Here is a 115,343-nt window from a genome sequence, read left to right on the forward strand (position 1 = left end):
GGAGGGGGCGGCGTCCTTCCCGCTGCCCCAGGCGGACGGTTCGGCGCCCATCGCGAAGTCGAGGGTGCCGCCGCGGGCCAGCAGGTCGTGCGGCAGGGCGGTGGAGTTCCACGCCTTGCCGTTCACCCGAAGCCCCTGGACGTAGACGTTGCGGGCGCTGTTGCGGGGTGCCTTGATGACGAGGTCGCGGCCGTTCTCCAGGTGGACGGTGGCCTTGGTGAACAGCGGGGAGCCCACCGCGTATTCGCCCTGGCCCATGACCAGCGGATAGAAGCCGAGCGCGCTGAAGACGTACCACGCGGACATCTCGCCGTTGTCCTCGTCGCCCGGATACCCCTGCCCGATCTCACTGCCGAGGTAGAGCCTGGACATCACCTCGCGGACCTTCTCCTGCGCCTTCCAGGGCTGCCCAGCAGCGTCGTAGGTGTAGGCGATGTGGTGCGAGGGCTGGTTGCTGTGCCCGTACATGCCCATGCGGGTGTCGCGGGCCTCGGTCATCTCATGGATGACGTCACCGTAGGAGCCGGCGAATTCCTTGGACGCGGTCTCCGGGGTGGAGAAGTACGTGTCCAGCTTCTTGGCCAGGCCGGCCCGCCCGCCGTAGAGGTTGGCGAGGCCGCGGGTGTCCTGCGGTGCGGTGAAGGCGAAGCTCCAGGCGTTGGTCTCGGTGTAGTCGTTGCCCCAGACGCGCGGGTCGAACTTGTCCGCCGGCAGGCGCCAGTTGCCCTTGCCGTCCTTGCCCTGGAAGAAGCCGACCCTGGCGTCGAAGAGCTTGACGTAGTTCTGCGCGCGGGCGAGGAAGTAGGCGGACTCCTCCTTGTAGCGCGGCTTCTTGGTCTTCTCGTACAGCGCCTTGCCCATGCGCGAGATGCCGAAGTCGTTGAGGTAGCCCTCCAGCGCCCAGGACGCGCCCTCCCGGGTGTCGGTGCTCGTGTAGCCGAGGAAGGGCGAGGTGTTCATCCCCTTGCGGCCGACGCCCGGATTCGACGGTGCGACCGTCGCGTTCTTGACGGCCGCCTCGTAAGCTGCCTCGGCGTCGAAGCGCACCCCCTTGGCGTACGCGTCCGCGAAGGCCACATCGGAGCTGGTACCGGTCATCAGATCCGCGTACCCGGGGGAGGACCAGCGCGAGATCCAGCCACCGTCCTTGTACTGCTGCACGAAGCCGTCGACCATCTTTCCGGCCCGCTTCGGGGTGAGCAGCGAATAGGCCGGCCAGGTGGTGCGATAGGTGTCCCAGAAGCCGTTGTTGACGTAGACCTCACCGTCGACGATCTTCGATCCGGTGTGTGTCGGGGTGTCCTGGCCGACCTGCGGCGAGAACGGACTGGCGTAGCGCGTACGCGAACCCACCCGTTCGGAACCGGAGTTGGGGTAGAGGTAGAGCCGGTAGAGGTTGGAGTAGAGAGTGGTGAGCTGGTCGCGGCTCGCCCCCTCGACCTCGATGCGGCCCAGGATGTCGTCCCACTGCGCCTGCGCGCCGTCCCGCACACCGGCGAAGGACGCGCCTGCGGGGATCTCGCGGGCCAGGTTCACCTTCGCCTGGTCCACCCCGATCAGCGACGTGGCGATGCGCATGGTCACGGTCCGGTCCGCGCCCGGCGCGAAGCGCAGATAGCCCGTGACATCCTTGCCCCCGCCGCCGTCGAGCCTGCCGCCCTTGGTGACCGGCGCGTCGAAGACGCCGTAGACGAAGAGCCGGGTGGCGCCGGTCGAAAGGCCGCTCTTGACGTCCGAGAAGCCGGTGACGACGCCCCGTTCGGTGTCCAGGCTCAGCCCGCCCTTGTTGTTGACGTTGTCGAAGATCAGGCTCGCGTCGTCGCCGGGGAAGGTGAAGCGCATCATCGCGGCGTGATCGGTCGGGGTGATCTCCGTCTTGAGGCCGTTGTCGAAGGTCACGCCGTAGTAGTGCGGCTTCGCGGTCTCGTTGGCGTGGTGGAAGGGCAGCGCGCGGGCGGTGCGCGAGGCGTCCGGGGTCCCGGACGCGGCGGACGGCATGACCTGGAAGGTCTGCCGGTCGCCCATCCACGGGCTCGGCTCATGGCTGGCGCTGAAGGCCTGCAGGGTGGGCAGGTTGTCCGCGTTGTTCTTCCGCGCGTATTCGTAGAGCCAGTCGGAGGAGCCCGCGTTGGTCACCGGCGTCCAGAAGTTGAAGCCGTTGGGCACGGCGGTCGCCGGGAAGGTGTTGCCGCGCGAGAAGCTGCCGCTGGACAGCGTGCCGCGGGTGGTCCGGGCGTAGTCCGACAGGTGCGCGAGCGGCTTCTCCGGGGCCTTCGCGGCGAGGGTGACGTCGTCGACCCAGCCGCGGAAGGCGGGAGCGGTCGGCGGGGCCTCGGCCGCGTCGTAGGCGACCAGGATCCGGTCGACGGTCTTGCCGGCCGCGACCGCGCCGATCCTCGACTCCCGGTGGTTCCACTGGTTGACGTACAGCGTCTTCGAAGCGGCCTGGCCCTGCGGCGTCAGCGGGGCACCGTTCTGGTCGACGGCGCGCAGTTCGCTGAGATACGTGCCGTCGGTGAAGGCGAGATCGACGGCGGCATGGGTCGCGGGGTAGTCGGCGTCGGTGGTGCGCATCTCCGGGAAGAGCTTGTAGGAGAGGGAAGTGGCCGCGGTGACACGGGTGTTGACGTCGAAGATCTTGTTGTACGCATAGCCGCGCCGGTCCGCGGTGTGGGTCCCGGCGTAGCGCAGCGCATGGCCGCCGGAGAAGCCGGCGTTCGCCTTGGCGGTGGGGGACTCGGCGGGTCCGGTGTCGGTCCTTGTGGTCATGCCGGGGGCCGCGGGGGTGGTCTCCGGGCTGACGCCGGAGGCCCGCGGGGTGCCGTCGGGGCCGGTCTCCGCGGTGTCCGTCCAGTCCGGGCGCGGGTCCCCGGACTCGAAGGAGGAGCTGAACTCGCCCGCTGCGCGGGGAGCTTGCGGTGGCGCGGCCCCTGCCGGGCCGTGCACGGTGAGGACGAGCAGGGTGGCCGCCGCGAGGGCGACGGGGCGGGCGATCCGCCGCAGTGGACTGTGCCGGTGTCTGAGCCGCACGCGAGCCCTCTCAACGAGATTGACATCGTTGTCAGTTGCGTAATGCAGAGATAAGTAAGGTGCGTGGGAAGTTTGGTGTCAAGGGTGGCGCTGCGATTCGTGGGTCGGACATGCGCTCGTGCGGTCCGGCGACGGCGAACGCCGCACGATCCGCCGCATGTCGGGGAGGTCTCAACTAGGGAAAGACTGCCGTCCAACCCTGCATTCGATCTTGCCCCTTCGACCGGAAGTGGACTATACCTGTCGGCGTCCGACCGGCTGCGGGAACGCGGCCGCGGATCCGGGGGGAACTGCGGGGGACGGATGATTTCCCCGCGTATCTCTAGCGCGCCCGGTGCACATCCCGTACAACTCAGCTTCATCTGACCCGCGGTGCCGGGGTGGCTCCGGTACACCGCCTGAGTCCTGAAGAAGGCGAGGACTTGAGCATGGGATCCACCTCAGAATTCAACCGTCGTGATCTGGTCAAGCGTGCCGCGGCCCTGGGAATCGTCGCCGTACCGGCGATGAGCGCGCTTTCCGCGTGTGCCACCGGAGGTGGTGGGGGCGGCGAGACCGACGGGACCAAGAACAAGGGCGCGACATCCGCCAAGAACCCTCTCGGCGCGAAGAAGGGCGCGCCGCTGGAGGCGTTCATCTTCAAGGGCGGTCTGGGTGACCAATACGCCAAGGACGCCGAGGCCGACTACAACAAGACGTACGGCGTCACCATCAAGCACACCGGTACCCAGCAGGTCGGCCCGAAGCTCCAGCCGCGCTTCGCCGGCGGAAATCCGCCGGATCTCATCGACAACTCCGGCTCCGACCACCTGGACATGAACAAGCTGTCCTCCCAGGGCCAGTTGCAGGATCTGGCACCGCTGCTCGACGCCCCGTCGCTGGACGACCCGAAGAAGAAGGTCCGCGACCTGCTCTACCCGAGCACCCTGGAAAAGGGCAAGCACAAGGACACCTTTGATGTCCTTTATTACGCGTTCACCGTGTACGGAACGTGGTATTCCAGCAAGCTCCTCAAGGACAAGGGCTGGGAATATCCCACCTCGTTCGACGACATGATCAAGCTCTGTGCCGAGATCAAGAAGTCGGGCATCGCGCCCTGGACCTACCCGGGCAAGTATCCGTACTACGTGCACTTCAACGTCTTTCCGCAGATCGCCAAGATCGGCGGACTGGACAAGTGGATCGCGATCGACAACCTGGAGCCGAAGGCCTGGACGTCGAACGACGCCGTCAAGCAGGTCATCGAGCACTACGAGGAGCTGGCCGCCAAGGGCTACTTCCTCCAGGGCAGCCAGGGCCTGACGCACATCCAGTCCCAGACCGCCTGGACGCGGGGCAAGGCCGCCTTCATCCCCAACGGCTCCTGGGTGGAGAACGAGTCCGCGCCGACCACGCCGGACGGGTTCGGGATGTCCGTCGGCCCGCTCTTCGACGGCGGCAGCGGCGACAAGATGCCGCACGGCACGCTGCGCGCGGAACCCAGCGAGCCGTTCATCGTCGCCAAGGGCGGAAAGAACCCGATCGGCGGCATGGAGCTGCTGCGCATCCTGCTCTCCGAGAAGCACGCGCAGAACTTCGCCACGAAGGTCAAGTCCCTCACCTCGGTCCAGGGTGCGACCGATGGGATGAAACTCTCGCCGGGTCTGTCCTCCGCTGCCCAGGCGGTGAAGGACGGTGGCGAGAATCTGCTGATGATTCAGCTGCAGGAGTGGTATCCCAAGCTGACCGACGAGAAGCTGGGCGGCCTCACCAGTCAGCTTCTGACCGGTGACATGAAGGCCGCGGAGTGGATCAAGAAGGCTCAGCAGTACGCGGACGAATTCGCCAAGGACGACTCCGTCACCAAGTTCCACCGCGGTTCCTGACCATGCACCACCGCTGACGAGGGAGGGCCGGGGAGCGCAATGCAACACGGCAAGTACCGATTCATCGTGGGGTTCCTGGCCCTGCCTCTGCTGATCTACGCGATCTTCGTGATCTCACCGTTCGTCCAGGCGTTCCAGATCTCGACGACGGAGTGGAGCGGCCTGCGGGGCGCCGCCGAGAGCATCGGCCTGGACAACTACGACAAGCTGCTGCACAGCGACGAGTTCTGGAACGCGCTCCGGCACAACGTCGTCATGCTCGTGCTGGTGCCCATCGCCACGCTCGCCCTGGGGCTCTTTTTCGCCTTCATGCTCAATGTCGGCGGCCGGGCCCGGCGCGGCGCCGTCATCACCGGCGTACGCGGGGCGTCCTTCTACAAATTCGTCTACTTCTTCCCGCAGGTCATCTCCATCACCATCATCTCGGTGATCTGGTTCAACATCTACAATCCGGATCCGCATGACGGCATGCTCAACTCGCTGCTCGGATCCGTCGGTCTCGATTCCCTCCAGAGCTCCTGGCTGGGCGAGCGGAGCATCGCCCTCGCCTGCATCATGGTCGTGATGGTCTGGGCGAATGTCGGCTTCTATGTCGTGCTGTTCTCCGCCGCCATGGCCTCCATTCCGCGGGAGATCTACGAAGCGTCGCTGCTGGACGGCGCCAACCGCTTCCACGCCTTCTTCCGGATCACCCTGCCGCTGCTGTGGGACACCGTGCAGACGGGCTGGGTCTACATGGGCATCATCGCCATGGACGCCTTCGCCCTGGTGCAGATCATGTCGGTCAACATGGGCGGCCCGGACGGCGCGACGGACGTCGTCCCGCTCCGGCTGTACCAAACCGCTTTCCGCGACAGCCAGTTCGGCTACGCGGCGGCCATGGGTGTCGCCATGCTCGTCGTGACCCTGCTGTTCGCCGTGCTCACGATGCGCTTCGCGCGACGTGAGCGGATCGAGTTCTAGGGGGACGGGCGCATGACGACGGAAACCGATGCGGTCGAGAACCTGCCGGCCCTCACCGGCCGGCGGTTGGAAGAGCACCGGCGCGCCAAGCGGTCGCGCAAGCGCGCCGAGGGCGGCGTGCTGAACGTCTTCTCGCACGGCATGCTGATCGTGTGGGCGCTGATGGTGGGCCTGCCGCTGGTCTGGGTGCTGTGGAGCTCCTTCAAGAGCAGCGGCGACATCCTCACCACACCCTGGTCGCTGCCGGACACCCTGCACTTCGAGAACTGGGCCAACGCCTGGAACAAGGCCAAGATCGGCAGCTTCTTCCTCAACACCCTGATCGTGGTGGGCGGATCGGTCATCGGGACGATGGTGCTCGGCTCGATGGCGGGCTACGTCCTGGCGCGGTTCGAGTTCCCGGGCAACAGGTTCATCTACTACCTGTTCGTCGCCGGAATGTCCTTCCCGGTGTTCATGCTGGTCATCCCGCTGTTCTTCGTGATGCGGGACTTCCCCGGCGTGCCGCTGCTGGCGACCTACCAGGGCCTGATCATGGTCTACATCGCCTACTCGCTGCCCTTCACGGTCTTCTTCATGACGTCCTTCTTCCGGACCCTGCCGACCTCGGTGGCGGAGGCGGCCATGATCGACGGCGCCTCGCACGTCCGGACGTTCTTCCAGGTGATGCTCCCGATGGCCAAGCCCGGCCTGATCAGCATCGGGATCTTCAACTTCCTGGGGCAGTGGAACCAGTACCTGCTGCCGATGGTCCTCAACCAGGACGAGGACAAGTACGTACTGACCCAGGGCCTGGCGAACATCGCGCTGCAACAGGGCTACGAGGGCGACTGGGGCGGCCTGATGGCCGGCATGATGATCGCGATGCTGCCGGTGCTCATCGTGTACTTCATCTTCCAGCGTCAGGTGCAGGCGGGGCTGACGGCCGGCGCGCTGAAGTAGCCCCCACGCCGATGGACGGCGATTTCACGCCACAAGGGCGGTTCCGCGACGGCGGGACCGCCCTCCGGCACGTCCCGCTCACGCTGGGTGGGCACGGGCGCACAGGCCGGGCAGCGGCTTCACATATGAGCTGCCTTCCGATCATGCTTCGCTCAACACCTTGACGGGACTTCCGTGCTGGCGTTCTGCTTAGGGTTCACATGTTGAAATCGAAGCCGCCCCCCGAGGACGTGGGTGCGGCCGGCGGGCGGTCGTCGTACCTCCCCAGCCACGGCTGGGAGGTACCCCCAGCCCCAGATGGGAGTGGATGAGCCGATGGAGACTCCGGGGTCACAGTCTTCGCTGCACCGGGCCAACCTGGAGCGGGTCGTGCGCGCGGTGCGCATGGCGGGCTCGCTCACGCAGGCGGAGATCGCCCGGAGCACGGGGCTGTCCGCGGCGACGGTCTCCAACATCGTTCGCGAATTGAAGGACGGCGGGACCGTCGAGGTCACCCCGACGTCCGCGGGCGGCCGGCGGGCGCGCAGCGTCTCGCTGTCCGGGGACGCGGGCATCGTGGTGGGCGTCGACTTCGGCCACTCCCACCTGCGGGTCGCGGTCGGCAACCTCGCCCACCAGGTGCTGGCCGAGGAGGCCGAGCCGATCGATGTGGACGCCTCCGCCGCGGAAGGGTTCGACCGGGCGGAGCAGCTGGTCAGCAGGCTGGTGGAGTCCACCGGCATCGCCCCCGGCAAGGTGATCGGTGTCGGCCTCGGCGTCCCCGGCCCCATCGACGTCGAATCCGGCACCCTCGGCTCGACGGCGATCCTGCCGGGCTGGTCCGGCACGAACCCCAGCCAGGCGCTGTCGGAGCGGCTCGGGGTGCCCGTCTACGTCGACAACGACGCCAACCTCGGCGCGCTCGGCGAGCTGGTCTGGGGCGGCGGCCGTGGCGCCGCCGACCTCGCCTACATCAAGGTCGCCAGCGGTGTCGGCGCCGGCCTGGTGATCAGCGGGCAGATCTACCGCGGGCCGGGCGGCACGGCGGGCGAGATCGGGCACATCACGCTGGACGAGGCGGGCCCGGTGTGCCGCTGCGGCAACCGCGGGTGTCTGGAGACCTTCACCGCGGCCCGGTACGTCCTGCCGCTGCTCCAGCCGAGCCACGGGCCGGACCTGACCATGGCGCGGGTGGTGCAGCTGGCTCGCGAGGGCGACCCGGGCTGCCGACGAGTGATCGCGGACGTAGGCCGTCATATCGGTAGTGGCGTGGCGAATCTGTGCAATCTCCTCAATCCGAGCAGGGTGGTGCTCGGCGGTGACCTGGCAGAGGCGGGCGAGCTGGTGCTCGCGCCCATCCGGGAGTCGGTGTCGCGCTACGCGATCCCCAGCGCCGCACGGCAGTTGGGCATCGTCCCCGGCACGCTCGGGGGGCGTGCCGAGGTGCTGGGCGCGCTGGCGCTGGTGCTGAGCGAGATGGGGGATTCCTCCCTCCTCGACGGTGTGCAGGCCGCCGAGGCCCCCGCCATCGCCTGATCCGCTCTGAGTTCATACAGCTAACGCATGGCACCGTTGTCATCTCGTTAAGGATTTACTCCTTGACGGTGGGCTGGCGGCCGAGTTGACTTCCAGCCACCTCGGCCGCAACGACGCGGCCTCGTCAGGGAGGCAACCCAATGAACCTTTGGACGCGTCGCGTCGTCATAGGCACAGCCGCCGTATCGATGGCCCTCTCCGTGGCCGCCTGCGGCAAGGCCGGCGACGGCGACACGGCGGGTGGCGGCGACAACAAGACCATCGGCCTTCTGCTGCCGGAGAACAAGACCACGCGTTACGAGACCTTCGACCGCCCGCTGATGGAGGCGAAGATCAAGGAGCTGTGCAGCGACTGCACGGTGAAGTACAACAACGCGGCGCAGGAGACCGAGACCCAGAAGAAGCAGTTCGACGCGCTGATCACCCAGGGCGTCAAGGTGATCATTCTGGACGCCGTCGACTACAAGGCCACCAAGTCCTGGGTCAACCAGGCCGCCAAGAAGGGCGTCAAGGTCGTCGCGTACGACCGGCTGGCCGAGGGTGAGATCTCCGCCTACGTGTCCTACGACAACGAGAAGATCGGCCGTCTGCAGGGCGAGGCACTGGTCAAGTCGCTCGGCGACAAGGCCAAGGACAGCAATGTCGTCATGATCAACGGCTCGCCGACCGACCCGAACATGCCGTTCTTCAAGAAGGGCGCCCACAGCGTCCTCGACAAGCAGGTCAAGAAGATCGCGTACGAGCAGGACATCCCCGACTGGTCGCCGGACGAGGCCAACCGGAAGATGGGCGCGGCCCTCGACTCGCTCGGCAAGGACGGCTTCCAGGGCGTCTACTCCGGCAATGACGGCATGGCCGGCGGCATCATCACCGCGCTCAAGCAGAAGGGCGTCGAGGTCCCGGTCGGCGGCCAGGACGCCGAGCTCGCGGGCCTGCAGCGGATCCTCAAGGGCGACCAGGCGTTCACGATCTACAAGCAGATCAAGCCGCAGGCCGACTCCACGGCCGAGATCGCGGTCAAGCTGCTCAAGGGCGAGAAGATCGGCTCCCTGACGGACACCAAGGTCGACAGCCTCAGCGGTGAGGTCAAGGGCATTCCCGCCAAGCTGTACGACGCGCAGATCGTGACCAAGGACAACATCACGGACACGATCATCAAGGACAAGGTCTACAAGGCGAGCCAGATCTGCTCGGCGGACCTCAAGGCGGCCTGCGAGGCGGCCGGCATCAAGTAAGCACCCCGGCTCCGTGGGGCCGCGCGGCACAGCCCGCGGCCCCGCGCCCCCGGTCCGGTGCCGCCCGAGCCCTTCCCGCTCCGGCCGGCACCCACCGCACCTCGCAAAACACCCCCTCTGCTCCACGCAGCACCATCCCCGCCGTTGCCACGGCGGCGAAGGAGATGATTCACGTGTCCGCTACGCCTGTGCTGGCGTTGCGCGGAATCTCCAAGCGGTTCGGCGCCGTCCAAGCACTCACGGACGTCACCCTGGAGATCCACCCCGGCGAGGTGGTCGCCCTGGTCGGCGACAACGGCGCCGGCAAGTCCACGCTCGTCAAGACCATCTCGGGTGTGCACCCGGTCGACGACGGCGCCATCGAGTGGGAGGGCGCGGCGGTCCGGATCAACAAGCCGCACGACGCTCAGGAACTCGGCGTCGCCACCGTCTACCAGGACCTCGCGCTCTGCGACAACCTCGATGTCGTCGCCAACCTCTACCTCGGCAACGAGATCCGCACCGCCGGCGTCCTGGACGAGATCGCGATGGAGAAGCGCGCCAAGGAGCTGCTGGACACCCTGTCCATCCGCATCCCCAGCGTCCGCATCCCCGTCGCCGCGCTCTCCGGTGGCCAGCGGCAGGTCGTCGCCATCGCCCGCGCGCTGATCGGCGACCCGAAGGTCGTCATCCTCGACGAGCCCACCGCCGCTCTCGGCGTCGAGCAGACCGCGCAGGTCCTCGACCTCGTCGAACGGCTGCGCGAGCGGAACCTCGGCGTCATCCTCATCAGCCACAACATGGCCGACGTGCAGGCCGTCGCCGACCGCGTCGCGGTGCTCCGCCTCGGACGCAACAACGGCGTCTTCGACGTCGAGGGCACCTCGCACGAGACGGTCATCGCCGCCATCACCGGCGCCTCCGACAACGCCGTCACCCGCCGCAAGGCGCGCACGGACCACGTGAAGAAGGAGGCCAGCGCATGAGCGACCTCACCAAGCAGCCCGCGGCCGGCGAGGACGCGGCGGCCCCGGCCGCCGCACCGGCCGCCGTCGACACGCCCCAGCCCGCAGCCGTCGACCCGCGTCTGCTCGTCCGCGAGCAGGGCTTCGCCGGCTACCTCGGCGACTTCAAGCGCCGGGTGCGCGGTGGTGAGCTGGGCTCGCTCCCGGTCGTCATCGGGCTGCTCGTCATCGCCGTCGTCTTCCAGCTGAAGAACAGCAGCTTCCTGTCCGCCGACAGCCTCGCGAACATCGGCGTCTACACCTCCGGCCTCGGCATCATGGCCGTCGGCATCGTCTTCGTCCTGCTGCTCGGCGAGATCGACCTGTCGGTCGGCTCGGTGGCCGGCGTCGGCGCCGCCGTCTGGGCGGTGCTCAGCGTCACCAACGGCGTCAACGACTGGCTCGCGGTACTGATCGCCATCACCGCCGGCATCGCCATCGGCGCCCTGCACGGCTTCTTCTTCGCCAAGGTCGGCGTCCCGGCGTTCGTCGTCACGCTCGCCGGTTTCCTCGGCTGGAGCGGCCTGCAGATCTGGATGATGGGCAAGGAAGGCTCCATCAACACACCCACCGGCAGCGTGGTGGAGAACCTCACCGGCTACTACTTCGAGGACAAGGCCGCCGCGTACGGTCTCGCGCTGATCGCCGTCCTCGCCTATGCCGGGTCGCTGCTGCTGGACGCCAAGCGCCGCAGGACCGCGGTGCTGCCGTCCCGCCCGCTCAGCGAGATCCTGCTGCGCACCGGCGTCGTCGCGCTGCTCGCCTTCGCCGTCGCCTACGTCCTCAACGAGCCGCAGGGCGCCCGCGGCCTGCCGCTGGCACTGGTGCTCTTCCTCGCGGTCCTGGTCCTCGCCGACTTCGTGGTGCGCCGCACCGCCTACGGACGGCAGATCTTCGCGGTCGGCGGCAACGCCGAGGCGGCCCGGCGCGCCGGTATCAACGTCAACAAGATCCGCATCACGGTGTTCGCCGTCTCCGGCATGCTCGCCGCCTTCGGCGGACTGTTCATCGCCAGCCTCTCCGGTGGCGCCACCAAGAACCTGGGCTCCGGCAACACCCTGATGAACGTCATCGCGGCGGCCGTCATCGGTGGCACCAGCCTCTTCGGCGGCCGCGGCAAGATCTGGTCCGCGCTGCTGGGCATGCTGGTCATCCAGTCCATCCAGCAGGGCCTGAACCTGCTCGGCATGGCCAGCGAGATCCAGTACATGATCACCGGTGCGGTGCTGCTCGCCGCCGTCGTGATCGACTCGGTCTCCCGGCGGACCCAGAAAACGGCCGGAAGAACATGATCCAGGGGCCGCTCCCGCGGCCCCTCCCGGCCCCGTCCGGCCGGCCAGGCCCTCACCAGGCACGATCTGGTGGGGGCCGGCGCCTTTTGCGCAGCGTGCGCCGTGCGAGCGCGTCACCCGAGTGACATACATCGCAAGGCCCGGCCACCGGCGCAGCGGGCGGAACATTAGACTCGACTGATCGGCAAGCTCGACCAGCTCGGACCCGACCAGGTTCGAACACGCTCGACAGCACAAGGAGGCACGGGTGGCGCTGCTGACCCGCATCGAGGGACCGCGCGATCTGGACCGGCTCGGACCCGACCAGCTCGAGCAGCTGGCGGGGGAGATCCGTACCTTCCTCGTCGACGCGGTCGCCAAGACCGGCGGACACCTCGGGCCGAATCTGGGTGTGGTCGAGCTGACCATCGCCCTGCACCGTGTCTTCCACTCCCCGCAGGACCGGGTCCTCTTCGACACCGGTCACCAGTCGTATGTGCACAAGCTGCTCACGGGGCGTCAGGACTTCTCGAAGCTGCGGGCGAAGGGCGGACTGTCCGGCTACCCGTCGCGGGCGGAGTCCGAGCACGACGTCATCGAGAACAGTCATGCCTCGACGGTGCTGGGCTGGGCCGACGGTCTGGCCAAGGCCAACCAGGTGCGCGGCAAGGACGACCATGTCGTGGCGGTGATCGGTGACGGTGCGCTGACCGGCGGTATGGCCTGGGAGGCGCTGAACAACATCGCCGTCGCCAAGGACCGCCCGCTCGTCATCGTTGTCAACGACAACGAGCGCTCCTACGCGCCGACCATCGGCGGTCTGGCCGACCACCTCGCCACGCTGCGCACCACGGACGGCTATGAGCGTTTCCTGGCCCGTGGCAAGGACATCCTGGAGCGCACCCCGGTCGTCGGCAAGCCGCTCTACGAGACGCTGCACGGCGCCAAGAAGGGGCTGAAGGACTTCATCGCCCCGCAGGGGATGTTCGAGGACCTCGGGTTGAAGTACGTCGGTCCGATCGACGGTCACGACCTGGAGGCGCTGGAGTCCGCGTTGCAGCGCGCCAAGCGCTTCGGCGGCCCGGTCATCGTGCACTGCCTCACCGAGAAGGGCCGCGGCTACAAGCCGGCCGAGCAGGACGAGGCGGACCGCTTCCACGGCATCGGCGTCATCCACCCCGACACCGGCCTGCCGGTCGCGGCCTCCGGTGCGGACTGGACGTCCGTCTTCGGCGAGGAGATGGTCAAGCTCGGCCGTGAGCGCGACGACATCGTGGCGATCACCGCCGCCATGCTGCAGCCGGTCGGCCTCCAGAAGTTCGCCACCGCCTTCCCCGAGCGCGTCTACGACGTCGGTATCGCCGAGCAGCACGGCGCGGTCTCCGCGGCGGGTCTGGCGACGGGCGGACTGCACCCGGTCTTCGCCCTGTACGCGACCTTCCTCAACCGCGCCTTCGACCAGGTCCTGATGGACGTGGCGCTGCACAAGTGCGGCGTGACCTTCGTCCTGGACCGCTCCGGTGTCACCGGCACCGACGGCGCCTCCCACAACGGCATGTGGGACATGTCGCTCCTCCAGGTCGTGCCCGGCCTGCGGATCGCCGCGCCGCGCGACGCCGACCAGGTCCGCGCCCAGCTGCGCGAGGCCGTCGAGGTCGATGACGCGCCGACCGTGGTGCGCTACTCCAAGGGCGCCGTCGGCCCGGCAGTCGAGGCGGTCGGACGGGTGGGCGGCATGGACGTGCTGCGCGCTCCCGCCGCCGCGGTCACCCGGCCCGACGTCCTGCTGGTGTCGGTCGGCGCGCTCGCCCCGATGTGCCTGGAGATCGCCGACCTGCTCGACAAGCAGGGCATCTCCACCACCGTCGTCGACCCCCGCTGGGTCAAGCCGGTCGACGCGGAGCTGCCCGGCCTCGCCGCCAAGCACCGCGTGGTCGTCACCGTCGAGGACAACATCCGCAGCGGCGGCGTCGGTTCGGCCGTCGCCCAGTCACTGCGGGACGCCGGTGTGGACCTCCCGCTGCGCGACTTCGGCATCCCCGAGCGCTTCCTCGACCACGCCTCCCGCAAGGAGGTCATGGCCGAGATCGGGCTCACCGCGCCGGACATCGCCCGTCAGGTGACCGGCCTGGTCGCGAAGATCGACGGCCGCTACGAGGACAGCGCGGACTCCGTGGGGACCAAGGACGAGGCGCAGCCGGCCGAGGTCGCCCGCGACTGACCTCACGACTGCCGCACGGGGCCGGCCGGTCATCCGAAAGGGTGTTCCGGCCGGCCCTTCGGCATACCCACGGCCGCGCCCTATCGGGTGAATCACCGCCGCCCGAGGGCCCGCCGGAGCTGGCTGCTTCGCGCCATTACGGAGACTCGGTCAGTTCAGGAGAATTGCGAGGGTCGTCCAGGCGGAGGTTCGCCCATGAGCACAGAGCACGGCACACAGCCCGATTCGCGCCGCAGTCACGGCATGTTCCGCACGAAGACCGTGGAGCAGTCGATCCAGGACACCGAAGAGCCGGAGCACGCGCTCAAGAAATCCCTCTCGGCGCTCGATCTGACCGTCTTCGGAGTCGGTGTCGTCATCGGCACCGGCATTTTTGTCCTCACCGGAAAAATCGCCAAGGAGCAGGCCGGGCCCGCCGTGGCCCTCTCCTTCGTTGTCGCGGGTGTCGTCTGTGCGCTCGCCGCGCTGTGCTACGCGGAATTCGCCTCCACCGTCCCGGTGGCCGGTTCGGCCTACACCTTCTCCTATGCCTCGCTCGGTGAACTGCCGGCCTGGATCATCGGCTGGGACCTGATCCTGGAACTGGCGCTGGGGTGCGCGGTGGTCGCCGTCGGGTGGTCGGGCTATGTGCGCTCGCTGCTGGACACCGCGGGGGTGCAGCTGCCCGCCGGGCTGTCCGGCACCCATGAGGGGGAGTTCGGCTTCGATCTGCTCGCCTGCGTCCTCGTCCTGCTGCTGACCGTCATCCTCGTGCTGGGGATGAAGCTGTCCTCGCGGGTGACCGCGGTGGTCGTCGGCATCAAGGTCACCGTCGTCCTGCTGGTCATCGTCGCCGGGGCCTTCCTCATCACCGGCTCCAACTACGAGCCCTTCGTCCCGCCGAGCAAGCCCACCGAGGGCGGCGGCGGACTGGCGGCGCCGCTCGTCCAGGTGATGTTCGGCTTCACCCCGGCCGACTTCGGCACGATGGGCATCTTCGCCGCGGCGGCCGTGGTCTTCTTCGCCTTCATCGGCTTCGACATCGTGGCCACCGCCGCGGAGGAGACGCGCAACCCGCAGCGCGATGTCCCGCGCGGCATCCTCGGCTCGCTCGCGATCTGCACTTTCCTCTACGTCGCCGTCTCGGTCGTCGTCACCGGCATGCAGAAGTACAGCAAGCTCTCCACCGACGCCCCGCTCGCCGATGCCTTCAAGGACCTCGGACACCCCTTCTTCGCGGGGCTGATCAGCTTCGGCGCGGCCGTCGGTCTGACCTCGGTGTGCATGATCCTGCTGCTCGGCCAGAGCCGGGTGTTCTTCGCGATGAGCCGGGACGGTCTGCTGCCGCGGGTCTTCTCCCGCGTCCACCCGAGCTTCGGCACCCCCTACCGGTCAACCCTCCTGCTGGGCGGTGTCGTCGCCGTCGTGGCCGGCTTCACCTCCATCGACGAACTCGCCGAACTGGTCAACATCGGCACCCTGTTCGCGTTCGTGGTCGTCGCCATCGGCGTGGTGCTGCTGCGCCGCTCACGCCCCGACCTGCCGCGGTCCTTCCGCACCCCGCTCGTGCCGTTGGTCCCGGCGCTGTCCGTCCTCGCCTCACTGTGGCTGATGATCAATCTGCCTGCCGAGACCTGGGTGCGGTTCGCGATCTGGATGGGGATCGGCTTCGTCGTCTACTTCGTGTACGGGCGCTCGCACAGCCGCCTCGGCATCCGGGGGCGGCAGAACCGGAAGATGTGACACCGCCACCCGTCGCGCCACGGGTCGCCGCCGTGGAACGGGCGAACCCCGGAACCTGAGGGTTCCGGGGTTCGAGGTGTCCGGCCGGCTCACCGGTGCGCGTCGGCGACGGTGGGCCGTATCAGGCCGGCGGCCGCGACGCAGGTCGCGGCGGTCGCTGTCAGACGCCGGAGGCGTGCACCGCGACGAGGCCGGAGACGTGCGCCTGGCCGGGGGCGAGGGAGACCTGCGCACCGAGGGTGGCGTCGATGTTCAGACCGGCGGCGTGGATCTGCGCACCGGCGCCGGCACCGGCGGCGAGGCCACCGGCAATGTTGTCCAGCTCGCTGTCGGAAATCTCGGCGGTGGCGATCGCGGAGGTGACGTCGTTACGCATGGGGGCCTTCCTTGTGATGCGGTGAGGTGAAGGAAAAAAAGTCATGCCGGCCGGGTGGAGGGAAAAAGAATCCGACCGGTGCAGCGGGCGTCCGGCTCCCGAAATCGGGAGCCAAAATTGACGACTCGCACACTCGTAGGATGCAATCACGCCGACGGACCGCCCGGCAACTTGCCGTCCCGTTTTTTCCGGTACGCGCTTTGAGATCACAATTGCTCTGACGTGCAGCTTTACCGGTCCGATACGGACGAACCCCCAGGGGGCACACCTCCTGGACAACCCGCACGCAATAGTGCGGCAAAGCCTGTCCGAGGGATATCTGTATTTACCGTTCGATCGGTCTTCAGTTGTGGCCCGGGCGCGGGATGACATGAGATGTCGGCATCTTCTGCTTTTCCGCGTGCCGCACGCGTATCGAATGTGCAGAACCGGTGAAAACAATGGGCGTGCGGCGAAAACCCGGGGCATGTCTGAGCGCGGAAGGGGCGTAGGGAAGAACCGGAGGGATGGTGCTCATGCCGGGCTCCGCGACCCCGCGTAGCCGCCCCTGTCAGCCCCGGGAAGCCTGCCCGCCGCCCTGCCCGCCGTCGCGCCGGCCCCACACCGCACGCGGCCCCGCCACCCGGGCCCCCAGCGCCTCGACACGCTCCCGCAGCCCACGGTCCGCGGTGACCACGAGACACGCCCGCTCGCCGCCGCCCTCCTCGGCGACCAGTTCCACGATCCGGTCGTCGCCGCTGCCGCTCGCGGACTCCACCCGCACGCCGTCGACGGACGCCACGCCGCGCGCCGCGCCCTCCACCACGAGGACGATTTCCACCGGCGGCTCGACGATTCCGGGCAGCCCGCCGGCGACGTACTGCCGCAGTGCGTCACGCAGCCGCTCCGCCGCGCCGTGCCGGTCCCGCCACCAACCGTCGGGCACCGAGCCGACCACGTTCGCGGCATCGACAATGACCAAGGAATCCATGGCGCCACCCTCCCACGCCGTTCTGCCGCGGCGTCCTGACACGAAGGACCGGCCCCCCGGAGCGCCCCGCACAGCCCCCGGACGCACGGATGCGCGGGCCGGCTCCGCCGAGCCGGCCCGCGCATCCTTCCGTCAGCTGCGCGCGCTTACGCGGGCACGCTCGCGACGCCCGGCTCCAGGAACCGCTTGCCGGTCACCCGCTCGGAGACACCCGCGCGGTCCAGGTACGGCGTGATGCCGCCCAGGTGGAAGGGCCAGCCGGCGCCGGTGATCAGGCACAGGTCGATGTCCTGCGCCTCGGCGACGACACCCTCGTCCAGCATCAGGCCGATCTCCTGCGCGACGGCGTCCAGGACGCGGTCGCGGACCTGCTCCTCGGTCAGGACCGAGTCGCCCTGCTCGAGGAGGGCGGCGACCTCCGGGTCCAGCTCCGGCTTCCCGGAGTCGTAGACGTAGAAGCCACGCTTGCCGGCCTTGACGACGGCGGCGAGGTTCGGCGAGACGGTGAAGCGGTCCGGGAAGGCGCGGTTGAGCGTCTCCGAGACGTGCAGGCCGATCGCCGGGCCGACCAGCTCCAGCAGCACCAGCGGCGACATCGGCAGACCGAGCGGCTCGATGGCCTTCTCGGCGACGTCGACCGGGGTGCCCTCGTCGATGACGTTCTGGATCTCGCCCATGAAGCGGGTCAGGATGCGGTTGACGACGAACGCGGGGGCGTCCTTCGTCAGCACGGCCGTCTTCTTCAGGGACTTGGCGACCGAGAAGGCGGTGGCCAGCGACGCGTCGTCGGTCTTCTCCGCCCGCACGATCTCCAGCAGCGGCAGAATCGCGACCGGGTTGAAGAAGTGGAAGCCCACGACCCGCTCGGGGTGCTGGAGCTTCGACGCCATCTCGGTGACCGACAGCGAGGAGGTGTTGGTGGCGAGGATGGCGTGCTCCGGCACGACCGCCTCGACCTCGGCGAACACCTTCTGCTTGACGCCCATCTCCTCGAAGACGGCCTCGATGACGAAGTCCGCGTCGCCGAAGGCGGTGGCCTTGTCGAGGTGACCGGAGACCAGGCCCTTGAGGCGGTTGGCCTTGTCCTGGTTCACCCGGCCCTTGAGCAGCAGCTTGTCGATCTCGCCGTGGACGTACTCCACGCCCTTGTCGATCCGGGCCTGGTCGATGTCGGTGAGAACGACCGGGACCTCCAGGCGGCGCGCGAACAGCAGCGCCAGCTGGGAAGCCATCAGACCGGCGCCGACGACGCCCACCTTGGTGACCGGGCGGGCCAGCTTCTTGTCCGGGGCACCGGCAGGACGCTTGGCGCGCTTCTGCACCAGGTTGAAGGCGTAGATGCCGCTGCGCAGCTCGCCACCCATGATCAGGTCCGCGAGGGCCTGGTCCTCGGCGTCGAAGCCCTGCTGGAGGTCGCCGTTCCTGGCGGCCTCGATGATCTCCAGCGCGCGGTAGGCGGCCGGGGCCGCACCGTGCACCTTGCCGTCGGCGACGGCCTTGCCGCGCGCCACGGCGTCGTCCCAGGCCGCCCCGCGGTCGATCTCGGGCCGTACGACCTCGGTGTCGCCCTTGAGGACGGACGCGGTCCAGATCAGCGACTGCTCCAGGAAGTCCGCACCCTCGAAGAGCGCGTCGGCGATCCCGAGTTCGAAGACCTGCTTGCCCTTGAGCTGCTTGTTCTGGTTCAGCGAGTTCTCGATGATGACCGAGACCGCGCGGTCCGCGCCGATCAGGTTCGGCAGCAGGACGCAGCCGCCCCAGCCCGGGACCAGACCGAGGAAGACCTCGGGCAGCGAGAAGGCCGGCAGGGCCTTGGAGACGGTGCGGTAGGTGCAGTGCAGACCGACCTCGACGCCACCGCCCATCGCCGCGCCGTTGTAGTAGGCGAAGGTCGGTACGGCCAGGCCGGAAAGACGCTTGAAGACGTCGTGGCCGCCCTTGCCGATGGCCAGCGCGTCGTCGTGCTGCTTGAGCAGCTCGACGCCCTTGAGGTCGGCGCCGACCGCGAAGATGAACGGCTTGCCGGTGATGCCGACACCGACGATGGTGCCGTCCGCGGCCTCCTTCTCGACCTGGTCGACGGCGACGTTGAGGTTCGCCAGCGACTGGGGCCCGAAGGTGGTCGGCTTGGTGTGGTCCAGGCCGTTGTCCAGCGTGATGAGCGCGAACTTGCCCGCGCCCTGGGGCAGGTCGAGGTGGCGCACGTGCGCCTGCGTCACGACCTCGTCGGGGAACAGCTCTGCCGCACCCTTCAACAGCTCAGCGGTAGTACTCACTTGTTCCCCTCGAAGTGCGGGTTCTCCCAGATGACCGTTCCACCCATGCCGAAGCCGACACACATGGAGGTAATGCCGTAGCGGACGTTCGGCTGCTCCTCGAACTGCCGGGCCAGCTGCGTCATCAGACGGACGCCGGACGAGGCCAGCGGGTGGCCGAAGGCGATCGCGCCGCCGTACTGGTTGACACGCGGGTCGTCGTCCGCGATGCCGTAGTGGTCCAGGAGCGAGAGCACCTGCACCGCGAAGGCCTCGTTGATCTCGAACAGGCCGATGTCGTCGATCGTCAGACCGGCCTTGGCCAGCGCCTTCTCGGTCGCCGGGACCGGGCCGATGCCCATGACCTCGGGCTCGACGCCGGCGAAGGCGAAGTCCACCAGGCGCATCTTGACCGGCAGGTCCAGCTCGCGCGCCACGTCCTCGGCGGCGATCAGCGAGGCGGTCGCGCCGTCGTTGAGGCCGGCGGCGTTGCCCGCGGTGACCCGGCCGTGCGGACGGAACGGGGTCTTGAGGCCCGCGAGGTTCTCCAGGGTCGTGCCCGGACGCATCGGCTCGTCGGCGGTGGCCAGGCCCCAGCCGGTCTCGCCGGCCTCGGCGTTGGTACGGCGCACCGAGATCGGCACCAGGTCGGCCTGGATCTTGCCGTTGGCGTACGCCTTGGCGGCCTTCTCCTGGCTGCGCACGGCGTACTCGTCGGCGCGCTGCTTGGTGAGGTGCGGCAGGCGGTCGTGGAGGTTCTCCGCCGTCATGCCCATGAACAGGGCCGACTGGTCGACGAGCTTCTCCGACACGAAGCGCGGGTTGGGGTCGACGCCTTCGCCCATGGGGTGGCGCCCCATGTGCTCGACACCGCCGGCGAGGGCGACGTCGTACGCGCCGAACGCCACGCCACCGGCCATGCTCGTCACGGCGGTCATCGCGCCGGCGCACATGCGGTCGATGGAGAAGCCGGGGACCGACTGCGGCAGACCCGCGAGGATTCCGGCGGTGCGGCCCAGGGTCAGGCCCTGGTCACCGATCTGGGTGGTCGCGGCGATGGCGACCTCGTCGATCTTCGCGGGGTCCAGGGCCGGGTTGCGGCGCAGCAGCTCCCGGATGGCCTTCACGACGAGATCGTCGGCGCGGGTCTCGTGGTAGATGCCCTTGGGGCCCGCCTTGCCGAACGGGGTGCGGACGCCGTCGACGAAGACGACGTCCCTAGCGGTACGAGGCACGTTGGCTCTCCTCCAGGTGCGGGATGGCACTGCTGCGGGGCGCCCCGGGGGACGCTTCACACCCCACATGCTACTTACGGGTAACCAAGCTGCACACCCCCACCGCCCGGAGCGGCGAACGTCACACCGGGAGGAGGCGGAAAGTGCGGCCCGGGACCCGTGCGGGCGCGGCCGTCACCGGGGCGCACGAAGGCACGTCCGACGGGTACTCAGAATCTACTCATATTGGACTTAGAGTGCCCATATGTGTGCGAAGAGAATTGGCACCGCGGGAGCGTGCCGCCGCCCGGCGGCGCCCCGCGCGCTCGGCGTGGTCATCGCCGTCGCCGCCGCGGGGGCGCTGCTGGCGGGCTGTGCGGACGAGGACAGCGGCGTCGCGGACGGCGCCACGAAGAGCAGTGCGGCGGGGTCGCCGGCGCCGAGAGCGCCGTCGTCCCCCTCCGCCCCGGCGTCCCCTTCCGCCCCGGCCTCCCCGGGCGGCGGGCTCACCGAGGACCAGGCCGAGCGCAGGGCCCTCGTGCCGCAGGCCAAGGTGACCTACGAGCAGGCCCTGACGGCCGCGATCGCGGCCGTCCCGGCCACCGAGCCGGTCTCCGCCGAACTCGAGGGCGCCCCGGGCGGCGGCGCGGCCTGGGAGACGGAGGTGGCGACGGCCGACGGCACCGCCCACACCGTCCGCGTCGACGCGGCCACCGGAAAGGCGGACCCGCCGCGTGCCGAGCCCGATCAGGACGCGGAGGACAAGCGGGAGCTGGCCGGCCGGCTCGGCAGGTCCACGGTGACCGCGCAGCAGGCCGTACGGACCGCCTCCGCCAGGCAACGGGGGACCGTCAGCTCCGTCGAACTCGGCGGCTTCGGCAACGGCACGCTCTCCTGGGCCGTCGACATCGTCACCCAGGACAACTGGAACAAGACGACGTACGACATCGGCGCGACCGACGGCAAGATCCTGCGCAAGCACGTCGACCGCGACTGAGCGGCGCCCGGCCCGGGGCCGGGCCGGGCGCCACGGGCGGTGTCAGTCGTCGCCGTCGGTGTCCGTCAGCAGCGCGGCGGTGAGGAGCGGCGCGACCTTCTCGATCTGCCAGGGGCGTGCGCCGTGCCCGGCCAGCACCTCGGCGACCGTCTCCTGCGTCGGTTGCGCCGGCGGCTCCCAGCACAGCCTGCGGACGGTGTCCGGCGTGATCAAGTTCTCCTGCGGGAGATTCAGGCTCTCGGCGAGCGCGGTCACCGCGGAGCGCGCGGCCGAGAGCCGGGCCGCGGCGGCCGGGTCCTTGTCGGCCCAGGAGCGGGGCGGCGGCGGGCCGTTGAGCGGCTGGCCCGGCTGCGGCAGCTCGTTGTCGGGCAGGCTCCGCGCGCGGTCGACGGCGGCCTGCCACTGCTCCAGCTGGCGGCGGCCCATACGGTGGCCGAAGCCGGGCAGGGCGGCCAGGGCGTGGGTGTTCGGCGGCAGATTCAGCGCCGCCTCCACGATCGCGCCGTCGCCGAGCACCTTGCCGGGGGAGACGTCCCGGCGCTGGGCGACCAGGTCGCGGGCCGTCCACAGCTCACGGACGACCGCCATCTGGCGACGCCTGCGCACCTTGTGCATGCCCGAGGTGCGGCGCCAGGGGTCCTTGCGGGGCGGGGCAGGGGGAGCGGCGGCGATCGCGGCGAACTCCTGACGTGCCCATTCCAGCTTGCCCTGCTGCTCCAGCTCCTCCTCCAGCGCGTCGCGCAGGTCCACCAGCAGTTCGACGTCGAGTGCGGCGTAGCGCAGCCACGGCTCGGGCAGCGGCCGGGTGGACCAGTCGACGGCGGAGTGGCCCTTCTCCAGGGCGAAGCCGAGGACGTTCTCGACCATCGCGCCCAGGCCGACCCGGGCGAAGCCGGCCAGCCGGCCGGCGAGCTCGGTGTCGAACAGGCGGGTGGGGACCATCCCTATGTCGCGCAGACACGGGAGGTCCTGGGTGGCGGCGTGCAGGACCCACTCGGCGTCCTCGATGGCATCGCCGAGCGACGAGAGGTCGGGGCAGCCGACCGGGTCGATCAGTGCGCTGCCGGCGCCCTCGCGGCGCAGCTGTACGAGGTAGGCCCGCTGGCCGTAGCGGTAGCCGGAGGCGCGTTCCGCGTCGACGGCGACGGGTCCCGTGCCGGCCGCGAAGGCGGCCACGACCTCGGCGAGCGCCTCATCGGTGGCGACCACCGGGGGGATGCCTTCGCGTGGCTCCAACAGCGGTACCGGCGCCGGTCGGGGATCCGGAGGCGAGTCTCCGGCTGCTCGCAGTGTCGTGTCTGCTGCGGTCTTTTGGGCGTCGGTCACCAGTCAAGGGTATCTGTGTATGCACGTCGCCCGTCGAGGGAACGATCCCTCGACGGGCGAGACGTGCGGCTGACGGGCTCAGTGAATGATGCCGGTGCGCAGTGCGACCGCCACCATTCCCGCCCGGTCACCGGTTCCGAGCTTGCGTGCGATGCGGGCGAGGTGGCTCTTGACGGTCAGCGCGGACAGTCCCATCGAGACGCCGATCGCCTTGTTGGACTGGCCCTCCGCCACCAGCCGCAGCACCTCGACCTCGCGGCCCGACAGCTCGCGGTAGCCACCGGGGTGCCCGGGGGCGCCCGGAGGCCGACGCTGCATACGGGCGGCATTGGCGCCGATGGGTGCGGCGCCGGGCCGGCCGGGAAGGCCGAGGTTGGTGCGGGTGCCGGTGACGACGTAGCCCTTGACGCCGCCCGCGAGGGCATTGCGCACGGCGCCGATGTCGTCGGCGGCGGACAGGGCGAGGCCGTTGGGCCAGCCGGCGGCCCGCGTCTCGGAGAGGAGAGTGAGGCCGGAGCCGTCTGGAAGGTGGACGTCGGCAACGCAGATATCGCGCGGGTTGCCGACGCGGGGACGGGCCTCCGCGATGGACGACGCCTCGATCACGTCACGCACTCCGAGCGCCCACAGGTGGCGGGTGACGGTGGAGCGAACGCGAGGGTCGGCCACGACGACCATGGCCGTCGGCTTGTTCGGGCGGTAGGCGACCAGGCTCGAAGGTTGCTCGAGGAGAACAGACACCGGGCCTCCTGGGGGGAGTGGCGGGGGGCACGGAAGCGGGAAGCCGACGGGGGCGTCGGAATGATCCGTGTTTGAAGGGTCACTGACCTCTTCGGCAGCAATCCAGCGGGACTTTAGAGTTTGATCACGATTTAGTTAGGGGCAATTCGGGCAAATCGGATGCTTGCTCGATCCTAAGGGAGTGTCGGGCCCGCCGGAGCCGTGCGGGCGGCGGCCCGTTCCCTGCGGCCCGGACCGCGAGGACGATCACGATGCCGGGAGGACGCCCCGGGCATGCGGAACGGCCGGGCCCGCCGCGACGTGCGGCGGGGCCCGGCCGTTGGGGAAAGGCGCTCAGCGTGCCTGTGGACCGCGGCGCTGCGGCATCGGGACGACCCCGCCGCGCGCCGTGTCGAGCGAGGCCGGCGGCAGCCCTGCGACCTGGCACAGCAGATCGCACCAGGCCGACAGGTGCGCCGCCATGTCCGGCACTCCGCCCGGTCCCTCGGTCGGTGTCCACGAGGCCCTGATCTCGATCCGCGTGGCGGGCTCCCGCGCGGACAGCCCGCCGAAGTAGTGCGAGCCGGCCCGCGTCACCGTGCCGCTCGGCTCGCCGTAGCGCACCCCGCGGGCTTCCAGCGCGCCGGTGAGCCAGGACCACGACACTTCGGGGAGCAGCGGGTCGGATCCCATCTCCGGCTCCAGTTCCGCCCGCGTCAGCGTCACCACCCGGAAGGTGCCCTGCCAGGCGTCGTGCCCCTCGGGCTGGTGGAGCAGCACCAGCCGGCCGTCCGCCAGGTCCTTGTCCTCGCCGTCCGGGCCGGTGCCGGGTTCGACGACCGCGGCCTCCAGCGCGTACGCGAAGGGGGCGAGTCTCTTGGGCGGGGGAGTCGGGTCGATCTCGATCTCCGGCCGCAGTCGTGCAGCCCGTAGCGCCTCGACCGCCTGACGGAAGGGGATCGGGGTCTCGTCCGCGCTGTCCGCGAGGTGTTCTTGAGCCGCAGCCATGCCCGGAAGAGTAGGGGGAACGAGGCCGCCATACGGGGAGGACACCCGATGCGCGCGTCGCCCATTCGGAGGTGTCCTCGGGCACGTGCGAAGATTTGGGCGTGAGCGCCAACGACCTTCCCCAGAGCCTCCACTCGGATCGAGCAGGGGAGACCCCCATCACGGGCCAGCAGCAGAGCGGAACGTACGACTCGGCATTCCTCAGGGCATGCCGCCGCGAGCCGGTGCCGCACACGCCGGTGTGGTTCATGCGCCAGGCCGGGCGCTCACTGCCGGAGTACCGCAAGGTCCGCGAGGGCATCGCGATGCTCGACTCGTGCATGCGGCCCGACCTGGTCACCGAGATCACCCTGCAGCCGGTCCGCCGGCACGGCGTCGACGCGGCGATCTACTTCAGCGACATCGTCGTGCCGCTCAAGGCCATCGGCATCGACCTCGACATCAAGCCCGGCATCGGCCCGGTCGTCGAGAACCCGATCCGCACCCGCGCGGACCTGGAGCAGCTGCGCCTCCTGGAGCCCGGTGACGTCGACTACGTCACCGAGGCCATCGGCATGCTCGTCCGCGAGCTGGGCGCCACCCCCCTCATCGGATTCGCCGGTGCTCCCTTCACGCTCGCGAGCTACCTCGTCGAGGGCGGCCCGTCCCGCAACCACGAGCGCACCAAGGCGCTCATGTACGGCGACCCGCAGCTGTGGGCCGACCTCCTGGACCGGCTCGCCGACATCACCGCCGCCTTCCTCAAGGTGCAGATCGAGGCCGGGGCGAGCGCCGTCCAGCTCTTCGACTCCTGGGTCGGGGCGCTCTCGCCCGCCGACTACCAGCGCTCCGTGATGCCCGCCTCCGCCAAGGTCTTCGACGCGGTCGCCGGTTACGGCGTGCCGCGCATCCACTTCGGCGTGGGCACCGGCGAGCTGCTGGGCCTGATGGGCGAGGCGGGCGCGGATGTCGTCGGAGCCGACTGGCGGGTCCCGATGGACGAGGCCGCGCGCCGGGTCGGCCCCGGCAAGGCGCTCCAGGGCAACATCGACCCGGCTGTGCTCTTCGCCCCCCGGGAGGCCGTGGAGGCCAAGGCCCGCGAGGTGCTGGACGCCGCGGCGGGTCTTGAGGGCCACATCTTCAACCTCGGCCACGGCGTGCTGCCCAGCACCGACCCGGAGACGCTGACCCGCCTCGTCGAGTACGTCCACACCCAGACGGCGCGCTGAGCGGGCGCCGCCCCGCCGGTCAGATGCCCGCGGACCGCACGGCCGCCGTCGCCTTGCGGGCCGCGACCAGCACCGGGTCCCACACCGGGGAGAACGGCGGGGCGTAGCCGAGGTCCAGGGCGGTCATCTGCTCCACCGTCATCCCGGCGGTGAGCGCCACCGCGGCGATGTCCACCCGCTTGCCCGCGCCCTCGTGGCCCACGATCTGCACGCCGAGCAGTCGGCCCGTACGGCGCTCGGCGAGCATTTTCACGTGCATCGGGCGGGCCCCCGGGTAGTAGCCGGCGCGGCTGGTGGCCTCGACGGTGGCGGTGACGAACGCGAGGCCGGCGGCGCGGGCCTGGGCCTCCAGCAGCCCGGTGCGGGCGATCTCCAGATCGCAGACCTTGCTGACGGCGGTGCCCACGACGCCGGGGAAGGTGGCGTAGCCGCCGCCCACATTGCTGCCGATGACCTGGCCGTGCTTGTTGGCGTGGGTGCCCAGCGCGATGTGGCGGTGACGCCCGGAGACCAGGTCGAGGACCTCCACGCAGTCGCCGCCCGCCCAGATGGTGTCGTGGCCGCGCACCCGCATCGCCAGGTCGGTGAGCAGCCCGCCGGACTCGCCGAGCGGCAGGCCGGCCCCTTCGGCCAGGGTGGTCTCGGGGCGCACGCCCAGGCCGAGCACGACGACGTCCGCCGGATACTCCGCGTCCTGCGTGGTGACCGCACGGGCGCGGCCCTCGGAATCGGTCAGCACGGCCGTGACGGTCGCCCCGCACACGGTCTCGATGCCCATGCCGCACATCGCCTCGTGGACGAGGCTGCCCATGTCCGGGTCGAGGGTGGACATCGGCTGCTCGCTCTGTTCGAGGACGGTGACCTCGTAGCCGCGGCGGATCAGCGCCTCGGCCATCTCGACGCCGATATAGCCGGCGCCGACGACCACGGCGCGCCTGCCGGAGGAGGCGGTGAGCGTGTCGAGCAGGGCCTGGCCGTCGTCCAGGGTCTGCACACCGTGCACGCCGGGGGCGTCGATGCCCGGCAGGCCGGGGCGCAGCGGGCGGGCGCCGGTCGCCAGCACCAGCTTGTCGAAGCCGGTCCATGACTCCTTGCCGCCGTCCTCCAGGTCGCGGGTGCGCACCCGGCCGCGGTCGAGGTCGAGCTCGGTGACCTCGGTACGCATCCGCAGATCGATGGCGCGCTCGCGGTGCTCCTCGGCGCTGCGGGCGATCAGGGCGTCCGGGCCGTCCACATCGCCGCCGACCCAGTACGGGATGCCGCAGGCGGAATAGGAGGTGAAGTGGCCCCGCTCGAAGGCGGTGATCTCCAGCTCGTCGGGCTTCTTCAGCCGCCGGGCCTGTGAGGCCGCCGCCATGCCCGCCGCGTCGCCGCCGACGATCACCAGTCGCTCTGCCATCCCGCGCCCTTCCCTCAGCCGTCCGCGTGGCGCGTCCGCGCCGCGCCGCTTCTGGTACCCCTTACCGCGTGGGTCACGTCCCGGTGGGCCCCGCCGCGCCGGTCTCGCCACCTTGCCCCGCCCGGCCCTGGTGGATCAGGCGGAGCTTTTCGAAGGCGGTGGGGGTCGGGCGGCGGGGGAGGAAGTCCTTGATCTGCCGGGCGCACTGCGCCGGGCCGGTGGAGGTCGTGTCGCACTCGATGTCGTAGACGCCGTGGGCGTGCACGTTCTCCATCTGGGCGGCGGCCAGACCCGTCGGGCGGTCACCGCGGGCGCGCTCGCGCCGCTCCACCTCCTGCCGGGAGCAGCGGACGCCCACGAAGACGACGTCCCGGGGAGCGAACAGGCCGAGGCAGTCACGCAGTCGCCAGGGCTGGCTCAGGACGTGGTCCACCACGACGGTGTTGCCGCCGTCCGCCATCCCGGCGACCGCCCGGTGGAAGCCCCGCCAGGTGCGGTGGAGCACGGCCCGCAGGTCGTCCGGCGACAGCTCCTTGCGGGACCGCATGGCGTGGAAGGAGTCGACGGGCATGTGGAAGCACGGTTCGTCGAGGGTGTGCAGCAGCGCATCGGCGATGCTCGATTTGCCGGAACTGGACGTACCGTTCAGGAAAATGATCAGTCCGCGGGGAGGCGCGGCGGTACCGTCCGGCACGGCGACGTCGCCGAGCTGTGCCCGGCTGCTCTCCCGCATCGTCACTTCCTCACTCGGGACGGTTACGGAGCGGGCCGGCTCCCTATCGCTCCAGCACGAGCGCCAGCCCCTGCCCCACGCCGATGCACAGCGCGGCCAGGCCCGTACCCGAGCCGAGTGCCGCCAGCTGATGGGCCACGGAGCCCGCGAGACGGGCACCGGACGCGCCCAAGGGGTGACCGATGGCGATGGCGCCGCCGCGTGGGTTCACCACGGACGGGTCGAGTTCCGGCCATTGGCCGACGCACCCCAGCGCCTGCGCCGCGAACGCCTCGTTGAGTTCGAACGTCGCCACCTCGGCCAGGCCCCGCCCGGACCGCTCCAGGGCATGCCGCACGGCCTCCACCGGGCCCAGCCCGAAGAGCTGCGGCTCGACGCCGGTCACGGCGCTCGCCCGGATACGGGCCAGGGGCTCGCGCCCGGTGGCCCGCAGGCCCTCCTCGTCGACCAGCAGCAGCGCGGCCGCGCCGTCGTTGAGCGGGGAGGAGTTGCCGGCCGTGACGGTGCCGCCGGCGGCACGGAACACCGGTTTCAGCTTGGACAGCGCCTCCAGTGACGACGCCTCGCGAATCGTCTCGTCGCGCTCCAGCTCCACGCCGGGAAGCGGCACGACCTCCGCGTCGTACGCACCCTCCCGCCAGGCCCGGGCGGCCTTTTGATGGCTGGCCAGTGCGAAGACGTCCTGCTGCTCGCGGGTGATGCCGTGCTGGTCGGCGATCAGCTCGGCGCCCTCGCCCAGCGACACCGTCCACTCCGGGCGCATCCGCGGATTGACCATTCGCCAGCCCAGCGTGGAGGAGTACATCTCCTGGTGGCCCGCGGGAAAGGCGCGGTCGGGCTTGCGCAGGACGTACGGCGCGCGGCTCATCGATTCCACGCCGCCGGCCACGGCGATGTGCGCATCGCCGTGCGCGATGGCGCGGGCAGCCTGGATCACCGCTTCCAGACCGGACCCGCACAGGCGGTTGACGGTCACACCGGGGACGGTCACCGGCAGCCCGGCGAGCAGGACGGCCATCCGCGCGACGTTGCGGTTGTCCTCGCCCGCGCCGTTGGCGTCGCCGAAGCAGACATCGTCGATCCGGGCCGGATCAAGCTCGGGCGTGCGGTCCACCAGCGCCTTGACGACATGGGCGGCCAGGTCGTCGGGCCGGATTCCGGCCAGGGCGCCGCCGTACTTGCCGACGGGGGTCCGTACGGCATCGACGACATAGACATCCCGTACGCGTGGGTCGGTCATCAGACGGTGTCCTCGCTGTCCCGGCTCGATGGTCGGCGGGCGGATACGAAGATCGAGACCGCCCGGTCCGAGTCTTTGCCCGCCGCCCGCTGCTGTCAACGGGGCCGTCAGCCACCTTCCGGAGAGCGGGTGGCTCCCCTGGCGCCTGCGGCGGCGGACGCGTCCGCCGCCGGGTGCGCGGCGTCGGCCTCGCCGGGCACGGGACCGGCGGGCTGCTGCGCGAGCGCGGCCTTCGCGGTGTCCCCGCCCGGGCCGCGCCGCCGGCGCAGACCGGCCGGTATCCGGTTGCGGATCAGCCGCCACAGCCCGTACAGCAGGGACCCGGCCACCGCGAACGGCAGCACCGCGCCGATCACGACCAGCACCCACCGCACGGCTGCCGTGAAGGCGTGCCAGCCGCCGGAGAGCGCGTCCCCGAAGGACGTCGGGTCGTCCGACTCCTCTTCCGGGGCCGCGTCCGGCTCGCGCAGCAGCAGCGTCACGGTGGCCGTCCCCGTCCGGTCCTTGAGGGACTTCAGCTGGGCCTGGAGGGACTCCAGGTTCGCCTGGCGGGTGGTGAGTTCGGACTCCAGAGAGACGATGTCACTGATCGTCGTCGCCTTCTGGAGGAGCGTGCGGACGCGCGCCACACTCGCCCGCTGCGTCGCGATCCGGCTGTCGACATCCACCACCTGGTCGGTGACGTCCTTGGCCGAGACCTGGCGGGAGACGAGCTTGCCGAGCCCGGAGAGCCGCGCCAGCACGGCGTCGTACTCCGCGGGAGGGACCCGCAGCACGATCCGCGACCTGTCGTGACCCTCGGAGTCCTGATCGGTGGTCTCGTCACCGACGTAGCCGCCCGCGCCGTCCACCGCGGTCCGCGCCTTGGCCACGGCCGCGGGCACGTCCTCGGTCTGCACGGTGACCGTGGCGGTCCTGATGATCTGGGCGGCGGCCGCCTTCGCCGTCTTGCCGTCCCGGTCCGAGCCGTTCGCACCGTCCGACGCCGCCGTGCCGTCCTCCGCGGTCGCCCCGCCGTCGACACGGTCGCCCGCTCGCTGCCCGCCCGGGGCGTAGCGGCCGCCCGCCGCCTGGCTCGGTGCGACCGCCCCCTTGTCGGACCTCGCGTCACCGGCCGTGCTCGCCTCGCCCGCCGCACCGCACCCGGCGACGGTCAGGGATGCCGCGAGCAGCACACCCGCCGTGGCTGCCCGGCGCCCGGCCGGTGGGCCCCACGTCCCCCGTACTCGTCGTGCTCCTCGCATGACCTGTCCCCCCGAAGTGGTGTGCCGATGTTGCCTTTTCGACGACCCCTGGCGACCGGGGGTTGCCGTCCGCAGGTCCCGATGAGGTCACGGTCAGGACTCCGTGCGGACTCCCGGCCGTCGCCGGGCCCGACCGGCCGTCAGTCCGACGGCCTCTGAGAGAGTGGGGACATGAGCGCAGCGCACACAGGTACGGTCCGGGAGCCCGGCGACGTCGGGCACGTCGTCGTCATCGGCGGGGGCATTTCGGGCCTGGCGGCGGCGCACCGCCTCCTGGAGGGCGGCGCCCGGGTGACGCTCCTGGAAGCCTCGGCCCGGCTCGGCGGCAAGCTTCGCGCGGGCGAGATCGCGGGCGTACCGGTCGATCTGGGGGCCGAGTCCATGCTCGCCAGGCGGCCGGAAGCCGTAGGGCTCGCCCGTGAAGTCGGTCTCGGCGACCGGCTGCAGCCGCCCACCACCGCCTCCGCGTCCCTGTGGACCCGGGGCGCCCTGCGCCCGATGCCCAAGGGACATGTCATGGGTGTCCCCGGGGACCTCGACCTGCTCGCCGCCTCCGGGGTGGTCTCCGAGGAGGGGCTGGCGCGGATCGCCAGGGACGAGACGCTGGAGCGCACCGAGGCGGGCGAGGATGTCGCGGTCGGCAGTTATGTCGCGGCACGGCTCGGCCACGAGGTCGTCGACCGGCTCGTCGAGCCGCTGCTCGGCGGCGTCTACGCGGGCGACGCCTACCGCATCTCGATGCGCGCCGCCGTCCCGCAGCTCTTCGACGCCGCTCGCGCCGAGCGGTCACTGATCGCGGGCGTACGGGCCGTGCAGGCGCGTGCGGCCGCGGCGGCGCCGCCCGGCGGACCGGTCTTCATGGGCATCGAAGGGGGCATCGGGACCCTGCCGGGCGCCGTCGCCGACGCCGTGCGCGGCGCGGGGGGCGAGATCCTCCTCGCCACCCCGGTGCGGGAGCTGGGCTGGACGGCCGGGGACGGCTGGACGGTCCGCGCCGGCGACCGGTCGATCCGGGCGGACGCGGTGGTCATGGCCGCGCCGGCCGGCGACGCGGCGCGCCTCCTGCGCCCCGACTGCCCGGCCGCCGCCACCGAGCTGGCAGGCGTCGACTACGCCTCGATGGCGCTGGTCACCATGGCCTTCCGCCGGTCCGATCTGAACACGGTGCCCGAAGGCAGCGGCTTCCTCGTACCGCCGGTCGACGGCCACCGGATCAAGGCCGCGACGTTCGCCGGCCGCAAGTGGGGCTGGATCGGGGACGCCGACCCCGACCTCTTCGTCCTGCGCACGTCCATCGGCCGGTACGGCGACGACGCCGACCTCCGTCGCGACGACGCAGACCTGGTCGCTCTCTCGCTCGCCGACCTCGGTGCGGCGGTCGGCCTGGCCGCCCGGCCGGTCGCGACCACCGTGACCCGCTGGGACGGCGGCCTGCCCCAGTACGACGTCGGCCACCTGGCGCGGGTGGCGGCGATCCGTGAGGCGGTGGCCGGCCTGCCGGGTGCGCTGCGGGTGTGCGGCGCGGTCTTCGACGGCGTCGGCATCCCGGCCTGCGTCGGCTCCGCGCGGCGTGCCGCGGACGAGATCCTCGGGACCCTGACGCCGGGCGCCGCCCGGAGCGAGGGACAATGGACGGCATGACAGACGCTTCCACCCCCGCTTCCGAGGCCGCGACCTCCGCGGCCGCGCCGGAGAAGGCCCCGAACGCCGGCAAGAAGGCGAAGGACCTCAACGAGGTCATCCGCTACACCCTCTGGTCGGTCTTCAAGCTGCGTGATGTGCTCCCCGAGGACCGCAGCGGCTACGCCGACGAGGTCGAGGAGCTGTTCTCGCAGCTCTCGGCCAAGGACGTCGTGGTGCGCGGCACCTATGACGTGTCCGGCCTGCGCGCCGACGCCGACCTCATGATCTGGTGGCACTCCGAGAGCTCGGACGCGCTTCAGGAGGCGTACAACCTCTTCCGCCGCACCCGCCTCGGCCGCGCGCTGGAGCCCGTCTGGTCGAACATGGCGCTGCACCGCCCCGCCGAGTTCAACAAGTCGCACATCCCGGCCTTCCTGGCCGACGAGGTCGCCCGCGACTACGTGAGCGTCTATCCCTTCGTGCGCTCCTACGACTGGTACCTCCTCCCCGACGAGGACCGCCGGCGGATGCTCGCCGACCACGGGAAGATGGCCCGGGGCTTCCCGGACGTCCGCGCCAACACCGTGCCGTCCTTCTCGCTGGGCGACTACGAATGGATCCTGGCGTTCGAGGCCGACGAGCTCTACCGCATCGTCGACCTGATGCGTCATCTGCGGGGCTCCGAGGCGCGTCGCCACGTCCGCGAGGAGATCCCGTTCTACACCGGCCGTCGCAAGCCGGTCTCCGAGCTGGTCACCGGCCTGGCCTGACCGCGCAGCACAGCACTGCGGGCCGCCCCCTCGGGGGACGGCCCGCAGTGCTGTTCCTCGGTGCCGCGGCTGTCGGCGCTACTTCTTCCGCACCGCCGGCTTGCCCGGCTCCGGCTCGGCGCGCGGGGCGCAGTACACCCGGTGCCCGGGGACCTTGCCGTGCAGCAGATACGCCTCGGTGTACGCGTTCACGCAGTCGTTGTCGCCGAGGGCGATGCCGTGCGTGCCCGCCTTGTTCTCGGTGACCAGCGCGGCGCCGGCCAGCCGCCGCTGCAGTTCCAGCGCGCCCGGGTACGGCGTCGCCGCGTCCCGCTCCGCCGCGAGCAGCAGCACCGGGGGCAGCGCGCCGGGCTCCGTGCGGACGTCGACCGGACCGTGGAGCCCGGGGTTGAGCGCGTCGTCCACGCCGGTCGCTGCGGCGTGCGCGGTGGCCTCGGCCAGGCCGTTGTCGCCGCTGCGGTCGCCGCCCTCGGCGGCCTGGCGGATCGTCTTGTCGGCCGCGGCCGCGATCCCCGCCTGGGCCGACGCCGAGCGGTCCGGCCAGTAGGCGCACGGCAGGTTCATCCAGGCGTTGTCCCAGGTCTCGAACGGTGCCACCCGCGCGACCTCGGTGTTGTCACGGTCCCAGGTCTGCCAGTCGCGCGGCCACGCCGCGTCGTTGCACTCGACGGCGGTGTAGACGGCGTTGCCGTTCTCCTCGGCCTTGGCGCCCTCGGCCCGCGGAGTGGCCTGGGCGATCAGCGGCTTGGAGTTGCCGTGCGCAAAGCCCGCGAGCGCCTCGGCGCGCAGCGGCCAGTAGGCGTCGTTGTAGCCGGTCTTGAGGAAGGCGGCCTGGAGCTGGGCGGGACCGATCTTGCCGTTGAGGGGGGTGCGGCGGATTTTCTTCACGGCCGAGTCGTAAGCGCGCTGCACCGCCTTGGCGTCCTTGCCGAGGCGGTAGTGGGTGTGGTGCTTGGCGACCCAGCGCAGCCAGTCGCCCCAGCGGCGCTCGAAGGCGATGTTCTGGTCGAGGTTGTTGCGGTACCAGATCTGCCGGGGATCGGGGTTGACCACACTGTCGAAGACCATCCGGCGCACGTGGCCCGGGAACAGCGTCGCGTAGACGGCGCCGAAGTACGTCCCGTAGGACGCGCCCATGTACGTCAGCTTCTTCTCACCGAGCGCGGCCCGCACCATGTCCAGGTCGCGGGCGTTGTTGACCGAGTTGTAGAACGGCAGGTCCGCCCCGGCGTTGCGGGCACAGCCCTGGGCGTACGCCTTGGCCTGTGCCTGCTTCTGGCGCTTGAACTCGTCGGTGGGGAACTTCTGGCTCTCGGTGGGCGCCTTGGTGTACTCCTTCGGGTTCTGGCAGGACAGCGGAGCCGAACGGCCGACACCGCGCGGCGCGTAGCCGACGAAGTCGTAGGCGCGGGCCGTCTTGCGCCACTTGGGGAGCGCGCCGTAGAGCGGGAACTCCATGCTGCTCGCGCCCGGACCGCCGGGGTTGAAGACCAGGGCGCCCTGGCGCTCCTTGGGCGCGGTGGCCCGGATCCGGCTGACGGTGAGGTCGATCTTCTTGCCGTTGGGGCGGGCGTAGTCGAGCGGGACGGTCACCTTGCCGCACTCGACGGTGGCGGGCAGATGCTCCACCGGTGCGCACCGACCGAAGGCAATGGGGTGGGGGACAGGGGCCGGCGGCGCTGTCGAGGGCCCGGTGGCACCATCCGCCGGGGCGGTGGCGAGGGCGGTCAGGACCAGCGACCCGATGGTGCCGTACAACGCGAGTGCTCTCACGAACGTCCCTTCGTGTGGTGCGTGGTGCGCGGCGCACGGCGAGAGGCTGGTGCACTGGGCCGCACGGTGTGCATACAAAAGGGATAGTTGAGGCGGTCGTTGCCGATGTAAAGCACCGGGCACCGGTGTCGGCAGCTATACCCCGGAAGAGTGGAGCGCCGCCCGCAGGGCGGGACCGGCGAGCGCGTCCGGCCCGTGGACGGCGAGCGCCCTGAGGGTGGCGCGGGCGTCGGTCGACCCCTGGCCCCGGCACTGCTGACGCCTCGCGCGCCCGCCCCGCCGGCCGTGTCGTCCGGGCGCACGGGTACCCCTGTGGCCGGTGTCGTCACCGCCGTCCCTGCCGGTGCCGGCGTCCCGTTCGGTGACGTGGCCTCCGGTGCTCCCCGGCCTCCCGGCCCGCGTCAGCTGCCGCAGCTGGAGCCCCCGCCGCAGCTCGACCCACCGGAGGACGACCCGCCGCAGCTGCTCGACCCGCTGCCGCACGACGAGCCGCTGCCGCACGACGAGCCGCCGGACGACGAACTGCCGCACCCCGAACCGGAACCCCCGTCGGAGGAACCGCACCACGACGCCGTGCCGTCGCCCGGAGCACTCCAGCCGGAGTCGTACCCGGAGGAACCGCCGGACGTGGTGGCGGAGCCGGTGTACGACGCCTGGGCACGCTGTGCCTCCGCGAGCTGCTGCCGCAGGACCCCGTCGGTGAGCAGGGCCGTGCCGCCGAGCGCCACCACGAGTCCGGCGGGACGCAGGGTCGCGCCCGGGGCGGCGGGGGCGTGGGTCACCCGCGCCGTGTGCAGCGTGAAGGACCCCGCCTTGGTGATCCGGCGGCCGGCCGTGCGCTTGCAGATCGATCCGACGGCGACGCCCACGAACACCGCCGGGGCGATGGTGAAGAAGGTGGGTGGTTCGTCGAAAGCCTCCTCGATCGCCCCCGAGAGCGTCAGCAGCACACTGAGGAAGAGGACAGCCGCGCACGCCGCCATGTGTGCGCCGGCCAGCCTCCGCCAGACCCGGGCGCGCCGCGGATTGCGCATCAGGCCCCGCGCCTGCAGCCGGTCGCCGATCTCCTGGACCGCGGGGCTGCGCATCAAGCCGGCGCGCAGCATGGCCAGCGCCCCTCCCGGTGTCCGGGCGAGGGTGTCGAGCACCGCCTGCTCGACCGGGTCCCGGGCAATGGCCTGACGTACGCTCACCACGCCGGGACCGCCGATCGCGAGCCGGCCGTCCTCGTGCAGCGTGGCGATCGCGGCGTCCGCCACCCGGGCAGGGCCGCCGGCGAGGAAGGCGATCTCCCACGGATCCTGGGTCGGGGCGTCCACCAGCCGGGTGGACCGCGTCCGGCGGCCGGAGGCGGCCACCCCGATGATGAGAAGCAGCGACGAGGCGAGGACGCCCGCATACACCCCTTGCGCGAAGGAGATGTCGAAAGACATGGCGGTCACCCCCGGCCCGGTGCACGCCGCAGGGCACGCGCGAGGCGGGACAGAGGCCCGGCCGACGGCGGCCGCGGTCCCGCGCGGTCGCGCCACCACTGCGTCAGCTCCCGGCGTGCGGCAGCATCCTGGGGACGGTCCTGGGCCAGCAGAAACGTCGCGAAGTCCAGGGCGTCCTGCCGGTAGCCGCCGCTCATGGGGCGGTGCCGTGCGTAGTCGGTAAAGGCGGCCCGGTAGTCCTCGCCGAGGATCCCGGGCAGCTCGGGAGCCACCTTGGCCACGACGGACGCCCGCTTGGCGGTCAACGCCCTGCTCTGCACGCGGAGCCGGGCACGGTCGAAGCCTTCCGGGGCAGGCGTCCCGGCGACCAGGGCCGACAGCAGCGCGGTCTGCGCGAGAGCGAGCCGCTGCCGCGCCGCCTCGGTGCCGGTCTCCGGAGCTTCGTTGCGGTCGGCCTGCGAGGCCGTCGACCCGGTGTCGGGCCCGCCCCGGCCGGTCATGGACTCACACTGCCCGGACATCGCGGGCCTCCTTCAGCACAGTGCGTATCGCGTCGAGTTCACCGGCGAGCTCGCCACCCTCGGGGAAGTCCTCGTCGCGCTCCAGCAGCACCCCGGGCGGGGTGATGCGGGCGCAGAGTTCGGTGAGTACGTCCAGGACGGGTCGGGTCACGGGGTGGGCGTGGCTGTCGTGCCACACGCCGTCCCGCTCCACGCCGCCCGCGACGTGGACGTAGGCGATGGCCTCGACCGGCAGCGCGTCCAGTGCGGCGGCCGGGTCCTCGCCCCGGTTGACGTGGTTGGTGTGCAGGTTGGCGACATCGATGAGCAGCCGCACGCCCGTCCGCTCGACGAGGGCGGTCAGGAACTCGCCCTCGGTCATCTCCTCGCCGGGCCAGTTGATGAGCGCGGCGATGTTCTCCAGGGCCAGCGGTACGGGCAGCGCGTCCTGGGCGATCCGGACGTTCTCGCAGAGCACGTCCAGCGCGTCCCGGGTGCGCGGCACCGGCAGCAGATGGCCTGCCTCCATCGATGGCGAGGCGGTCAGCGGTCCGCCGCCCCGGACGAAGGCGATGTGCTCGGAGACCAGCGGCGCGCCCAGGGCCTCGGCGCGTTCGGCGAGGGCGGCCAGCCGGCCGGCGTCGGGACGCTCCGCGCCGCCGAGGCCGAGCGAGACGCCGTGCGGGACGACGGTGGTGCCGCGGGCGCGCAGCTCCTGCACGGCCGGCGGGAGATGGCCGGGGCAGATGTTCTCGGCCACGACCTCCACCCAGTCCACGCCGGGCAGTTCCGCGATCTCCGCGGCGATTTCCGGCCGCCAGCCGATTCCCGTTCCCAGGCGCTCCATAGCTCCCCCGTCCCCTCCGTGGTGTGGGTACTCTTCACCCCGCCACGGCAGGCCGAACCCTGCAGCCCCGCGGTTCAGAGGTTGATTTGAGCTTCACCGGGGGAGTGGTAGGGATCCCGTGGACCCGACGGGCGTCCCCGCACCCGCCGCTGCGCCCCGCCGGGGCAGCCCGCCCGTCGGGTGGCCGGATCCGGACGCCGTGGGCACGCAGAGGTGCCGCACGGCGCACACGGCCACCGCGTCCGCGCCACTGCCGTGAGCGCGGACACCGGCCGCAGCGGCGCACGCACCGCGCTCAGCGGCCCGGCGGCGTCCGGCGCAGGGCGGGGTGGTCGGCGACGACCGTGCACGATCCCGGGGCGACTTCCGTGAACCCGGCGTCCTGGACGACGGGCAGTCCGCTGCGGGTCAGCGCGTCCCAGGCGGACGGAGCCGCGGAACGGACGGCCAGGGGGAAGCCGGCCGCGCGCCAGGCGGCCCGCTCTTCCACGCTCAGACCCCACCACGCCAGCTGCGCGCCGTGTCCGGCCTGCGCCATCTCCTTGCCCGCCGACATCTCCAGTTCGGGGTTGAACCACAGCACCGGCCGGTCCGCCGGGGGCGCCTCGGGCGCCGCCGGGTCGTCCAGTTCGGTACCCGAGACCTGGAGGCGCGCGAGGTCCTTGGGCCAGCCGTCCAGCGGCACCGGCGGATAGACGCGCACTTCGGCGTGGCGGCCGCGGACGGTGATGCCCGGCAGCTCCTGGGCCCGACGCCACTCGGCGCCGCGGGCCCGCCGCACCACCTTGCGGATCTGCGCGTCCTGCCAGTCCCGCACCGCGGCGGCCCATTCGCCCTCGCCGACCGCCCGCTCGTCCGACAGCAGCACGAGCACCGCGCGCGCCGCCGTCTCCAGCGCGTCGGTACGGGCCGGAGGCTCGGCCCGCTCGATCCGCGCGACCAGCGGCAGCACGAACTGCGGCGCCGCTTCCGGGCCGGTCTCCTCCCGGCCGGCCGGGGCGTCCTGAGGGGCCGGGGCGCCCTGGGGCGCGGCGGCGTGGGGAGCCGGGCGGTCCTGGCCGGCCGGGCCCGCGGCGTCGGTGTTGCCGAGGGAACCGGTGGATCGGACGGCTCGGGTGGTCTCTGCGCTGGTCACCCGCCCAGTTTGCCAGCCGCCTCCGACAGCGCCGCAGCGACCGCCGGGGCGGCTGGCCCCGGCGGCGGCCACCGTCGGACCACGTCGGTGCGATCGGCGGCGAGCCCCCGCTGCGCTCGGCCCGCGGATTCCACCCCCCTCCGTTCCCGTTCGGCCTAGCATCCTGGCCATGAACAGTGACCTCTTCGCCTCCGAGAACATGGCCACGCAGGCCACCGCACCCGGCCTCACGCAGCAGAACGCGAAGTCGCTCAAGTACGCGCTGGAAGGGGAGTGTTACGCACGCCAGGGCGCGATGATCGCCTACCGCGGCGACCTGCAGTTCGAGAAGCAGGGACAGGGCGTCGGCAAGTTCCTCAAGCGGGCTGTCACCGGCGAGGGCCTGGCGCTGATGGCCGTCCGTGGCAAGGGCGAGGTGTGGTTCGCGCACGAGGCCGCCAACTGCTTCATCATCGACCTCGCTCCCGGCGACGGCATCACCGTCAACGGCCGCAACGTGCTGTGCTTCGACCCGTCGCTGGCCTACGAGATCAAGGTCGTCAAGGGCGCCGGCATGGTCGGCGGCGGACTCTTCAACTCCGTTTTCAGCGGCCAGGGCAAGCTGGGCGTGATGTGCGAGGGCAACCCCATCGTCATCCCCGTCTCCTCACAGGCCCCGGTGTTCGTCGACACCGATGCGGTGGTCGGCTGGAGCAGCTCCCTGCAGACCTCGCTCCACCGGTCGCAGAGCATGGGCTCGATGCTGCGCGGCGGCTCCGGCGAGGCCGTCCAACTCCGCCTGGACGGCGAGGGGTTCGTCATCGTGCGGCCCAGCGAGCTGCGCCCCGAGAAGTCCGCGGGAAACTGACCCCGCTACTGTCGGGGACAAGCGGGGGAGGGGGAAGCCCATGAGGCTGAACGGAGTCGGGCGGCGGTACGGGGTACGGGGGGACTGGGTCCTGCGGGACGTGCACCTGGACGTACCCGCCCGCGCGTTGCTGCGCGTCGAGGGCACCAACGGCAGCGGAAAGTCCACGCTGCTGCGGCTGCTGGCCGGGATCGACCGGCCCTCCACCGGGCGGATCACCGGACGCCCGCGTACGGCGTACGTCCCCGAGCGGTTCCCGGCGGCCCTGCCCTTCACCGCCGTCGGCTACCTCACCCACCTCGGCCGCGTGCACGGCCTGCGCGGTCCCGAAGCGGACCGTCGCGCCACGGAGTGGCTCACCCGCTTCGGAGCGGCCGGGCACGCGCGCACGCCGCTGGCCGACCTGTCGAAGGGGACGAGCCAGAAGGTCGCCGTCGCCCAGGCGCTGATCGCCGAGCCCGAACTCCTCGTCCTGGACGAGGCGTGGACCGGTCTGGACGCTGCGGCCCGCGACGAGCTCGACCGCGCCGTCGCCGAGCGGGTAGCGGCCGGTGGCACCGTCGTCTTCGTCGACCACGACCCACGACGCCTGGCAGGCGCGGCCGACGCGCGCTACCGCGTCGCCGACGGGCGGCTGCTGGCCGGGGATGCGGACGCGGTGCCCGGCGACGGCAGCGCGGCGGACCGTGGCCCACGCGTGATCATCGATGCCCTGGGCCCGCCGGGCGGCGCCACGCGCCCCGAGGGGCACAGCCTCCCGGGACATCCGGACCTGGCGCCAGGTCCTGCGGGGTCGACCCTGCTGAGCGTCCCGGCCGTCCACTCGGACGCGCTGCTGCGTGCCCTGCTCACCGCTCGTCCGCCCTGGCACATCCGCGCGGTGACCGCGGACCCGCCCGAGGGAGGGACGGGTTCCGCCGAGCATGTCCCCGACCTCGACGCCGACCCGGACCCCGGCGCCGGCCCCGGCCCCGGCCCCGAAGAGGAGATTCCCCTCCCGTGACCGCGCTGCTCCGCTATCAGGCGGCCCTGCTCCTCGGCTCGCACCGCTGGCTCGCGCCCGCGATCCTGTACGCCTCGTTCCTGGCCGTCGGTGTGCAGACCGGCGGCCCCGTGCTCGACGCGTACGGCTACGCCGCCGCCGCGCTGCTCCCCCTCGCGGCGTGGCTGACCCGGATCTGCGTCGGCAACGAGCCGCCGGCCGCCCGCAACTGTGCCGCGGCCGCCGCCGGACCCGGCCGCGTGCACCTCGCCTGCGTTCTGACCGCGGCGGGTGCCGCACAGGTCCTCGGGCTGGTCGGCGTCGCCTTCGTCGCACTGCTCTCGGACCCGCACTCCGCCGATCACCGCGCCGTGCCGGTCCTGCCCGCGGCAGGCGCCGGGCTGCTCGCCCAACTCGCCTGCGTGCTGCTGGGCACCGCGGTCGGTGCGCTGTGCAACTGGCCGGTCCTGCGCAGCCCCGGTTCCGCCGTGCCCGCCGGACTGCTCGCCGCGCTGCTGCTGCTCGTGCTGAGCGCCTCGCCCGCCAACGCTGCCGTAACGGGCCTGGTCACCGGCTCCGCACACGGAACGATCCACACCCCGTGGCTGCCGCTGGCCGCCACCGTCCTGATCGCGGCCGCGGCGACGGCCGTCGCCTGTGCGCTCAGCTCCCGCAGGGCCTGACCTCGGCCGGATCCCGAGGGCCGGGCGCGCCCGGCCACTGCCGCCCCGCTGCCATGGCCGGCGGGCGTACGCTCGGAGGTATGGCAGCCACCGACGCGCACACGCGCAACCGCGACAGCGCCCCCGAGGGCTCCGGCGCCACGGGTGCCGGTGCCGACGCCGCTGCCGGTCCGCCCTTCGCCGACTGCGTGCAGTGCGGCGAGCCGACCGAGTATCCGGTCACCCGCCCCGGCATCGTCCTGTGCCCGGTCTGCGAATGGCAGGAGGCCGAGCGTTCGGCCTGCTCCGGCTGACGTCGGGGACGCGGTGTCGCGCGACCGTCGGGGTACCCGGGCCCCCGAGCGCCCGGGTACCCGTCGGCGCGGGACCGTCAGTGGTGCCAGGGACCCGTCACGGCGAAGGTCGTGCCCGGCGTGTAGCAGTTGACGTACATCGTCCGGTGGTCCGGGGAGAAGGTCACTCCCGCGAACTCGCCCCACTCCGGCTCCTCCGGGGTGCCGATGTTCTGCCGGCCGCGCGCCATCGCATAGACCTCGCCGCGCCGGGTGAGGCCGAAGACGTGCTGTGCGCCCTCCCCGTCCTCACAGACCATCAGCCCGCCGCTGGGCGCCAGCGTGATGTTGTCGGGGGACTCGCCGGGCAGCTGGAGATCGCTGTCCGGTCCGAAGGCGACCACCAGGGTGAGCCGGCGCCGCTTCGGGTCGTACTTCCACACCTGGCCGTAGTGGTCGCCCACCGAACCCTCGTCGCTGTGCGCGAAGCTGGAGACGAAGTACACGCAGGACCCGCCCCAGTAGCAGCCCTCCAGCTTCTGCGCGTGGGTGATGCCCTGGGGCCCGAAGTCCTGGAAACGGATCGGGGTCTCGCGGGCCAGCGGGTCGGGGACGTCCACCCAGGAGACATGATCGAAGGAGGCGCCGATCTCCTGGACACCGGACAGGTCGGGGACGCCGGGAACGCGCAGGGCCTGCAGCCGGCCGCCGGCGCGCAGGGAGCCCCGTCCGCCCCTCGGCTTCTCGGGGAGGAAGCGGTAGAAGAGACCGAACGGCTTCTCGAAGGCGTCCTCGGTCTCGTAGACGGTGCCGGTGCCGGGGTCCACGGCGATCGCCTCGTGCTGGAAGCGGCCCATCGCGGTCAGCGGGACGGCGCCGGTGCGGCGCGGGTCGTACGGGTCGACCTCGAAGATGAAGCCGTGGTCCTTGGTGTAGTTCTCCTCACCGGCCCGGAACTCGGTCTCCTCGCAGGTGAGCCAGGTGTGCCAAGGCGTGGGACCGCCCGCGCAGTTGGTGGAGGTACCGGCGATGGCGACCCGCTCGCCCCGGAGGTTGTTGCCCCGGTCGAGTTCCAGGGCCGTACACCCGCCCTCGCCGCCCGGGTCGTACGTCAGGTCGGGGACGGTGGGTACGGCGGAGCGGGATTTCGTGCGGTTCTCGTGGTTGCGGACGAGATAGGTGCGGTCCGACCGGCCGCCGGCGCCGGGGAAGGCCGCCATGCCGTCGCAGTTGCTGGGCACCTTGCCCTCGCCGGAGAGCAGCGGATCGCCCTCCCGGGAGAGGACCTTGTAGCGGAAGCCCTTGGGGAGGTCGAGCAGGCCGTCCGGGTCGGGCACCAGCGGTCCGTAGCCGCTCCCGCCCATGCTCTGGGCGGTGGCGGTCCCCGCGAAGATCTCCGTGAGGCTTCCGGTGAAGGCGATTCCCGCCCCCAGCGCACCGGTTCTTGCCAGGATCTGACGTCGTGTCGCGGACATGGGCAACTCCCTGTTGGCGGACAGGTGACGTGACCCGCACGTGTGTATCACGCGACCAGGCCGCCGGGAACCATGCGCGAAGCGCCGTCCCCCGGATGCACGGGGGCGGCGCTTCGTCACAGCGGGGACGGTGCGGGCGGCAGCCCTATCCCCGGTCCACCACCAGCGGCCCCGCGTCGCGCGCCAGCGCCGTGAGCCGGGAGATGGCGCGGAAGTACTTCTTGCGGTAGCCGCCGCGCAGCATCTCGTCGCTGAACAGCTCGTCGAAGGGCTTGCCGGACGTCAGCACCGGCACCTCACGGTCGTAGAGCCGGTCCGCGAGGACCACCAGCCGCAGGGCGGTGGACTGGTCGGGCACCGCCTGGACGTCGGTGAGGCAGACGGCCCGGATGCCGTCGCACATCGCGCCGTACCGGCTGGGGTGCACCTTGGACAGGTGCTCCAACAGGGAGGGGAAGTCGTCGAGCGAGGCGCCGGTGGTGCGGTAGGCGGCGCGGGTGACGGTCTCGTCGTCGTACGGGGCGGGCGCCTCGGGCAGACCGCGGTGGCGGTAGTCCTCGCCGTCGATGCGCAGCGGCCGGAAGTGGGCGCTCAGTCCCTGGATCTCGCGCAGGAAGTCGGCGGCGGCGAACCGGCCCTCGCCGAGTTTGCCCGGCAGCGTGTTGGACGTGGCGGCCAGCGCCACCCCGGCGTCGACCAGCCTGCCCAGAAGGCTGGAGACCAGGACGGTGTCCCCGGGGTCGTCCAGTTCGAACTCGTCGATGCACAGCAGGCGGTGCTCGCTGAGCGTGCGCACGGTCTGCTGGAAGCCGAGCGCTCCGACGAGGTTCGTCAGCTCGACGAACGTGCCGAACGCCTTGAGCTCGGGAGGTGCGGGGGTGGCGTGCCACAACGAGGCGAGCAGGTGGGTCTTGCCGACGCCGTAGCCGCCGTCCAGATAGACACCGCGAGGTCCTTTGGGGACGGCGGGCTTCTTGGGGCTCCTGGCGAACCAGCGCCGCTTGCCGGACCCGCCCGCGCCTGCCCCGCCGTCGATGCTCTCGGCGAAGGCGCCGAGGACCCGGACGGCCTCGGCCTGGCTGGCCTGGTTCGGGTCCGGGATATAGGTGTCGAAGCGCGCGCCCTGGAAGCGCGGCGGTGGCACCATCTCGGCGACCAGGTGCTCGGCCGGGACGTGCGGCGCGCGTGCGGTGAGGGCGACCGGGGCCGCCTCGCTCCCTTCCGCCGGCGGTTCGGCTATGGGAGCGGGCTGCGGGGACGAGGGCTCGGAAGGTGACACAGCCGTCCAGCCTAGTCGCTCCGCCGTACTCGCCGGTCCGATGAGCGAGGCATGTCACACTGCCGCCATGCGACGCCTGTTCCCGCTCAGCTCCCTGCCCGCATCCCCGCCCCCGTCGGCCCACGACGACGGGAACCCCGCGCCGGTCCCGGTGCCGCCGGACGTGGTGGACCGCGAATGGACGCTGGAGGAACTGGCCCACGCCTATGCCTATCCGGCGGCGGACGAGCCGGTGCGGGCCGGCCGCACCGGCTGGCTGCGCGCCAACATGGTCTCCTCCGTGGACGGCGCGGCCCACCACGACGGGCGTTCGCAGCCGCTCTCCGGCGCCGCCGACATGCGGATCTTCGGCGTGTTGCGGGGTCTGGCGGATGCGGTCGTGGTGGGTGCAGAAACGGTTCGGCAGGAGGGGTACCGACCGGCCCGCGCCCGCGCGGCGTTCGCGGCGCGCCGGGAAGCCGCGGGGCAGGGCCCGGCGCCCGCCATCGCGGTGGTGAGCGCGGGGCTCGAGCTGGACTTCTCGCTGCCGTTGTTCACCGAGCCACTGGTGCCGACCCTCGTACTGACCGGCGCGGGCGCACCGTCGGACCGGGTGCGAGCGGCCCGGGACGCGGGCACCGAGGTGCTCTTCGCCGGGGAGGGCATCGGCGTCGACCCCTCGCGGGTGGCGGCGGTGCTGGCCGAGCGGGGACACGCCCGGCTGCTCACCGAGGGCGGACCGAGGCTCCTGGGGCAGTTCGCGGCGGCCGGCGCGCTGGACGAGCTGTGCCTTTCGCTGGCTCCGGTCGTCACGGTGGGCGCCGCGGCGCGGATCATGAACGGGCCCGCCGTCGCCGTCCCGGAGCGGTTCGCCCTGGTGTCCGTACTGGAAGAGGCCGGGTTCCTGTTCACCCGCTACCGTCGGTCATGACAATCGGTGGAATTAGCCGTTCCGCTTAGCTTCCGTTGGGCAGACTTAAGGCCAACAGGCCCCGTGTGGCGACGGGGCAGGATGAATTCTGTATGGGCGCCGCGCCACGCGGCGCCCGGAAGAAGAGAAGAAGGGCGCCCGTCGTGTTCACGAGCGTATTGATGATCGAGAAGCCTCTGACGCCCGCCGACGTGGAGTTCGTCACCACCCTGCATGGCGGCGACCAGATCTCCTTCGTCGTCCTCATGCAGCCGCGCGGCAAGCAGGACGTGCTGCTGCGGGCGATCGACGACGTCGCACTCGGCGAGTTCGACGACGCCGTCCGGGAGGGCGAGGAGCCCGGCGGCGCCCGTGCGGAGCTCCCCGCCGAGCGCGCCCTCTCCCACACCCTGGCCGCACTGCGCGCCACGGGGGCGCAGGCCGTCGGACAGGTGGTCGAGGACCACCCCCTCGACCTGCTGCGGTCCATGGTCGACCAGACCGGCGCGGACGAGGTGATCGTGCTGACCACCCCGCACTTCGTCGAGGAGTTCTTCCACCGCGACTGGGCCTCGCGCGCCCGTCACAAGGTCGGCGTGCCGGTCCTCAAACTGTTCTCGCACGCCGCCGACGATCCGGCCCAGGGCTCCGCGGGGAGCTGACCGCGCCGCCGTGCGGGCGCAGCCGGCCGTCCAGCATCCCGGCCACCTCGTCCACCGCGTCCAGATGCGCACGGTCGTGGGTGACCAGCACCGTCGCGGTGGCCCGCTCCCGCGTGAGCGTCGTCAGCAGGTCAAGGACCGCCGCGCCCCGCTCGTGGTCCAGCGCGCTGGTCGGCTCGTCCACCAGCAGCACCGCAGGGTCGTTCATCAGCGCCCGCGCGATGTTGATCCGTTGCCGCTGACCGCCCGAGAGCTGGTGCGGCCGGCGGTCGGCCTGATCGGCGAGACCGACCGCGGCCAGCAGTTCGAGCGCGCGCGGCCGGGCGGTGCGCGGGGAGCGGCCGTCCAGGTGCGCCATGACCTGCAGCTGCTCGGCGGCGGTCAGCGACGGCAGCAGGTTCGGCTGCTGGAAGACCGTGCCGATCGTGGTGCGCCGCAGTGTCGTCAGCGCCGCGCGGCTCATCCCCGCGGTGTCGGTGCCGTCGATCACCACCCGGCCGCGGTCCGGGGCGATCAGCGTCGCGGCCACCGCCAGCAGGCTGGACTTGCCGGAGCCGGACGGGCCGATCACGGCGGTCACACGGCCGGCCGGCACGGCCAGCGAGATCTCCTCCAACGCGGTCAGCCGGGCGCCGCCGTCGGGGTAGGTGAGGGTGACATCGGTCAGTTCGAGGCTCATCGGGCACTTCCCAGGGCGGTCAGAGGGTCCACGGACGTGATGCGGCGGATGGAGAGCGCGGCGCCCGCGGCACCGAGCGCGATCATGATCAGGGCGGGTACGAGCACGGTGGACGCGTCCAGCACGAACGGCACCGTGCCGCCGACCGCGGCGCCCACCCCGGCCGCGACAGCCGTGCCGAGGCCGGTACCCGCCACCAGCAGCACGACCGCCTGGCCGAGCGCGTCGCGCAGCAGGAAGCCGGTGGAGGCGCCCAGCGCCTTCAGCACGGCGACGTCGCCGCTGCGCTGGATCGTCCACACGGTGAAGAACGCGCCGATGACCAGCGCGGAGATGGCGAACAGAAAGCCGCGCATCAGTTGCAGCGAGCCGTTCTCGGCGCTGTAGGAGCCGATCGCCTCAAGAGAGTCCTCGGTGGTGACCGTCGTCGTGCCGAGTTCGCGGTCGGCCGCGGTCAGATCGGCGGCACCGGTGGTGGACAGGGCGAGCACCGTGGCGCCGCCAGGGCCACTCGGGCCGCCGGCGGCCTTCAGCCCGTCGCCGAGCGACGTCCAGATCACCGGTGTGTGGCTGTACATCGCCCGGCCCGACACCGCCGTGATCCGCACCGACCTGCCGCCCAGTGTGAGCGCACCGCCGGCCCGCACCCCCAGGGCCTCGGCGGCCTGTTCGGAGAGCACCGCCTCGCCGTCCCGGACCGCACCCTTCGCCGGTGCCAGCGGGGACCCGGGGCGCACGCCGAACGCCGACAGCGCGGCCGTTCTGCCGCCCGCCTCCGCCTTCGTCGTTGTGATCCCCAGCGGCTCCGCGCGCCGGACGCCGGGCACCCGCGCCCACTCGCGCACGGTCCGCTCCGGCAGCGCCGCGTCGGCGAACGCGACCGTGCCGCCCTCGGCGGGCTCCGGGAACACCAGGTGATCCGCCGGCAGTGCGGTGATCGCGGAGGTGTTCTCCCTGCCCAGGCCCGCCGTGAGCCCCGACAGCAGTCCCACGAGCACCGTGATCAGCACGATGACGGTCCCCATCAGGGCGAACCGCCCCTTGGCGAATCCGAGGTCCCTCCAAGCGACGAACACAGACTCTTCCCACCTCGGCTCGGGCGCCGGACCCGCTGTCCTGACGCTGTGCCCACCGTCGCCTGCCAAGAGGGCCCCGGGCATCGCGCCCGCGAGCGGTTCCGGAGGATCGAAAGGCCCGGTCGCCCCTCCACCTTTTGATTGATGCCGCACGCGAGCCGCCCGCTTAGCCTGGGGAGGCCGTGACCGATCACCACCTCACCCCTGTCCTGCGGGTACTGCGCAGCTGCCTCCATCTGATGGTGGCCGCGCTGCTCGCACTCGCCGCCGTACGGGCGGTCGCCGACCGCACACCGGACGCCCCGGCAGTCGTCGCCACGGCCCTGGCGCTGCTGGCCCTCTACGCCGTCGGCCCCGCCCTGCCCCGCGTCCGCACCTCGCCGCCCGCAGCCGCCCTCTGGCTCGCGGCCCTCGCCCTGGGCTGGACGGTGCTGCTCACGCTCACCCAGGACGGCGTCTGGCTGGCCTTCCCGCTCTTCTTCGTCCAGCTGCACCTGCTGCCGCTGCGCTGGGCCCTGCCCTCGGTCGGGCTCACCACCGTCGCCGCCATCGCGGGCTTCGCTTGGCACACCCACACGCTCGGCGTCGGCACGGCCCTGGGCCCCGCCCTCGGCGCGGCCGTCGCGGTCGCCGTCGTCCTCGGCTACCAAGCCCTCTACCGCGAGAGCGAACAGCGCCGCCGGCTCATCGAGGAGCTGACCGCTGCCCGCAGCGAACTGGCCGACGCCGAGCACGCCGCGGGAGTCCTCGCCGAACGGGAGCGCCTGGCCCGCGAGATCCACGACACCGTCGCGCAGGGCCTGTCCAGCATCCAGCTGCTGCTGCGTGCCGCCGAGCGCGCCCTGCCGGAGCGGCCCGGGGCTGCCCTCGGCCATGTCCGGCAGGCCCGGGTCGCCGCGGCAGGCAATCTCGCCGAGGCCCGGCGGTTCGTCCGCGGTCTGACCCCGCCCGATCTGGAGGCCGGCTCACTGCCCGCCGCCCTGGAGCGGCTGTGCGAGAGCACCGCCCGCACCACCGGCCTGGCCGTGCGCTGCCAGGTCTCGGGGACGCCTGCCGAGCTCCCCACCGCGCACGAGGTCGCCCTGTTGCGCATCGCCCAGTCCGCCCTCGCCAACACCGTCCGGCACGCCGCCGCCGACCGCGCCGAGCTGACCCTGAGCTACATGGACACCGAGGTCGCCCTCGACGTCGTCGACGACGGCGCCGGATTCCGCCCTGACGAGGTGCCCGTACCGGGCTCAGCGGAGGTCACCGACAGCGGATTCGGCCTGGCCGCCATGCGCGCCCGGGCCCGCGCCCTCCAGGGCACCCTCGCCGTCGAGTCCGCACCCGGCGAAGGCACCGCCCTCGCCGTGACCCTGCCCTGCCCGACCGCGGTGCCGGGCGCCGCCGATCCCGTGGTGCCCGTGAGCGCCGGGGACACCGCCGCGGGAGCCGCCCCGTGACACCCGCGGCGCCCATCCGGCTCCTCCTCGCCGATGATCACCCCGTCGTCCGCGCGGGCCTGCGCGCCGTCCTGGAGACCGAACCCGACTTCCGGATCGTCGCCGACGTCGCCAGCGCGGAGGAGGCCGTCGAACTCGCCGGGCGACTCGCTCCCGACGTGGTCCTGATGGATCTCCGGTTCGGCGGCGAAATGCTCGGCTCCGGGGCAACCGCCGCCATCACCGCCCGCGAGGACGCACCCCGCGTCCTGGTCCTGACCACGTACGACACCGACGTCGACATCCTCGCCGCCATCGAGGCGGGCGCCACCGGCTACCTCCTCAAGGACGCCCCGCCCGAGGAACTGGCCGCCGCGGTGCGCACCGCCGCCGCCGGACAGTCCGCGCTCGCACCCACCGTCGCGCTGCGCCTGATGGACCGGATGCGGGCCCCCGCCACCGCCCTCTCCCGGCGCGAGACCGAAGTCCTCCAGCTCGTCGCCGACGGCCTGTCCAACGCGCGGATCAGCAGGCAGCTCTTCCTCAGCCAGGCCACGGTCAAGTCCCACCTCGTCCACATCTACGCCAAGCTGGGCGTCGACTCCCGCACCTCCGCGGTCGCCGCCGCCACGGCCCGTGGCCTGATCCGGCGCTGAGCACGCGCCCGCCCACGCGGCGGGACACACGTTGTCGGTGCCGGGTGCGAGAATCATCGGCAGCACCACCGCTCGCGACGATCAGGGAGACCCGCCCATGGCACCCGCCATCCCAGCCACGATGGACCGGCCGCACTTCATCGGCATCGGCGGAGCCGGCATGTCGGGCATCGCGAAGATCCTCGCGCAGCGCGGCGCGCGGGTGGCGGGCAGCGACGCCAAGGACTCCCCGACGGCCGACGCCCTGCGCGCCCTCGGCGTGACGGTCCACCTCGGGCATGCGGCCGACCACCTCGCCGAGGACGCCACCAGCGTCGTCGTCTCCTCCGCGATCCGCCCCGACAACCCCGAGCTGGCCGCCGCCCACGAGCGCGGCATCCCGGTCGTGCACCGTTCCGACGCCCTCGCGTCCCTGATGGACGGCCTGCGCCCCATCGCCGTCGCCGGCACCCACGGCAAGACGACCACCACCTCCATGCTCGCCGTCTCCCTCGGCTCGCTCGCTCTCAAGCCGTCGTACGCCATCGGCGGCGACCTGGACGCCCCCGGCTCCAACGCCGAGCACGGCGAGGGCGAGATCTTCGTCGCCGAGGCCGACGAGAGCGACCGCAGCTTCCACAAGTACGCCCCCGAGGTCGCCATCGTCCTCAACGTCGAGCTGGACCACCACGCCAACTACGCCTCGATGGACGAGATCTACGAGTCCTTCGAGACCTTCATCGGCCGCGTCCGCCCCGGCGGCACCCTGGTCATCTCCGCCGACCACGCCGGCGCCCGTGAGCTGACCGCCAAGATCTCCGGCCGGTTCGACATCGAGGTCGTCACCTACGGCGAGGCCGCCGACGCCGACGTCCGCATCCTGAAGGTCAACCCGCGCGGCCTGACCAGCGACGTCACCGTCGCCCTCAGCAGCGGTCGGATCCTGACCTTCACCGTCTCCGTCCCCGGCCGGCACTACGCCGGCAACGCCGTCGCCGCCCTCGCCGCCGGCATCGCCATGGGCCTGCCGCCGCACAACCTCGCCTCCGCGCTCGGCACCTACACCGGCGTCAAGCGCCGCCTGCAGCTCAGGGGCGAGGCGGCCGGCGTGCAGGTCATCGACTCCTACGCGCACCACCCCACCGAGATGACGGCCGACCTGGAGGCCATCCGGGGCGCCGCGGAGGACTCCCGGGTCCTGGTCGTCTTCCAGCCGCATCTCTTCTCCCGCACCCAGGAGCTCGGCACGGAAATGGGCCAGGCACTCGCCCTCGCCGACGCCTCGGTGGTCCTGGACATCTACCCCGCCCGTGAGGACCCGATCCCGGGCGTCACCAGCGCCCTGATCATCGACGCCGCACGCACCGCGGGCGCCGATGTCACCGCCGAGAGCGACCAGGCCGCCATCCCGGACGTCATCGCCGGAATGGCGAAGCCCGGTGACCTTGTTCTCACCATGGGCGCGGGCGATGTGACCGACCTCGGCCCCGCCATCCTGTCCCGCCTGGGCAGCTGAGCTGAGGAGGCACTCCTGATGTCGTACGAGATCGACAAGCCCGACGAGCAGTGGCGCGCCGAGCTGACCCCCGCGGAATACCAGGTGCTCCGCAAGGCCGGCACCGAGCCCGCCTTCGTCGGCGAGTACACCGACACCAAGACGGCGGGCGTCTACTCCTGCCGCGCGTGCGGCGCCGAACTGTTCCGCTCCGACACCAAGTTCGAGAGCCACTGCGGCTGGCCGTCCTTCTACGACCCCAAGGACACAGACGCCGTGGAACTCATCGCGGACCGCTCCCACGGCATGGTCCGCACCGAGGTCCGCTGCGCCCGCTGCGGCTCCCACCTCGGCCATGTCTTCGAGGGCGAGGGCTACCAGACCCCCACGGACCAGCGGTACTGCATCAACAGCATCTCGCTGCGGCTGACGGCTGACGGCTGACCAGGGCGTCGACGGGCGGGCGGGGGCGCCTCGCCGGGCTGTCCGCCCGGCCCCGCGCCCGCCCGTCCCCTCGCTCGCCGTCCCTCACCCCGGCACCACGACCGCCGTCATCACCAGCCCCGCCTCGACCAGCCACCGGCCGCTGAACTCGGTGATCTCCCTGCCGTCGACGACCGGTCCCGGGACGAGCAGGCGGGCCGTGAAGGTGGCGTCCGTCGGGTCGAGGGTGAGGTGGGCCTCCTCGAAGTCGAGCCAGCGGCGGGTGAGCGGATACCACGCCTTGTAGACGCTCTCCTTGGCGCTGAAGATCAGGCGGTCCCAGCAGATGTCGGGCTCCAGATCGGCCAGCCGGGGGAGTTGGGCGCGTTCCGCGGGGAGAGTGACGAGAGCTATCACTCCCGGGTCGTCGATGGGCTCGTTGGGTTCGGCGTCCAGGCCGATGGCGCGCATGTCCGACGAGCGGGCCACGGCTGCGGCGCGGTAGCCGGTGCAGTGCGTCATCGATCCGACGATGCCGTCCGGCCAGACGGGGGCACGGTCGGGTCCGGGGAGCAGCGGAGCGGGGGGCATGCCCAATTCCGCCAGCGCGGCGCGAGCGCAGCCGCGTACGGTGCCGAACTCCTTCTGCCGCTGGGGGACAGCGGCGGCCACCGCTTCGCGTTCCTCGGGGAACATGGCGGTCAGGGGGGCGTCGTGGAACGCTTCGGCGGTCGCGATCGGGAGGGGCAGCAGCTTGTCGATCATGAGGTGGCCACCGTCGACGCCGCGGTGACGGGAGGCATGATCTGGACCGGGCGGCCCGGGGTGCCGGCGCGTGGCCGCCATTCGCGCGGATAGCCGAGCGACACCTCCTGGTGGGGGACGCCGTCGCAGATCAGCAGCCGGGGGATGTGCAGGTGGCCGTAGACCACCGTTGCCGCACGGAAGCGGCGCGGCCAGTCGGCGGTCGCCTCGGTACCGCACCACAGTGAGAACTCCGGGTGCCACAGGGGCCGGAGGGGCTCGCGCACCAGGGGAAAGTGATTCACGAGGACCGTGGGCAGCTCCTCAGGGACGGCGGCGAGCCGGGCCTCGGTGGCCGCCACCCGAGCCCGGCACCAGGACTCCCGGGTGGGGTAGGGGTCGGGGTGCAGGAATAATTCGTCGGTGCACATCACGCCTGCCTCATGGGCCACGGCGAGCGCCTCCGTCTTGGTGGTGACCCCCGGCGGTCTGAACGTGTAGTCGTAGAGGAGGAAGAGCGGGGCGATGACGACCGGGCCGTCGGCGCCCTCCCACACCGGGTAGGGGTCCTCCGGGGTCAGGACGCCCAACTCCCGGCAGACCGCGACGAGATGCTCGTAGCGTTCGACGCCGCGCAACTGCACCGGGTCCTGGGCGGGTGTCCACAGCTCGTGGTTGCCCGGCACCCACACCACGCGGGTGAACCGGCTGCTGAGCACCGTCAGGGCCCAGCGGATGTCGGCGACGAACTCGCCGACGTCCCCCGCGATCAGCAGCCAGTCGTCGTCGGACTCCGGAGTGAGCCGCTCGACGATGTCGCGGTTCTCGGCGTAGCGGACGTGCAGATCGCTGACCGCCACCAGCTTGCCCCGCCCCGCTCCTGGCGGCCCTTCGGCGACGGGAGGGGGAGCGGCGGGCCGGCGAGCGGGGCCGGGGGGCACGGGACGGATTTCGTAGGTCACGGTCGAAGTAAAGTCGGTGGCCGGGTCGGAGTGAAGGGCGGCAGGCGAACGCGGGCCCGCATCGCCCGTGCGGCGGCGCCCGGTTCAGCGCGGGCCGTCGGCGCCCGGGGCAGGGGTGTCGCCGCGGCGGATACGGGTGGCGAGCCAGAGGTCGAAGCGGTCGTCGGGATCGTCCATGCGCCTGCCGGTGAGGTCCATGGCCTTGTCGAGGCGGTTGCGCACGGTGTGCCGGTGCACGCCGAGCCGGCGGCTGGTGGCATCCCAGGCGCCGCCGGTCTCCAGCCACGCCGCCAGGGTGGCCGTCAACTCCTCGCCGTTGTCGGCCAGATCGAGCGGTCCGAGCACGGCGTCCGCGTAGCCGTGCAGCGTACGGCTGTCCCCCAGGTCCAGCAGCAGCCGGCTGGTCCCGCTCGGGCGGGCCTCGGCGGGCTCGCCGCTCGCCCGGCTGACGGCGAGCAGCCCCGCCGCCTGACGCAGCGACACCCGGACGGCCTCGGGCGGCACCGAGGGGCCGATCCCGGCGGGGCGGTGCGGGGCAAAACGGCCGAGCACCTCACGGATGTCGAGGTCCTCTCCGACGACCGCCTCGATGGTGCCGTCCGCCACCCTGACCAGGCCGCCGGGCATGGCCAGTGCCAGGTCGGCGGCCATCTCGTACGCCGCGCCCTCGGCTCCGGCGGAGTCGGCTGCGGAAGATCCGGCCGGCGCGGTCGCGGCCCCCGGCGCGCGTTCCCGCCCTCGGTCCGCCGCCTGCCGCAGGTCGTCTCCCGCAGCCACCACGACCCCGCGCACCCGTTCCGCGGTAAGACCCGCCGAGACCAGCAGGTCCCGCGCCCGGTCGGCGGGCAGATCCTCATCGGCCAGCAGCTGTGAGAGCAACGCCGACCTGCGGCGGCGCTCCGGCTCGTCGCGCAGATGGCGCCGCTCCAGTTCCAGGGAGAGCAGCGAGACGAGGCCGGGGACGACCGAACGGGCCGCGCCGTCCGGGCGGCCGGTGAGCAGCAGCAGCCCGCGCAGCCGCCGGGCGCCCAGTGGCTGCACCTCCAGCTGATGTCCGCCGGCCGTGCTGGAGGCGCTGCCGCGCAGACCGCGCGCCGCGACCCGCTCGATGAGCTCGCGTGCTTCCCGCGGTGGCGCCGCCGCTCCCCGCTCGCCCACGGCCAGCAGCCGGCCCAGCGGGTCGAGGACTGCCGCGCCCACGCTCGTGGCCGCCGTCCATTCGGCCAGCATCGGCCGCAGCCCGTCGCCGGTGGCCGCCGCTGTCAGTCGTCGCTGGGTCGCGAAGGCCCGCTGCAGCATCTCGCGCTCCTCGGCGGCGCGTGCGTCGAAGACGGCCTTGGTGACGGCGATGAAGGGCACCTCGTCCGGCACGGTCAGCAGCGGCAGCCCGGCCTCCTCGGCCGCCGTGACCAGGGGTTCCGGCGCCGACTGGTACGGCAGTCCCTGTCCGAGCCCGAGAGCGAGGCAGGCCGCCCCGCCCTCCGCCACATCGCGTACGTAGGCGCGGCACGCGGCGGGCTCCATGGGCAGGAGCAGGCCGATCGTCATGAGGAGCTCGCCGCCCTGCAGCCACTTCCCCGGCGTGGGCAGGTCCGAGACGGTGGCCGCTTCGACGGTGCGGGCCAGCAGGTCCGGCGGCACGTCGTAGCCGACCGACAGATCGAGGTCGGGCCGGGCCAGGAGGTCGGAGATACGCAGCGGCATAGACATAGTGTCCATCACATATCTATGGAGTGGACGATCGGGCGATCGAATCGTGTGGCCCCTGCATCTAGGTTCGCAGCACCGCAGACATGCCACCGTCCCCCGGAGGAGAGCTCCATGGATCCCATGGCCGCCGCACCAGGCGATGACGCGGGGCGAACGTCCCGCGTCATCGAGGCCCGCTCGATCGACTACGTCCCCGTCCGCGAGCGTCACGGGAAGGTGTGGCACCAGGGACCGTTCTGGTTCACCGGAAACTTCGTGCTGACCACCATGGTCACCGGCTTCCTCGGCCCGGAGCTCGGCCTGAGCCTGCCCGCCTCCGTCGCCGCGGTCGTCCTCGGCGCGTGCTTCGGCACCTTCTTCATGGCCTTCCACGCCAATCAGGGCCCCCGGATGGGCCTGCCGCAGATGATCCAGTCGCGGGCCCAGTTCGGCATCCGGGGTGCCATCGTCCCGTTCGCCGCGGTGGTCTTCGTCTACGTCGGCTTCAACGTCTTCAACGTCGTCCTGGCCGCACAGGGCCTGCGCACGGTCTTCCCGGGCGGCAGCACCCTCTGGTACGTCCTGATCATCGGCGTCGCCATCGTGCTGGCCATCGTCGGCCACGACCTGCTCCACCTGGTCCAGCGCTGGCTCACCTACGTCCTGATCGCCGTCTTCGGTGTGCTGACCGTCGGCGCGCTGGTCCAGCTCGACCCGTCCGCGGCGGCCGGCGCCGCGTCCCCCGCGCACAGCTCGTGGACGTCCTTCCTCGTGGTCTTCTCCGCCGCGGCCGGCTACCAGATCAGCTACGCTGTGTACGTCTCGGACTACTCCCGCTACCTCCCGCGCGACGTCTCCGCCCGCAAGGTCATCTGGTGGACGTACGCGGGCGCGGCGGGCTCCGCGGCCTGGCTGATGTCGCTCGGCGCGCTGCTCGCCTCCGCGCTGCCCGACCCGGACGCGATCACCGGCCTCCGGCAGGTCGGCAACGCCATCCTGCCCGGCTTCGGCACCTTCGCCGTGGTGGTCTCCTCCGTCGCCCTGATCGGCATCATGGCCGTGAACTCCTACGGCGCGATGCTCACCACCACCAGCGCGGTCGACGCCTTCCGCACCGTCCGGCCGACCGTCCGGATCCGGGTCGCCGGGATCGTCGCCATCGGCGTCGTCATCCTCGCCGTGGCCATGCTGCTCCCGGAGAACTACCTGGAGAGCTTCAACACCTTCGTGCTGATGATGCTCTACTTCCTCATCCCCTGGACCGCGGTCAATCTCGTCGACTTCTACTGGGTCCGGCGCGGCCACTACGCCGTCACCGCGATCTTCGACCCGGCCGGCATCTACGGCCGGTGGGCCTGGCGCGGCATCGTCGCGTACGTCGCCGGCTTCGCCGCGATGATCCCGTTCTTCGCGACGTCGTTCTACACCGGCCCGGTCACCGAGGCGTTGGGCGGCGCGGACCTCTCCTTCGTCCCCGGCCTGCTCGTCGGCGGCGGGCTCTACTACCTCCTCAACCGCGGCCTGGACGCGGAGGTCGAGGAGGCGGCGGTCGCGGCCAGCGAGCGGGAGCTGGAGGGCGCGGACGCGCCCTAGGGACGGACACCGCACGTCCCTGCGGATGAGCGAAGGTCGTATGCCCCGTTATGGTCGGAGGTGGGGAGAGCGAGCTCAGCCTCCTCAGCTGACATGGACCGACCCAGACGGTCGTGCCCGGCCCGGGGCCACGCGGTGAGCGCCGGCCGGAGCGGCCGAGACGAAGGGACGTGAACGCGGTATGCAGGTGGCATTTCTGGTGGCCCCCGAGGGCACGGAGCAGGTCGAGCTGACCGAGCCGTGGCGCGCGGTGACCGCGGCAGGGGGCACTCCGAAGCTGGTCTCCACCACGGAGGGGAAGGTGCAGGCCTTCGACCATCTGGACAAGGCCGACACCTTCCCCGTCGACCTGACGGTCGGCGAGGCGTCCGCCGGGGACTTCGACGGCCTCGTCCTGCCCGGCGGTGTGGCCAACCCGGACGCGCTGCGCATGGACGACCAGGCGGTGGCGTTCGCCAAGGCGTTCTTCGACGAGGGCAAGCCGGTGGCCGCGATCTGCCACGCGGCCTGGACGCTGATCGAGGCGGATGTGGTGCGCGGGCGGACGCTGGCCTCCTGGCCGAGCCTGCGGACCGATATCCGCAACGCGGGCGGCACCTGGGTCGACGAACAGGTCAAGATCTGTACGGCCGGCCCGAACACGCTGATCACCAGCCGTAAGCCGGCTGATCTGGATGCCTTCTGCCCCGCGTTCATTGCGGAGTTCTCCCACTGACGTCACCCCCGCCGCCGCGCGCTACGGGCCGAGCACGACCGCCGACTCCGGTGGCAGCCACAGCACACCGTCGCCGCCGGGGACGGCGGGCTCGGACCAGGCCGCCAACGCGCGCAGCGTGGGCTTCCGGGACGTCGTCCCGCCGTTCTCGGCGGCCTCCGGGTCGCCGACCGGGATGGCGGCCGTGGTGTCCGAGGAGAGATTGACCGCGACCCTCAGCGGCCCGCGCCGCAGCAGCAGCCAACGGGCCCGCTCGTCGTGAACGACGCCGGTGCGGTCCGGGTCGGGGTCGGTCAGCGCCGGCTGTTCGCGGCGCAGCGCGAGCAGGGTGCGGTGCCAGGCCAGCAGAGCGGAGTGCGGCGCCTGTTCCGATTCGGACCAGTCCAGCACGCAGCGCTCGCGGGTGGCCGGATCCTGCGGGTCCGGCCAGTCGGCATCGGAGGGTCCTGTGGCGGCAGAGCCTTGGGCGCCCCAGTCGTGGGCGGCGAACTCCCGTCGCCGACCGGCCCGTACCGCTTCCGCGAGCTCCGGATCGGTGTGGTCGGTGAAGTACTGCCAGGGTGTACGCGCCCCCCATTCCTCGCCCATGAACAGCATCGGCGTGAACGGCGAACACAGCACCAGCGCGGCGGCGCAGGCCAGCAGGCCGGGGGAGAGCGCCGCGGCCAGCCGGTCGCCCAGCGCCCGGTTGCCGATCTGGTCGTGGGTCTGCGCGTAGGCCAGCAGACGGTACGGCGGCGTCCCCCGCAGGTCCAGAGGGGCGCCGTGTGCCCGGCCGCGGAACGTGGAGTAGCTGCCGTCGTGGAAGAAGCCGCCGGTCAGGGTCTTGGCCAGGGCGGCCAGCGGAGCACGCGCGAAGTCGCCGTAGTAGCCCTGGGATTCGCCGGTCAGTGCCGTGTGCAGGGAGTGGTGGAGATCGTCGTTCCACTGTGCGTGCAGGCCGTGGCCGCCGGCCGTGCGCGGCGCGGTGGTACGCGGATCGTTGAGGTCGGACTCGGCGATCAGGAACAGCGGACGCCGCAGATGCCCGGCGAGCGCGTCCACCGCCCCGGACAGCTCGGCGAGAAAGTGCCGGGCGCGGGTGTCGTGCAGCGCGTGCACGGCGTCCAGCCGCAGCCCGTCGATCCGGTAGTCCCGCAGCCAGCTCAGCGCGCTGCCGACGAAATAGCGGCGCACCTCGTCGGAGCCGGGCGCGTCGAGATTGACGGCCGCGCCCCACGGCGTGTGATGGGTCTCGGTGAAGTACGGCCCGAAAGCGGGGAGATGGTTCCCGGACGGACCGAGGTGGTTGTGCACCACGTCCAGGACGACCCCGAGTCCGTGTGCGTGCGCGGCGTCCACGAACCGCTTGAGCCCGTCGGGCCCGCCGTACGGCTCGTGCACCGCCCACGGCGCGATCCCGTCGTACCCCCAGCCGTGGGTCCCGGGGAAGGAGCAGACCGGCATCAGCGAGACATGGGTGATGCCCAGGTCGGCGAGGTGTGACAGCCGCGCCGCGGCCGCGTCGAAGGTGCCCTCGGGGGTGAAGGTGCCGATGTGCAGCTCGTAGAGGACCGCGCCGGGCAGCGGGCGGCCCGGCCACGGATGCCGCCAGGCGAAGAGGTCGTGGTCGACGACCGCACCGGGGCCGCCCGGCCCCTCCGGCAGCCGCACGGCGCGCGGATCCGGCAACGGCGGACCGTCATCGAGCCGGTAGCTGTAGCGGTCCCCGTCACGGGCCGGTGCCTCGGTGCGCCACCAGCCCTCGCGGGTGGTCTCGCGCTCCATCGCCACGGCCGGATCGCCGGCCCGCTCGCCCGCCCACTGGAGAGCGACCCGTCCGGCGCTCGGCGCCCATACCTCGAACAGCACGGCTGCACTCCTTCGTTCGCTCCCGGTCCTCCTCGACGAAAGCACGTCGCGCCGCCGCCCGGCAGCCCGACGTGGCGAACCGGGGCGACATCGGGCCATTCCGCTGGGCCGTTCCGGCGAGCGGCGGACGCAGGGGACCGCGGTGTGACCACAGGTGCGTCCGCCGCACCCCGCGGGCCCCTCCGAGGGTTCCGGGGCGCGTATCACGGACACATCGCCTGGACACCGGCTCGCGGTGGCCGGACAATCACCGACATGACTTCCCTGGAGTTCCCGGCGCGGCCGGCGCGCCCGTCGGACGCCGACCGGGAGCGCGCCCTCGACCTGCTGCGTGACGGTGCGGCGCACGGGCGGCTGTCCCAGGACACCTTCCTGCGGCGCCTGGAACTCGTCCTCACCGCCCAGCACAACTCCGAACTGGAGCAGGCCACCGCGGACTTGGCCGCACGGGGCAAGGTCCAGGGCGCCCTGCTGCGCATGGTCGGCCGGGCGTCGTCCTTCCACCTCAGGGTCCGCCGGGCATGGCGTACGGAGCGGCTGCCCAAGCTTCTGCTGCCGGCGCCGGGCCCCTTCCCGCTGCTGATCGGGCGGGCGCCCGGCGTGGGTCTGCGGCTCAACCACGAGACGGTCTCCCGCGCTCACGCCGAACTGCGCAGCGCCGGCAACGGCTGGCTGCTGCGCGACCTCGGCTCCACCAACGGCACCTGCGTCAACGGGCGTCGGGTGGTGGGTGAGGTGCCCGTGGGACCCGGCGACCACATCAGCTTCGGCCGCGTCGATTACGTCCTGACGGAGAAGTGAGCAGGGCGGGTGACCGGTGGACGGGAGGGCGCGCCCCTGCCCCGCACCCGCTGCTACGGATGCGGCGTCCCCTCGCGCACCGGCCGGTCACCCGACGGATGTGAGGTCCACACCCCCTCACCGCGGGTCAGCTGGGGCAACACCCCCTCCGCCTCCCGGACACGGCGCGCCGGCAGGACTCCGCTGAGCAACCAGGAATGCCGGCCGCCGGACGTCTCGCCGAGCTCTGCGCCCAGCGCGGTGAGCCGGGCGGTGACCGGAGCCAGCGCGTCGAGCGGGAGCTCCACCTCGAAGGCGTGATACGGCTCGTGGACCCGGGTGCCGGCCTGCCGCAGCGCCCGCAGCAACACCACCGGTGTGACGGTACGGAAGTCACCGGCCGTGCTGACCGGGCCGACGAACCCGGAACGGGTCAGCACCACCCGGCAGTCGGTCACCGCGAGTCCGCGTGGGCCGCGGCGCAAGGTCGCCAGCACCGTCTCCTCGATGGCCTGGTGGAAGCCGTGCGGCAACGCGCCGAGTTCGGTCTCGTAGGTGAAGGCCGGTCCGGAGTCGCGGGCGCCCGGTTCGACCCGCAGCCCGACCGTCGCCCAGGGGCCGGTGTGGCCGCGCCGCGCGATCTCCTCGTGCGCCTCGCCGACGCCGCACGGCCGCTCCACGCACACCACCCGGCTGGGCGCGAACTCCGCCTCGATGCCGTACGCCTGGCGCAGGGTCGCGGCGATGATCTCCTTCTGCACCTCGCCGTGCAGCAGCACCGACGTCGCTCCATCGGGCGCGGAACGCACACGCAGCAGCGGATCCTGGTCGGCCAGATCCAGCAGCGCCGAACGCAGGGCCGCGGCGCGTGCGAGGTCCTGGGGACGGACGACCGTCTCCAGAGTGGGGGAGGGGAACAGCGGGGCCGCCGTACGGTCGCCCGGGATCGTGGCACCGGGGCCGGGCGCGGGGCCGACGCGGTCACCCGTCCGGATGCCGGGCAGCCCGTGGAGCACCGCGATGTTGCCGGGGGTGAGCGGGCCGCCGTCCCCGGGCGGGCGGCCGACGACCTCCAGCGAGGTGATCTTGCCGGTCAGTGATCGGCTCGCGCCGTCCGGCTCCCGCCGGTGCAGGGCGATCCGCTGACGCGCGTGCAATTCCCCTTCGTAGAGCCGGACATGGGCTGTCCGCTCGCCGTGCGGCCGCTGCTGAACGGCGAAGACCGTGCCCCGTGGCTCGGTGCCGCCTCCCACCGGGGCCGGGGGGATCAGCTGCACCATGCCCTCGACGAGGGCGCCGACCCCCTGCCCGCCGAGAGCCGACCCGAAGTACACCGGGTGCACCGTGGCGTCGGCGGTGCGGGCGGCCAACGCGGCGCGGAGGCGTGCCGCACCGGGCGCCGGGCCGTCGACCACCTGCGCCAGGATCGCGTCGTCCGCCTCGGCCAGCGTCTCGGCGATCCGCTCCCGGTGCGCCGGGTCGTCCAGCCGGTGAGCGGACACGCGCGCCCGCGCGGTGCCGAGGTCGTGGGCAGTCGCCATGGGGACGACCACCGGGGCGAGGGTGCGGCGGATGTCCGCCAGCAGCGCGTCACCGCGCGCACCCGGCCGGTCGATCTTGTTGACGAAGAGCAGCGTCGGCAGCCGCAGCCGCCGCAGCGTCCTCATCAGAATCCGCGTGCCGGCCTGGACGCCCTCCACCGCGGAGAGCAGCAGCACGACGCCGTCGAGCACGCCCAGGGCACGCTCGACCTCGGCGATGAAGTCGGCGTGGCCGGGAGTGTCGATGAGGTTGACCTGGACATCGCCGACGGCGAAGGCGGCGACGGCCGAGCGGATGGTGATGCCGCGCTGCCGCTCCAGATCGCCGGTGTCGGTACGGGTGTCGCCGGCGTCGACGCTGCCGAGCCGGTCGATGACGCCGGTATCGAAGAGCAGCCGTTCGGTGAGGCTGGTCTTGCCCGCGTCGACGTGGGCGACGATGCCGATGTTCAGGGTGTGACGGGGGTGACGGCGGCCGGGGAACGGCGCGTCGTGCGGAGCGGGAGCGTCAGCAACGTGGCGGGCGGGGCGCCCAGTGCGGCGCGGGGCAGGGGAGTGCATGGCTGAGCGAAACCTTGACAACTGTCGTCCGATAGGGGCGCTGAGTCGTTCGGAGGTTTCGGCGCATGCGGTTCTCCCGGGAGAGGGTCGTGATGACAGCTGCATGCTGCCAGGCGGGGGCGGGAGCGCAACCGATTTATGCCGGAGGCCCCGTGGCCGCCGCGTCCGCCCGGCAGCCGTCGACCCCGGCGAGCAGCGCCGCGCGCAGGCCCCGGAATCGCGCTGCCCGACGCCCCGTCATTCCGCCACCAGCAGCGCCACCGGTGACACGTCCAACAGCTCATCCAGCCCCAGCACCGCACCACCCGCCACGGTCCGGCCCGTCAGCAGATCGCGCCACGTACCGCCGGACGGCAGCCGCAGCACCGTGTCCCACCAGCCACCGGTCTCCACCAGGCGCAGCGAGAGCCGGGTCGCCACCGACACCACCCGCCCGCTGCGGCAGTAGGCCACACAGTGCTCGGCCGCCGGCCCTTCCGCGCGCAGCGGCTCGTACGACGCGTCCTCGCCGAACCACCGCGGGTGCGTGCGTCGCAGCCGCAGCGCGGTGGCGGTCAGCAGCAGCTTCTCGTCCGACAGACCGCGCGGCGCGACGCCGGCGTCGAGGTCCGCGAGCAGGTCGGGGCGGAAGCGGGCCGGTTCCCGGTTGTCGGGATCGACGAGCGCGGCGTACCGGCGCTCGGTGCCCTGATAGAGGTCGGGCACCCCCGGCATGGTGAGATGCAGCAGCGTGGCGCCCAGCACATTGGCGCGGACGAACGGGGCCAGCTCTTCGTCCAGCGCGCTCAACGGGCCGACCCCTCCCGCGGGCCCATTGCGTACGAAGTCCGTCACGGCGCTCTCGTAGTCCGCGTTCTGCTCCGTCCAGGAGGTCCGCAGCCCGGCCTCGCGAACGGCCTTGAGGATCGCCGGTGTCATCCGCTCCGCCGTGTCCTCGCGGCGCTCGTCGCCCGCCGCTCGGCCGGTGCCGCCCGGCTCGCCCAGGCCGAACGCGGTCTGCCAGGCCAGCCAGGAGACCATCGGGTCCGCTGGGCCGGTGCCGTCCACCCCCATGGCCCCGACCGCGCCCCCGGCCCCGCCGGACAGCTCGCCCAGCACGTCCCGCCACCGGTCGGGACACTCCGAGAGCACCGCGATCCGCGCGCGGACATCGGCACTGCGCTTGGTGTCGTGCGTGGAGAGCACAGTCCCGGTCAGCGGCCGGTCGCGCTGCGTCCGGGCGCAGAAGGCGTGGAAGACCTCGGGGCCGAGCGCCGGCTCCCCGGGGTCGCCACCGACCTCACAGGCCGACAGCAGCACCGGGTAGCGGTAGAAGGCCGTGTCCTCCACGGACTTGGCGTGCAGCGCGGACGCGGTCTGGGCGAAGCGCGCGGCGAAGTCCGCGCAGTCCGGGTCGTCCTGGAAGCGCCCGAGCGCGAGATCGCGCACCAGGTCCACCGCCCGCGCCTCCTCGGGCACGCGGAACGCGGTACGCGCCCCCACCGCCGCCTTGTCCAGCATCGACGCGTCCTGCTCCGCGCGGTCGGTGTCCGCGGCGTAGGGACGGTAGACGGGCAGTCGCACCATCAGCTCGCGGATGGCGTGCCGCAGGGCCCACGCCGCGTGGTCCCCCGGCCTGGGGGCGCGTTCACTGATCCGCTGCGCGGTGCGCGTCAGCCGCTCGACCTCGGCCGCCAGATCGTGCGTGACGACCTCGTACGCGGCCCGGCGCACCGTCTCCTCCCAGTCGCCGCCCTCGTCGGCGAGCGGGGTGACGAAATCGCGGTAGTGGGCGAAGAGCCGGGCGGAGCCCTGCGGGCAGGCGAACAGCCCGTCGATGTGCCGCAGCGCGTCGTAGCCGGTCGTGCCCGCGCACGCCCAACTGTCCGGCAGCCGCTCGTCACCGGTCAGGATCTTCTCCACCACCGTCCACCGGCCGCCCGTCGCGGCATCCAGCCGGGCCAGATAGCCGCCCGGGTCCACCAGGCCGTCCGGATGGTCGACGCGGAGCCCTTCGATGACGCCCTCGCGCATCAGCCGCAGCACCGTGCCGTGCGTCGCCTCGAACACGTCCGGGTCCTCGACGCGCACGCCGATCAGCTCCGAAATGGTGAAGAAGCGGCGGTAGTTCAGCTCGCTGCGGGCCAGCCGCCACCAGGCCAGCCGGTACCACTGGGCGTCCAGGAGACGGTCGAGCGGCAACTCCTCGGTTCCGGGCCGCAGCGGAAAGGCGTGCTCGTGATAGCGCAGCACACCCTCCTCGACGCGCAGGTGCCGTGCTTCCTCCCCGATCCGTCCCCCGAGCACCGGCAGCAGCAGCTGCCCGCCGTGCCCGCCGTCCCAGTCGATGTCGAACCACCGGGCGTACGGGGACTGCGGGCCGTCGCGCAGCACCTCCCAAAGCGGCCCGTTGAGCGACGCCGGAGTCGGTACGGCCATGTGGTTGGGCACGATGTCGACGATCAGACCGAGTCCGTGCGACCGCGCCGTCGCCGCCAGAGCCCGCAGCCCCTCCTCGCCGCCCAGCTCGGCCCGCACCACGGTGTGGTCGACCACGTCGTAGCCGTGCGCCGATCCCGGCACCGCCTCCAGAACGGGGGAGAGATGCAGATGTGAGACGCCGAGCGCGGCGAGGTGCGGCACCGCCCGCTCGGCGGCGGCGAACGGGAAATCCGGCTGGAGCTGCAGCCGGTAGGTGGCGGTCGGTGACGGACTCGATGGCTGCGTCATGGGAACACCCGTACCCCGTCGGCGGCTTGTTGTGTCATCCGCGCTGTGGATTCATCCGAGCCCGCGCGCTCGTGCACCGCACACCTTTGTACGTCCCGTGCATGGGGCACCGGACTCCTCCCCGGGTAGCGTCGGCCGATGATCGCTGCTCTTGCCACCTACCGCCGGGTGATCGCACTGGGCGGGCCCCTGCTGTCCGCCGTGTCCTTCCTCGGCCGGCTGCCGACCGCCATGTGCCAGCTCGGCAGTCTGCTGCTGGTGGCCGAGACCAGCGGCAGCCTCACCACGGCGGGCCTCGTCGGAGGTGCGCTGGCGGCGGGCCAGACCGCCGCAGGGCCGCTGATCGGCCGGCTCGCCGACCGGCACGGTCAGCGCACGGTGGTGCTCGCAGCCTGCTGGCTCAACGCCTTCGCGGTGGCAGCCCTGGTGGCGGCCGCGCTCGCCGGGACCGCGACGGTGCCGCTGGCCCTGACCGGCCTCCTGGCGGGCGCCACCGTGCCGCAGATCGGGCCGCTCGCCCGCACCCGGACGGTCGCCCTGGCACGCCGCGCCCGCGCCGACGAGCGGCTGGTGGGCGCCGCGCTCTCATTGGAGGGGACGCTGGACGAGGTGTCGTTCGTGCTCGGCCCCGCGCTGGTCGGGCTGGCCGCCGCGCTCGCCCACCCGGCCCTCGCGCTGTCACTGGCAGCGGGACTGCTGGCCGTCTGCGGTTCGGCGTTCGCCCTCCATCCGACCGCCCGGGTGCTGCAGCCCGCACGCGCCGCGAAGGCGGTGACGAAGCCCGCCGCATCCGCCGACGGAACCCCGGCGGATTCCGTACCGGCAGGGCGCCGCCCGGGGAACAGGCGAGCGCGGATGCCTCGCGCGGTGCACGCCATGCGGGCATCGATGGCCTTGCAGGGCGCGATGTTCGGTGCCTGCCAGGCGGGCATCACCGCGCTCACCGAGCGCCTCGGCCAGTCCGCCCAGGCCGGACTCGTCTACGCCGCCATGGGGGTGATGAGCGCCGTCGCCGGGTTGTCGCTGACCCTCGTCCCCGCCCGGATCACCCTGCCGACACGCTGGCGGGCGTCCGCGGTCGCACTGGTCGCGCTCTCCGCCCCGCTGCTGTACGTAGGGTCCCTCGGGGCGCTCTACGCGGTCGTCGTCATCCTCGGCGTGGCCTTCGCCCCGCACATGATCACGCTCTTCGGCCTCACCGAACGAACGGTGCCGCGCGGCCGGATGGCCGAATCGATGGCCTTTCTCACCAGCGCGGTGGTGGGCGGCCAGGCCCTGGCGCTGGCCGCCGCCGGCCGCCTCGCCGACGCGTACGGCCCGCCCGCCGCCTTCGCCGTCGCGGTCGGCGCCGCGGCCTTGATCCTCCTCGTCGCGCTCGCCGTCAGGCCCGCGCCCCGGCCCGCCGCCCCGGAGGGACCCGCGGCAGGCCGGCCGGTGCCGGAGGCCGAACGGACGGAGGCGTAGGACCTGCCCTACGGGGCACCCCGGCCCTGCGGCGCTCAGGCGGGCCGCTGGAGCACCAGCAGGCTGCGTCCGGTGAGCGTGACCTGATCCCCGGCCTTGACCTTGGCCCCTTCGCCGGCCGCCGCGGCACCCGGCCGGTCGGTGTCCACCACCACATGCCACTGCCGGCCGTGATGCACCGGGATCGTGAAGTCCTTCTCCTGCTCGTGTGCGTTGAACATCAGCAGGAACGAGTCGTCCGTGATCGGCTCGCCCCGCGACCCCGGCTCGGAGATGGAACTGCCGTTGAGGAAGACCGTCAGCGACTTGGCGTGCACCGACTGCCAGTCGCGCGGTCCCATCTCCTCGCCGCCCGCGGTGAACCACGCGATGTCGGACAGCTCGTCGTGGGTGCCCTCCATCGGGCGGCCCTGGAAGAACCGCCGACGCCGGAACACCGGGTGGTCACGCCGCAGCCACACCATCTGCCGGACGAACGCCAGCAGTTCCCGCTCCTCGTCGATCTCCCCCGCCTCGTCGTCGTCCCCCGGCGGATCGGCGGGCTCCGGCCAACGCACCCAGGACAGCTCGTTGTCCTGGCAGTAGGCGTTGTTGTTGCCGCCCTGACTGCGGCCGAACTCGTCGCCGTGACTGAGCATCGGAACGCCCTGCGACAGCATCAGCGTCGCGATGAAGTTCCGCATCTGCCGCGCCCGCAGCCGGCGCACCGAGGGGTCGTCGCTCGGGCCCTCCGCCCCGCAGTTCCAGGACCGGTTGAACCGCTCGCCGTCCCGGTTGTCCTCGCCGTTGTCCTCGTTGTGCTTGTCGTTGTACGAGACGAGGTCGTTCAGGGTGAAGCCGTCGTGGCAGGTCACGAAGTTCACCGAGGCGATCGGCCGTCGCCCGTCGCCCTGGTAGAGGTCCGAGGAGCCGGTCAGCCGGGAGGCGAATTCCGCGAGGGTGCGCGGTTCGCCCCGCCACAGGTCCCGCACGGTGTCGCGGTACTTGCCGTTCCACTCCGTCCACAGCGGCGGGAAGTTCCCCACCTGATAGCCGCCCTCGCCGACGTCCCACGGTTCGGCGATCAGCTTCACCTGGCTGACGACGGGATCCTGGTGCACCAGATCGAAGAACGACGACAGCCGGTCCACCTCGTGGAACTGCCGTGCCAGCGTGGCCGCGAGATCGAAGCGGAAGCCGTCCACCCGCATCTCCTGCACCCAGTAGCGCAGCGAGTCCATCACCAACTGGAGCACATGCGGGCTGCGCATCAGGAGTGAATTGCCGGTGCCCGTGGTGTCCATGTAGTAGCGCTGGTCCTCCGTCAGCCGGTAGTAGGAGGCGTTGTCCAGGCCCCGGAAGGAGAGCGTCGGGCCCAGATGGTTGCCCTCCGCGGTGTGGTTGTAGACCACATCGAGGATCACCTCGATGCCCGCTCGGTGCAGCGCCCGCACCGCCGTCTTGAACTCCAGCACCTGCTGCCCTCGATCGCCCCAGGAGGCGTAGGCGTTGTGCGGGGCGAAGAACCCGATGGTGTTGTAGCCCCAGTAGTTCGTGAGCCCGGCGTCCACCAGCCGGTGGTCCTGCACGAACTGATGCACCGGCATCAGCTCCAGCGCCGTGACCCCCAGCTTCGTCAGATGGTCGATGATCGCCGGATGCGCCAACGCCGCGTACGTGCCGCGCAGCTCCTCGGGCAGATCCGGGTGGTTCATCGTCAGGCCCTTCACATGGGCCTCGTAGAGCACCGTCTCGTGATACGCGGTGCGCGGCGGGCGGTCGTCACCCCAGTCGAAGTACGGATTGACCACAACCGACGCCATGGTGTGCGGCGCCGAGTCCAGGTCGTTGCGCGCCTCCGGCTTGCCGAAGTGGTAGCCGTAGACCGCCTCGTCCCAGTCGATCCGGCCGCTCATCGCCCGCGCGTACGGGTCCAGGAGCAGCTTCGCGGAGTTGCAGCGCAGCCCCTGCCCCGGCTCGTACGGTCCGTGCGCCCGGAAGCCGTAGCGCTGCCCCGGCATCACCCCAGGGAGATAGGCGTGCCGTACGAAGGCATCGGATTCGCGCAGCTCGACGGCGGTCTCCGACCCGTCGTCGTGCAGCAGACACAGCTCGACGCGCTTCGCGGCTTCGGAGAACACCGCGAAGTTGGTGCCCGCACCGTCGTAGGTGGCACCCAGCGGATACATCTGTCCCGGCCAGACCTGCATGCGTAGACTCTTCCACTTTCTCATCGAAGGCTGCGGCGACTCCACGACACGCGTCCGCGGACCGAATGGGAATACTTCCCCAACTTGCCGCACACCTATCGGATTTCGCAGGATCTTCGCCGAAAGGCGGGCAACCTGTCGCCATGTCGGATCGTCCTACTGGGGGACCGATGGGGGACCTATATGCGTGTGACGGAACGTGACAGCAGGGGGAATCCGTGCGCCAACTGATGCACCGCCACCTCGGCAAATTAGTGGCGGGCGCGGCCATCGCGCTGACCGGTACCGCGGCCATGGCCGCCCTCACCCTCCCCGCCGACGCGGGCGCCGCCGACCGAGCGGCAGACCCGTCCGCCTCCGCCGCGGCCGGCCGGGCGGCGGCCGGCGAGGAGGGGAAACCGGCACCCGGCGTCGTCGAAGGAGCTCGCGCCCAGGGGGAGCGCGGCCGGGGCCGGGACCCGCTCACCGACGACGAGCTCCGGCGGGCCCGGGAGCTCGCGCTGCCGCGCACCCTGCGCGCCGACGCCGAGGACGTCACCGGAAAGCCCGGACCCGAACACCTGATCACCGAGCTGGCCGAGCTCGGCCCGGCCGAGGTCGCCCTCGCCGACCCGCCCAGGCGGGCGAACGTCACCCTGTACGACTACAAGGACGACGCCTACCTCACCAGGACCGTCAACCTCACCACCTCGAAGGTGGAGTCGACGGACAGCCAACACGGCGTCCAGCCGCCGCCCAGCCACGCCGAGGCCGTCGAAGCGGCCCGGCTGCTGATCGCCGCACCGCTCGGCGCCGGCCTGCGTCAGGACTACCGCGACGCGGCCGGACGCGGCCTCACCGACCCCGACCAGCTCACCGTCAGCGGCTTCGTCTACCGCGGCCGTGCCGAGGGCGACGCACCGGGCGCGCTGGGCGACTGCGGCGCACACCGCTGCGTACGCCTCTTCACGAAGGCCGACAACGGCCGGTGGATCGACACCCGCCGCTTCGTCGTCGACCTCAGCGCCCGCACCGTGGCCCGCCTGGGCTGACCGGGCGGCCCCGACCGCCCGGGAGTCGACCGTCCCGGCCGGCCAGAACCGTGCCACGCACCACGGCCACCTTCCGTCCGCATCAGCCGTACAGGAGCCTCCGCATGCACGAAAGCCCATCCGGCCCTGCCCGCGGCGGGGCCCGCCGCCGCACGCGCCGCCGCGCCGCGGCCCTCGCCACGGCGCCCCTGCTGCTCGCCGCGACCGCCCTGCTTTCCGGACCGGCCGCACACGCAGCCCCCGAGGCGGCGCCCGGCGCGCCTGCCCCCGCCCCAGGCTGCAGCGCCGCCTACCGCATCACCCAGGTCCTGGACGGCGGCACCGTCTGGCGCATGTGCTGGCACTACGAAGGCAACGCCGGCCTCGTCCTGGACAACGTCTCCTACCAGCCCAAGGGCGAGCGCACCCCGATCAAGGTGCTCACCACCGCCAAACTCGCCCAGATCCACGTCCCCTACGACGACGGGGGCAACGAGTACGACGACCTCACCGGTCAGGGGTTCGCGCAAGGGCTGATGAAGCTCGCGCCCGCGGAATGCCCCGGCGGCACGATCAAGACCGTCAAGGTGCCAGGGGCCTGGGACCCGGCGCATCCGAACGTCAGCGGCCTGTGCGCCACCACCCGGGCCCGCGGCCACGCCTACCGCATGGGCGGCTACCCCGGGGAGGGCACCAAGACCTACCAGCTCCAGGGCAAGGACCTGCTGCTCTACACCGTCAACAAGGTCGGCTGGTACGAGTACATCACCGAGTGGCGATTCGCCGGCGACGGCACCATGACGATGCAGGTCGGCGCGACCGGTACGGTCTCTCCCGGCGACTACGACGCCGGCGACGGCCGGGGCATGCCGCTGGGCAAGGGCGCCAAGGACTACGCCACCAGCCACAGCCACAACGTCTTCTGGCGGCTGAACTTCGGCCTCGACGGCTCCACGGCGAACAAGGTCGAGCAGTTCGACTCCACGACCACGACCCGCCCGGGCGGCCGCACCCCCACCATCCGCACCACCAGCAAGCCCGTCACCAAGGAACTGGCCGGGGACGCCGGTCCGATGCGCTGGTGGCGGGTGGTCAGCCCGACCGGCAGGAACAAGGACGGCCACCGGCGCTCGTACGAGATCGTTCCGGGCGCCACCAGCAAGTACACGGGGCGCGGCTACACCAAACACGACGTCTACTTCACCGAGTACAACAAATGTGAGCAGTTCGCCAGCAACAACCTGGCCAACTGCGGGGCCCGCGCGGGCAAGAGCGTCGACACCTGGGTCAACGGGCAGCCGCTGAAACACCCCATCGCGTGGGTCAACATCGGGTTCCATCACATCGCCAGGGATGAGGACCAGGAGCCCATGCCCGTCCACTGGCAGGGCTTCCAACTGGCTCCGCGCGACGTCACAGCTATGAATCCGCTCACGCCCCCCGCCCTTTCCGGGCACAACGGGCACTACGAATAAGGGGAGTTGGTAGACGTCTCGACCCATCCTGCTGCACCGCCTCCCGCACCGCAGTAGTCTGCCTTGATCGTTGGCACGGGGGTTCGGAAGGCGGTGGCAGGTGAGCGGCGGGCTGGAGTTGCCCCCTGGTGACGAGAGTCACGAGGGTCATGAGGGCGGCTCCGTCGACGCACCGCCCGGCGCGGTGTCCCTGGCACGACCACTGGAGATCGGCGCGGAACTCGACTGGGGCGCCGACGCCTGGACCGAGGTGCGCACCCGCGCCCGCCGGGCCGGACGCGCCTATATCTGGCTGAATCTTGTCGAGCAGCGGTTGCGGGCCGTGGTCGCGGCCGTCCTGCGCCCCATCTACGAGCCGGTCCACGGCGACGAATGGGTCATCGCCGCGGCCGGACCCGCCGGGCAGGAGTGGGTCCAGCGCGCCGTCGCCGTCCGCGAGGTCAGCCGCCGCAAGGGCTACCTCCTCGACCCGGCGGACGACAACATCGTCAGCTTCCTGACACTGCCGCAGCTGCGGGAGTTGATGGTCCAGCACTGGCCCTGCTTCGAGCCGTACTTCGACGACCGCCGCGACGTCGAGCTCGCGCTGGACGAGCTGGAGGTCGCCCGCAACATCGTCTCCCGCAACCGCGCCCTGTCCGAGACGGTCCTCGCCCAGGCGGAGCGGGCATCCGCCCGGCTGCTGGACATATTGGGCTCCGGTGTCGGCACCCGTATCTCCGGCCGGCTGCCCATCGATGCCGTCGAGGACCTCGTCGGCGACCGTTACGCCGACGTGATCGGGGTCCACTCCGACCGGGTGCGTCTGCAGCGCCAGCTCCCCGCGGAGGACCTCTTCGGCGACGCCCGCCGGCTGGACGCCGTGGGCATCGGCCTGAACCTCCTCGTCCAGAACTACTCCGGGCGCAGGCTGGTGCGCCTCGCCGAGTCCGGCTGCCGCGTCCGCCTGCTCTTCCTCAACCCCGCCAGCAGCGCGGTACGCCGTCGTGAGCGCGAAATCGGCCTGAAGAAGGGCGAGATGAGCCGCTCCATCGAAATGAACATCCTCCACATGCGGCGGGTGCGGGCCAGGCTCAGGGACCCCGGCGCGTTCGAGATCCAGGTCTTCGACGAGACCCCGCGCTTCACGGCGTACCTCGTCGACGGAGACGGCCCGGACGGCGTCGCCGTCGTGCAGACCTACCTGCGCAAGAGCCGGGGCATGGAGGTGCCGGTCCTCGTCCTGCGCGGCGGCGGGCGCGAGGTGGTCCGGCAGGACGCCAGGGACGGCCGCGGCGGTGAACACGGTCTGTTCCAGACCTACCGCGAGGAGTTCGAGAGCATGTGGGCCGACTCCCGGCCGGTCTCCTAGCCGCGGGTGGCTCGGGTGGCGTCCGGGGGCGGTGGGCCCGCGGGCCCAGGGCCGGGTTGCGGGCGGGTGCCCTCGGGCGCCGCGGGCCCTACGAGGTCCCCGTGATGCCGCCGTCGACGCGTAGCTCGATGCCGTTGACGTAGTCGGCGAGGGGGCTTGCGAGGTAGGCGACCGCCGCCGCGATGTCCTGCGGGCGCCCCAGCCTGCCGGTGGGGTTGGGCGCGTACTCCGCGACCAGCGCGGCCTCCCCGGGACCGCCGTCGATTTCCACGTCGGACGGGTCCACGGGGCGCGGGGAGTCCCCGCCTCGCGCTGCTTCCCCGCGTTCCCCACGCTGCTCGAACATCCGCTGCATGGACGGCGTGATGATCACCCCGGGACTCACGCAGTTCGCGGTGACCCCGGTGCCCGCGAGGTGCCGGGCCAGACTCGTGGTCATGTTCACCACCGCCGCCTTGGCCGCGGAGTACGTGGCCATGTGGGGCAGCGGGGTCCGCACGGCCCGGCTGCCGATGGTGATCACGCGGCCCCAGCCATGGGAGCGCAGCGACGGCAGCAGGGTCTGGGTGACCCGGACCGTCGGCAGGACGTTCCCCTCGAACGCGGCCCGCCAGTCCGCAGGACGGGCGCTGTCCCAGTCGTGCTCGGTGAACGGGCCCGCGTTGTTGACCAGGATCCGCGCCCCGAAGTCGCGGCCGGTGACCGCGATCTGCTCGGCGACCCCCGGTTCCGTCAGATCCCCGAGCACGACCTCGGCACGTACGCCGCGGAGTGCGATCCGCTCGGCGACGGCCGCGGCGGCCGCCGCGTCCCGGCCGTGGACGAGGATGCTGCACCCCTCTCCGGCCAGGGTCTCGGCGATCGTCGCCCCGATACCCGAACTGCTGCCCGTCACCAGCGCGCCCTGTCCTGCCAGCCGTAGGTCCATGCCGGCCAGCCTAGGCGCGGCGGGCGGTCCGGGGGGCTGTGCGGCGGTGATGGCGGATTCGTGCCGTTTGCGAGGTGCCGCCGGCTTCGTGCCGCGGACGGTTCGCTGCCTTGCGCGGGCTGACGGCCGGGCATTGTCAGTGGTGCGTGCGAGAGTGTCCGAGCAACGGGGGATGTACCACTGAAGGAGGCCGCCATGAGCTGGCATCAGGAGCTGTTGGTCAGCTTCGACCTGGAGACCACAGGCACCGACGTCGAGCAGGACCGCATCGTCACCGCCGCGCTGATCCGGCTGGAGGGGGACGGCCGGGCGGCCGCCACGCAGTCCTGGCTGCTCGACCCCGGCGTCCCGATTCCCGACGAGGCGGCGGCCATTCACGGTATCTCGACCGCCCATGTGCGAGAGCACGGCCGGCCGCCGGCGACCGCGATAGAGGAAATCACCGGGTCGTTGGCCGACGCCCTGCAGGCGGGCATCCCCTTGGTGGTGATGAACGCGCGCTACGACCTTTCCCTGTTGGACCGCGAGTGCCGTCGCCACGGCGTACCGACGCTCTCCGACCGGTTGGGGCGCGCCCCTGCTCCGGTCATCGACCCCCTGGTGCTGGACAAGCACGTCGACCGCTACCGCAAGGGGAAGCGCGCCCTGCAGGCGCTCTGCGGGCATTACGGCGTCCGGCTGGAAGGGGCCCACGAAGCGGGCGCCGACGCCGCGGCCGCGGCCGGCGTCGCCCGGCGCATCGGGGAGAAGTACCCGGCCGTCGCCATCCCGTCCCCGCGCGCCCTGCACGCGCTCCAGGAGGAGGCCGCGGCGGAGCAGGCGGCCTCGTTCCAGGCATATCTGCGGCGCTCCGGCGACCCGGGCGCGATAGTCGAGCCCGCCTGGCCATTGATCCCGTATCAGGTGCGGCGGTAGGCCGCGTCCGGTGATGCCCCGTCGCCCCCGGGCGGGGCGAGAGTTCGCGGTCCGGGGCCCGGGCTGATGCACAGGACACGCCCTGGGGGCCGTTCGGGGACGGCCGCGCGGAGGGATCGGCCCCGAGGACTCTGCCGTTCCCTCAGAACGGATACCACCGGACCGTCGCGTCCTTCTCGCGCAGCGAGGCGATGCGGCGTCGGAACTCCTTGAGCGCTGCCGGGTTTCCGGGCGCGTGCTGGGACACCCAGGCGCAGCTCGCGGTCTCCCGGGAGCCGCGCAGCACCGCGCAGCCCTCCCAGTCCCGTACGTCCCAGCCGTAGACGGACACGAAGGTGTCGTAGGCATCCGCGGCCAGGCCATAGCGGTCCCGGCTCAGGGCCATGACGACGAGATCGTGTTCGCGCAGGTCGGCGGAGAAGGTCTCCAGGTCCACCAGGACCGGGCCGTCGGGACCGACATGCACATTGCGGGTCAGCGCGTCGCCGTGGATGGGGCCGCGCGGGAGGTGCGGCTCAAGTGCCGTGGCGGCCGCCGCGAACGCGTCCCGCCGGCCGCGCAGATACTCCGCGTCCTGCGCCGATACGGCGTCCCCGGCCAGCCGCAGCCAGCGCTCCACCCCACCGAGGAGTTCGCGCCGGGGCAGCGCGAGAGGCGGCTCCGGCAGGGCGTGGACGCGCCGCAACAGTGCCGCGAGATCGCCGGGTCCTGCGGGGCGGACAGCCTCCGGCAGTTGGTGCCAATACGTGACCGGGTGCCCCTCCACCAAGGCGGCCACCGGCTCGGCCGCGCGCACCGCCGGCACGCCTTCGGCCTCCAGCCACCGGGCCACGGCCAGTTCCCGCTCGGCGCGCTCCAGAAGCTCGGCGCTGCGGCCCACCCGTACGACCGGGCCGCTGTCGCCGAGCGCGAAGACGGCGTTCTCGCCGAGCGACAGCAACCTCGCGTCCGCAGCCGCCTCGGGCCGTCCGGCCGCGGCCAGGATGTCGCGGGCGCGGGCCTCGGTGAAGGCGCCGGGGCTCGGATCGGTCATCGTGGTGCCTCCTGCGGTGCGTGATCGCGACCAGTGTCGCAGGTCCGGGGGAGGTGCCCGGCGGGCAGATCCGGTAGGGAAATCGGGCCGGAAGCTTGACTGCGGTCGCGGCCGTCACGACGATGACGGCGACCACCTGCGTCAACGCGCCTCCCGTGCGCGCAACGGGAGGGAACGGGAGCGACCACAGAGCACCACGGGGTGTGGCTCGGCCATGGGGCCGGGCACGGGGGAGGGGGAGACGCGAAGGGGGGAAGGGCGGGCTGACGCGACACATGTGTGCGTCGGCCACGACGCCGACGGGAGACGCCGACGATGTGCCCCCGGGCAGGGCACGCCGGCCTCGGAACGTCACGACCACGACCCTGCCCACGCCTCGCCCATGGCCCTGCCGACGGACGTACCCGCACGTCATCGCGGGAGCCGAGACCGTCGTCCGCACTGAGCAGACCGGGGTGCCGCGTCGCGGGGCGCCGGACCGAGCCGCGTCCCTGAAGGAGCCTCTGCCGTGACCCGAGCGACCGCGCCACAGCGGTCAACCGCAGCGGGCTCGCGCCGCGCCGCGGGACCACGCCGCGACCACGGCGCGTGGTTCCTGGTGCTCCCCGCGCTGATCCCGATCCTGGTGTTGAGCGTCGGCCCGCTGCTGTACGGCATCGGCCTGGCGTTCACCGACGCGCAGTCGGGGCGGACCAGACCCACCCAGTGGGTGGGCCTGCTGAACTTCTCCGACCTGTTCCAGGACTCCCTGTTCTGGGACTCCTTCCGCATCGGCCTGGTGTGGGCCGTCGGTGTCACAGTCCCGCAGTTCTTCCTCGCGCTCGGTCTCGCGCTGCTGCTCAACCTGAATCTGCGGCTGCGCTGGCTGGCCCGCGCGCTGGCGATCATCCCGTGGGCGATGCCCGAGGTCGTCATCGGCATCATGTGGCGGCTGGTCTACCACCCGGACGCCGGCATCCTGAACGAGACGCTGCGCAGTCTCGGCCTTGCCGGAGCGGCCGACGGACGGGACTGGCTCAGCGGTCTGGCGACGGCGCTGCCCGCGGTCATCATCGTCGGCGTGTGGGCCGGTATGCCGCAGACGACCGTCTCGCTGCTGGCCGGCCTGCAGAACGTCCCGAACGAACTGCACGAGGCCGCGTCCATGGACGGCGCGGGCGCCTGGCGCCGCTTCCGCACGGTCACCTGGCCCGCCATCCGGCCGATCGCGCTCGCCGTCACCGCGCTCAACTTCATCTGGAACTTCAATTCCTTCGCCCTGGTCTACGTCCTGACCGACGGCGGGCCCGGCGGCCGGACCCGGCTGCCGATGCTCTTCGCGTACGAAGAGGCCTTCCGCTACGGGCAGTTCGGGTACGCCGCCACGATGGGCCTGGCGATGGTCGCGGTGATCTCGGTCCTGCTGGCCGTCTTCCTCGCCGGCCGGCTGAAGGGGGACGACCACACATGACCCGAGTCAGCCCGGTGAGCGGACCGCCGCACCAGCCGGCCGGGGCGCCGTCACCGCCGGACCCGCAGCGCCGCCCGGCCGGCAAACGCCGGCCGACGGTCAAACGCACCGCAGGCCGCACCGGACAGTACGCCGCCCTGCTGTGCTACCTCGTCTTCCTCGCCTTCCCCTTCCTCTGGCTGATCTCCACGGCCTTCAAGCCCCCACGCGAACTGAGCAGCATCCATCCGACGTGGATCCCCGAGGCGCCGACCCTGGAGAACTTCCGACAGGCCTTCGCGCAGCAGCCGTTGCTGGAGGCGGCGGGCAACAGCCTGCTCGCTGCGGCCGTCTCGGCGGTGATCGCGATCGTGCTGGCGACCCCGATGGCGTACGTTCTGGCGCGCTACCGCAACCGCTTCGCGCGGGCGGCCACCGGCTGGGTCGTGATCAGTCAGGCGTTTCCGCTGGTGCTGGTGATCATCCCGTTGTTCCTGATCCTGAAGAACTTCCATCTCGTGGACTCCCGAATCGGTCTGATCATGGCCTACGTGGTGTGGTCGCTGCCGTTCGCGCTGTGGATGCTGACCGGCTATGTCAGGGCAGTGCCACCCGAGTTGGAGGAGGCCGCCGCGGTGGACGGCGCGGGCCGGGTCCGTACGCTCGTCTCGGTCACCGCGCCCCTGCTGGCACCGGGCATCATCGCCACCGCCCTGTTCGCCTTCATCACTGCCTGGAACGAGTTCTTCTTCGCCCTGGTCCTGCTCAAGTCGCCCGGAAAGCAGACACTGCCGGTGGTGCTGACCCACTTCCTCGGGGCGGAGGGCGTCGCCGACCTCGGTCCGCTCGCCGCCGCCGCGCTCCTCGCCACGCTTCCCAGCCTCCTGCTGTTCGCCGTCATCCAGCGCCGGATCACCGGCGGAATGCTGGCCGGGGCGGTGAAAAGCTGATGCGCGACGACTCCGCAGCGCAAGAGAGTTCCTCGCCGGCCGACCCCGGGGCGCGGCAGCCCGCAGGCGTCCCCCGACGTGGCCTGCTCGCGGCGGCCGCCGCGCTTCCGGCCGCGGCGCTCCTGCCCGGGTGCTCCGATGCCTCGCGGCGGGTGACGGGAGGCCGGATCACCCTGCGCTTCCAGTCACTGGCCTGGCAACAGGACTCCATCAAGGCCAACAAGCAGCTCGTCGCCGAGTGGAACGCGCACCATCCCAAGGCCCAGGTGCAGTACGTCCAAGGCGCGTGGCCCACCGTCCACGACCAACTGCTCACGTCCTTCGAGGGCGGCGAGGCACCGGACATCATCCACGACGCCTCCGACGACCTCGCCGACTTCGCCTACGGTGGCGACCTCGCCGATCTCACCTCCTTGCTGCCCGCCCGGCTCCGGCGGGACATCCCCCGGCACAGCTGGGAGATGGGGACGTTCGACGGCCGGATCTACGGCGTCCCGTTCCTCCAGGAGCCGCGGGTCCTGATCGCGAACCGCACCGTCCTGCGCCGCTCCGGCGTCCGCACCCCCTCCCCTGAACATCCTTGGACGTGGCAGGAGTTCACGGACGCGGCCAAGAGGCTGACCCGCAACGGCACGTACGGCGTCGCCTGGCCGCTGAAGGAACCGGTCTCCGCCACGCTCAACCTCTCCCTGTCCACGGGCGGTCAGGTCTTCCATCGCCGCCCCGACGGCAAGGTGGAGGTGCGCTTCGACGCAGTGGACCAGGTGGTGCCGCGAGCCGTCCACGACCAGGTGAACGTCGACCACAGTGCGCCCCGTACGACCCTGGGGATGGGCGGCTCCGACACCCTGCCCGGCTTCTTCGCGGGACGCTACGCCATGGTGCCCCTGGGGTTCTCCTACCGTCAGCAGATCGCCCAGCAGGCACCCGAGGGCTTCGACTGGACGGTGCTGCCCGCCCCCAAGGGCACCGCTTCGGACCAGGGCGTGAGCCCGCAGACACTCTCGATCGCCGACGCCTGCCCGTACAAGGAGGAGGCGATGGCCTTCATCGACTTCCTCCTCAGGCCACCGAACATGGTCCGGCTGGCGCTGGGGGACTGGATGCTGCCGACAGGTCAGGAAGCGTTGAAGGACCCGGCGCTGCGGTCGACCAAGTACGACTGGGCGACCGGTACCGCGCTGGCGGACTCCCTGCGGCCCGCACCGGCCCAGTCCGTCCGCGGCTACCCGGAATGGAAGGACAAGGTCGCCACCCCCGGCCTCCAGGAGTACTACAGCGGCGCGATCGGCCTGGGCGAGCTGCGCAGGCGACTGGTCAGGGACGGAAATCTGGTGCTGGCTCGCTATCAGCGGTAGCCGGGACGGGGCCGAGTCGGGCGCACGCCGAGTGCACGGGAACGCGCCCGAGGAAGCCGCCCCGTAAGGCGGAACCGCACCGAACCCGACGGTCCGAGCTGCATGAACCGCGGTGAACCGCAAACCCCGGCAGCGGACTTCGCAACACCATGGCCCGATGCCGGAAACGCCGGTCGGCCTCGCTCAATTACGTCCGCCCATTCCACACCTCTTACGTGGCGCGAGTCTGACACATCGAATTCGGTAATCTCGCGCTTACTTCGCGTGACGTCATCTTCTGTTGCGTGAATGTAAAGGGAGTTGAGTCCTCCCGGTTCAACTTGGCCTGTCCTTTTGCCCGGTTCTGCGGGCCTTTGTGATTAAGCAATCTTGTTGTCTATGTCACACGGCCGGGCCGGCCTTGAATTGGACCCGTCAATCAGACAGGGTTTCGAGCCAGCTCGCGGAGATCTTCCGGTCCCCGCGGGCTATTGCGCAACGCTTTCCCCCCACACCACGAACGAGGAGAACCCTCGCAATGGCTCACAAGCGTTCCAGCAAGAAGCGGCTCGTTACGGCGATAACCGCCGCGGTCGCCGCCACCGGCATCGCCGCCGTCACCGCGGTCACCGCCGGTGCCGCTCCTGCCGAGGGCAAGATCTACGGCGCCGAGGCCAAGGGCGCCGTGAACGGCAGCTACATCGTCATGCTGAAGAAGTCGATCCGTACCGCCGAAAGCGGCGACCTCGCCGACAAGTACGGCGGCAAGGTCAAGCGGAACTACTCGTCGGCCATCGACGGCTTCTCGGCGACCGGTCTGAGCGAGGACGAGGCCAAGCAGCTCGCCGCGGACCCGGCCGTCGACAAGGTCGTCCAGAACAAGAAGTTCCACATCGACGGCACCCAGGACAACCCGCCGTCGTGGGGCCTGGACCGCATCGACCAGGCGGACACCGAGGGCGACAAGAAGTACAACTACCCCGACAGCGCGGGTGAGGGCGTCACCGCCTACGTCATCGACACCGGAGTCCGCACCACGCACAAGGACTTCGAGGGTCGCGCCGCCTCCGGCTTCGACGCCGTCGACGGCGACGAGGACGCCACGGACGGCAACGGACACGGCACGCACGTCGCGGGCACCATCGCCGGTGCGGCGCACGGCGTGGCCAAGAAGGCCAAGATCGTGGCCGTCCGCGTGCTGGACGACCAGGGCTCCGGCACCACCGAGCAGGTCGTCGCCGGTATCGACTGGGTGACCAAGAACCACAAAGGCCCGTCGGTCGCCAACATGTCCCTCGGTGGCGGCGCGGACGAGGCGCTCGACGCGGCCGTGCAGAAGGCGATCGCCTCCGGTGTCACCTTCGCGGTCGCGGCCGGCAACGAGTCCAGCGACGCCGGCCAGGGCTCCCCGTCGCGTGTGAAGGAGGCCATTACGGTCGCCTCCAGCACCAACACCGACGAGCAGTCCGACTTCTCCAACTTCGGCAGCGTCGTGGACCTCTACGCTCCCGGCTCCGACATCACGTCGGACTGGAACGACAGCGACGACGGCACGAAGACGATCTCCGGTACGTCCATGGCCACCCCGCATGTCGTGGGTGCCGCCGCGGTCTACCTCGCCGGCCACAAGGACGCCACCCCCGAGCAGGTCTCCAAGGCCCTGACCGAGGGCGCCACCGCCGACAAGATCACCAACCCGAGCGAGGGCACGCCCAACAAGCTGCTCAAGGTCGTCGAGTAGTCAGAGACGCAACACCTCAGCACCACACGCCGGCCGCCGCGCTCGCCCCCACGGGGCGCGGCGGCCGGCGTCGCTGTGCGCGAAGCCGGCCAAGGGCCTTGGGGCGTCGCGCGAACGGGGGCGGGGCACGCCGGGCGATGCCGGGCGTGTGCTGCGCCGCAGAGCGGCGTCCGGCGACGTCAAGCCTCGCCAGGCCGAGCCCGAGTCGAGCGAGCTGCGCCGACCGCGCTCTCCGTGCTCTCTCCTTCTCTCCGCGAGCTCCCGTAAGTCTCTTCTCACCACCGTACGGTGACGCACCGTGGGGATGTCATGCTCCCCTTCCTGCCCCCTGTCTGCCCCTTTCCTGCCCTTCCTCGCTTATCCACAGGAGGGGGCCTCCGGAACCAACTGCGCGCGAACCCCGCTACTTTCGGTGACATGCACGGAGGACTGCCGTTCATCGGCATCAGCACTCTCGTCTACGGCGTGATCGGCCTGATCGCTGTCGTATTCGCCGCGTTCCGCACCACAGGGGGAGTTCAGCATGCACACCGTCACCGTCATCGTGCCCGCTCACAACGAGGAGGAAGGACTCCCGGCCACCTTGCGGTCCCTCGCGGCGCAAACCGTCCCGCCTGACCGCATCCTGGTCGTGGACGACGCATCCACCGACCGTACGGGCGAGGTAGCGGCGTCACACGGAGTGACCGTTCTCCGTCCGCCGGACAACCTCGGCAGCAAGGCGAAGGCGCAGAACTACGCTCTGCCGCTCTGCACCACCGATCTCGTGCTGGCCGTCGACGCGGACACCGTCCTCGCACCCGACTACATCGAAACCGTCGTGCCCGTCTTCGACGATCCCCGCGTAACCGTCGCCGCCGGCACGGTCCGTACCCGCCATACGCACACGATCTGGGAACGCGGCCGGTCCACCGAGTACCTCTTCGGCTTTCACTGGCACCGCCCCATCCAGGCCCGCGCCAACAGCCCCATGGTCTGCTCGGGTTGCTGCTCGGTCTTCCGCCGCGACGACCTCGTCTCCTTCGGCGGCTTCCCCGAGCGCACCATCGTCGAGGACATGGACTACACCTGGTCCCAGCAGATCGCAGGCAGAAAGGCGGTCTACGTCTCCGACGCGGTCGCCCTGGCCGCCGACCCGGAGGACCTCACCTATCTGCGCAAACAGGTCTGGCGCTGGATGGCCGGCTTCTGCCAGAACGTGCGCCTGCACCTCGGACGGCTGATCACCCACAAGCCCTTGCTCGCCCTCTGGGTCCTGCTCGCCCTCCTGGAGATCCTCACCGCGCCCCTCTGGTGGGCAACGCCGTTCGTGGCCGCCGCGACAACGGATCAGCCCCTCCCGATCGTCCTCGCCTGGTGGGCCGGAGCCGAACTTCTCCTGACGACCCCACCACTGATCTATGCCGCGCGCCGGCGCAAACTCCCGCTCGGCGGAGTCTTGTTGAACATCCCCTGCGTCTACGCCACCAAGGCCGTCAACCTCGTCTACGCCTGGAAGGCCCTCATCGTGGAACTTTTTCTCGTTCCGCTCCACCTGTCGCGCGGCCTCACGGTCTACGAGAAGGGCCGGGCCGACTTCCGGCCAACCCGAGCAGCGCTTTCAGGAGCGGGGGTGAGCCGCGGCCCGACCACCTGATGGCGAGAGCCCGGAGCGGCTTGCCGTGTAGCGGAGCGAACGGCCGCATGGAGAAAGGGAGGCCATGCGGCTGTCGGTCTCGACGTCGTAGTCGATGGGCTTGCCCGGCCCAGCCGGGCTCGGGGTGCAGTTTCCGCACCCCTCGCCCTGCCCGGACACGCCTAGGCGCCGGGGTCCAGGTCGGTGACGGCGATCTCCCGGGCGAGCAGCGGCTGGGCGTCATCGCGGGCTCGCAGGCTGTCGAGCATGAGGGCCAGACAGCGATCCGCGTTGCGGCGGGTGAGTTCGGCGCGCAGGCCGAGGGCCGGCCGCAGCAGCAGGGCGATCATCAAGGCCGGATCGTCGGTGTCCACATCCGGGCGCATGTCTCCGTGCCGGAGAGGGTGACAGTACCCGGATGTTGATGCCCGCAGGGATCCCAGCCACAGTCGGCGTCTTGTCCTGCCGCTGCTCTGCGGCCGTGGCGGGCGATAGGTCCACACCCCCGCCGCGTACGAGTCCACCGACTGCGACTCCTCCGGGCATTAGGGGCCGAGCCATCCGGATGTACGGACCGGGCCTCCCGGACGTAGGGACCAAGCCCTCCTGGACGTACGGAAAGGAATAGGGCAGACGGGGCTGCGGCGACAGGCCGGGGCGCACGGCACGGCCGTGTGGGAGGTTTGGGTGTGAGCGATTCAGGAGCGGACGATCGGCGGTATCTCGACTCGCGCCACCGCTTGGCCGCATATTCGGACCTCATTCATGTCCTGTGTCCGGGATGTGGCGGGCGCGCCGTCGTGGTACCGAGGCCCGACCTCCCCGAGCTTCGCTACTGGACGGAAATGCACTACCGGCCGCGACGCCTGTTGTGCCATCTCTGCGGCACGACGAGGGAATGGACGGCTGAACGCCAGGGCAATGCGCTGATCGCGGCGACGCTCGGCGGCCCCGATGACCCGTTCTTCGAACGGCCTCTGTGGCTGCAGACGCCCTGCTGCAACGAGGTGCTGTGGGCCTACAACGGTCGTCATGTCGACGTACTCGAGGCGTACGTGGCCGCCCGCCTTCGCGAACGTGCCGGATACCCGGCCATGAGCATGCTCGACCGGCTGCCGGCCTGGATGAAGAAGGCCCGTCACCGCACGGAGGTTCTCAGGGCGTTGCAGCGTCTGCGGAGCCGGCTTGAACTGAGCGCCCCGAGCGACCGACCGGACGCCGCGCACCCCAGCCGGGGAGGCGCAGCCGCCCGCCCGGTGCGGGCTCCGTACTTCCGGCCCCCGTACTGACGCGGCCTCCGACTCCGGCGTGCATGCGCCCCTGGACAACGCCGGAGGCCCGTCGGCTCTGGGCCCCTCAAGCAACCAGAGTGGGCAGGTCCTGCCGGGACCGGAGGGACTGGGCGTAGCGGCGCAGCAGGAGATGGGCCAGCTCGGGGGCCGCGCCGAGGACGGGGGCGAGGACGTCGGCGCCGGCTTCTCGGGCACCGGCCGCGATGCGGTCGGGCAGGAAGCCGGGAGCTATGACGTAGGGCGCGACGGCCACCCGGTCGACGCCCTCGGCCCGCAGCGCCCGCACGGCGTCCGCCGTGCGGGGAAGAGATGCGGAGGCGAACGCAGGTCGCACGGCACACCAACCAGCGGTGCGCCGCCACTCCCGCGCGGTTTCAGCGATCACTGCGATCGCCTCCGGGTCACTGGAGCCCGCCGAGGCCAGCACGACCCCGGTCGAGCGGCGGTCGCCGGGGCGAACCCCGGCTTCCTCCAGCCGGCGCTCCAACGCGTCGGTCAGGAGGGAGGAAGGGCCGAGGACCTCGGCCTGGTGGACGGAGAGCAGCGGCAGCCGCGACACGGCCTCCCGCAGCGCCGCGGGGATGTCGGACTTCGCGTGGAACGCCCGGGTCAGGAGGAGCGGCAGGGCCACCACGTCCCGCACTCCTTCGGCCGACAGTCGCTCCAGCACGCGGGGCACGCTCGGCGCGTTGAAGTCGAGATAGCCGACCTCGACACGCAGCCCCGGCCGCAGCGCCCGGACCCGCGCGCAGAGCGCGGAGACGGTCGCCGCGTGCCGCGGGTCGCGGCTGCCGTGGGCGATGACGAGGAGAGTGGGACGGGCAGACATGGTCAGCTCTTCACGAGGAGGCCGCGGCTGCGCAGCACGCGCCGCTCGATCGGGGCGAAGATCAGCAGTTCGATACCGATGCCGACGATGAGGATCAGCAGGATCGCGGACAGCACCCAGGACATGTCCTGGAACTCGCGACCCTGCTCCAGGAGCTGGCCGAGGCCGGTGCCCAGCTCGGGCGCGTTGACGATGAGTTCGGCGGCCATCAGGGAGCGCCAGGAGAACGCCCAGCCCTGCTTGAGGCCGGCGATGTAGCCGGGCAGCGAGGCAGGCAGCAGGACATGCCGTACTCCGGCGAGACCGGTCGCGCCGATGGTGCGGCCCGCCCGCAGGTAGAGGGGAGAGATCTGGTCGACGCCGGCGACGAGCCCGTTGGCGATCGAGGGGACCGCGCCGAGCAGCACCACGGCGTAGATCGTGGCGTCGCTCAGTCCGAACCAGATGATCGCGGCCGGCACCCAGGCGACGGACGGCAGGGACTGCAGACCGCTCAGGATCGGCCCGATCGCGGCCCGGACGACCTTCACCCGGGCGACGATCAGCCCGAGCACCGTACCGATGACGACCGAGGCGAGGAAGCCGAGTGCGCCGCGGGAGATGCTGGTCCAGACGTAGCTCAGCAGCGTGCCCTCGAGCCACTTGTCCTGCAGCGAGCGGCCCACCTCGATGGGGCTCGGGAGCAGGTAGTGCTCCTTGAGCTCGAAGTGGTAGGCGAGCTGCCACAGTCCGAGGACGATCGCGATGGCGATGACGGGCGGCAACGCCTTCGAGGCGAGGGTGCGCAGCCATGGCTGCCGGTCGACGACCTTCGATTCGAGGGCGTCCAGTCCGGCCTCCAGACCGGCGAGATCGTTGGAGGAGTCACCGCCGGCGGAGGCCCGGTCGCCGGGCCTTCCGGTGGTGGACTGGTCCTTGGTCTCAGTGCTGGCCATGTCGGCGGATCTCCCCACGGAGCTGTTCGGTGATCTCGACGGAAAGGTCGGCGACGGCGGCGTCCTCGATGCGGCGCGGCTGCGGGATGTCCACCTGCCATTCACGTGCGATCCGGCCCGGGCGGGAGGACAGCAGTACGACGCGCTCCGCGAGCCGTACGGCCTCGCGGACGTTGTGGGTGACGAAGAGGACCGACAGGTTGGTCTCCCGCCAGATACGGGTCAGCTCGTCGTGCAGGACGTCGCGGGTGATGGCGTCGAGCGCGGCGAACGGCTCGTCCATCAGCAGCAGTTGGCTGTCCTGGGCGAGCGCGCGGGCCATCGCGACGCGCTGGCGCATGCCGCCGGACAGCTCGTGCACCCGCTTGCCGTGGGCGCCCTTGAGGCGGACGAGTTCGAGCAGCCGCTCGGCCTCGTCGCGGCGCTCCGCGCGCGGCACACCGCGCAGCCGCAGCGCCAGTTCGATGTTGCGGCCCGCCGTCAGCCACGGGAAGAGCGCGTGCTCCTGGAACATCAGGGCGGGGCGGCCGCCGGGCGTCTCGATGCTGCCGACGGACGGCGCGTCGAGCCCGGCCACCAGGTTGAGGAGGGTGGACTTGCCGCAGCCCGAGGCCCCCAGGAGGCAGACGAACTCGCCCGGCGCGACATCGATGCTGATGTCGTCCAGCACGTGCTGCTGAGCGCCGGGACGGCCGAACGACTTCGAGACATGGTCGATGCGAGCGGCGTACGGCACGGTGGTGCCGGTGTCCGCCGTGGCGGGCTGCTTGGTGAGCGTGGTGGTCGTCATCGGTGTCACCTCCTGGGGACTGCGGTGCTGGGGCGGGACTACTTGCTGCCGAGACCGGCGTCGTCGACCGGCTGCTTGCCCTCGGACCTGAGCACCTTGTTCAGCAGCGTGAGGTCGTAGATGCCCTTGAGGTCGGGCTTCTTCAGCAGGCCGGCCTTGACGGCGTGATCCGCTTCCTCCTGGAGGGTGGCGGCCAGCGGGTCGTCGGTGAGGTCGACGTTCTTGAACGCCGGGTCGATGACCTCGCCGGGCAGCGACTTACCGGAGATGGTGGGGTCGGCGAGCTTGTCGTTGAGCGCCTTCTTCGCCTCGGCAGGGTGGGACCTGATCCAGTCGTTGGTCTTCACCGAGCCGCGCAGCACCGCCTCGACGGCCTTGGGGTGCTCCTTGAGGAACTTCTGCGAGACGATCACGTTCGTGATGACGAACTTGCCGTCCTTCCACAGCTTCTTCTCGTCCAGCAGCGTCTTGCCGCCCTCGGCGACGAGCTTGGAGGCGGTGGGCTCGGGGACCCAGGCCGCGTCGATGCTGCCCTGCCGGAAGGCGGTCGGCGTCACCTTGTTCTCGGTGCGCTGGACGGTGACGTCACCCCTGCCGGTGGTGGCGTCGACCTTGTAGCCCTTTTCGGCCAGGTAGTTCAGGAGCGCGACGTCCTGGGTGTTGCCCAGCTGCGGGGTCGCGATCGTCTTGCCCTTGAGATCGTCCAGGCTCTTGATCTTCTTGGGGTTGACCACGAGCGAGACGCCGCCGGAGGCGGAACCCGAGATGATCTTCAGGCTCTTGCCGTGCGACTTGACGTAGCCGTTGATCGCGGGCGAGGGGCCGATCCAACCGATGTCGATGGCACCCGAGTTGAGGGCCTCGATCTCCGCGGGGCCGGCGTTGAAGACGGAGGACTTCACCGCCGTCCCGCCCAATTCCTTCTGGAACAGGCCCTTCTGGATGCCGACCAGCGGAGTGGCGTGCGTGGTGTTGCCGAAGAAACCGAGCTTGACTTCGTCGAGCCCGTCGGTCTTCGCGCCCTTGGGGGCGATGTCGGCCGCGGTGTCTTTCTTGGCCTGGGAGCCGTAGCCGCAGGCGCCCAGCGCGCCTATCAGGAGCGGGACGGTGGCGGCGGCCGCCAGAAGGCGGAAACGAACGGCAGACACGGGAGGCGTTCCTCTCGGAGGGCCGGGTCGGTTCGCGCCCCTCTAGGGCGCGCCCGGCAGTTCAGTAGATCTTCGGAAGTGGGGTGTGGGGGGCACGGAGTCGAGCATCGTCAGCACACACATCGGCCGACTCCGCCCTGGCCGCTCCCGAGGGCTCCGCTGCCGATGCGGCCGCCCTCCTTCGCGAAGGTCGAGAATATGTCCTTGAGCATGATCAGAAGTCCCATCCCTCGTCGTCCGCCTCGGGCGCGGCGACCTCAGCGGCAGCCTCGGCGAAGGCGGTGCCCGCCATGCCGGCGGTCAGCGTCGTCCCGTCCGCCGGGTCGATCAGCAGGAAGGAGCCGGTGCGACGGGAGTCGGCGTAGGCGTCCAGGGCCAGCGGCTCGGCCGTGCGCACGACGATCCGGCCGATGTCGTTGGCGACCAGCTCGCCCGGTGCCGGGTGCTGCGAGAGGTCGTCCAGGGTCAGGCGGGACGGGATGTCCTTGACGATCGCCTTGACCGTGCGGGTGGTGTGCTTGAGCAGTACCCGGTCGCCGACCTTCAGCGGACGGTCCGCCACGTGGCAGATGGTCGCCTCGATGTCCTGCGTCGCACTCGGCGCCGAGGCGGTGGGGGCGATCAGGTCGCCGCGGGAGATGTCGAGGTCGTCGGCGAGCCGCACGGTCACCGACTGCGGCGCCCAGGCGACGTCCACAGCCTGGCCCAGTGCGTCGATCGCCTCGATGGTGCTCGTACGGCCGGAGGGCAGGACGGTCACGGCGTCGCCGACGCGCAGCACGCCGGAGGCGATCTGACCGGCGTAGCCGCGGTAGTCGGGGTGCTCCGCGGTCTGCGGGCGGATGACGTACTGGACCGGGAAGCGGCCGGGGTCGTCCGAGGGGTCGGCGACGACGGGCACGGTCTCCAGGTGCTCCAGCACGGTCGGGCCGCCGTACCAGTCCATGTTCGCGGACGCGGTCACGACGTTGTCCCCGGCCAGCGCGGAGATCGGGATGGCGGTGATCTCCGGGACGCCCAGCGACGCCGCGTAGGTGGTGAACTCTTCGGCGATGGCGGCGAAGACGGGCTCGGCGTAGTCGACGAGGTCCATCTTGTTGACGGCCAGCACCACGTGCGGGACGCGCAGCAGGGCGGCGACGGCGGCGTGCCGGCGGGTCTGCTCGACCACGCCGTTGCGGGCGTCGACCAGCACCACGGCCAGCTCTGCGGTGGAGGCGCCGGTGACCATGTTGCGCGTGTACTGCACATGCCCGGGGGTGTCGGCGAGGATGAAGCGGCGCCGCGGGGTGGCGAAGTAGCGGTAGGCCACGTCGATGGTGATGCCCTGCTCGCGCTCGGCGCGCAGCCCGTCGGTCAGCAGCGCCAGGTCGGGCGCCTCCTGTCCGCGGTTGCGGGAGGCGTGCTCGACGGCCTCCAGCTGGTCGGTGAGAACCGACTTGGAGTCGTGCAGCAGCCGACCGACCAGGGTCGACTTGCCGTCGTCGACGGAGCCGGCGGTGGCGAAACGCAGTAGCGAGGTGGCGCCCGCGTCAACGGTGTTGATCGTGGTCATGGTTAGAAGTACCCCTCGCGCTTACGGTCCTCCATGGCGGCCTCGGACATCTTGTCGTCGGCCCGGGTCGCGCCCCGCTCGGTGAGCCGGGAGGCGGCGATCTCCGTGATGACGGCCTCGATGGTGTCGGCGTCGGAGTCGACGGCACCGGTGCAGGACATGTCGCCGACGGTGCGGTAGCGCACCTGCCGGGTCTCCAGGCTCTCGCCGTCCTTCGGGCCGCCCCACTCACCGGGCGCCAGCCACATACCGCTGCGTGCGAAGACCTCACGCTCGTGGGCGTAGTAGATGGCGGGAAGTTCGATCTTCTCGCGGGCGATGTACTGCCACACGTCCAGCTCGGTCCAGTTGGAGAGCGGGAAGACGCGGACGTGCTCGCCCGGCGAGTGCTTGCCGTTGTAGAGCTGCCACAGCTCGGGCCGCTGCCGGCGCGGGTCCCAGCCGCCGAACTCGTCGCGCAGTGAGAAGACCCGCTCCTTGGCGCGCGCCTTCTCCTCGTCCCTGCGGCCGCCGCCGAAGACCGCGTCGAAGCGGTTCTTGTCGATGGCGTCCAGCAGCGGGACGGTCTGCAGCGGGTTACGGGTGCCGTCCGGACGCTCGCGCAGTTCACCGCGGTCGATGAAGTCCTGCACGGAGGCGACGTGCAGCCGCAGGCCGTGCCGCTCGACGGTGCGGTCGCGGTAGTCGAGGACCTCGGGGAAGTTGTGCCCGGTGTCGACGTGCAGCAGCGAGAACGGCACCGCGGCCGGCGCGAACGCCTTCAGCGCGAGGTGCAGCATGACGATGGAGTCCTTGCCGCCGGAGAAGAGAATCACCGGCCGCTCGAACTCGCCCGCGACCTCGCGGAAGATGTGGACACCCTCGGACTCCAGGGCGTCGAGGTGCGACAACGCGTAGGGGCTGTCGTCGCCCCCGGGGTCGCCGCCGGTCTGGTTCAGAACGGTCGCGGTCGTCACGCCAGTCCCCTTTCGACGAGCAGCGCGTGGAGCGCGGCTGCGGACTCCTGCACGGTCTGGGTGTGCGACTCGATGCGCAGGTCGGGCGATTCGGGCTGCTCGTAGGGGTCGTCCACACCGGTGAGACCGGAGATCTCACCGGCCGCCTGCTTGGCGTACAGCCCCTTGACATCCCGCTCGGAGCACACCTCGACCGGCGTGGCCACGTGCACCTCCAGATACGCGCTGCCCTCGGCCTGGTGGCGCTTGCGGACCGCCTCGCGGGAGTCGGCGTACGGCGCGATCACCGGCACCAGGGCGGTGACCCCGTTGCTCGCCAGCAGTTCGGCCACGAAGCCGATCCGCTGCACGTTGGTGTGCCGGTCGGCGCGGGTGAAGCCGAGGCCGGCGGAGAGGAACTCGCGGATCTCGTCGCCGTCCAGGACCTCGACCCGGCGGCCCTCGCCGCGCAGCCGCTCCGCCAGGGCGTGGGCGATCGTGGTCTTGCCCGCACTCGGCAGTCCGGTCAGCCACACCGTGGCGCCCGTCATCGATATCTCCTGAACATCCGCAGGGTCCTGAATTTCCCGGGTGCTCCGACGGCTCTGCAGGTCGGCCATCAGTGCAGCCCGCACTCGGTCTTGTTGCTGCCGGCCCACCGGCCGGCCCGTGCGTCCTGGCCCTCCAGCACCCGGCGGGTGCAGGGCGCGCAGCCGACGGAGGCGTAGCCGTCCATCAGCAGGGGGTTGGTGAGCACGCCGTGCTCGTTGACGTAGGCGTCCACGTCGTCCTGTGTCCAGCGGGCGATCGGCGAGATCTTGACCTTCTGGCGCTTGGCGTCCCAGCCGACGACCGGGGTGTTGGCGCGGGTCGGGGACTCGTCGCGGCGCAGCCCGGTCGCCCACGCGTCATACGCGGTCAGGCCCTCTTCGAGGGGCGCGACCTTGCGCAGCGCGCAGCACAGGTCCGGGTTGCGGTCGTGCAGCTTCGGGCCGTGCTCGGCGTCCTGCTCGGCCACGGACCGACGGGGCGTGAGGGTGATGACGTTGACGTCCATCACCTCCGCCACCGCGTCCCGGGTGCCGAGGGTCTCCGGGAAGTGGTAGCCGGTGTCGAGGAACACCACGTCCACGCCCGGGACGGCGCGTGCGGCGAGGTGGGCGACGACCGCGTCCTCCATGGAGGAGGTGACGCAGAAACGGCTGCCGAAGGTCTCGCCGGCCCAGGTGAGGATGTCGAGCGCGCTCGCGTCCTCCAGTTCACGTCCCGCGTGCTCGGCGAGCTGCGGCAGATCGGTGGCAGTGGTCACGACGCACCTCCATCGGGTGAAGTGGCGTTGGACAGGCCCTGCGAGAGCAGGCCGAGGAACTTCAGCCGGAACGCCCGGCTGCAGGCGCGGCATTCCCACGCCCCGTGCCCTTCTTCGGAAGGGCGCAGGTCCTCGTCCCCGCAATACGGGCAGTAGAACGGCGCGGCACGTTCGCTCACTTCAGTGCACCCTCTTCCGCGCGGGCCGCCCACGTGGCGAACCGCTCGCCGTCGGTGCGCTGCTCCTGGTAGTTGCGCAGCACCCGCTCGACGTAGTCGGGGAGTCCGTCGGCGGTGACCTTCAGACCGCGGACCTTGCGGCCGAAGCCGGGCTCCAGGCCCAGCGCGCCGCCCAGGTGCACCTGGTAGCCCTCGACCTGGTTGCCGTCGTCGTCCAGCACCAGCTGACCCTTGAGACCGATGTCCGCGGTCTGGATACGGGCGCAGGCGTTGGGGCAGCCGTTGAGGTTGATCGTGAGCGGCTCGTCGAACTCCGGCAGGCGGCGCTCCAGTTCGTCGATCAGGGCGGAGCCGCGGCCCTTGGTCTCGACGATGGCCAGCTTGCAGAACTCGATGCCGGTGCAGGCCATGGTGCCGCGCCGGAACGGCGAGGGGTTGACCTGGAAGTCCAGTGCCTCCAGGGCGGCGACCAGCGAGTCGACCTGGTCCTGCTCGACGTCGAGGATGATCATCTTCTGCTCGACGGTGGTCCGCAGCCGGTCCGAGCCGTGCCGGGAGGCCACTTCAGCGATCTTGGTGAGGGTGGCGCCGTCCACGCGGCCGACGCGCGGGGCGAAGCCCACGTAGAAGCGGCCGTCCTGCTGCTGGTGCACGCCGACGTGGTCACGCCAGCGCTGTACGGGCTCGGCCGGCGCCGGGCCGTCGACGAGCTTGCGCTCCAGGTACTCGTCCTCCAGCACCTGGCGGAACTTCTCCGGGCCCCAGTCGGCCATCAGGAACTTCAGGCGGGCGCGGGTGCGCAGCCGCCGGTAGCCGTAGTCACGGAAGATGCCGACCACACCGGCCCAGACATCGGCGACCTCGTCCAGCGGCACCCAGGTGCCCAGACGCTGCGCGAGCTTGGGGTTGGTTGACAGGCCGCCGCCGACCCAGAGGTCGAAGCCGGGGCCGTGCTCGGGGTGCTCGACGCCGACGAAGGCCACGTCGTTGATCTCGTGGACCACATCCTGGACGGGGGAGCCGGAGATCGCGGTCTTGAACTTGCGCGGCAGGTTGGAGAACTCCTTGCTGCCGATGTAGCGCTCGTGGATCTCGTCCACGGCCGGGGTGCCGTCGATGATCTCGTCGGCGGCGATACCGGCCACCGGGGAGCCGATGATCACACGCGGGCAGTCGCCGCACGCCTCGGTCGTGGACAGCCCCACGGCCTCCAGCTTCTCCCAGATGGCGGGCACGTCCTCGATGCGGATCCAGTGCAGCTGGATGTTCTGCCGGTCGGTGACGTCGGCGGTGCCGCGCGCGTACTGCTCGGAGACCTCGCCGATGGCGCGCAGCTGCGCCACGCTCAGCCGGCCTCCGTCGACGCGCACGCGCAGCATGAAGTACTTGTCCTCCAGCTCCTCCGGCTCCAGGATCGCGGTCTTGCCGCCGTCGATCCCGGGCTTGCGCTGGGTGTAGAGCCCCCACCAACGCATCCGGCCGCGCAGGTCGTTGGGGTCGATCGAGTCGAAGCCCCGCTTGGAGTAGATCGTCTCAATGCGTGTCCGCACATTGAGACCGTCGTCGTCCTTCTTGAACTGCTCATTGCCGTTGAGGGGCGTGTAGTGACCAACGGCCCACTGGCCCTCGCCGCGGTGGCGTCCGGCCTTGCGGCGGGTCGTGGCGGCGGCGGGTCGGTCCGGGGTGGCGGCCATGGGTGTACGTCCTTCTGGGCGGCTCAAGGGGTCCTGGCGTGGCGGGTGCACCCGCGATGACCTGTGCAGACACACCAAAGTGCGGCGCGCGGTAACGCGTCGGGGTGCCCTGCGGGGGTCGGGGTGTCAGCGCGTCCGCAGCGATGGGGACGGCGCAAGATACGGCGGTGCTGAGACTGTCAGCCCGCCGGACAGATGGCGCTGGACATGCGGCCGAGGTCGACGTGTCGCCGACTCACCAAGACAATTCCAGCTCTGGACATGACGGAAGCGTGTCACGAGGCTCTCCGGCCAGTCCACCGTCATCCAGGATTTGGACACCATGGTCCCGGATAGTGAGACGGTGTGGTGCTGATCACTCCGCGATGGCGTGTGTGACCGGGCCGGCGCCCGGCCAGGGGCCCGGAGTCTGTACGTCGGGCTCCTCGGCCAGCGTCGTGTCGTACAGGCGGAAGCCGCGCCGCTCGTAGTTGGCAAGGGCGTGCGGGCCGTCCTTGCTGCAGGTGTGTACCCACACCCGCCGCGTCGGCGCGCGCTCCGGCCACCGTTCGGCGAGGTCCCACGCCCGCGCCGTCCCCTGGGCGAGCAGGTGGCCGCCGATCCGGCGACCGCGGAAGGCCGGCAGGAGGCCGAAGTAGCTGATCTCCACCACGCCCTCGGGGTGGGCGTCCAGCTCGATGAACCCGGCCGGGGTGCCGCGCTCGTATGCCACCCAGGTCTCCACGCCCGGCCGCCCCAGGAAATCCGCCCACTGCGCGTACGGCCAGGGCAGCCGGTCGGTCCATCGGACGTCCCCGCCGACCGCCGTGTAGAGGAAGCGGCTGAATTCGGGCGACGGCGTCTCGGCCCTGACGATACGGACATCCTGCTCCGCGGACGGAGCCTTGGCGGGGACGAGATCCGCGCCGGAGGTCTGCTTGAGGTACCAGGTGGTGACCGGGGTGCTCATGTGCTCAGCACACCACACGGGTGTCACGGGCCGGTACCCCGCCCGATCAGTGAGACAGGCGGCTCGTGGGTGCTGGGCGCGACCGACCGGACGGGGGCGAGGAGGCGCGGGCCGCCGCTGGCCCGCCGGGCGGACGGCCCTCTAGGAGACCGCCGTCATCCGCGCGAAGACCACCACATTGCCCGCGTAGCCCGCGTTCGCGGAGTAGCCGCCTCCACAGGTGAGTACGCGCAGCTCAGGGCGCCCGGTGCTGCCGTAGACCTCCTCGGTGGGGAAGGCGTCCTTGGCGAAGACCCGGACCCCGTAGACCTCGAAGGTCGCGGTGCGGCCGTCCTTGCGGGTCACCCGGACCAGGTGGCCCTTCTTCAGGGCGCCCAGACCGTAGAAGACCGCGGGTCCGCTGAAATTGTCGACATGCCCGACGATGACGGCCGTGCCGTTCTCACCCGGCGCCGGGCCGCCCCGGTACCAGCCCGCCAGGTTGGGGTCCTCCGCGGGCGGGGCGGCGACCCAACCGTCCTTGTCCAGGCCCAGGGGGACCATCGGGGCGGACACCTTGATCGCGGGGATGGCCACCCGGGCGGCGGCGGAGTGCGGCAGGGGTGGAGGGCCGGAGCCGTCGCGGGGGCCGACGGCGGGGGAGAGGGAGGCGGCGGCGCCGCCCGGCTGGGGCGGACCGTCGGCCTGGTCCGACAGTCCGTAACGCACCATGGCGAAGCCGGTCAGGCCGACCAGCGCGAGCACACCCCAGTTGGGGCGGCGCGGGGCGGCCGGCGCGTGCCGCTCCTCCGGCGGGCCCGTCAGGCTCATCGCATTCCTCCCGTGATCGCGCGCCCCCTGCGCGTACGGATCGCAGTCGGCACGCTAGGCGTGCGCCGGTGCGGCTGCGACAGCAGACGGCTGAACGGGTGGGGCCGCCGGCGGCCGGGGGCTGCCCCCGCGGCCGGACCGGTCCCGGCCGCTCCACATCACGGAACGCCGGTCCATCTGCTGGGACGGCGGAGCGGCACCCGAAGAGCCGCAGCCCCTCAAGCCCGTCGGGCCGCCATCACCGCGGGCGCCGTCGACTGCGGCAGCAGCCGGCCGGGCAGGGAAGGCAGCCGCAGCTCCACCTCCACCCCGTCCGCGAAGCGGTACGGCCGGTGGGACAGAACCCCTGCGAGATGCCGGCGCAGCCGCGACAGCTCGGCGCGCACCGTGACCGCGCGACCTCCGTCGCCGAACAGGTCCCGGGCGAGTTCCGCGGCGCTGCGCCCCTCCGGATGCGCGGCGAGGACGAACAGCAACTCGGCGTGGCGCGGGGTCAGTTCGTGCGACCAGTCGCCCATGGGGCCGCTGACGGTGAGCGTCGTGCCGTCCCGGCCGCTGAGGTCCAGCAGGACCCGCCCGGGCCCCGGGGGCGGTTCCTGCTGCGGGCCGATCCGGATCAGCCAGCCGCCCGGCAGCGGCTCCAGCGCGCACATGCCGTAGCGCGGCAGCCACAGCGGTCCCGCTTCCGGCGCCTTCGGCAGCGCCACCCTGTCCGGCGGGGTGATACCGGTGACGCCCGCGACCCAGCCATGGGGGTCGACGGCCAGTGCCCGCCCGCCGAGCCGTGCCAGCACCGGCGCCGCGCTCGACCGCAGCCGCTCCAGGGAGCCGTGGTGCCGGGTGCGCAGCTCGCCCTCGGCCAGGCGGGCGACGGCGGAGACCAGCGGCAGCGTCGTGGGGTGGAAGGACGGCGCCGGGCCGCTGACGTCGACGGTACCCAGCAGGCGCCCGTCGCGCGGGTCGTGCAGCGGTGCGGCGGCGCATGTCCACTGGTGGTGGCTGCGCACGAAGTGCTCGGCCGAATGCACCAGCACGGGGCGCCGGGCCACCAGCGCGGTGCCGATGGCGTTGGTGCCGACGACGCCCTCCGTCCAGTCGGCGCCCTTGCCGAAGCCGAGCCGGTCGGCCATCCGCCGGATCGGCGCGCACCCCTCGCGCCACAGCACCCGCCCCTCGGCGTCGGTGACGACCATGATCTGCTGCGCGGCGTGGGCGGCCGCGAGCAGCCCGTCGTGCAGGACCGGCAGCACTGCCGTGAGCTGGGAATTGTGCCGCCGGTGCTCCAGCTCGGCCACGGAGAGGGGTTGCTGATCGGCGTCGCGCTCGGGGTCCACCCCGGATCCCAGCGCCCGCAGCCAGGACTCGCCGATGAGCGGGCGCGGCGCGTCGGACGGCGGGTCGAGCGGGGAGGCGCCCGAGAGCGCGGCCTCCCGTACCGAGGCGATGCGACGAGCGGTTTCGCGGATCTCCTGGGCCGACCAGATGGCGCTGTCGATCGGTCTGTCCCTCACGCTGCTCTCCGTTGCGCGCTGTCGCCTTCGTCGTGCCCATCGTGCCGTCACCAGGTGTTCTCCGGTGGGCCAATGCGTAGATCCGGTGCAACGAAATGCAACCGTTGTGGCCTATGACGCACCGGGGGAATCTGGTGCGAGCGGCCGGTGTCGGCCCGATGTCGGTGGTGTCGCCGGTCATCTGCCGTGGATCGACGCGCACGGGGCGCGCCGGGGATCGCGTCCGTCGCGTGGTTCGTCGGCACGGCGCACGAGGGGGGAGCTCAATGGTGGCCACCGCGCCGCGTGTCGTGGTGATCGGCGCGCAGGAAGGAGTGCGCCTCGCCCGCGCCGCCCGCCTGGCCGGCCACTACGGCCTTCCCCGTATCGCGGCGGTCGACGTGCTGGCCGGACGTCAGCCGCTGCCCGTGGACGGTTACGTCATCGACGGCGCCCCGCGGCTGCTGGACCGGGTGGCCGGCGTCGGCGGTCTGCTGCCCGCGCTGGCCTTCGCCGACATCGTGGTGCATCTGCGGGATGCCGGCAGCGGCGAAGGGCAGGAGGCCACCCGCGTCCTGGGCTACTACGAGGCCCGCGGCGTCCTGGTCGGCTTCCGGACGGAGACGCCCGTGAGCAACATCATCGTGGCCGTCGAGGCGGCGCTGCGCGGACGTACCGCCGCGGATCCGCCGCGATGGCCCTGAGACCGGGAGCGGCGCCGAGTCGGCGCGGCACCGCTCCCTGACCGGTGCGGCGGCGGTAACCCCTGTCCCCGTCCCCCTGAGGGGCGGGGAGCTGCCGCCGCACCGGTACCCCCGCGGCCCCCCGTCGCGGTCAGCCCTCGACGACCGGCCGGGCCCGCTCCACGACCGCCGCGAGATCCAACGTGTGCGGCAGGGTCCCGAACGCGGCTCCCGCGTCACCGCCGAGCCGGGACGCGCAGAACGCGTCGGCGACCTCGGCCGGCGCGAAGCGCACCAGCAAGGAGCCCTGGAGCACCGTCGCCATCCGCTCCACCACCCGACGGGCCCGCGCCTCGATCCCTTCCAGATCGGCCAGTTCGGTCAGCAGTCCCTTGATTCCGCGATCCAGCCGGTGGTCCGCGCCCCGGGCCGTGCCGATCTCCGTCAGGAAGGCGTTCAGCGCGGCGGGCTCCCGCTGCAGCGCCCGCAGGACATCGAGGGCCTGGACGTTTCCCGAGCCCTCCCAGATCGAGTTCAGCGGCGCCTCGCGCAGCAGCCGCGGCATCCCCGACTCCTCGACATAGCCGTTGCCGCCCAGGCACTCCAGCGCCTCGGCGGCCAGCGACGCGCACCGCTTGGTCACCCAGTACTTGGCGGCCGGCACGGCGAGCCGCAGAAAGTTCCGGTCCTGCTCGCCGCCCCCGTCGTACGCCGCCGCCAGCCGCAGTGCGAGGGTCGTCGCCGCCTCCGACTCCAGCGCCAGGTCCGCCAGCACATTGCGCATCAGCGGCTTGTCGATCAGGGGGCCGCCGAACGCTTCCCGGTACGTGGTGTGGTGCACCGCCTGCGCGACCGCCTGCCGCATCACCGCGGCCGCCCCGGTGACACAGTCGAGCCGGGTCGCGGCGACCATCTCGATGATCGTCGCCACCCCGCGCCCTTCCTCGCCGACCCGGCGCGCCCAGCTCCGCCCGTCGAACTCGATCTCGGCGGAGGCGTTGGAGCGGTTGCCGAGCTTGTCCTTGAGCCGCTGGATCCGGAAGGAGTTACGGGTGCCGTCCGGCAGCACCCGGGGCAGCAGGAAGCAGGTGAGCCCTCCCGGCGCCTGGGCGAGCACCAGGAAGATGTCCGACATCGGCGCCGAGCAGAACCACTTGTGCCCGGTCAGGGTGTACTCACCGGGCGCCGCGAGCGGCTCGGCACGGGTGGTGTTGGCCCGTACGTCGCTGCCGCCCTGCTTCTCCGTCATCGCCATTCCGGCCAGCACGCCCGTCTTCTCGGCGGGCGGCCGCAGTTCCTGCTCGTACACCCGGGAGGTCAGCCTCGGCTCCCACTCGGCCGCCAGCTCGGGGTCGGTGCGCAGGGCGGGGACGGCCGCGTGGGTCATCGACACCGGGCAGCCGTGCCCCGCCTCGGCCTGGGACCACACCAGGAAACCCGCGGTACGACGGACGTGGCCGTCCGGCCGGGCCCACGCGGCGGTGAGGCCGTTGGTGACGGCGTGGCCCAGCAGCCGGTGCCAGGCCGGATGGAACTCCACCGCGTCGATGCGGTGACCGTAGCGGTCGTGGGTGTGCAGGACGGGGGGATGGGAGTTGGCCTGCTCGCCCCACTGCTGCGCGTGCGCGGAGCCGGCGGCCTGCCCGAGGGTGCGCAATTCGCCCCGCACCTCATCGAGGCGGGCGTCGGCGACATACCGGGCGACGCCCTCGGTGAGCGCCTTGTCGGACGTGAAGACGTCATATCCGACCAGCGGCGGGGGCTGGTTGGTGACCGTGTGAGTGGTGGCTGCCATGGCAGCTACGGTAAGGAGGTGCAGCCGGCAAACGAACCAACCGAGCGGCCCGCGGGCCGTTTGACCAGGGCCCGCGTCCTCTACCGCAACGTCTCCAAGCGTCGGCTGGCCTGGTTGCTGCTCAAGGACACGGTCAACTCCTGCATGCAGTACCGCGTCACCGGCCTGGCCGCCGAGGCCGCGTTCTTCTGCCTGCTGTCGCTGCCGCCGCTGCTGCTCGGGCTCATCGGCCTGCTGGGCTACATGGAGCCGTGGATCGGCCACGACACCATCGACACCATCCGGCAGAACATCCTCGGCGCCTCCGCCACCGTGCTGTCCGACAAGGGCGTGGCGGAGATCGCCGGGCCGCTGCTGGACGATGTCTTCACCGGCCGCCGTCCGGACGTCATCTCCCTCGGCTTCGCCATCGCCCTGTGGTCCGGCTCCCGGGCGCTGAACGTCTTCGTCGACACCATCACGATCATGTACGGCCTGGACGGCCGGCGCGGCATCGTCAGGACCCGCCTGCTGGCCTTCGTGCTCTACCTCGCCGCGCTCGTCGTCGGCGCGATCGCGCTGCCGCTGATGGTCGCGGGGCCCGACACGGTCGTCAGCTGGATGCCGGCGAGCGAGGGCATCATCAGGGCGCTGTACTGGCCGGTGGTGCTGATCCTCTCGGTCGCCTTCCTCACCACGCTGTATCACGTGTCGGTGCCGGTCCGTTCGCCCTGGCCGGAGGACATTCCGGGTGCGGTGGCAGCGCTCGGCATGTGGGTGCTCGGCAGCTTCCTCCTGCGGATCTACCTCACCGAGACGGTCGAGGGGCCGACGGTTTACGGGTCGCTGGCCGCGCCGGTCGCCGTCCTGCTGTGGATCGGGGTCTCCGCCTTCGCGGTGCTCGTGGGGGCGGCGATGAACGCGGCGCTCGACCGGGTCTGGCCGTCCGTGGCCACGGCGGCCGGGCGGGCGGAGAAGCAGCGCCGGGTACGGGAGCAGGCGGCGAAGCGGGCGGCGGCGGACGCGGAGTCGGCGGGGGAGCCCGGCGTGGGGGAGTGGGGCGCGGGGCTCGCGGGGGCTCATGAGAGCGACGGGATGTACGGGGACGGCGGGGGCGACGGGGCCGAACGGGATCGCGCGGGCGACGGGGGCGGGGCCCGTGGTGATGCGGGGCGCGGACCCGATGGCGCGGGCGACTGCGGGGGTGGCGGTGGAGCCGAGCCGCCGTCCGAATACCCCGAGCGCTGGGCGCAGTTCCTGCCGCCCGGAGATGTGCGAGCCCGGCTGCACCCGCAGCGCCGCCACGGCGACTGAGCCGAGCTGAGCGCGGCGGCCGGGAGGCGGGCCGCCGGTACGCGGCGTGCGCGAGCCATTGACAGCCCCGGGACTCGGGCAGATGATCCTTGCCATTATCGCGCGAACGAAAGTTCACCACGCGAACATCTCGTGGAATTTCCGCGCTCTCCGCCGGGTCATCGCGAATCCGAGGTCTCCATGTCCCACACCGGTCACCCACCGCCCACCGGCACCGCGACCGTCTCCGGCCGCCGCCACACCTTCCGCTCCGTCGCGCCGGTCCTGGCGCTGTGCTGGCTCGCCGTCTTCTTCGACGGCATGGACGTCAATGTCTACGGCGCCGTCATGCCGCACATGCTCGACGACCCGGGGCTCGGCCTCACCCCCGGCGCGGCCGGCACGATCGGCAGCTGGACCACCTTCGGCATGCTGATCGGCGCCCTCGGCACCGGCACCCTGACCGACTGGCTCGGGCACCGCCCGGTGCTCGTCGCCAGCGTGCTGCTGTTCTCCGGCGGGTCCGCGGTCTGCGCTCTGGCCGGCTCGCCCGGCCTCTTCGGCGCCGGGCGGTTCGTCGCCGGGCTGGGCCTCGGCGGCCTGATGCCGATCTGCCTGTCCATGGTGATGGAGTTCGCGCCGCCGCGCCGGGCCGCGCTGGCCACCGGGCTGCTGATGACCTCGTATCACGCGGGTGGCATGTTCGCGACGGGTCTGGGGCTGACGCTCGCCCCGGCCCTCGGCTGGCGCTGGGTGTTCTGGGCAGGCGTGCTCCCCGCCGTCGTCGCCGCGCCGCTCCTCCTGCGATCGCTGCCCGAATCCCCCGGCGTGCTGCTCGCCAAGGGCCGTACCGCCGAGGCGGCGGCCGTCGCCGACCGCTACGGCATGGCCCGCCCCGTCCCCGCCGACGCTCCCACCCAGGGGGCGAAGGGCCGCCTCGACGCGGTCCGCGCACTCTTCCGCCCCGGAGCCCGCTGGGCCACGCCGCTGCTGTGGCTCGCCTCCTTCTGCGGCCTGCTCCTGGTGTACGGCGTGAGCACCTGGCTTCCGCAGATGATGCGGGCCTCCGGCTACGGCCTGACGTCCTCGGTGAGCTTCCTGCTCATCATCAACGCGGGCGGCATCGTGGGCATGCTCGTGGCCGGCCGCACCGCCGACCGCTTCGGTCCCGTCAAGGTCTCCGCCCTCTGGTTCCTGCTCACCGCCGCGGGTGCGCTGCTCCTGGGCGCGCGACTGCCGCTGGGGCTCACCTACGTGGTCGTGGCGATCACCGGTGTCTGGCTCTTCAGCGCGCAGGTGATGGTGTACGCGGCGGCCGACCGGGTCTATCCGGCCGCCGAACGGGCCACCGGAATCGGCTGGGTGACCGGCATCGGCCGCACCGGCGCGGTGGTCGGCCCCTGGCTGGGTGGCACTCTGGCCGCCCAGGGGAACGACCAACTGGGCTTCACCGCTTTCGCGTTGGCCGGCCTGCTCGGCGCTCTGGCCATCAGCCTGGTGCCACTCGCCCGGCGCAACGGCCGCACGGCACCCGCGGCGCCCGCGGCCGTCGGCACCGAGCCCTGAGGCTGCGCGGGACGGGCGGGGGCGCGGATTCGTTGGAGGCTGTCGCGTAGGCCGGCGCCCCCCTGAGCGCGCCACCCGGCCCGCGGGAGTGCGGAGGAGGCCGAGCCCTTGCCGTCCGGTTGCCGACCGGTTGGCGAGCGGTTGGTGGTCGGCCCGAACCGGCCCGCCCGGAAGCCGGGTTGTGGACGCTCGGCAGGCCGTCGCGTCGGCCCGGCATGCTCCTGTGCCGAGGGTTGGCGGCCTTGTCCCCATTGAGCTTTGGGGGCGACCGGACCGGCGTGGACCGCCCGGGCGCGTGTGCCATGCCCTTGCGGGCCGCCGCGTCGACCGATACGCCGCCCACTGCGGCGCCCGCCCTCCGGTGGCAAGGCGCCCTCAGGCGTCACGGACGGGGCCGTGCCACCCGGGGCGGCCCGGAGTTCTGGCCCCTCCCCATGGATGGGGTCAGTGGGCGGGGATGCGGGCGTAGCGGCCGGCGATCCGCAGGTCCGCCTCGATGTCGGCGGCGGCTTCACGCAAGGCGGGCAGGAGGGATTCCCGGGCCTCGTCAGCCGTGCAACGACCCGCGTGGGTCGAGACGTTGACGGCGGCGACGACCCGGCCGGTGCGGTCGTGCACGGGTACGGCGATCGAGCGCAGCCCTTCCTCCAACTCCTGGTCCACCAGGGCGTATCCCTCGTCACGTACCTGTTCCAGGAGGGCGCCGAGCCGCTCGGGATCGGTGACGGTGTGCCGGGTGAGCGGCTCGAGGTCGGTGAGGGCGAGCCGTGCGGACCGCTCCTCCGGTGACAGGCCGGCGAGCAGGACCCGGCCCATCGACGTCGGGTACGCGGGAAAGCGGGTGCCCAGGGTGATGTTGACGCTCATGATGCGGACGGTGGGCACCCGGGCCACGTACTGGATGTCGTCGCCGGACAGGATCGCCATCGAGGCGGAGTCGTGCACCCGCTCGACCAGCGCGGCCAGATGGGGTTGCGCGATGGCGGGCAGGGTCAGCCCGGAGAGGTGCGCGAAACCCAGTTCCAGCACCTTCGGCGTCGGGCGGAAGAGCTTGCCGTCGGTGGCGATGTAGCCGAGGTGCTCCAGGGTGATCAGGGCCCGGCGGGCGGTGGCGCGGGCCAGGCCGGTGGCCTCCGCCACGGCGGTGAGCGTGAGGTCGGCGCGGCCCGTGCCGAACGCGGTGAGGGTGATCAGCCCGCGGGCCATCGATTCGACGAACTCCGGTCCCAACTCCTGCTTGGATGCCTGCATCCAGGCCGCGGGGGCCGGCCCCGGCGGGTCGCCGGCGTCCTGCTCCGCGGTGGCGGGCGCGCTCAGGGCGTACTCCATCGCGGCCACCGTCTCCCGCAACCGCGGCAGTACGGCGTCCCGTAGCTCCTGCGCGCTCAGCCGGCTGGTGTGGCTGACCGCGCTCAGCGCGCAGACCGTGCGCCCCGACGGGTCGCGGACCGGTACGGCCACGGCGACCAGGCCCGGTTCGATCAGCTCGTCGTCCAGGGACCAGCCGGCCGTGCGGGCGGCGGCCACCCGGTCCTCGAAGTCGGTTCCCGGGTCCACCCCGGCGGGCCGGCCGTCACCGCGCGGCGGCACGGCGGGAAAGCGGGCGTCCGTCGGGTCGGCGGCGCGGCGCGACCGCCAGCGTTCCCAGTCCCGCGCGGTCCACCGGTCGGCGAACAGCGCGCCGGGCGCGCCCCGTTCGGCGGGCAGCAGATCGCCGATGCGGAAGGCGAGGGACATCGCGCGCCGGCGGGTCGCCTGGTGCACGAAGCGCACCCCGTCGCCGTCCGGTACAGCCAGCGAGACGGACTCGTCGAGCTCGTCCGCCAGCCGGTCGGCGAGCGGCCCGAGCCGGTCGGGCAGCTCGGAGGCGGCGAGATACGCATTGCCGAGCTCCAGCAGGCGCGGTGCGAGCACCGCGTCCCGGCCCTCGGTCCGTAGGTAACCGAGGCGGTCGAGGGTGCTCAGCACGCGGTCGACGGTGGACCGCGCGAGGCCGGTGTCGCGGACGAGGTCCCCCACGGCCCGGCGGCCGCCGGCGGCCGCCAGCTCCCGCAGAACGGCCAGGCTGCGCATCAGCGGCCCGACCGCCTCCGTTGGCGGTGGCGGCGGGGCGAGGGGGGCGGGGTGGGTCATGAGCTCTCCACTGGTGCGGCGATCTGGTCGGAACCGTACCCGGCGGACCGTTGACAGAGCCGGGACCGGGGTTCAAACTCAGGGCAGCTCAATTATGAACTTAAGTTCACCACGCGAACAAGTTCGTGGACAAGAGCAGTGCGAACAAGAGCGCAGCGCGACCCGCGCACCCCGAGCACTTCACCAAGGGGCGGTCCTCCCGGACCGTGTGCCCGTACGACCCGAGGGCGAGGACATGGCCGAAATCCGTTCGCTGCACGACGCCGTCAAGGAACTGATCCACGACGGGGACACCGTGGCGCTTGAGGGGTTCACCCACCTCATCCCGTTCGCCGCGGCGCACGAGATCATCCGGCAGGGCATCACCGGCCTCACGCTCGCCCGGATGACCCCCGACGTGGTCTACGACCAGCTGATCGGCGCCGGAGCGGCACGCAAGCTGGTCTTCTCCTGGGGCGGCAACCCGGGCGTCGGCTCGCTGCACCGGTTCCGCGACGCCGTCGAGAACGGCTGGCCCGCCCCGCTGGAGATCGACGAGCACAGCCACGCGGGGATGGCCAACCGCTATGCCGCCGGCGCCTCGAAGCTCCCCTTCGCGGTCCTGCGCGGCTACCGGGGCAGCGACATCCCCGGCCGCACCACCACCGTCTCCACCGTCACCTGCCCCTTCACCGGCGAGAAGCTCGCCGCCGTCGCCGCGCTCAATCCCGACGTCACCGTCATCCACGCCCAGCAGGCCGACCGCGCCGGCAACGTCCAGCTGTGGGGGCTGGCAGGGGTGCAGAAGGAGGCGGCGCTCGCTGCGCGACGCGTCCTGGTCACCGTCGAGGAGGTCGTCGACACGCTCGAACCCCGCCCCGGCGGCATCGTCCTGCCCTCCTGGGTGGTCGACGCGGTCGCCCTCGTCCCCGGTGGCGCCCACCCCTCCTACGCGGCCGGCTACTCGGTCCGGGACAACGCCTTCTACCAGGCGTGGGACGGAATCTCCCGCGGCCGCGAGACCTTCGGGCGCTGGGTCGAGGAGAGCGTCCTCGGCCGCCCCGAAGAGGACATTCCCGCTCCGGCCCCCGACGGCGGGACGCCGGCCCCTGCCGCGACCGCCGTTCCCGCCGCGGCCCCTGCCGACGCCGTGACCACCGCTCCCGACTGCACCCGCGACGAGCTGATGGAGGTCAACGCCGCCCGTGCGCTGGCCGGCGCGCGCACCTGCTTCGTCGGCATCGGGCTGCCCAGTACGGCCGCCAACCTCGCCCGGCACACCGTCAACCCCGACCTGGTGCTGGTCTACGAGTCGGGCACCATCGGCTCCAAGCCGACGCAACTGCCGCTGTCCATCGGCGACGGCGAACTGGCCGACACCGCCGACTCGGTGGTGTCCGTGCCGGAGATGTTCAACTACTGGCTCCAGGGCGGCCGGATCGACGTCGGCTTCCTCGGCGCCGCCCAGGTCGACCGGTTCGCCAACATCAACACCACCGTCGTCGACCGCGGCCCCGACAAGCCCGAGGGTCGGCTGCCCGGCGCGGGCGGCGCCCCCGAGATCGCCGCCAACTGCGGCCAGGTGCTGATGGTGCTCCGGCACAGCCGCCGCAACTTCGTCGGCGCACTCGACTTCGTCACCACCCTCGGCCACGGCACCGGACCGCGCGACCGCGCGGAACTCGGCCTGCCCGGCGCCGGCCCGACGGCGGTCATCACCGACCTCGGCGTGCTGCGCCCCGACCCGGACACCGCCGAACTCGTCCTCACCGACCTGCACCCGGGGGTGACGGTCGAGCAGGTCCGCGAGGCCACCGGCTGGGAGCTGAGGGAAGCCGCGCGGCTCGGCGTCACCGCGCCGCCCACGGAGGCCGAACTCACCGCGCTGCGCGCCCTGAAGGCCGCCGCGCCCGACCCGGCCGATGCGCGGACCGCCGCAGGCCACACTCCCCGGAAGGAAGCCTGATGATCACCGACCGTCCCCGGGACGTCTACGTCGTCGACGCCGTCCGCACCCCCGTCGGCAAGTACGGCGGCGCACTGTCCGGAATCCGCCCCGACGACCTCGCCGCACAGGTCGTCAAGGCACTCGTGGACCGCGCCCCGGGCCTCGACCCGACCCGGATCGACGACGTCCACCTCGGCAACGCCAACGGGGCCGGCGAGGAGAACCGGGACGTGGCGCGCATGGCGGTGCTGCTCGCAGGGCTTCCCGTGAGCGTGCCCGGCGTCACCGTCAACCGCCTCTGCGGCTCCGGCATGGAAGCCCTCATCCAGGCCGCCCGGTCGGTGGCACTCGGCGACGCCTCCGTGGTCATCGCGGGCGGGGTGGAGTCGATGAGCCGCGCCCCCTGGGTGCTGCCCAAGCCCGAACGCGCCTTCCCCGCGGGCCCGCAGACGTTGCACTCCACCACCTTGGGCTGGCGGCTGACCAACCCGCGGATGCCCGACGAGTGGACCGTCTCCCTCGGCGAGGGCGCCGAGCTGATCGCCGACCGCCACGGCATCACCCGTGCCCAGCAGGACGCCTATGCCCTGGCCAGCCACGAGAAGGCGGCGCGGGCATGGAAGGACGGCGCCTTCGACGCCGAGGTCGTGCCGTGCGGCGACGGGTCCGATACAGGTGGCGAGCCGGCCGCGGTCCGCGACGAGTGCGTCCGTGAGAACACCTCTCTCCAGGCCCTCGGCAAGCTGCGACCCGCTTTCCGCAAGGAGGGAGGCACCGTCACCGCGGGTAACTCCTCGCCGCTGAACGACGGTGCGGCCGCACTGCTGCTGATGGACGAGCGGGGCCTGCGCGAGTCGGGCTGCGAACCGCTCGCCCGGATCCGCAGCAGCGCCGTCACCGGCATCGAACCGCACTACTTCGGACTCGGGCCGGTCGAGGCGGCCGAACGGGCCCTGGACAAGGCCGGACGCGGCTTCGGCGACCTGCGCACCGTCGAGCTGAACGAGGCGTTCGCCGCCCAGGCGCTCGGCTGTCTCGCCGGCTGGCCCGACCTCGACCCGTCCCTCGTCAACCCGCACGGCGGCGCGATCGCCATCGGGCACCCCCTGGGAGCCTCCGGCGCCAGGATCGCCGGCGCGGTGGCCCACCGGCTGGCGGCCGCGGGCTCCGGTACGGGCCTGGCGACGCTGTGCATCGGCGTCGGGCAAGGTCTCGCCGTGGTGCTGGAGAGGTAGCCGTGGGCCGTCGGGCCCGGAGCGCTTCAACCCACTCGCACAGAGCCCGAGTTGAAGACTCCAGACTCTCCGCAGTCGTCCTTCGCCCCGCCCGCCACACGCCTTCGCCCCCACCCACCCCTGCCATTCACCGCATGAAGAGGCACTCATGACCCCACCCACACCACTCGGCGACGTCACCGCCCCGGCGGCCGACCCCACCGCCGGCGCCGCACTCCCCGCCCCGCAGGCCCGGCCCACCCCGGCAACGCCCCCCACCCAGGCCGACATCAGCCGCGAGATGGCAGCGCTGGAAGGCGCGGCGGAGCAGGACCGGGCCGCCGGCCTCATCACGTCCCCGCATCCCGCGCGGGCCTACACCCCCTACCGCAGCAGCGTCGCGCGCCACCCCCGGCAGCCGCTGGTCGAGATCGACGCCCTGGCCGACCCCGAGGCCGTGGAACTCTCCGGACCCGCCTTCGGCGTCACCGACATCACCGACCTCGACGCCGACCTGACCCGACAGCACCACGGCGAGCCCCTCGGCGAACGCATCACCGTCTCCGGCCGCATCCTGGACCGCGGCGGCCGCCCCGTACGCGGCCAGCTCGTCGAGATCTGGCAGGCCAACGCCTCCGGCCGCTACGCCCACCAGCGCGACCAGCACCCCGCGCCCCTCGACCCCCACTTCACCGGCGCCGGACGATGCCTGACCGACGACCAGGGCCGCTACGAGTTCACCACCATCAAGCCCGGCGCCTACCCGTGGCGCAACCACGACAACGCCTGGCGCCCGGCCCACATCCACTTCTCGCTCTTCGGATCGGCCTTCACCCAGCGGCTGATCACCCAGATGTACTTCCCGGGCGACCCCCTCTTCGCGTACGACCCGATCCTCTCCTCCGTCACCGATCCCGCCGCGCGGGCCCGGCTGGTGGCCGCCTACGACCACGAACGCACCCGCCCCGAATGGTCCCTCGGCTACCACTGGGACATCGTCCTGGACGGGCCGTCCGCCACCTGGATCGAGGAAGGCCGCTGATGACCGGCACCACCGACCGCGCCGGGCAGGCCGCCCCGCTCGCCGTCACCCCCTCCCAGACCGTCGGTCCCTTCTACGGCTACGCCCTGCCGTTCCCCGGCGGCGACCACATGGCACCCACCGGCCACCCCGACACGATCACCGTGCACGGCACCGTCCTCGACGGTGCCGGGGCGCCCGTCCCCGACGCCCTCCTGGAGTTCTGGCAGGCCGACCCGGACGGCAGCCTCACCGGCGCGCCCGGCTCGCTGCGCCGCGACCCGGTCACCGGCGCGGTCCTCGGCCGCAACGGCGTGGACTTCACCGGCTTCGGCCGCGTCCCCACCGACGCCGACGGCCGCTACGCGGTCCGCACCCTGCCCGCGACCGCCCCCGCCGGCACACCGGACGCCGCGCCGTACCTCGCGGTGTGCGTCTTCGCGCGCGGCCTGCTGCACCACCTCTTCACCCGCGTCTACTTCCCCGGGAACGAGACGGCCAACGCCGCCGACCCGCTGCTTTCGTCGCTGCCGGCACACCGGGCACACACGCTCCTGGCCCGGCCCGACGGCCCCGCCCGCTACCGTTTCGATGTCCGTCTGCAGGCAGCCGAGGACGGCAGCACCGAGGAGACGGTCTTCCTTGCCTTCCGATGACACCCGCCGGCCCGTGACGCCGCCGACCCGCGAGGCCCCCCGGGCAGCCGCCGACCTGGGGCTGCTCAGCCCGTGCTGGGCCGGTTCCGCGGCGGCCGAAGCGACCGGAGACGCCGCGTACCTGCGCGCCATGCTCGACGCGGAAGCCGCCCTGACCCGCGCCCAGGCCGCACTCGGGCTCGCACCGCGGGACGCGGCCACAGCCGTCACCGAGGCCGCCGCGGCTGCGTTCGACGCCGGTGATCTGGCGCTACGCGCCCGCTCCGCGGGCAACCCGGTGGTCCCGCTCGTCGCCGACCTGACGGCCGCCGTCGCCGACCGTGACCCGCAGGCCGCCGCCTACGTCCACCGAGGCGCCACCAGCCAGGACATCCTGGACACCGCCACCATGCTGGTCTGCGCGCGCGCCCTTGACGCCGTGCTGGCGGACCTCGCCCACACCGCGGCCGCCCTGCGCCGAACGGCCGCCGCGCACCGCGACACCCCGATGGCGGGCCGCACCCTCACCCAGCACGCGGTACCGACCACCTTCGGCCTGAAGGCCGCGGGCTGGCGTGCCCTGGTCCTCGACGCCCACGACCGGCTCACCGCCGTACGTGCCGCACTGCCCGCGCAACTGGGCGGCGCGGCCGGCACTCTCGCGGCCTTCCACGCCTTCGCCGAGGCCGACGGCGTCGCGGCGAACAGCCCCGAGGGCGGCACCGCCGCGAACGGCTCGACGGTGGAGGCCGCTCCCGACCTCGGCGGCCGGCTGCTCGCCGCGTACGCCGCCGAGACCGGGCTCACCGAACCGGCCCTGCCCTGGCACACCTTGCGCACCCCGATCGCCGACCTCGCAGGCGCCCTCGCCTTCACCGCCGGCGCGCTCGGCAAGATGGCGGCCGACGTCCTGACCCTGACCCGCACCGAGATCGGCGAGGTCGCCGAGGGCAGCGGCGGCGGCTCGTCCGCCATGCCCCACAAAGCCAACCCCGTGCGCGCCACGCTGATCGCGGCCGCCGCCCGGCAGGTCCCGGCGCAGGCCGCGGTCCTGCACGCGGCGCTCGTCGCCGAGGACGAACGCCCGGCCGGCGCCTGGCACGCCGAATGGCAGCCGCTGCGCGAGGCCCTGCGGCTGGTCGGTGGCGCGGCCCGCGACGCGGCCGAACTGAGCGCCGGCCTGCGCGTCTTCCCGGACCGGATGCGGCAGAACCTCGCCGCGACCGGCGGCCTGATCACCACCGAACGCCTCGCCGCGGCCCTCACCGCCCTGACCGGCCGCGGCGAGGCCCGCCGCATCCTCGACGCGGCGGCCCGGCGCACGGCCCAGGACGGCGTCGACCTGTACGACGCGCTGCGCGCTGCGCTCGCCGATCACCCCGCCGCCGCTTCTGCCCTCCCCGAGGACCGGCTCCGCCGGCTCCTCGACCCGACCGGCTACCCGGGCTCCGCGGCCCGGCTCGTCGACCGCGCCCTGGCGCGACCCGAGAGTGACCCGCAGGAGCCCGCATGAAGCACCACCCGACCCCCGCACAACCGGACACCGCCGACGCGACGGGGCTCGTGCACCACCAAGTGGACGGACCCGCCGACGCGCCCGTCCTCATCCTCGGCCCGTCACTGGGCACGTCCCTCTCCCTATGGGAACCCCAACTCCCGGAACTGGCACGGCAGTACCGCGTCGTCCGCTGGGACCTTCCGGGACACGGCGGTACCCCCACCGACGTGCTGGAGCCGAGGGACGGCCCTGCCCCCGCGGTGCCCACCGCCACCGTCGCCGACCTCGCCCGCCTGGTCCTCGACCTCGCCGACTCGCTCGGCGTCGATCGCTTCGCGTACGCGGGCGTCTCCCTCGGCGGCGCCGTCGGCGCATGGCTCGCGGCACACCACCCCGACCGGATCGACTCGCTCGCCCTGATCTGCTCCTCCGCCCGGTTCGGCGAGCCCGCCGCCTGGCGCGAACGGGCCGCGCTCGTCCGCGAACAGGGCCTCGCCCCGATCGCCGCGGCCACCGCAGCCCGCTGGTTCACCCCGGCCTTCGCCAACTCCGCACCGGCACGGGACCTGGTCCTGGCACTGCGCGACACCGTGGACCCGGCGGGCTACGCGGCCTGCTGCGACGCCCTCGCCGCCTACGACCTGCGCGCCGACCTGGACCGCATCACCGCCCCCACGCTCGTCGTCGCGGGCCGCGAGGACCCGGCGACGCCGCCGGCGCACGCCCGCGAACTCACCGACCACATCGCCGGTGCGACTCTCGTCGAGCTGCCCCGCGCCTCCCACCTCGCGAGCGCGGAACGGCCCGCACCGGTGCTCGCCGCGCTCCTCGGCCATCTCGCGGAACACCCCGCCCGCCCCTCCGGGCCCGTTCCGGCAGACGCGGCGGCCGGCGACGACCGCTCCCGGCACGCCGCCGGCATGACCGTCCGCCGCGCCGTCCTCGGCGACGCCCACGTGGACCGCTCGATCGCCCGCACCAGCGCCCTCACCGCGGTCTTCCAGGACTTCATCACCCGCTACGCCTGGGGCGAGATCTGGACCCGCCCCGGCCTCTCCCGCCGTACCCGCAGCTGCATCACCCTCACCGCGCTGGTGGCCCGCGGCCACCACGACGAACTGTCGATGCACCTGCGGGCGGCACTGCGCAACGGCCTGACACCCCAGGAGATCCAGGAAGTGCTCCTGCAGTCGGCCGTCTACTGCGGCGTCCCGGCCGCCAACACCGCCTTCGCACTCGCCGACCGGGTCGTCGACGAATACCTCACCGAGCACACCCCGCACCCGGACACGGCAGAAACGGACAGCTGATGCACCAGAGCCACACCACGGTCGGCATCGTCGGCGGCGGCCCCGCCGGCCTGCTGCTCGCCCGACTGCTGCACCGGTCCGGAATCGACTGCGTCGTCCTGGAGAACCGCGACCGCGCCTACGTCGAGCAGCGGCAGCGCGCGGGCATCCTCGAACAGGGCACCGTCGACGTCCTGCGCGAGTGCGGCGCCGGCGCGCGGATGGACCGCGAGGGCCTCGTCCACGACGGAGTGGAACTGCGCTACGACCGGCGCGCCCACCGCCTGGACTTCCCGGCGCTGACCGGCGGCCGCCGGGTGACGGTCTATGCCCAGACCGAGGTCGTCAAGGACCTGATAGCCCTGCAACTCGACGCGGGCGCGCCCCTGCTGTTCGGGGCGCAGGTGCGCGACGTGACCGGCGCGGACACCGACCGGCCGGTCATCCACTACACCCACCAGGGCCACGAACACACCCTCACCTGCGACTACGTCGTGGGCTGCGACGGTTTCCACGGCGTCACCAAACTCGCCGTCCCGGAGACCGAGCGCCGCACGTACGAACGTGCCTACCCCTACTCCTGGCTCGGCGTGCTCGCCGATGTGCCGCCCTCCTGCGACGAGTTGATCTACGCGCACTCCCCGCGGGGCTTCGCGCTGTTCAGCATGCGCACACCGACCGTCAGCCGCCTCTACCTCCAGGTCCCCAACGGCACCGATCCCGCCGACTGGCCCGACGACCGCATCTGGGACGAACTGCAGGCCCGCGCCGCGGTCGACACCCCCTGGAAGCTGGAGCGCGGCCCGCTCACCGCAAAGGCCGTCCTGCCGATGCGCAGCGCGGTCACCGAACCGATGCGCTACGGACGGGTCCTGCTGGCCGGGGACGCCGCGCACATCGTGCCGCCCACCGGCGCCAAGGGCCTCAACCTCGCCGTCGCCGACGTCACCGTGCTGGCCCGCGCCCTGGCCCAGGTGCACGACACCGGCTCGACGGAGCTGCTCGACGCCTACTCCGACACCTGCCTGCGCCGGGTCTGGCGCGCCGAGCACTTCTCGTACTTCATGACGACGACCCTGCACACCGCGGCGGATCAGAGCCCGTTCGACACCCGCCTGCAGATCTCCCAACTCGACCGCATCGCCACCTCCCCGCACGCCGCCGCCGAACTCGCCGAGAACTACACCGGACTGCCGCTGGGGTGAGGCCGTCGCACGCCGGCCGCTACCGGGACGGTCACTGCTCCGCCTCGCAGGCCGTCCGGTAGCGGACCAGCAGCATCGCGGCGTCGTCGTGCAGCGGGCCGTCGGCATGCTCGACCAGATCCTCGCGGACCGCACGCAGCGCGGCCTCGGGGTCGGGGTCCTTGAGCAGGTCGGCGCGCTCGTCCAACGGGTAGAAACGCCCCGCCCCGTCGCGCGCCTCGGTGACCCCGTCGGTGTAGAAGAGCATCTGGTCGCCCGGCGCGAACGCCACCTCGTGCGGGACCGGCGCCTGCGAGACGTACGGGGTGAGGCCGAGCGGCAGCGCACGGTCGGGCGGGGACGCGAAGCAGACCTCGCCGGCGGGCCGCACGATCAGCGGCGCCGGGTGCCCGAAGTTCAACAGCGTCGCATTCGGCCCCTCGCCGATCTCGGCGAGCACGGCCGTCACGAACCGCTCGCCGGACAGATGCCTGTTCAGCGCCCGCTCCACCCGCTCGCCGACGGCGGGCAGATCCGGCTCGTCGTGCGCCGCCTCACGGAAGGCCCCCAGCACCACCGCCGCGCTCTCCACCGCCTCAAGACCCTTGCCCTGCACGTCCCCCACGATGATCCGCACCCCCGCGGGCGAGGTCACCACTTCGTAGAGGTCGCCGCCGATCCTGGCCTCGGCCACCGCCGACGTGTACGACACGGCGATCCGCAACGGGCCCGCGGCCAGCGGCACCGGCCGCAACAGGACCCGCTGGGCAACCTCGGCGATCGAGCGGACACTCGCCAACTCCTCCTCGCGGCGCTGGCGCATCACCGCGGCGACCACACCGGCCGCGGTGACGCCGGCCACCGACAGCAGCGCGGGCAGCCCGCGCCTGCCCTCGAACAGGCCGTTGTAGAAGCCCAGACCGAGGCAGAGCACACATGCGGTCAGACCGGCGAGGGCCGTACGCCGCCACCCGCCGACCAACCCCGCGAACGCCGGGCCCAGAGAGACCAGGGGCAGGAAGCCGACCCCCGGGCCCGCGGTGAGTTCAACCGCGCTGACCACGGCCATGACCGTGTAGGGGAGCGCGGACAGGACACGGGAGCCGGTGCGCGGCTCCCCGTTCTCCACGGCCAAGGTGTACTCCGACGGTGTCGCGAGAGGGAACGGGGACAGGGGGGACATGGGGGCCGTCGGCCGCCGGTCTGCCCGAAACCGGCCCCCGACCTGAGCATATGCAACAAATGCCGACCCGAATTACCTCGAATGCGCCGCTGTTACCGAATCGCAGCGGGCCGGGATCTTACGGACCCATGACACGGCGGCCGACACGCGGGCCGGCCCGCCGCGCTGCGCTTAGCGTGACCGGCATGCGTGTATTGGTCACCGGCGGTGCCGGGTTCATCGGATCGCAGGTCGTCGAGGCGCTCCTGGCGCGCGGGCACGAACCCGTCGTGTTCGACGCACTGCTGCCCTCCGCCCACGCCGAGCCCCCACCGCCGCACCCCGCGGTACGGCGCATCGTCGCCGACGTCCGGGACCGTGCCGCCGTCGACGAGGCCCTGCGGGACGTGCAGGCGGTCTGCCACCAGGCGGCGATGGTGGGCCTGGGCAAGGACTTCGCGGACGCGCCCGACTACGTCGGCTGCAACGACCTGGGCACCGCCGTCCTCCTGGCCGCGATGGCCGCGGCCGGTGTCGGCAGCCTGGTGCTCGCCGGATCCATGGTGGTCTACGGCGAGGGCCGCTACGCCTGCCCCCGCCACGGCGTGGTGCGGCCCGGCCCGCGAGCGGAAGCAGACCTCGCCGCCGGACGCTTCGACCCGCAGTGCCCCGCCTGCGACACCGCACTGGGCCCGGAGTTGGTGAGCGAGGACGCGCCGACCGACCCGCGCAACGTCTACGCCGCGACCAAGCTCACCCAGGAGCATCTGGCCGCCGCCTGGGCGCGCGCCACCGGCGGCCGGGCCGTCGCGCTGCGCTACCACAATGTCTACGGCCCGGGAATGCCGCGCGACACCCCGTACGCGGGTGTGGCGTCGTTCTTCCGCTCCGCGCTGGCACGGGGGCAGGCACCGGTGGTCTACGAGGACGGCGGCCAGCGGCGGGACTTCGTCCACGTCCGCGACATCGCGGCCGCCAACGCGGTGGCGCTGGAAGCCGCCGCAGACCGCGAGGCGGGGACCCTCACCGCCTACAACACGGGAAGCGGAGTGCCGCACACCGTGGGGGAGATGGCGCATGCCCTGGCCGAGGCGTGCGGCGGCCCGGCGCCGGTGGTGACGGGGGAGTACCGGCTGGGCGACGTCCGGCACATCACGGCGTCGTCGCGGCGGATCGCCGACGAACTGGGCTGGCGGGCGCAGGTGGACTTCGCGTCGGGCATGAAGGAGTTCGCACGCGACGGCATGCGGGCCGGGGCGCCCACGGAGCCCGAGGTGGCCACGGAGCCCGAGGTCGCCACACGGCCCGGGACGTCCGGGGCCGGGGCGGTGGGGTCCGGTGTCGCCGTGCCGGCCGGGGCGGTGCAGGGGCCCTGAGAGGACCTGCCGCCCGCCCGACTTGCCGCCTCTCCAGGCCCCGACGCCGCCCCGTCGACCGTGAAGCCCCACACCGCTGTACGCCCGCTCCCGCCGAAGCCGACCACGCACCACTCCCGCCGGGCCGACCCGCCCGTGCACCCCTCCGATGTGTAGGTGAACGCATGACCTTCTCCCCTCCCCGAGAGCCCCTCCCCGCTTCGGTGGACGTCGTACTGCCCTGCCTGGACGAGGCCGCCGCACTGCCCTGGGTGCTCGCACGCATCCCGGCCGGCTGGCGGGCGATCGTCGTGGACAACGGCTCCACGGACGGCTCGGCCGACCTCGCCCGCGAACTGGGCGCCACCGTCGTCCACGAACCCCGCCGCGGCTTCGGCGCCGCCTGCCACGCCGGGCTGCTGGCCGCGGAAGCGGACATCGTCTGCTTCTGCGACTGCGACGCCTCCCTCGACCCCGCACTGCTCACCCCCTTCGTCCACGCCGTGCGCGACGGCGACAGCGATCTGGTGCTGGGGCGCAGACGCCCCCAGGGCCGCGGCACCTGGCCGCCGCACGCCCGACTCGGCAACATCGCCCTCGCCCGGATGCTGCGCCGCCGCACCGGCCTGCGGCTGCACGACCTCGGCCCCCTGCGGGCCGCCCGGCGTACCGCGCTGCTCGACCTCGCGCTCACCGACCGGCGCAGCGGCTACCCGCTCCAAATGGTCGTCCGCGCCGCCGACGCCGGCTGGCGCGTCGAGGAACGGGACGTC

At 72.0% G+C, this 115,343-nt stretch carries 95 protein-coding genes and 2 pseudogenes (2 of these 97 only partly in view); 50 read left to right on the forward strand and 47 right to left on the reverse strand.

Going from position 1 to position 115,343, the window contains the following annotated elements:
• A protein-coding gene (locus ACGFZW_RS14965) for a GH92 family glycosyl hydrolase (RefSeq protein ID WP_393893511.1) crosses the window boundary here: on the reverse strand, positions 1-3,030 show its 5' portion. It extends 378 nt beyond the left edge of the window; only the first 3,030 of its 3,408 coding nucleotides appear in the window; its start codon is at positions 3,028-3,030; its stop codon lies off the left edge, out of view.
• A 428-nt stretch (positions 3,031-3,458) separates the two neighbouring features.
• On the opposite strand from ACGFZW_RS14965, the gene ngcE reads away from it, so the two are divergent.
• The 9 genes from ngcE (at position 3,459) to ACGFZW_RS15010 (ending at position 15,747) form a co-directional block, all read left to right on the forward strand.
• Positions 3,459-4,895, forward strand: a complete 1,437-nt coding sequence (ngcE, locus tag ACGFZW_RS14970) for an N-acetylglucosamine/diacetylchitobiose ABC transporter substrate-binding protein (protein WP_393893512.1) — start codon at positions 3,459-3,461, stop codon at positions 4,893-4,895.
• A 39-nt stretch (positions 4,896-4,934) separates the two neighbouring features.
• Positions 4,935-5,858, forward strand: a complete 924-nt coding sequence (locus tag ACGFZW_RS14975) for a carbohydrate ABC transporter permease (protein ID WP_393893513.1) — start codon at positions 4,935-4,937, stop codon at positions 5,856-5,858.
• Between the two features lie 12 nt (positions 5,859-5,870).
• On the forward strand, positions 5,871-6,800 hold the full coding sequence (locus ACGFZW_RS14980; RefSeq protein ID WP_393893514.1) for a carbohydrate ABC transporter permease: 930 nt from the start codon (positions 5,871-5,873) through the stop codon (positions 6,798-6,800).
• A gap of 315 nt (positions 6,801-7,115) precedes the next feature.
• Positions 7,116-8,315, forward strand: a complete 1,200-nt coding sequence (locus tag ACGFZW_RS14985) for an ROK family protein (protein ID WP_393893515.1) — start codon at positions 7,116-7,118, stop codon at positions 8,313-8,315.
• Between the two features lie 140 nt (positions 8,316-8,455).
• Entirely contained in the window at positions 8,456-9,550 is a 1,095-nt protein-coding gene (locus ACGFZW_RS14990) for a substrate-binding domain-containing protein (RefSeq protein WP_393893516.1), read from the forward strand.
• Positions 9,551-9,714: 164 nt separating this feature from the next.
• On the forward strand, positions 9,715-10,515 hold the full coding sequence (locus tag ACGFZW_RS14995) for an ATP-binding cassette domain-containing protein (RefSeq protein ID WP_393893517.1): 801 nt from the start codon (positions 9,715-9,717) through the stop codon (positions 10,513-10,515).
• Positions 10,512-11,825: a sugar ABC transporter permease gene (locus ACGFZW_RS15000; RefSeq protein ID WP_393893518.1), complete on the forward strand. Its 1,314-nt coding sequence runs from the start codon at positions 10,512-10,514 to the stop codon at positions 11,823-11,825. The genes ACGFZW_RS14995 and ACGFZW_RS15000 overlap by 4 nt, the downstream gene beginning before the upstream one ends.
• Before the next feature lie 247 nt (positions 11,826-12,072).
• Positions 12,073-14,025 carry a 1-deoxy-D-xylulose-5-phosphate synthase gene (gene dxs / locus ACGFZW_RS15005; protein ID WP_393893519.1) on the forward strand — a complete coding sequence of 651 codons (1,953 nt, stop codon included), beginning with the start codon at positions 12,073-12,075 and terminating at the stop codon, positions 14,023-14,025.
• Between the two features lie 195 nt (positions 14,026-14,220).
• Positions 14,221-15,747 carry an amino acid permease gene (locus ACGFZW_RS15010; protein ID WP_393893520.1) on the forward strand — a complete coding sequence of 509 codons (1,527 nt, stop codon included), beginning with the start codon at positions 14,221-14,223 and terminating at the stop codon, positions 15,745-15,747.
• 160 nt (positions 15,748-15,907) lie between these two features.
• Here the strand turns inward: ACGFZW_RS15010 and ACGFZW_RS15015 are convergent, their stop codons facing one another.
• The 4 genes from ACGFZW_RS15015 to ACGFZW_RS15030 form a co-directional block, all read right to left on the reverse strand.
• The gene (locus ACGFZW_RS15015) at positions 15,908-16,123 is read right to left on the reverse strand and encodes a hypothetical protein (protein WP_393893521.1); all 216 of its coding nucleotides are present in this window, start codon (positions 16,121-16,123) and stop codon (positions 15,908-15,910) included.
• Positions 16,124-16,673: 550 nt separating this feature from the next.
• The gene (locus ACGFZW_RS15020) at positions 16,674-17,093 is read right to left on the reverse strand and encodes an NTP pyrophosphohydrolase (RefSeq protein ID WP_393893522.1); all 420 of its coding nucleotides are present in this window, start codon (positions 17,091-17,093) and stop codon (positions 16,674-16,676) included.
• Between the two features lie 146 nt (positions 17,094-17,239).
• Positions 17,240-19,369 carry a 3-hydroxyacyl-CoA dehydrogenase NAD-binding domain-containing protein gene (locus tag ACGFZW_RS15025; protein ID WP_393893523.1) on the reverse strand — a complete coding sequence of 710 codons (2,130 nt, stop codon included), beginning with the start codon at positions 19,367-19,369 and terminating at the stop codon, positions 17,240-17,242.
• Positions 19,366-20,583 carry a thiolase family protein gene (locus ACGFZW_RS15030; RefSeq protein ID WP_393893524.1) on the reverse strand — a complete coding sequence of 406 codons (1,218 nt, stop codon included), beginning with the start codon at positions 20,581-20,583 and terminating at the stop codon, positions 19,366-19,368. Before ACGFZW_RS15030 ends, ACGFZW_RS15025 begins: the two co-directional genes overlap by 4 nt.
• Before the next feature lie 244 nt (positions 20,584-20,827).
• Here ACGFZW_RS15030 and ACGFZW_RS15035 point away from each other — a divergent pair, with 244 nt between their 5' ends.
• Positions 20,828-21,559 (forward strand): PepSY domain-containing protein, encoded by a 732-nt coding sequence (locus tag ACGFZW_RS15035; RefSeq protein WP_393893525.1) that lies wholly within the window; start codon positions 20,828-20,830, stop codon positions 21,557-21,559.
• 42 nt (positions 21,560-21,601) lie between these two features.
• Here the strand turns inward: ACGFZW_RS15035 and ACGFZW_RS15040 are convergent, their stop codons facing one another.
• The 3 genes from ACGFZW_RS15040 to ACGFZW_RS15050 form a co-directional block, all read right to left on the reverse strand.
• Positions 21,602-22,885 carry an HRDC domain-containing protein gene (locus tag ACGFZW_RS15040; RefSeq protein WP_393893526.1) on the reverse strand — a complete coding sequence of 428 codons (1,284 nt, stop codon included), beginning with the start codon at positions 22,883-22,885 and terminating at the stop codon, positions 21,602-21,604.
• A gap of 78 nt (positions 22,886-22,963) precedes the next feature.
• Positions 22,964-23,626, reverse strand: coding sequence for a response regulator transcription factor (locus tag ACGFZW_RS15045; RefSeq protein WP_016573641.1), 663 nt, complete (start codon positions 23,624-23,626; stop codon positions 22,964-22,966).
• 333 nt (positions 23,627-23,959) lie between these two features.
• Positions 23,960-24,613: a DUF3000 domain-containing protein gene (locus ACGFZW_RS15050; protein ID WP_393893527.1), complete on the reverse strand. Its 654-nt coding sequence runs from the start codon at positions 24,611-24,613 to the stop codon at positions 23,960-23,962.
• Between the two features lie 158 nt (positions 24,614-24,771).
• On the opposite strand from ACGFZW_RS15050, the gene hemE reads away from it, so the two are divergent.
• The gene (gene hemE, locus ACGFZW_RS15055; protein ID WP_393893682.1) at positions 24,772-25,821 is read left to right on the forward strand and encodes a uroporphyrinogen decarboxylase; all 1,050 of its coding nucleotides are present in this window, start codon (positions 24,772-24,774) and stop codon (positions 25,819-25,821) included.
• 19 nt (positions 25,822-25,840) lie between these two features.
• Here the strand turns inward: hemE and ACGFZW_RS15060 are convergent, their stop codons facing one another.
• The 4 genes from ACGFZW_RS15060 to ACGFZW_RS15075 form a co-directional block, all read right to left on the reverse strand.
• Positions 25,841-27,220: an FAD-dependent oxidoreductase gene (locus ACGFZW_RS15060; RefSeq protein WP_393893528.1), complete on the reverse strand. Its 1,380-nt coding sequence runs from the start codon at positions 27,218-27,220 to the stop codon at positions 25,841-25,843.
• A 73-nt stretch (positions 27,221-27,293) separates the two neighbouring features.
• Positions 27,294-27,953: a chloramphenicol phosphotransferase CPT family protein gene (locus ACGFZW_RS15065; RefSeq protein WP_393893529.1), complete on the reverse strand. Its 660-nt coding sequence runs from the start codon at positions 27,951-27,953 to the stop codon at positions 27,294-27,296.
• A gap of 43 nt (positions 27,954-27,996) precedes the next feature.
• Complete coding sequence (locus ACGFZW_RS15070; RefSeq protein ID WP_393893530.1) at positions 27,997-29,193, reverse strand: thiolase family protein; 1,197 nt, start codon at positions 29,191-29,193, stop codon at positions 27,997-27,999.
• Positions 29,194-29,300: 107 nt separating this feature from the next.
• On the reverse strand, positions 29,301-30,437 hold the full coding sequence (locus ACGFZW_RS15075; RefSeq protein ID WP_393893531.1) for a DUF4349 domain-containing protein: 1,137 nt from the start codon (positions 30,435-30,437) through the stop codon (positions 29,301-29,303).
• A gap of 171 nt (positions 30,438-30,608) precedes the next feature.
• Between ACGFZW_RS15075 and hemG the strand changes: the two genes are divergently transcribed.
• Both hemG and hemQ read left to right on the forward strand, forming a co-directional pair.
• Entirely contained in the window at positions 30,609-32,078 is a 1,470-nt protein-coding gene (hemG, locus tag ACGFZW_RS15080) for a protoporphyrinogen oxidase (RefSeq protein ID WP_393893532.1), read from the forward strand.
• Complete coding sequence (gene hemQ, locus ACGFZW_RS15085; RefSeq protein ID WP_393893533.1) at positions 32,066-32,830, forward strand: hydrogen peroxide-dependent heme synthase; 765 nt, start codon at positions 32,066-32,068, stop codon at positions 32,828-32,830. Before hemG ends, hemQ begins: the two co-directional genes overlap by 13 nt.
• A 78-nt stretch (positions 32,831-32,908) precedes the next feature.
• Here hemQ and ACGFZW_RS15090 read toward each other — a convergent pair whose 3' ends face one another.
• The 4 genes and pseudogenes from ACGFZW_RS15090 to ACGFZW_RS15105 form a co-directional block, all read right to left on the reverse strand.
• Positions 32,909-34,603 (reverse strand): alpha/beta hydrolase, encoded by a 1,695-nt coding sequence (locus ACGFZW_RS15090; protein WP_393893534.1) that lies wholly within the window; start codon positions 34,601-34,603, stop codon positions 32,909-32,911.
• A gap of 401 nt (positions 34,604-35,004) precedes the next feature.
• A complete protein-coding gene (locus tag ACGFZW_RS15095; RefSeq protein ID WP_393893535.1) occupies positions 35,005-36,036 on the reverse strand; it encodes a TIGR04222 domain-containing membrane protein in 1,032 nt (343 codons plus the stop codon).
• Positions 36,037-36,041: 5 nt separating this feature from the next.
• A pseudogene (locus ACGFZW_RS15100) lies at positions 36,042-37,383 on the reverse strand (DUF692 domain-containing protein).
• Between the two features lie 295 nt (positions 37,384-37,678).
• Positions 37,679-38,518, reverse strand: a complete 840-nt coding sequence (locus ACGFZW_RS15105) for a peptidyl-tRNA hydrolase (RefSeq protein WP_393893536.1) — start codon at positions 38,516-38,518, stop codon at positions 37,679-37,681.
• 169 nt (positions 38,519-38,687) lie between these two features.
• Between ACGFZW_RS15105 and ACGFZW_RS15110 the strand changes: the two genes are divergently transcribed.
• The 4 genes from ACGFZW_RS15110 (at position 38,688) to ACGFZW_RS15125 (ending at position 41,323) form a co-directional block, all read left to right on the forward strand.
• Positions 38,688-39,365: an AIM24 family protein gene (locus ACGFZW_RS15110; RefSeq protein WP_393893537.1), complete on the forward strand. Its 678-nt coding sequence runs from the start codon at positions 38,688-38,690 to the stop codon at positions 39,363-39,365.
• Positions 39,366-39,405: 40 nt separating this feature from the next.
• Entirely contained in the window at positions 39,406-40,368 is a 963-nt protein-coding gene (locus tag ACGFZW_RS15115; RefSeq protein ID WP_393893538.1) for an ATP-binding cassette domain-containing protein, read from the forward strand.
• Positions 40,365-41,030, forward strand: coding sequence for an ABC transporter (locus ACGFZW_RS15120; protein ID WP_393893539.1), 666 nt, complete (start codon positions 40,365-40,367; stop codon positions 41,028-41,030). Before ACGFZW_RS15115 ends, ACGFZW_RS15120 begins: the two co-directional genes overlap by 4 nt.
• A gap of 80 nt (positions 41,031-41,110) precedes the next feature.
• Positions 41,111-41,323 (forward strand): hypothetical protein, encoded by a 213-nt coding sequence (locus ACGFZW_RS15125; RefSeq protein ID WP_393893540.1) that lies wholly within the window; start codon positions 41,111-41,113, stop codon positions 41,321-41,323.
• A gap of 77 nt (positions 41,324-41,400) precedes the next feature.
• Here ACGFZW_RS15125 and ACGFZW_RS15130 read toward each other — a convergent pair whose 3' ends face one another.
• Positions 41,401-42,777, reverse strand: coding sequence for an alkaline phosphatase PhoX (locus ACGFZW_RS15130; protein WP_393893541.1), 1,377 nt, complete (start codon positions 42,775-42,777; stop codon positions 41,401-41,403).
• A gap of 145 nt (positions 42,778-42,922) precedes the next feature.
• Positions 42,923-44,056 (reverse strand): cell division protein ZapE, encoded by a 1,134-nt coding sequence (gene zapE, locus ACGFZW_RS15135; protein ID WP_393893542.1) that lies wholly within the window; start codon positions 44,054-44,056, stop codon positions 42,923-42,925.
• Between the two features lie 67 nt (positions 44,057-44,123).
• Between zapE and ACGFZW_RS15140 the strand changes: the two genes are divergently transcribed.
• Together ACGFZW_RS15140 and ACGFZW_RS15145 are read left to right on the forward strand one after the other, a co-directional pair.
• Positions 44,124-44,966 (forward strand): pyrimidine reductase family protein, encoded by an 843-nt coding sequence (locus ACGFZW_RS15140; protein WP_393893543.1) that lies wholly within the window; start codon positions 44,124-44,126, stop codon positions 44,964-44,966.
• Positions 44,967-45,127: 161 nt separating this feature from the next.
• Positions 45,128-45,607 carry an indole-3-glycerol phosphate synthase gene (locus ACGFZW_RS15145; RefSeq protein WP_393893683.1) on the forward strand — a complete coding sequence of 160 codons (480 nt, stop codon included), beginning with the start codon at positions 45,128-45,130 and terminating at the stop codon, positions 45,605-45,607.
• On the opposite strand, the gene ACGFZW_RS15150 is transcribed toward ACGFZW_RS15145, so the two are convergent.
• Positions 45,552-46,286 carry an ABC transporter ATP-binding protein gene (locus ACGFZW_RS15150; RefSeq protein ID WP_393893544.1) on the reverse strand — a complete coding sequence of 245 codons (735 nt, stop codon included), beginning with the start codon at positions 46,284-46,286 and terminating at the stop codon, positions 45,552-45,554. The two genes, ACGFZW_RS15145 and ACGFZW_RS15150, sit on opposite strands and share 56 nt — an antisense overlap.
• On the reverse strand, positions 46,283-47,362 hold the full coding sequence (locus ACGFZW_RS15155) for an ABC transporter permease (protein ID WP_393893545.1): 1,080 nt from the start codon (positions 47,360-47,362) through the stop codon (positions 46,283-46,285). The genes ACGFZW_RS15150 and ACGFZW_RS15155 overlap by 4 nt, the downstream gene beginning before the upstream one ends.
• Positions 47,363-47,544: 182 nt before the next feature.
• Here ACGFZW_RS15155 and ACGFZW_RS15160 point away from each other — a divergent pair, with 182 nt between their 5' ends.
• From ACGFZW_RS15160 to msrB, 4 genes are all read left to right on the forward strand, one after another.
• The gene (locus tag ACGFZW_RS15160) at positions 47,545-48,807 is read left to right on the forward strand and encodes a sensor histidine kinase (RefSeq protein WP_393893546.1); all 1,263 of its coding nucleotides are present in this window, start codon (positions 47,545-47,547) and stop codon (positions 48,805-48,807) included.
• The gene (locus ACGFZW_RS15165; protein ID WP_393893547.1) at positions 48,804-49,442 is read left to right on the forward strand and encodes a response regulator; all 639 of its coding nucleotides are present in this window, start codon (positions 48,804-48,806) and stop codon (positions 49,440-49,442) included. The genes ACGFZW_RS15160 and ACGFZW_RS15165 overlap by 4 nt, the downstream gene beginning before the upstream one ends.
• Positions 49,443-49,539: 97 nt before the next feature.
• Positions 49,540-50,937, forward strand: coding sequence for a UDP-N-acetylmuramate--L-alanine ligase (gene murC / locus ACGFZW_RS15170; RefSeq protein WP_393893548.1), 1,398 nt, complete (start codon positions 49,540-49,542; stop codon positions 50,935-50,937).
• An 18-nt stretch (positions 50,938-50,955) separates the two neighbouring features.
• A complete protein-coding gene (msrB, locus tag ACGFZW_RS15175; protein WP_393893549.1) occupies positions 50,956-51,360 on the forward strand; it encodes a peptide-methionine (R)-S-oxide reductase MsrB in 405 nt (134 codons plus the stop codon).
• Between the two features lie 84 nt (positions 51,361-51,444).
• On the opposite strand, the gene ACGFZW_RS15180 is transcribed toward msrB, so the two are convergent.
• From ACGFZW_RS15180 to ACGFZW_RS15190, 3 genes are all read right to left on the reverse strand, one after another.
• A complete protein-coding gene (locus tag ACGFZW_RS15180) occupies positions 51,445-52,104 on the reverse strand; it encodes a 4'-phosphopantetheinyl transferase (protein ID WP_393893550.1) in 660 nt (219 codons plus the stop codon).
• Positions 52,101-53,045, reverse strand: a complete 945-nt coding sequence (locus ACGFZW_RS15185; protein ID WP_393893551.1) for a metallophosphoesterase family protein — start codon at positions 53,043-53,045, stop codon at positions 52,101-52,103. Before ACGFZW_RS15185 ends, ACGFZW_RS15180 begins: the two co-directional genes overlap by 4 nt.
• Before the next feature lie 84 nt (positions 53,046-53,129).
• Positions 53,130-54,755, reverse strand: a complete 1,626-nt coding sequence (locus ACGFZW_RS15190) for a PucR family transcriptional regulator (RefSeq protein WP_393893684.1) — start codon at positions 54,753-54,755, stop codon at positions 53,130-53,132.
• Between the two features lie 111 nt (positions 54,756-54,866).
• Between ACGFZW_RS15190 and ACGFZW_RS15195 the strand changes: the two genes are divergently transcribed.
• Together ACGFZW_RS15195 and ACGFZW_RS15200 are read left to right on the forward strand one after the other, a co-directional pair.
• Complete coding sequence (locus ACGFZW_RS15195) at positions 54,867-56,327, forward strand: purine-cytosine permease family protein (protein WP_393893552.1); 1,461 nt, start codon at positions 54,867-54,869, stop codon at positions 56,325-56,327.
• Between the two features lie 181 nt (positions 56,328-56,508).
• Positions 56,509-57,042: a type 1 glutamine amidotransferase domain-containing protein gene (locus tag ACGFZW_RS15200; RefSeq protein WP_393893553.1), complete on the forward strand. Its 534-nt coding sequence runs from the start codon at positions 56,509-56,511 to the stop codon at positions 57,040-57,042.
• Between the two features lie 21 nt (positions 57,043-57,063).
• Here ACGFZW_RS15200 and treZ read toward each other — a convergent pair whose 3' ends face one another.
• Entirely contained in the window at positions 57,064-58,893 is a 1,830-nt protein-coding gene (gene treZ, locus ACGFZW_RS15205; protein ID WP_393893554.1) for a malto-oligosyltrehalose trehalohydrolase, read from the reverse strand.
• A 255-nt stretch (positions 58,894-59,148) separates the two neighbouring features.
• Between treZ and ACGFZW_RS15210 the strand changes: the two genes are divergently transcribed.
• Complete coding sequence (locus ACGFZW_RS15210) at positions 59,149-59,694, forward strand: FHA domain-containing protein (RefSeq protein WP_393893555.1); 546 nt, start codon at positions 59,149-59,151, stop codon at positions 59,692-59,694.
• A gap of 53 nt (positions 59,695-59,747) precedes the next feature.
• On the opposite strand, the gene otr(A) is transcribed toward ACGFZW_RS15210, so the two are convergent.
• Together otr(A) and treY are read right to left on the reverse strand one after the other, a co-directional pair.
• Positions 59,748-61,775, reverse strand: a complete 2,028-nt coding sequence (gene otr(A) / locus ACGFZW_RS15215; protein WP_393893556.1) for a tetracycline resistance ribosomal protection protein Otr(A) — start codon at positions 61,773-61,775, stop codon at positions 59,748-59,750.
• Between the two features lie 237 nt (positions 61,776-62,012).
• Entirely contained in the window at positions 62,013-64,484 is a 2,472-nt protein-coding gene (treY, locus tag ACGFZW_RS15220) for a malto-oligosyltrehalose synthase (protein ID WP_393893557.1), read from the reverse strand.
• A 138-nt stretch (positions 64,485-64,622) separates the two neighbouring features.
• On the opposite strand from treY, the gene ACGFZW_RS15225 reads away from it, so the two are divergent.
• Positions 64,623-65,948 carry an MFS transporter gene (locus tag ACGFZW_RS15225; RefSeq protein WP_393893558.1) on the forward strand — a complete coding sequence of 442 codons (1,326 nt, stop codon included), beginning with the start codon at positions 64,623-64,625 and terminating at the stop codon, positions 65,946-65,948.
• Between the two features lie 35 nt (positions 65,949-65,983).
• Here ACGFZW_RS15225 and glgX read toward each other — a convergent pair whose 3' ends face one another.
• Positions 65,984-68,137, reverse strand: a complete 2,154-nt coding sequence (glgX, locus tag ACGFZW_RS15230) for a glycogen debranching protein GlgX (RefSeq protein WP_393893559.1) — start codon at positions 68,135-68,137, stop codon at positions 65,984-65,986.
• Between the two features lie 218 nt (positions 68,138-68,355).
• On the opposite strand from glgX, the gene ACGFZW_RS15235 reads away from it, so the two are divergent.
• The 3 genes from ACGFZW_RS15235 to ACGFZW_RS15245 all read left to right on the forward strand — a co-directional run bounded on the left by ACGFZW_RS15235 (position 68,356) and on the right by ACGFZW_RS15245 (position 71,973).
• Positions 68,356-69,168, forward strand: coding sequence for a Tat pathway signal sequence domain protein (locus ACGFZW_RS15235; protein WP_393893560.1), 813 nt, complete (start codon positions 68,356-68,358; stop codon positions 69,166-69,168).
• A 104-nt stretch (positions 69,169-69,272) separates the two neighbouring features.
• On the forward strand, positions 69,273-70,622 hold the full coding sequence (locus ACGFZW_RS15240; protein ID WP_393893561.1) for a copper amine oxidase: 1,350 nt from the start codon (positions 69,273-69,275) through the stop codon (positions 70,620-70,622).
• A gap of 100 nt (positions 70,623-70,722) precedes the next feature.
• Entirely contained in the window at positions 70,723-71,973 is a 1,251-nt protein-coding gene (locus ACGFZW_RS15245) for an SAV2148 family HEPN domain-containing protein (RefSeq protein WP_393893562.1), read from the forward strand.
• Positions 71,974-72,061: 88 nt separating this feature from the next.
• Here the strand turns inward: ACGFZW_RS15245 and ACGFZW_RS15250 are convergent, their stop codons facing one another.
• Positions 72,062-72,901: an SDR family NAD(P)-dependent oxidoreductase gene (locus ACGFZW_RS15250; protein ID WP_393893563.1), complete on the reverse strand. Its 840-nt coding sequence runs from the start codon at positions 72,899-72,901 to the stop codon at positions 72,062-72,064.
• 195 nt (positions 72,902-73,096) lie between these two features.
• Here ACGFZW_RS15250 and ACGFZW_RS15255 point away from each other — a divergent pair, with 195 nt between their 5' ends.
• Positions 73,097-73,816 carry an exonuclease domain-containing protein gene (locus ACGFZW_RS15255; RefSeq protein WP_393893564.1) on the forward strand — a complete coding sequence of 240 codons (720 nt, stop codon included), beginning with the start codon at positions 73,097-73,099 and terminating at the stop codon, positions 73,814-73,816.
• Positions 73,817-73,958: 142 nt separating this feature from the next.
• Here ACGFZW_RS15255 and ACGFZW_RS15260 read toward each other — a convergent pair whose 3' ends face one another.
• Positions 73,959-74,849 carry an aminoglycoside phosphotransferase family protein gene (locus ACGFZW_RS15260; protein ID WP_393893565.1) on the reverse strand — a complete coding sequence of 297 codons (891 nt, stop codon included), beginning with the start codon at positions 74,847-74,849 and terminating at the stop codon, positions 73,959-73,961.
• Positions 74,850-75,357: 508 nt separating this feature from the next.
• Between ACGFZW_RS15260 and ACGFZW_RS15265 the strand changes: the two genes are divergently transcribed.
• From ACGFZW_RS15265 to ACGFZW_RS15285, 5 genes are all read left to right on the forward strand, one after another.
• On the forward strand, positions 75,358-76,299 hold the full coding sequence (locus tag ACGFZW_RS15265; protein WP_393893566.1) for a carbohydrate ABC transporter permease: 942 nt from the start codon (positions 75,358-75,360) through the stop codon (positions 76,297-76,299).
• Entirely contained in the window at positions 76,296-77,228 is a 933-nt protein-coding gene (locus ACGFZW_RS15270) for a carbohydrate ABC transporter permease (RefSeq protein WP_393893567.1), read from the forward strand. Before ACGFZW_RS15265 ends, ACGFZW_RS15270 begins: the two co-directional genes overlap by 4 nt.
• A complete protein-coding gene (locus ACGFZW_RS15275) occupies positions 77,228-78,586 on the forward strand; it encodes an ABC transporter substrate-binding protein (RefSeq protein WP_393893568.1) in 1,359 nt (452 codons plus the stop codon). The genes ACGFZW_RS15270 and ACGFZW_RS15275 overlap by 1 nt, the downstream gene beginning before the upstream one ends.
• Before the next feature lie 517 nt (positions 78,587-79,103).
• Entirely contained in the window at positions 79,104-80,306 is a 1,203-nt protein-coding gene (locus ACGFZW_RS15280; RefSeq protein WP_393893569.1) for a S8 family peptidase, read from the forward strand.
• Between the two features lie 523 nt (positions 80,307-80,829).
• On the forward strand, positions 80,830-81,942 hold the full coding sequence (locus tag ACGFZW_RS15285) for a glycosyltransferase family 2 protein (RefSeq protein WP_393893570.1): 1,113 nt from the start codon (positions 80,830-80,832) through the stop codon (positions 81,940-81,942).
• Between the two features lie 161 nt (positions 81,943-82,103).
• Here ACGFZW_RS15285 and ACGFZW_RS15290 read toward each other — a convergent pair whose 3' ends face one another.
• Positions 82,104-82,307, reverse strand: coding sequence for a hypothetical protein (locus ACGFZW_RS15290; RefSeq protein ID WP_393893571.1), 204 nt, complete (start codon positions 82,305-82,307; stop codon positions 82,104-82,106).
• Positions 82,308-82,766: 459 nt separating this feature from the next.
• On the opposite strand from ACGFZW_RS15290, the gene ACGFZW_RS15295 reads away from it, so the two are divergent.
• Positions 82,767-83,210, forward strand: a complete 444-nt coding sequence (locus ACGFZW_RS15295; protein WP_393893572.1) for a hypothetical protein — start codon at positions 82,767-82,769, stop codon at positions 83,208-83,210.
• 67 nt (positions 83,211-83,277) lie between these two features.
• Here the strand turns inward: ACGFZW_RS15295 and ACGFZW_RS15300 are convergent, their stop codons facing one another.
• The 14 genes from ACGFZW_RS15300 to ACGFZW_RS15365 form a co-directional block, all read right to left on the reverse strand.
• Positions 83,278-84,042, reverse strand: a complete 765-nt coding sequence (locus tag ACGFZW_RS15300) for a sirohydrochlorin chelatase (protein WP_393893573.1) — start codon at positions 84,040-84,042, stop codon at positions 83,278-83,280.
• A gap of 2 nt (positions 84,043-84,044) precedes the next feature.
• Positions 84,045-84,977, reverse strand: coding sequence for an ABC transporter permease (locus tag ACGFZW_RS15305; RefSeq protein ID WP_393893574.1), 933 nt, complete (start codon positions 84,975-84,977; stop codon positions 84,045-84,047).
• On the reverse strand, positions 84,964-85,767 hold the full coding sequence (locus tag ACGFZW_RS15310; RefSeq protein WP_393893575.1) for an ABC transporter ATP-binding protein: 804 nt from the start codon (positions 85,765-85,767) through the stop codon (positions 84,964-84,966). Before ACGFZW_RS15310 ends, ACGFZW_RS15305 begins: the two co-directional genes overlap by 14 nt.
• A gap of 38 nt (positions 85,768-85,805) precedes the next feature.
• Positions 85,806-86,915, reverse strand: a complete 1,110-nt coding sequence (locus ACGFZW_RS15315) for an aliphatic sulfonate ABC transporter substrate-binding protein (RefSeq protein WP_393893576.1) — start codon at positions 86,913-86,915, stop codon at positions 85,806-85,808.
• A 214-nt stretch (positions 86,916-87,129) separates the two neighbouring features.
• Positions 87,130-88,470 (reverse strand): sulfate adenylyltransferase subunit 1, encoded by a 1,341-nt coding sequence (locus ACGFZW_RS15320; protein ID WP_393893577.1) that lies wholly within the window; start codon positions 88,468-88,470, stop codon positions 87,130-87,132.
• 2 nt (positions 88,471-88,472) lie between these two features.
• A complete protein-coding gene (gene cysD / locus ACGFZW_RS15325; RefSeq protein WP_393893578.1) occupies positions 88,473-89,426 on the reverse strand; it encodes a sulfate adenylyltransferase subunit CysD in 954 nt (317 codons plus the stop codon).
• Positions 89,423-89,956 (reverse strand): adenylyl-sulfate kinase, encoded by a 534-nt coding sequence (gene cysC / locus ACGFZW_RS15330; RefSeq protein ID WP_393893579.1) that lies wholly within the window; start codon positions 89,954-89,956, stop codon positions 89,423-89,425. The genes cysD and cysC overlap by 4 nt, the downstream gene beginning before the upstream one ends.
• Positions 89,957-90,024: 68 nt before the next feature.
• On the reverse strand, positions 90,025-90,714 hold the full coding sequence (locus ACGFZW_RS15335; protein WP_393893580.1) for a phosphoadenylyl-sulfate reductase: 690 nt from the start codon (positions 90,712-90,714) through the stop codon (positions 90,025-90,027).
• Complete coding sequence (locus tag ACGFZW_RS15340) at positions 90,711-90,893, reverse strand: hypothetical protein (protein ID WP_393893581.1); 183 nt, start codon at positions 90,891-90,893, stop codon at positions 90,711-90,713. Before ACGFZW_RS15340 ends, ACGFZW_RS15335 begins: the two co-directional genes overlap by 4 nt.
• Complete coding sequence (locus tag ACGFZW_RS15345) at positions 90,890-92,587, reverse strand: nitrite/sulfite reductase (RefSeq protein ID WP_393893582.1); 1,698 nt, start codon at positions 92,585-92,587, stop codon at positions 90,890-90,892. Before ACGFZW_RS15345 ends, ACGFZW_RS15340 begins: the two co-directional genes overlap by 4 nt.
• Before the next feature lie 179 nt (positions 92,588-92,766).
• Complete coding sequence (locus ACGFZW_RS15350) at positions 92,767-92,850, reverse strand: putative leader peptide (RefSeq protein WP_332328088.1); 84 nt, start codon at positions 92,848-92,850, stop codon at positions 92,767-92,769.
• 92 nt (positions 92,851-92,942) lie between these two features.
• Positions 92,943-93,536: a GNAT family N-acetyltransferase gene (locus tag ACGFZW_RS15355; protein WP_393893583.1), complete on the reverse strand. Its 594-nt coding sequence runs from the start codon at positions 93,534-93,536 to the stop codon at positions 92,943-92,945.
• Positions 93,537-93,677: 141 nt separating this feature from the next.
• A complete protein-coding gene (locus tag ACGFZW_RS15360) occupies positions 93,678-94,346 on the reverse strand; it encodes a class F sortase (RefSeq protein WP_393893584.1) in 669 nt (222 codons plus the stop codon).
• A gap of 218 nt (positions 94,347-94,564) precedes the next feature.
• Positions 94,565-95,857, reverse strand: coding sequence for a GAF domain-containing protein (locus ACGFZW_RS15365; protein WP_393893585.1), 1,293 nt, complete (start codon positions 95,855-95,857; stop codon positions 94,565-94,567).
• A gap of 266 nt (positions 95,858-96,123) precedes the next feature.
• Between ACGFZW_RS15365 and ACGFZW_RS15370 the strand changes: the two genes are divergently transcribed.
• Positions 96,124-96,540, forward strand: a complete 417-nt coding sequence (locus tag ACGFZW_RS15370) for a hypothetical protein (protein WP_393893586.1) — start codon at positions 96,124-96,126, stop codon at positions 96,538-96,540.
• Positions 96,541-96,670: 130 nt separating this feature from the next.
• Here the strand turns inward: ACGFZW_RS15370 and ACGFZW_RS15375 are convergent, their stop codons facing one another.
• On the reverse strand, positions 96,671-98,314 hold the full coding sequence (locus ACGFZW_RS15375; RefSeq protein ID WP_393893587.1) for an acyl-CoA dehydrogenase family protein: 1,644 nt from the start codon (positions 98,312-98,314) through the stop codon (positions 96,671-96,673).
• Between the two features lie 18 nt (positions 98,315-98,332).
• On the opposite strand from ACGFZW_RS15375, the gene ACGFZW_RS15380 reads away from it, so the two are divergent.
• Together ACGFZW_RS15380 and ACGFZW_RS15385 are read left to right on the forward strand one after the other, a co-directional pair.
• Positions 98,333-99,607, forward strand: coding sequence for a YihY/virulence factor BrkB family protein (locus tag ACGFZW_RS15380; protein WP_393893588.1), 1,275 nt, complete (start codon positions 98,333-98,335; stop codon positions 99,605-99,607).
• 180 nt (positions 99,608-99,787) lie between these two features.
• Entirely contained in the window at positions 99,788-101,152 is a 1,365-nt protein-coding gene (locus ACGFZW_RS15385; protein ID WP_393893589.1) for an MFS transporter, read from the forward strand.
• Positions 101,153-101,596: 444 nt separating this feature from the next.
• Here the strand turns inward: ACGFZW_RS15385 and ACGFZW_RS15390 are convergent, their stop codons facing one another.
• Positions 101,597-103,285 (reverse strand): IclR family transcriptional regulator C-terminal domain-containing protein, encoded by a 1,689-nt coding sequence (locus ACGFZW_RS15390; RefSeq protein WP_393893590.1) that lies wholly within the window; start codon positions 103,283-103,285, stop codon positions 101,597-101,599.
• A gap of 235 nt (positions 103,286-103,520) precedes the next feature.
• Here ACGFZW_RS15390 and ACGFZW_RS15395 point away from each other — a divergent pair.
• From ACGFZW_RS15395 to ACGFZW_RS15430, 8 genes and pseudogenes are all read left to right on the forward strand, one after another.
• Positions 103,521-104,318: pseudogene (locus tag ACGFZW_RS15395) on the forward strand (CoA transferase subunit A); the annotation flags it as partial.
• Positions 104,319-104,450: 132 nt separating this feature from the next.
• Positions 104,451-105,230 carry a CoA-transferase subunit beta gene (locus ACGFZW_RS15400; RefSeq protein ID WP_393893685.1) on the forward strand — a complete coding sequence of 260 codons (780 nt, stop codon included), beginning with the start codon at positions 104,451-104,453 and terminating at the stop codon, positions 105,228-105,230.
• Entirely contained in the window at positions 105,230-106,447 is a 1,218-nt protein-coding gene (locus ACGFZW_RS15405; protein ID WP_393893591.1) for a thiolase family protein, read from the forward strand. Before ACGFZW_RS15400 ends, ACGFZW_RS15405 begins: the two co-directional genes overlap by 1 nt.
• Before the next feature lie 280 nt (positions 106,448-106,727).
• Positions 106,728-107,468 (forward strand): protocatechuate 3,4-dioxygenase subunit beta, encoded by a 741-nt coding sequence (gene pcaH, locus ACGFZW_RS15410; RefSeq protein WP_393893686.1) that lies wholly within the window; start codon positions 106,728-106,730, stop codon positions 107,466-107,468.
• A complete protein-coding gene (gene pcaG, locus ACGFZW_RS15415) occupies positions 107,468-108,103 on the forward strand; it encodes a protocatechuate 3,4-dioxygenase subunit alpha (protein WP_393893592.1) in 636 nt (211 codons plus the stop codon). The genes pcaH and pcaG overlap by 1 nt, the downstream gene beginning before the upstream one ends.
• Positions 108,039-109,595: a 3-carboxy-cis,cis-muconate cycloisomerase gene (pcaB, locus tag ACGFZW_RS15420; protein ID WP_393893593.1), complete on the forward strand. Its 1,557-nt coding sequence runs from the start codon at positions 108,039-108,041 to the stop codon at positions 109,593-109,595. Before pcaG ends, pcaB begins: the two co-directional genes overlap by 65 nt.
• The gene (gene pcaD, locus ACGFZW_RS15425; RefSeq protein ID WP_393893594.1) at positions 109,592-110,890 is read left to right on the forward strand and encodes a 3-oxoadipate enol-lactonase; all 1,299 of its coding nucleotides are present in this window, start codon (positions 109,592-109,594) and stop codon (positions 110,888-110,890) included. Before pcaB ends, pcaD begins: the two co-directional genes overlap by 4 nt.
• Positions 110,890-112,074 (forward strand): 4-hydroxybenzoate 3-monooxygenase, encoded by a 1,185-nt coding sequence (locus ACGFZW_RS15430; RefSeq protein WP_393893595.1) that lies wholly within the window; start codon positions 110,890-110,892, stop codon positions 112,072-112,074. The genes pcaD and ACGFZW_RS15430 overlap by 1 nt, the downstream gene beginning before the upstream one ends.
• 31 nt (positions 112,075-112,105) lie before the next feature.
• On the opposite strand, the gene ACGFZW_RS15435 is transcribed toward ACGFZW_RS15430, so the two are convergent.
• Complete coding sequence (locus tag ACGFZW_RS15435) at positions 112,106-113,122, reverse strand: PP2C family protein-serine/threonine phosphatase (protein ID WP_393893687.1); 1,017 nt, start codon at positions 113,120-113,122, stop codon at positions 112,106-112,108.
• Positions 113,123-113,421: 299 nt separating this feature from the next.
• Between ACGFZW_RS15435 and ACGFZW_RS15440 the strand changes: the two genes are divergently transcribed.
• Together ACGFZW_RS15440 and ACGFZW_RS15445 are read left to right on the forward strand one after the other, a co-directional pair.
• Positions 113,422-114,591, forward strand: a complete 1,170-nt coding sequence (locus ACGFZW_RS15440) for an NAD-dependent epimerase/dehydratase family protein (protein WP_393893596.1) — start codon at positions 113,422-113,424, stop codon at positions 114,589-114,591.
• Positions 114,592-114,755: 164 nt separating this feature from the next.
• On the forward strand, positions 114,756-115,343 hold the 5' portion of the coding sequence (locus ACGFZW_RS15445; RefSeq protein ID WP_393893597.1) for a glycosyltransferase family 2 protein. Its footprint extends 132 nt past the window's final position; the window shows 588 of its 720 coding nt (coding positions 1-588); the start codon lies at positions 114,756-114,758; its stop codon lies beyond the right edge, outside the window.

The organism is Streptomyces sp. NPDC048248, assembly GCF_043201875.1.
Taxonomy (GTDB): domain Bacteria; phylum Actinomycetota; class Actinomycetes; order Streptomycetales; family Streptomycetaceae; genus Streptomyces.

Bases quoted from the DNA above. Each gene is read 5' to 3' on its own strand.
- ngcE (WP_393893512.1), top strand. From the start codon at position 3,459: ATGGGATCCACCTCAGAATTCAACCGTCGTGATCTGGTCAAGCGTGCC.
- ACGFZW_RS14975 (WP_393893513.1), top strand. From the start codon at position 4,935: ATGCAACACGGCAAGTACCGATTCATCGTGGGGTTCCTGGCCCTGCCT.
- ACGFZW_RS14980 (WP_393893514.1), top strand. From the start codon at position 5,871: ATGACGACGGAAACCGATGCGGTCGAGAACCTGCCGGCCCTCACCGGC.
- ACGFZW_RS14985 (WP_393893515.1), top strand. From the start codon at position 7,116: ATGGAGACTCCGGGGTCACAGTCTTCGCTGCACCGGGCCAACCTGGAG.
- ACGFZW_RS14990 (WP_393893516.1), top strand. From the start codon at position 8,456: ATGAACCTTTGGACGCGTCGCGTCGTCATAGGCACAGCCGCCGTATCG.
- ACGFZW_RS14995 (WP_393893517.1), top strand. From the start codon at position 9,715: ATGATTCACGTGTCCGCTACGCCTGTGCTGGCGTTGCGCGGAATCTCC.
- ACGFZW_RS15000 (WP_393893518.1), top strand. From the start codon at position 10,512: ATGAGCGACCTCACCAAGCAGCCCGCGGCCGGCGAGGACGCGGCGGCC.
- ACGFZW_RS15010 (WP_393893520.1), top strand. From the start codon at position 14,221: ATGAGCACAGAGCACGGCACACAGCCCGATTCGCGCCGCAGTCACGGC.
- ACGFZW_RS15015 (WP_393893521.1), bottom strand. From the start codon at position 16,123: ATGCGTAACGACGTCACCTCCGCGATCGCCACCGCCGAGATTTCCGAC.
- ACGFZW_RS15020 (WP_393893522.1), bottom strand. From the start codon at position 17,093: ATGGATTCCTTGGTCATTGTCGATGCCGCGAACGTGGTCGGCTCGGTG.
- ACGFZW_RS15035 (WP_393893525.1), top strand. From the start codon at position 20,828: ATGTGTGCGAAGAGAATTGGCACCGCGGGAGCGTGCCGCCGCCCGGCG.
- ACGFZW_RS15050 (WP_393893527.1), bottom strand. From the start codon at position 24,613: ATGGCTGCGGCTCAAGAACACCTCGCGGACAGCGCGGACGAGACCCCG.
- ACGFZW_RS15060 (WP_393893528.1), bottom strand. From the start codon at position 27,220: ATGGCAGAGCGACTGGTGATCGTCGGCGGCGACGCGGCGGGCATGGCG.
- ACGFZW_RS15065 (WP_393893529.1), bottom strand. From the start codon at position 27,953: ATGCGGGAGAGCAGCCGGGCACAGCTCGGCGACGTCGCCGTGCCGGAC.
- ACGFZW_RS15070 (WP_393893530.1), bottom strand. From the start codon at position 29,193: ATGACCGACCCACGCGTACGGGATGTCTATGTCGTCGATGCCGTACGG.
- ACGFZW_RS15075 (WP_393893531.1), bottom strand. From the start codon at position 30,437: ATGCGAGGAGCACGACGAGTACGGGGGACGTGGGGCCCACCGGCCGGG.
- hemG (WP_393893532.1), top strand. From the start codon at position 30,609: ATGAGCGCAGCGCACACAGGTACGGTCCGGGAGCCCGGCGACGTCGGG.
- hemQ (WP_393893533.1), top strand. From the start codon at position 32,066: ATGGACGGCATGACAGACGCTTCCACCCCCGCTTCCGAGGCCGCGACC.
- ACGFZW_RS15095 (WP_393893535.1), bottom strand. From the start codon at position 36,036: ATGTCTTTCGACATCTCCTTCGCGCAAGGGGTGTATGCGGGCGTCCTC.
- ACGFZW_RS15110 (WP_393893537.1), top strand. From the start codon at position 38,688: ATGAACAGTGACCTCTTCGCCTCCGAGAACATGGCCACGCAGGCCACC.
- ACGFZW_RS15115 (WP_393893538.1), top strand. From the start codon at position 39,406: ATGAGGCTGAACGGAGTCGGGCGGCGGTACGGGGTACGGGGGGACTGG.
- ACGFZW_RS15125 (WP_393893540.1), top strand. From the start codon at position 41,111: ATGGCAGCCACCGACGCGCACACGCGCAACCGCGACAGCGCCCCCGAG.
- ACGFZW_RS15130 (WP_393893541.1), bottom strand. From the start codon at position 42,777: ATGTCCGCGACACGACGTCAGATCCTGGCAAGAACCGGTGCGCTGGGG.
- ACGFZW_RS15140 (WP_393893543.1), top strand. From the start codon at position 44,124: ATGCGACGCCTGTTCCCGCTCAGCTCCCTGCCCGCATCCCCGCCCCCG.
- ACGFZW_RS15145 (WP_393893683.1), top strand. From the start codon at position 45,128: ATGATCGAGAAGCCTCTGACGCCCGCCGACGTGGAGTTCGTCACCACC.
- ACGFZW_RS15150 (WP_393893544.1), bottom strand. From the start codon at position 46,286: ATGAGCCTCGAACTGACCGATGTCACCCTCACCTACCCCGACGGCGGC.
- murC (WP_393893548.1), top strand. From the start codon at position 49,540: ATGGCACCCGCCATCCCAGCCACGATGGACCGGCCGCACTTCATCGGC.
- msrB (WP_393893549.1), top strand. From the start codon at position 50,956: ATGTCGTACGAGATCGACAAGCCCGACGAGCAGTGGCGCGCCGAGCTG.
- ACGFZW_RS15180 (WP_393893550.1), bottom strand. From the start codon at position 52,104: ATGATCGACAAGCTGCTGCCCCTCCCGATCGCGACCGCCGAAGCGTTC.
- ACGFZW_RS15190 (WP_393893684.1), bottom strand. From the start codon at position 54,755: ATGTCTATGCCGCTGCGTATCTCCGACCTCCTGGCCCGGCCCGACCTC.
- ACGFZW_RS15195 (WP_393893552.1), top strand. From the start codon at position 54,867: ATGGATCCCATGGCCGCCGCACCAGGCGATGACGCGGGGCGAACGTCC.
- ACGFZW_RS15200 (WP_393893553.1), top strand. From the start codon at position 56,509: ATGCAGGTGGCATTTCTGGTGGCCCCCGAGGGCACGGAGCAGGTCGAG.
- ACGFZW_RS15210 (WP_393893555.1), top strand. From the start codon at position 59,149: ATGACTTCCCTGGAGTTCCCGGCGCGGCCGGCGCGCCCGTCGGACGCC.
- treY (WP_393893557.1), bottom strand. From the start codon at position 64,484: ATGACGCAGCCATCGAGTCCGTCACCGACCGCCACCTACCGGCTGCAG.
- ACGFZW_RS15225 (WP_393893558.1), top strand. From the start codon at position 64,623: ATGATCGCTGCTCTTGCCACCTACCGCCGGGTGATCGCACTGGGCGGG.
- glgX (WP_393893559.1), bottom strand. From the start codon at position 68,137: ATGCAGGTCTGGCCGGGACAGATGTATCCGCTGGGTGCCACCTACGAC.
- ACGFZW_RS15240 (WP_393893561.1), top strand. From the start codon at position 69,273: ATGCACGAAAGCCCATCCGGCCCTGCCCGCGGCGGGGCCCGCCGCCGC.
- ACGFZW_RS15250 (WP_393893563.1), bottom strand. From the start codon at position 72,901: ATGGACCTACGGCTGGCAGGACAGGGCGCGCTGGTGACGGGCAGCAGT.
- ACGFZW_RS15255 (WP_393893564.1), top strand. From the start codon at position 73,097: ATGAGCTGGCATCAGGAGCTGTTGGTCAGCTTCGACCTGGAGACCACA.
- ACGFZW_RS15260 (WP_393893565.1), bottom strand. From the start codon at position 74,849: ATGACCGATCCGAGCCCCGGCGCCTTCACCGAGGCCCGCGCCCGCGAC.
- ACGFZW_RS15270 (WP_393893567.1), top strand. From the start codon at position 76,296: ATGACCCGAGTCAGCCCGGTGAGCGGACCGCCGCACCAGCCGGCCGGG.
- ACGFZW_RS15275 (WP_393893568.1), top strand. From the start codon at position 77,228: ATGCGCGACGACTCCGCAGCGCAAGAGAGTTCCTCGCCGGCCGACCCC.
- ACGFZW_RS15280 (WP_393893569.1), top strand. From the start codon at position 79,104: ATGGCTCACAAGCGTTCCAGCAAGAAGCGGCTCGTTACGGCGATAACC.
- ACGFZW_RS15285 (WP_393893570.1), top strand. From the start codon at position 80,830: ATGCACACCGTCACCGTCATCGTGCCCGCTCACAACGAGGAGGAAGGA.
- ACGFZW_RS15290 (WP_393893571.1), bottom strand. From the start codon at position 82,307: ATGCGCCCGGATGTGGACACCGACGATCCGGCCTTGATGATCGCCCTG.
- ACGFZW_RS15295 (WP_393893572.1), top strand. From the start codon at position 82,767: ATGCACTACCGGCCGCGACGCCTGTTGTGCCATCTCTGCGGCACGACG.
- ACGFZW_RS15300 (WP_393893573.1), bottom strand. From the start codon at position 84,042: ATGTCTGCCCGTCCCACTCTCCTCGTCATCGCCCACGGCAGCCGCGAC.
- ACGFZW_RS15305 (WP_393893574.1), bottom strand. From the start codon at position 84,977: ATGGCCAGCACTGAGACCAAGGACCAGTCCACCACCGGAAGGCCCGGC.
- ACGFZW_RS15310 (WP_393893575.1), bottom strand. From the start codon at position 85,767: ATGACGACCACCACGCTCACCAAGCAGCCCGCCACGGCGGACACCGGC.
- ACGFZW_RS15320 (WP_393893577.1), bottom strand. From the start codon at position 88,470: ATGACCACGATCAACACCGTTGACGCGGGCGCCACCTCGCTACTGCGT.
- cysC (WP_393893579.1), bottom strand. From the start codon at position 89,956: ATGACGGGCGCCACGGTGTGGCTGACCGGACTGCCGAGTGCGGGCAAG.
- ACGFZW_RS15345 (WP_393893582.1), bottom strand. From the start codon at position 92,587: ATGGCCGCCACCCCGGACCGACCCGCCGCCGCCACGACCCGCCGCAAG.
- ACGFZW_RS15350 (WP_332328088.1), bottom strand. From the start codon at position 92,850: ATGTCCAGAGCTGGAATTGTCTTGGTGAGTCGGCGACACGTCGACCTC.
- ACGFZW_RS15355 (WP_393893583.1), bottom strand. From the start codon at position 93,536: ATGAGCACCCCGGTCACCACCTGGTACCTCAAGCAGACCTCCGGCGCG.
- ACGFZW_RS15360 (WP_393893584.1), bottom strand. From the start codon at position 94,346: ATGAGCCTGACGGGCCCGCCGGAGGAGCGGCACGCGCCGGCCGCCCCG.
- ACGFZW_RS15370 (WP_393893586.1), top strand. From the start codon at position 96,124: ATGGTGGCCACCGCGCCGCGTGTCGTGGTGATCGGCGCGCAGGAAGGA.
- ACGFZW_RS15375 (WP_393893587.1), bottom strand. From the start codon at position 98,314: ATGGCAGCCACCACTCACACGGTCACCAACCAGCCCCCGCCGCTGGTC.
- ACGFZW_RS15385 (WP_393893589.1), top strand. From the start codon at position 99,788: ATGTCCCACACCGGTCACCCACCGCCCACCGGCACCGCGACCGTCTCC.
- ACGFZW_RS15390 (WP_393893590.1), bottom strand. From the start codon at position 103,285: ATGACCCACCCCGCCCCCCTCGCCCCGCCGCCACCGCCAACGGAGGCG.
- ACGFZW_RS15400 (WP_393893685.1), top strand. From the start codon at position 104,451: ATGGAGGTCAACGCCGCCCGTGCGCTGGCCGGCGCGCGCACCTGCTTC.
- ACGFZW_RS15405 (WP_393893591.1), top strand. From the start codon at position 105,230: ATGATCACCGACCGTCCCCGGGACGTCTACGTCGTCGACGCCGTCCGC.
- pcaH (WP_393893686.1), top strand. From the start codon at position 106,728: ATGGCAGCGCTGGAAGGCGCGGCGGAGCAGGACCGGGCCGCCGGCCTC.
- pcaG (WP_393893592.1), top strand. From the start codon at position 107,468: ATGACCGGCACCACCGACCGCGCCGGGCAGGCCGCCCCGCTCGCCGTC.
- pcaB (WP_393893593.1), top strand. From the start codon at position 108,039: ATGTCCGTCTGCAGGCAGCCGAGGACGGCAGCACCGAGGAGACGGTCT.
- pcaD (WP_393893594.1), top strand. From the start codon at position 109,592: ATGAAGCACCACCCGACCCCCGCACAACCGGACACCGCCGACGCGACG.
- ACGFZW_RS15430 (WP_393893595.1), top strand. From the start codon at position 110,890: ATGCACCAGAGCCACACCACGGTCGGCATCGTCGGCGGCGGCCCCGCC.
- ACGFZW_RS15435 (WP_393893687.1), bottom strand. From the start codon at position 113,122: ATGGCCGTGGTCAGCGCGGTTGAACTCACCGCGGGCCCGGGGGTCGGC.
- ACGFZW_RS15440 (WP_393893596.1), top strand. From the start codon at position 113,422: ATGCGTGTATTGGTCACCGGCGGTGCCGGGTTCATCGGATCGCAGGTC.